The organism is Peribacillus sp. NPDC058075, assembly GCF_042885195.1.
Classification (GTDB): domain Bacteria; phylum Bacillota; class Bacilli; order Bacillales; family DSM-1321; genus Peribacillus.
The window spans coordinates 1,838,137-1,953,479 of sequence record NZ_JBHVSL010000001.1; the positions used below are offsets into that span (position 1 = coordinate 1,838,137).

110 protein-coding genes, 1 other RNA gene, 5 pseudogenes and 1 other annotated feature (1 of these 117 running past the window's edge) are annotated in these 115,343 nt (G+C 38.6%); of the genes and pseudogenes, 26 read left to right on the forward strand and 90 right to left on the reverse strand.

From position 1 onward, the window contains the following. The 7 genes from ACFVS1_RS09105 to ACFVS1_RS09135 form a co-directional block, all read right to left on the reverse strand. A protein-coding gene (locus ACFVS1_RS09105; RefSeq protein WP_387546582.1) for an NAD(P)H-dependent flavin oxidoreductase crosses the window boundary here: on the reverse strand, positions 1-12 show its 5' end (the start). It extends 966 nt beyond the left edge of the window; 12 of the gene's 978 nt are visible here — the first part of the coding sequence; it begins with the start codon at positions 10-12; its stop codon lies off the left edge, out of view. A gap of 57 nt (positions 13-69) precedes the next feature. Further along, a complete protein-coding gene (locus tag ACFVS1_RS09110; protein WP_387546584.1) occupies positions 70-1,956 on the reverse strand; it encodes a sigma-54-dependent Fis family transcriptional regulator in 1,887 nt (628 codons plus the stop codon). Positions 1,957-2,151: 195 nt separating this feature from the next. Beyond that, positions 2,152-2,928 carry an acetoin reductase gene (locus ACFVS1_RS09115; RefSeq protein ID WP_387546587.1) on the reverse strand — a complete coding sequence of 259 codons (777 nt, stop codon included), beginning with the start codon at positions 2,926-2,928 and terminating at the stop codon, positions 2,152-2,154. Between the two features lie 18 nt (positions 2,929-2,946). Further along, entirely contained in the window at positions 2,947-4,329 is a 1,383-nt protein-coding gene (gene lpdA / locus ACFVS1_RS09120) for a dihydrolipoyl dehydrogenase (protein ID WP_387546590.1), read from the reverse strand. 17 nt (positions 4,330-4,346) lie between these two features. Then, positions 4,347-5,570, reverse strand: coding sequence for a dihydrolipoamide acetyltransferase family protein (locus tag ACFVS1_RS09125; RefSeq protein ID WP_352923542.1), 1,224 nt, complete (start codon positions 5,568-5,570; stop codon positions 4,347-4,349). Between the two features lie 107 nt (positions 5,571-5,677). Then, positions 5,678-6,712 (reverse strand): alpha-ketoacid dehydrogenase subunit beta, encoded by a 1,035-nt coding sequence (locus tag ACFVS1_RS09130; RefSeq protein WP_241591709.1) that lies wholly within the window; start codon positions 6,710-6,712, stop codon positions 5,678-5,680. 21 nt (positions 6,713-6,733) lie between these two features. Further along, positions 6,734-7,726: a thiamine pyrophosphate-dependent dehydrogenase E1 component subunit alpha gene (locus ACFVS1_RS09135; protein WP_241591712.1), complete on the reverse strand. Its 993-nt coding sequence runs from the start codon at positions 7,724-7,726 to the stop codon at positions 6,734-6,736. Between the two features lie 281 nt (positions 7,727-8,007). On the opposite strand from ACFVS1_RS09135, the pseudogene ACFVS1_RS09140 reads away from it, so the two are divergent. Continuing rightward, a pseudogene (locus ACFVS1_RS09140) lies at positions 8,008-8,169 on the forward strand (IS110 family transposase); the annotation flags it as partial. Between the two features lie 537 nt (positions 8,170-8,706). On the opposite strand, the gene ACFVS1_RS09145 reads toward ACFVS1_RS09140, so the two are convergent. The 9 genes from ACFVS1_RS09145 to ACFVS1_RS09185 all read right to left on the reverse strand — a co-directional run bounded on the left by ACFVS1_RS09145 (position 8,707) and on the right by ACFVS1_RS09185 (position 18,975). Next, on the reverse strand, positions 8,707-9,894 hold the full coding sequence (locus tag ACFVS1_RS09145) for an amidohydrolase (protein ID WP_387546594.1): 1,188 nt from the start codon (positions 9,892-9,894) through the stop codon (positions 8,707-8,709). A gap of 168 nt (positions 9,895-10,062) precedes the next feature. Next, positions 10,063-10,320, reverse strand: a complete 258-nt coding sequence (locus ACFVS1_RS09150; protein ID WP_387546597.1) for a hypothetical protein — start codon at positions 10,318-10,320, stop codon at positions 10,063-10,065. 226 nt (positions 10,321-10,546) lie between these two features. Further along, positions 10,547-10,796, reverse strand: a binding site (T-box leader). A 90-nt stretch (positions 10,797-10,886) separates the two neighbouring features. Then, the gene (locus ACFVS1_RS09155) at positions 10,887-12,875 is read right to left on the reverse strand and encodes an acetoacetate--CoA ligase (RefSeq protein ID WP_387546600.1); all 1,989 of its coding nucleotides are present in this window, start codon (positions 12,873-12,875) and stop codon (positions 10,887-10,889) included. 106 nt (positions 12,876-12,981) lie between these two features. Continuing rightward, positions 12,982-14,253 (reverse strand): ATP-binding protein, encoded by a 1,272-nt coding sequence (locus tag ACFVS1_RS09160; RefSeq protein ID WP_387546602.1) that lies wholly within the window; start codon positions 14,251-14,253, stop codon positions 12,982-12,984. A 545-nt stretch (positions 14,254-14,798) separates the two neighbouring features. Continuing rightward, the gene (locus ACFVS1_RS09165; RefSeq protein ID WP_387546608.1) at positions 14,799-15,131 is read right to left on the reverse strand and encodes a (2Fe-2S) ferredoxin domain-containing protein; all 333 of its coding nucleotides are present in this window, start codon (positions 15,129-15,131) and stop codon (positions 14,799-14,801) included. 22 nt (positions 15,132-15,153) lie between these two features. Further along, on the reverse strand, positions 15,154-15,945 hold the full coding sequence (locus tag ACFVS1_RS09170) for a hypothetical protein (RefSeq protein WP_387546610.1): 792 nt from the start codon (positions 15,943-15,945) through the stop codon (positions 15,154-15,156). A 764-nt stretch (positions 15,946-16,709) separates the two neighbouring features. After that, positions 16,710-17,456, reverse strand: a complete 747-nt coding sequence (locus tag ACFVS1_RS09175) for an amino acid ABC transporter ATP-binding protein (RefSeq protein WP_352923554.1) — start codon at positions 17,454-17,456, stop codon at positions 16,710-16,712. 15 nt (positions 17,457-17,471) lie between these two features. After that, the gene (locus ACFVS1_RS09180; RefSeq protein ID WP_387546614.1) at positions 17,472-18,131 is read right to left on the reverse strand and encodes an amino acid ABC transporter permease; all 660 of its coding nucleotides are present in this window, start codon (positions 18,129-18,131) and stop codon (positions 17,472-17,474) included. Positions 18,132-18,201: 70 nt separating this feature from the next. Next, entirely contained in the window at positions 18,202-18,975 is a 774-nt protein-coding gene (locus ACFVS1_RS09185; RefSeq protein ID WP_352923560.1) for an amino acid ABC transporter substrate-binding protein, read from the reverse strand. Positions 18,976-19,980: 1,005 nt separating this feature from the next. On the opposite strand from ACFVS1_RS09185, the gene ACFVS1_RS09190 reads away from it, so the two are divergent. Beyond that, on the forward strand, positions 19,981-20,709 hold the full coding sequence (locus ACFVS1_RS09190; protein WP_387546617.1) for an urease accessory protein UreH domain-containing protein: 729 nt from the start codon (positions 19,981-19,983) through the stop codon (positions 20,707-20,709). A gap of 58 nt (positions 20,710-20,767) precedes the next feature. Here the strand turns inward: ACFVS1_RS09190 and ACFVS1_RS09195 are convergent, their stop codons facing one another. Beyond that, on the reverse strand, positions 20,768-21,037 hold the full coding sequence (locus ACFVS1_RS09195) for a C40 family peptidase (protein ID WP_387546620.1): 270 nt from the start codon (positions 21,035-21,037) through the stop codon (positions 20,768-20,770). Then, positions 21,022-21,444 carry a peptidoglycan-binding domain-containing protein gene (locus ACFVS1_RS09200; protein ID WP_387546622.1) on the reverse strand — a complete coding sequence of 141 codons (423 nt, stop codon included), beginning with the start codon at positions 21,442-21,444 and terminating at the stop codon, positions 21,022-21,024. Before ACFVS1_RS09200 ends, ACFVS1_RS09195 begins: the two co-directional genes overlap by 16 nt. Positions 21,445-21,740: 296 nt before the next feature. Between ACFVS1_RS09200 and asnB the strand changes: the two genes are divergently transcribed. Then, positions 21,741-23,636, forward strand: coding sequence for an asparagine synthase (glutamine-hydrolyzing) (gene asnB / locus ACFVS1_RS09205; RefSeq protein ID WP_387546625.1), 1,896 nt, complete (start codon positions 21,741-21,743; stop codon positions 23,634-23,636). 36 nt (positions 23,637-23,672) lie between these two features. After that, positions 23,673-23,762, forward strand: a pseudogene (locus ACFVS1_RS09210) (DUF1541 domain-containing protein); the annotation flags it as partial. A 261-nt stretch (positions 23,763-24,023) separates the two neighbouring features. Here ACFVS1_RS09210 and ACFVS1_RS09215 read toward each other — a convergent pair. The 10 genes from ACFVS1_RS09215 to ACFVS1_RS09260 form a co-directional block, all read right to left on the reverse strand. Next, positions 24,024-25,421 carry a sensor histidine kinase gene (locus tag ACFVS1_RS09215; protein ID WP_387546627.1) on the reverse strand — a complete coding sequence of 466 codons (1,398 nt, stop codon included), beginning with the start codon at positions 25,419-25,421 and terminating at the stop codon, positions 24,024-24,026. Further along, a complete protein-coding gene (locus ACFVS1_RS09220; protein ID WP_387546630.1) occupies positions 25,418-26,113 on the reverse strand; it encodes a response regulator transcription factor in 696 nt (231 codons plus the stop codon). Before ACFVS1_RS09220 ends, ACFVS1_RS09215 begins: the two co-directional genes overlap by 4 nt. 422 nt (positions 26,114-26,535) lie before the next feature. After that, complete coding sequence (locus ACFVS1_RS09225) at positions 26,536-27,456, reverse strand: hypothetical protein (RefSeq protein WP_387546632.1); 921 nt, start codon at positions 27,454-27,456, stop codon at positions 26,536-26,538. 234 nt (positions 27,457-27,690) lie between these two features. Beyond that, positions 27,691-27,930, reverse strand: coding sequence for a cation transporter (locus ACFVS1_RS09230; RefSeq protein ID WP_387546635.1), 240 nt, complete (start codon positions 27,928-27,930; stop codon positions 27,691-27,693). Positions 27,931-28,096: 166 nt separating this feature from the next. Next, positions 28,097-28,303: a copper chaperone CopZ gene (gene copZ / locus ACFVS1_RS09235; RefSeq protein ID WP_387546638.1), complete on the reverse strand. Its 207-nt coding sequence runs from the start codon at positions 28,301-28,303 to the stop codon at positions 28,097-28,099. Between the two features lie 16 nt (positions 28,304-28,319). Next, a complete protein-coding gene (locus ACFVS1_RS09240) occupies positions 28,320-28,652 on the reverse strand; it encodes a metal-sensitive transcriptional regulator (protein ID WP_387546640.1) in 333 nt (110 codons plus the stop codon). Positions 28,653-29,268: 616 nt separating this feature from the next. Then, complete coding sequence (locus ACFVS1_RS09245) at positions 29,269-29,871, reverse strand: DUF1541 domain-containing protein (RefSeq protein ID WP_387546643.1); 603 nt, start codon at positions 29,869-29,871, stop codon at positions 29,269-29,271. A 95-nt stretch (positions 29,872-29,966) separates the two neighbouring features. Then, complete coding sequence (locus ACFVS1_RS09250) at positions 29,967-30,887, reverse strand: F510_1955 family glycosylhydrolase (RefSeq protein WP_387546645.1); 921 nt, start codon at positions 30,885-30,887, stop codon at positions 29,967-29,969. 59 nt (positions 30,888-30,946) lie between these two features. Beyond that, complete coding sequence (locus ACFVS1_RS09255) at positions 30,947-31,624, reverse strand: response regulator transcription factor (protein WP_387546648.1); 678 nt, start codon at positions 31,622-31,624, stop codon at positions 30,947-30,949. After that, entirely contained in the window at positions 31,624-32,997 is a 1,374-nt protein-coding gene (locus ACFVS1_RS09260) for a sensor histidine kinase (protein WP_387546651.1), read from the reverse strand. Before ACFVS1_RS09260 ends, ACFVS1_RS09255 begins: the two co-directional genes overlap by 1 nt. 156 nt (positions 32,998-33,153) lie before the next feature. On the opposite strand from ACFVS1_RS09260, the gene ACFVS1_RS09265 reads away from it, so the two are divergent. Continuing rightward, on the forward strand, positions 33,154-33,480 hold the full coding sequence (locus tag ACFVS1_RS09265; RefSeq protein WP_387546654.1) for a four-helix bundle copper-binding protein: 327 nt from the start codon (positions 33,154-33,156) through the stop codon (positions 33,478-33,480). A 119-nt stretch (positions 33,481-33,599) separates the two neighbouring features. On the opposite strand, the gene ACFVS1_RS09270 is transcribed toward ACFVS1_RS09265, so the two are convergent. Further along, positions 33,600-35,063 carry a UDP-N-acetylmuramoyl-L-alanyl-D-glutamate--2,6-diaminopimelate ligase gene (locus tag ACFVS1_RS09270; RefSeq protein WP_387546657.1) on the reverse strand — a complete coding sequence of 488 codons (1,464 nt, stop codon included), beginning with the start codon at positions 35,061-35,063 and terminating at the stop codon, positions 33,600-33,602. Between the two features lie 243 nt (positions 35,064-35,306). Beyond that, the gene (locus ACFVS1_RS09275) at positions 35,307-36,221 is read right to left on the reverse strand and encodes a plastocyanin/azurin family copper-binding protein (protein ID WP_387546660.1); all 915 of its coding nucleotides are present in this window, start codon (positions 36,219-36,221) and stop codon (positions 35,307-35,309) included. A gap of 497 nt (positions 36,222-36,718) precedes the next feature. Between ACFVS1_RS09275 and ACFVS1_RS09280 the strand changes: the two genes are divergently transcribed. Next, positions 36,719-36,958, forward strand: coding sequence for a VTT domain-containing protein (locus ACFVS1_RS09280; protein ID WP_387546663.1), 240 nt, complete (start codon positions 36,719-36,721; stop codon positions 36,956-36,958). A 185-nt stretch (positions 36,959-37,143) separates the two neighbouring features. Here the strand turns inward: ACFVS1_RS09280 and lgt are convergent. From lgt to ACFVS1_RS09305, 5 genes and pseudogenes are all read right to left on the reverse strand, one after another. Continuing rightward, positions 37,144-37,566, reverse strand: a pseudogene (gene lgt, locus ACFVS1_RS09285) (prolipoprotein diacylglyceryl transferase); the annotation flags it as partial. Positions 37,567-37,767: 201 nt separating this feature from the next. After that, entirely contained in the window at positions 37,768-38,478 is a 711-nt protein-coding gene (locus ACFVS1_RS09290; RefSeq protein ID WP_387546666.1) for a cytochrome c biogenesis CcdA family protein, read from the reverse strand. 207 nt (positions 38,479-38,685) lie between these two features. Next, positions 38,686-39,426 (reverse strand): prolipoprotein diacylglyceryl transferase family protein, encoded by a 741-nt coding sequence (locus tag ACFVS1_RS09295; RefSeq protein WP_387546669.1) that lies wholly within the window; start codon positions 39,424-39,426, stop codon positions 38,686-38,688. After that, the gene (locus ACFVS1_RS09300; RefSeq protein WP_387546672.1) at positions 39,427-39,978 is read right to left on the reverse strand and encodes a TlpA family protein disulfide reductase; all 552 of its coding nucleotides are present in this window, start codon (positions 39,976-39,978) and stop codon (positions 39,427-39,429) included. A gap of 697 nt (positions 39,979-40,675) precedes the next feature. After that, positions 40,676-41,489: pseudogene (locus ACFVS1_RS09305) on the reverse strand (ZIP family metal transporter). A gap of 336 nt (positions 41,490-41,825) precedes the next feature. On the opposite strand from ACFVS1_RS09305, the gene ACFVS1_RS09310 reads away from it, so the two are divergent. Further along, entirely contained in the window at positions 41,826-43,430 is a 1,605-nt protein-coding gene (locus ACFVS1_RS09310; RefSeq protein ID WP_387546674.1) for a multicopper oxidase family protein, read from the forward strand. 86 nt (positions 43,431-43,516) lie between these two features. On the opposite strand, the gene ACFVS1_RS09315 is transcribed toward ACFVS1_RS09310, so the two are convergent. The 8 genes from ACFVS1_RS09315 to cdaS all read right to left on the reverse strand — a co-directional run bounded on the left by ACFVS1_RS09315 (position 43,517) and on the right by cdaS (position 51,342). Continuing rightward, on the reverse strand, positions 43,517-43,729 hold the full coding sequence (locus tag ACFVS1_RS09315; RefSeq protein ID WP_387546676.1) for a metal ABC transporter solute-binding protein, Zn/Mn family: 213 nt from the start codon (positions 43,727-43,729) through the stop codon (positions 43,517-43,519). A gap of 238 nt (positions 43,730-43,967) precedes the next feature. After that, positions 43,968-44,495, reverse strand: coding sequence for a thiol-disulfide oxidoreductase ResA (gene resA / locus ACFVS1_RS09320; protein WP_387546678.1), 528 nt, complete (start codon positions 44,493-44,495; stop codon positions 43,968-43,970). A gap of 831 nt (positions 44,496-45,326) precedes the next feature. Continuing rightward, positions 45,327-45,629, reverse strand: coding sequence for a hypothetical protein (locus ACFVS1_RS09325; protein ID WP_387546681.1), 303 nt, complete (start codon positions 45,627-45,629; stop codon positions 45,327-45,329). 471 nt (positions 45,630-46,100) lie between these two features. Next, positions 46,101-47,243 (reverse strand): acyl-CoA dehydrogenase family protein, encoded by a 1,143-nt coding sequence (locus ACFVS1_RS09330; RefSeq protein ID WP_387549267.1) that lies wholly within the window; start codon positions 47,241-47,243, stop codon positions 46,101-46,103. 116 nt (positions 47,244-47,359) lie between these two features. Beyond that, positions 47,360-48,607, reverse strand: a complete 1,248-nt coding sequence (locus ACFVS1_RS09335) for a GTPase family protein (RefSeq protein WP_352923564.1) — start codon at positions 48,605-48,607, stop codon at positions 47,360-47,362. A gap of 115 nt (positions 48,608-48,722) precedes the next feature. After that, a complete protein-coding gene (locus tag ACFVS1_RS09340; protein WP_352923566.1) occupies positions 48,723-49,475 on the reverse strand; it encodes a PadR family transcriptional regulator in 753 nt (250 codons plus the stop codon). 245 nt (positions 49,476-49,720) lie between these two features. Beyond that, complete coding sequence (map, locus tag ACFVS1_RS09345; RefSeq protein WP_101222117.1) at positions 49,721-50,467, reverse strand: type I methionyl aminopeptidase; 747 nt, start codon at positions 50,465-50,467, stop codon at positions 49,721-49,723. Positions 50,468-50,721: 254 nt separating this feature from the next. Further along, complete coding sequence (gene cdaS / locus ACFVS1_RS09350) at positions 50,722-51,342, reverse strand: sporulation-specific diadenylate cyclase CdaS (protein ID WP_352923569.1); 621 nt, start codon at positions 51,340-51,342, stop codon at positions 50,722-50,724. A 276-nt stretch (positions 51,343-51,618) separates the two neighbouring features. On the opposite strand from cdaS, the gene ACFVS1_RS09355 reads away from it, so the two are divergent. Then, positions 51,619-51,939, forward strand: a complete 321-nt coding sequence (locus tag ACFVS1_RS09355) for a 2Fe-2S iron-sulfur cluster-binding protein (RefSeq protein ID WP_387546686.1) — start codon at positions 51,619-51,621, stop codon at positions 51,937-51,939. Positions 51,940-52,020: 81 nt separating this feature from the next. Here ACFVS1_RS09355 and ACFVS1_RS09360 read toward each other — a convergent pair whose 3' ends face one another. Together ACFVS1_RS09360 and ACFVS1_RS09365 are read right to left on the reverse strand one after the other, a co-directional pair. Beyond that, a complete protein-coding gene (locus ACFVS1_RS09360; protein ID WP_352923574.1) occupies positions 52,021-52,401 on the reverse strand; it encodes a VOC family protein in 381 nt (126 codons plus the stop codon). Positions 52,402-52,587: 186 nt separating this feature from the next. Beyond that, a complete protein-coding gene (locus ACFVS1_RS09365; RefSeq protein ID WP_387546689.1) occupies positions 52,588-53,016 on the reverse strand; it encodes a hypothetical protein in 429 nt (142 codons plus the stop codon). Positions 53,017-53,229: 213 nt separating this feature from the next. On the opposite strand from ACFVS1_RS09365, the gene ACFVS1_RS09370 reads away from it, so the two are divergent. The 4 genes from ACFVS1_RS09370 (at position 53,230) to ACFVS1_RS09385 (ending at position 55,752) form a co-directional block, all read left to right on the forward strand. Then, a complete protein-coding gene (locus ACFVS1_RS09370; protein WP_387546692.1) occupies positions 53,230-53,697 on the forward strand; it encodes a DinB family protein in 468 nt (155 codons plus the stop codon). A 48-nt stretch (positions 53,698-53,745) separates the two neighbouring features. Continuing rightward, positions 53,746-54,159 (forward strand): VOC family protein, encoded by a 414-nt coding sequence (locus ACFVS1_RS09375; protein WP_352923582.1) that lies wholly within the window; start codon positions 53,746-53,748, stop codon positions 54,157-54,159. Positions 54,160-54,463: 304 nt separating this feature from the next. Next, positions 54,464-54,964, forward strand: a complete 501-nt coding sequence (locus tag ACFVS1_RS09380; protein WP_241591741.1) for a VOC family protein — start codon at positions 54,464-54,466, stop codon at positions 54,962-54,964. 236 nt (positions 54,965-55,200) lie between these two features. Next, the gene (locus tag ACFVS1_RS09385; protein WP_387546696.1) at positions 55,201-55,752 is read left to right on the forward strand and encodes a DUF402 domain-containing protein; all 552 of its coding nucleotides are present in this window, start codon (positions 55,201-55,203) and stop codon (positions 55,750-55,752) included. 74 nt (positions 55,753-55,826) lie between these two features. Here ACFVS1_RS09385 and ACFVS1_RS09390 read toward each other — a convergent pair whose 3' ends face one another. Next, on the reverse strand, positions 55,827-56,474 hold the full coding sequence (locus ACFVS1_RS09390; RefSeq protein WP_387546699.1) for a lysozyme family protein: 648 nt from the start codon (positions 56,472-56,474) through the stop codon (positions 55,827-55,829). Positions 56,475-56,701: 227 nt separating this feature from the next. On the opposite strand from ACFVS1_RS09390, the gene ACFVS1_RS09395 reads away from it, so the two are divergent. Then, on the forward strand, positions 56,702-56,857 hold the full coding sequence (locus ACFVS1_RS09395; protein ID WP_352923589.1) for a DUF4021 domain-containing protein: 156 nt from the start codon (positions 56,702-56,704) through the stop codon (positions 56,855-56,857). Positions 56,858-57,046: 189 nt separating this feature from the next. On the opposite strand, the gene ACFVS1_RS09400 is transcribed toward ACFVS1_RS09395, so the two are convergent. From ACFVS1_RS09400 to ACFVS1_RS09420, 5 genes are all read right to left on the reverse strand, one after another. Beyond that, positions 57,047-57,832, reverse strand: coding sequence for a glucose 1-dehydrogenase (locus ACFVS1_RS09400; protein WP_387546703.1), 786 nt, complete (start codon positions 57,830-57,832; stop codon positions 57,047-57,049). 32 nt (positions 57,833-57,864) lie between these two features. Beyond that, the gene (locus ACFVS1_RS09405) at positions 57,865-58,617 is read right to left on the reverse strand and encodes an SDR family NAD(P)-dependent oxidoreductase (protein WP_387546706.1); all 753 of its coding nucleotides are present in this window, start codon (positions 58,615-58,617) and stop codon (positions 57,865-57,867) included. 34 nt (positions 58,618-58,651) lie between these two features. Then, entirely contained in the window at positions 58,652-59,440 is a 789-nt protein-coding gene (locus ACFVS1_RS09410; protein ID WP_387546709.1) for an SDR family NAD(P)-dependent oxidoreductase, read from the reverse strand. Between the two features lie 116 nt (positions 59,441-59,556). Continuing rightward, positions 59,557-60,207: a GntR family transcriptional regulator gene (locus ACFVS1_RS09415; protein ID WP_352923600.1), complete on the reverse strand. Its 651-nt coding sequence runs from the start codon at positions 60,205-60,207 to the stop codon at positions 59,557-59,559. A gap of 206 nt (positions 60,208-60,413) precedes the next feature. Beyond that, positions 60,414-61,211: a DUF2935 domain-containing protein gene (locus tag ACFVS1_RS09420; RefSeq protein ID WP_352923601.1), complete on the reverse strand. Its 798-nt coding sequence runs from the start codon at positions 61,209-61,211 to the stop codon at positions 60,414-60,416. A gap of 277 nt (positions 61,212-61,488) precedes the next feature. Between ACFVS1_RS09420 and ACFVS1_RS09425 the strand changes: the two genes are divergently transcribed. Next, positions 61,489-62,148, forward strand: coding sequence for a formylglycine-generating enzyme family protein (locus ACFVS1_RS09425; RefSeq protein WP_387549269.1), 660 nt, complete (start codon positions 61,489-61,491; stop codon positions 62,146-62,148). Positions 62,149-62,396: 248 nt separating this feature from the next. Here ACFVS1_RS09425 and ACFVS1_RS09430 read toward each other — a convergent pair whose 3' ends face one another. After that, the gene (locus ACFVS1_RS09430) at positions 62,397-62,657 is read right to left on the reverse strand and encodes a hypothetical protein (protein ID WP_352923603.1); all 261 of its coding nucleotides are present in this window, start codon (positions 62,655-62,657) and stop codon (positions 62,397-62,399) included. A gap of 153 nt (positions 62,658-62,810) precedes the next feature. On the opposite strand from ACFVS1_RS09430, the gene ACFVS1_RS09435 reads away from it, so the two are divergent. After that, complete coding sequence (locus tag ACFVS1_RS09435) at positions 62,811-63,524, forward strand: class I SAM-dependent methyltransferase (RefSeq protein ID WP_387546713.1); 714 nt, start codon at positions 62,811-62,813, stop codon at positions 63,522-63,524. Between the two features lie 101 nt (positions 63,525-63,625). Here the strand turns inward: ACFVS1_RS09435 and ACFVS1_RS09440 are convergent, their stop codons facing one another. The 14 genes and pseudogenes from ACFVS1_RS09440 to ACFVS1_RS09505 all read right to left on the reverse strand — a co-directional run bounded on the left by ACFVS1_RS09440 (position 63,626) and on the right by ACFVS1_RS09505 (position 77,411). Beyond that, entirely contained in the window at positions 63,626-64,048 is a 423-nt protein-coding gene (locus ACFVS1_RS09440) for a GGDEF domain-containing protein (RefSeq protein ID WP_387546716.1), read from the reverse strand. A 2-nt stretch (positions 64,049-64,050) separates the two neighbouring features. Beyond that, entirely contained in the window at positions 64,051-65,169 is a 1,119-nt protein-coding gene (locus tag ACFVS1_RS09445) for a histidine kinase N-terminal 7TM domain-containing protein (protein ID WP_387546718.1), read from the reverse strand. A gap of 239 nt (positions 65,170-65,408) precedes the next feature. Then, positions 65,409-67,208, reverse strand: a complete 1,800-nt coding sequence (locus ACFVS1_RS09450; RefSeq protein WP_387549271.1) for a S9 family peptidase — start codon at positions 67,206-67,208, stop codon at positions 65,409-65,411. 268 nt (positions 67,209-67,476) lie between these two features. Beyond that, complete coding sequence (locus ACFVS1_RS09455; RefSeq protein ID WP_387546720.1) at positions 67,477-68,478, reverse strand: C40 family peptidase; 1,002 nt, start codon at positions 68,476-68,478, stop codon at positions 67,477-67,479. Between the two features lie 25 nt (positions 68,479-68,503). Continuing rightward, a complete protein-coding gene (locus ACFVS1_RS09460) occupies positions 68,504-69,586 on the reverse strand; it encodes a dipeptide epimerase (protein ID WP_387546722.1) in 1,083 nt (360 codons plus the stop codon). Continuing rightward, positions 69,583-69,711, reverse strand: a complete 129-nt coding sequence (locus ACFVS1_RS09465; RefSeq protein ID WP_352923613.1) for a hypothetical protein — start codon at positions 69,709-69,711, stop codon at positions 69,583-69,585. Before ACFVS1_RS09465 ends, ACFVS1_RS09460 begins: the two co-directional genes overlap by 4 nt. Positions 69,712-69,871: 160 nt before the next feature. Next, entirely contained in the window at positions 69,872-70,189 is a 318-nt protein-coding gene (locus ACFVS1_RS09470) for a DUF3870 domain-containing protein (RefSeq protein ID WP_387546725.1), read from the reverse strand. A 308-nt stretch (positions 70,190-70,497) separates the two neighbouring features. After that, entirely contained in the window at positions 70,498-70,674 is a 177-nt protein-coding gene (locus ACFVS1_RS09475; protein WP_387546727.1) for a hypothetical protein, read from the reverse strand. Positions 70,675-70,688: 14 nt separating this feature from the next. After that, positions 70,689-71,393, reverse strand: coding sequence for a nitrilase-related carbon-nitrogen hydrolase (locus ACFVS1_RS09480; protein ID WP_387546729.1), 705 nt, complete (start codon positions 71,391-71,393; stop codon positions 70,689-70,691). A gap of 50 nt (positions 71,394-71,443) precedes the next feature. Beyond that, a complete protein-coding gene (locus tag ACFVS1_RS09485; protein WP_387546732.1) occupies positions 71,444-72,928 on the reverse strand; it encodes a sodium:solute symporter family protein in 1,485 nt (494 codons plus the stop codon). Then, positions 72,925-73,125 carry a DUF3311 domain-containing protein gene (locus ACFVS1_RS09490; protein WP_352923622.1) on the reverse strand — a complete coding sequence of 67 codons (201 nt, stop codon included), beginning with the start codon at positions 73,123-73,125 and terminating at the stop codon, positions 72,925-72,927. The genes ACFVS1_RS09485 and ACFVS1_RS09490 overlap by 4 nt, the downstream gene beginning before the upstream one ends. Positions 73,126-73,262: 137 nt before the next feature. Continuing rightward, positions 73,263-74,498, reverse strand: coding sequence for a Zn-dependent hydrolase (locus ACFVS1_RS09495; protein WP_387546735.1), 1,236 nt, complete (start codon positions 74,496-74,498; stop codon positions 73,263-73,265). Positions 74,499-74,602: 104 nt separating this feature from the next. Then, a pseudogene (locus ACFVS1_RS09500) lies at positions 74,603-76,221 on the reverse strand (amidohydrolase). Between the two features lie 305 nt (positions 76,222-76,526). After that, a complete protein-coding gene (locus ACFVS1_RS09505) occupies positions 76,527-77,411 on the reverse strand; it encodes a hypothetical protein (RefSeq protein ID WP_387546738.1) in 885 nt (294 codons plus the stop codon). Positions 77,412-77,576: 165 nt separating this feature from the next. Here ACFVS1_RS09505 and ACFVS1_RS09510 point away from each other — a divergent pair, with 165 nt between their 5' ends. Further along, positions 77,577-78,308 carry a hypothetical protein gene (locus ACFVS1_RS09510; protein ID WP_387546740.1) on the forward strand — a complete coding sequence of 244 codons (732 nt, stop codon included), beginning with the start codon at positions 77,577-77,579 and terminating at the stop codon, positions 78,306-78,308. A 92-nt stretch (positions 78,309-78,400) separates the two neighbouring features. Here the strand turns inward: ACFVS1_RS09510 and ACFVS1_RS09515 are convergent, their stop codons facing one another. The 10 genes from ACFVS1_RS09515 to ACFVS1_RS09560 all read right to left on the reverse strand — a co-directional run bounded on the left by ACFVS1_RS09515 (position 78,401) and on the right by ACFVS1_RS09560 (position 90,800). Continuing rightward, positions 78,401-79,678: an MFS transporter gene (locus ACFVS1_RS09515; RefSeq protein ID WP_352923630.1), complete on the reverse strand. Its 1,278-nt coding sequence runs from the start codon at positions 79,676-79,678 to the stop codon at positions 78,401-78,403. A 56-nt stretch (positions 79,679-79,734) separates the two neighbouring features. Continuing rightward, positions 79,735-81,210 carry an aldehyde dehydrogenase family protein gene (locus ACFVS1_RS09520; RefSeq protein WP_352923632.1) on the reverse strand — a complete coding sequence of 492 codons (1,476 nt, stop codon included), beginning with the start codon at positions 81,208-81,210 and terminating at the stop codon, positions 79,735-79,737. 55 nt (positions 81,211-81,265) lie between these two features. Next, complete coding sequence (locus ACFVS1_RS09525) at positions 81,266-82,402, reverse strand: acyl-CoA dehydrogenase family protein (protein ID WP_387546743.1); 1,137 nt, start codon at positions 82,400-82,402, stop codon at positions 81,266-81,268. A gap of 21 nt (positions 82,403-82,423) precedes the next feature. Further along, the gene (locus tag ACFVS1_RS09530; protein ID WP_352923636.1) at positions 82,424-83,620 is read right to left on the reverse strand and encodes an acyl-CoA dehydrogenase family protein; all 1,197 of its coding nucleotides are present in this window, start codon (positions 83,618-83,620) and stop codon (positions 82,424-82,426) included. Between the two features lie 37 nt (positions 83,621-83,657). After that, positions 83,658-84,074, reverse strand: a complete 417-nt coding sequence (locus ACFVS1_RS09535; RefSeq protein ID WP_352923638.1) for a Zn-ribbon domain-containing OB-fold protein — start codon at positions 84,072-84,074, stop codon at positions 83,658-83,660. An 11-nt stretch (positions 84,075-84,085) separates the two neighbouring features. Beyond that, complete coding sequence (locus ACFVS1_RS09540) at positions 84,086-85,249, reverse strand: thiolase C-terminal domain-containing protein (RefSeq protein WP_352923640.1); 1,164 nt, start codon at positions 85,247-85,249, stop codon at positions 84,086-84,088. Positions 85,250-85,284: 35 nt separating this feature from the next. Next, complete coding sequence (locus ACFVS1_RS09545) at positions 85,285-85,701, reverse strand: MaoC/PaaZ C-terminal domain-containing protein (protein WP_352923642.1); 417 nt, start codon at positions 85,699-85,701, stop codon at positions 85,285-85,287. A 76-nt stretch (positions 85,702-85,777) separates the two neighbouring features. After that, the gene (locus ACFVS1_RS09550) at positions 85,778-86,236 is read right to left on the reverse strand and encodes a MaoC family dehydratase N-terminal domain-containing protein (protein ID WP_387546748.1); all 459 of its coding nucleotides are present in this window, start codon (positions 86,234-86,236) and stop codon (positions 85,778-85,780) included. Between the two features lie 6 nt (positions 86,237-86,242). After that, positions 86,243-88,426, reverse strand: a complete 2,184-nt coding sequence (locus ACFVS1_RS09555) for an acetate--CoA ligase family protein (RefSeq protein WP_387546751.1) — start codon at positions 88,424-88,426, stop codon at positions 86,243-86,245. Positions 88,427-88,733: 307 nt separating this feature from the next. Beyond that, positions 88,734-90,800: a helix-turn-helix domain-containing protein gene (locus ACFVS1_RS09560; protein WP_387546754.1), complete on the reverse strand. Its 2,067-nt coding sequence runs from the start codon at positions 90,798-90,800 to the stop codon at positions 88,734-88,736. A 484-nt stretch (positions 90,801-91,284) separates the two neighbouring features. On the opposite strand from ACFVS1_RS09560, the gene rocF reads away from it, so the two are divergent. After that, entirely contained in the window at positions 91,285-92,235 is a 951-nt protein-coding gene (gene rocF, locus ACFVS1_RS09565; protein ID WP_352923649.1) for an arginase, read from the forward strand. 370 nt (positions 92,236-92,605) lie between these two features. Beyond that, the gene (locus ACFVS1_RS09570; protein ID WP_352923652.1) at positions 92,606-94,042 is read left to right on the forward strand and encodes an amino acid permease; all 1,437 of its coding nucleotides are present in this window, start codon (positions 92,606-92,608) and stop codon (positions 94,040-94,042) included. Positions 94,043-94,326: 284 nt separating this feature from the next. On the opposite strand, the gene ACFVS1_RS09575 is transcribed toward ACFVS1_RS09570, so the two are convergent. After that, entirely contained in the window at positions 94,327-94,605 is a 279-nt protein-coding gene (locus ACFVS1_RS09575) for a hypothetical protein (RefSeq protein WP_157830982.1), read from the reverse strand. 343 nt (positions 94,606-94,948) lie between these two features. Here ACFVS1_RS09575 and ACFVS1_RS09580 point away from each other — a divergent pair, with 343 nt between their 5' ends. Both ACFVS1_RS09580 and ACFVS1_RS09585 read left to right on the forward strand, forming a co-directional pair. Continuing rightward, entirely contained in the window at positions 94,949-96,280 is a 1,332-nt protein-coding gene (locus ACFVS1_RS09580) for an oligosaccharide flippase family protein (protein WP_387546759.1), read from the forward strand. A gap of 172 nt (positions 96,281-96,452) precedes the next feature. Then, on the forward strand, positions 96,453-96,644 hold the full coding sequence (locus ACFVS1_RS09585; RefSeq protein ID WP_387546762.1) for a DUF3934 family protein: 192 nt from the start codon (positions 96,453-96,455) through the stop codon (positions 96,642-96,644). A 207-nt stretch (positions 96,645-96,851) separates the two neighbouring features. On the opposite strand, the gene ACFVS1_RS09590 is transcribed toward ACFVS1_RS09585, so the two are convergent. Continuing rightward, a complete protein-coding gene (locus ACFVS1_RS09590) occupies positions 96,852-97,217 on the reverse strand; it encodes a DUF948 domain-containing protein (RefSeq protein ID WP_387546765.1) in 366 nt (121 codons plus the stop codon). 91 nt (positions 97,218-97,308) lie between these two features. Continuing rightward, positions 97,309-97,698 carry a DUF948 domain-containing protein gene (locus tag ACFVS1_RS09595; protein WP_137024467.1) on the reverse strand — a complete coding sequence of 130 codons (390 nt, stop codon included), beginning with the start codon at positions 97,696-97,698 and terminating at the stop codon, positions 97,309-97,311. Positions 97,699-97,981: 283 nt separating this feature from the next. Here ACFVS1_RS09595 and ACFVS1_RS09600 point away from each other — a divergent pair, with 283 nt between their 5' ends. After that, on the forward strand, positions 97,982-98,293 hold the full coding sequence (locus ACFVS1_RS09600; protein WP_387546768.1) for a hypothetical protein: 312 nt from the start codon (positions 97,982-97,984) through the stop codon (positions 98,291-98,293). Positions 98,294-98,400: 107 nt separating this feature from the next. Here the strand turns inward: ACFVS1_RS09600 and ACFVS1_RS09605 are convergent, their stop codons facing one another. Further along, entirely contained in the window at positions 98,401-99,072 is a 672-nt protein-coding gene (locus ACFVS1_RS09605) for a hypothetical protein (RefSeq protein WP_387546771.1), read from the reverse strand. A gap of 250 nt (positions 99,073-99,322) precedes the next feature. On the opposite strand from ACFVS1_RS09605, the gene ACFVS1_RS09610 reads away from it, so the two are divergent. Next, positions 99,323-99,532, forward strand: a complete 210-nt coding sequence (locus ACFVS1_RS09610; protein WP_352923762.1) for a YqaE/Pmp3 family membrane protein — start codon at positions 99,323-99,325, stop codon at positions 99,530-99,532. A 75-nt stretch (positions 99,533-99,607) separates the two neighbouring features. On the opposite strand, the gene ACFVS1_RS09615 is transcribed toward ACFVS1_RS09610, so the two are convergent. Beyond that, positions 99,608-102,178, reverse strand: coding sequence for a helicase-related protein (locus ACFVS1_RS09615; RefSeq protein ID WP_387546774.1), 2,571 nt, complete (start codon positions 102,176-102,178; stop codon positions 99,608-99,610). 528 nt (positions 102,179-102,706) lie between these two features. Here ACFVS1_RS09615 and ACFVS1_RS09620 point away from each other — a divergent pair. After that, the gene (locus tag ACFVS1_RS09620; RefSeq protein WP_387546777.1) at positions 102,707-103,666 is read left to right on the forward strand and encodes a sensor domain-containing diguanylate cyclase; all 960 of its coding nucleotides are present in this window, start codon (positions 102,707-102,709) and stop codon (positions 103,664-103,666) included. Positions 103,667-103,944: 278 nt separating this feature from the next. Here ACFVS1_RS09620 and ACFVS1_RS09625 read toward each other — a convergent pair whose 3' ends face one another. Together ACFVS1_RS09625 and ACFVS1_RS09630 are read right to left on the reverse strand one after the other, a co-directional pair. Beyond that, complete coding sequence (locus ACFVS1_RS09625; RefSeq protein ID WP_241588636.1) at positions 103,945-104,124, reverse strand: hypothetical protein; 180 nt, start codon at positions 104,122-104,124, stop codon at positions 103,945-103,947. Beyond that, the gene (locus tag ACFVS1_RS09630) at positions 104,121-104,867 is read right to left on the reverse strand and encodes a type II toxin-antitoxin system SpoIISA family toxin (RefSeq protein WP_387549273.1); all 747 of its coding nucleotides are present in this window, start codon (positions 104,865-104,867) and stop codon (positions 104,121-104,123) included. Before ACFVS1_RS09630 ends, ACFVS1_RS09625 begins: the two co-directional genes overlap by 4 nt. 317 nt (positions 104,868-105,184) lie before the next feature. On the opposite strand from ACFVS1_RS09630, the gene ACFVS1_RS09635 reads away from it, so the two are divergent. Next, entirely contained in the window at positions 105,185-106,270 is a 1,086-nt protein-coding gene (locus ACFVS1_RS09635) for an MBL fold metallo-hydrolase (RefSeq protein ID WP_352923668.1), read from the forward strand. Positions 106,271-106,307: 37 nt separating this feature from the next. Here ACFVS1_RS09635 and ACFVS1_RS09640 read toward each other — a convergent pair whose 3' ends face one another. Further along, entirely contained in the window at positions 106,308-107,255 is a 948-nt protein-coding gene (locus ACFVS1_RS09640; protein WP_387546782.1) for a DMT family transporter, read from the reverse strand. 252 nt (positions 107,256-107,507) lie between these two features. On the opposite strand from ACFVS1_RS09640, the gene ACFVS1_RS09645 reads away from it, so the two are divergent. After that, on the forward strand, positions 107,508-107,834 hold the full coding sequence (locus ACFVS1_RS09645; protein WP_101222067.1) for a YnfA family protein: 327 nt from the start codon (positions 107,508-107,510) through the stop codon (positions 107,832-107,834). A 108-nt stretch (positions 107,835-107,942) separates the two neighbouring features. Here ACFVS1_RS09645 and ACFVS1_RS09650 read toward each other — a convergent pair whose 3' ends face one another. The 4 genes from ACFVS1_RS09650 to ssrS form a co-directional block, all read right to left on the reverse strand. Continuing rightward, on the reverse strand, positions 107,943-108,611 hold the full coding sequence (locus ACFVS1_RS09650; protein ID WP_387546786.1) for an MFS transporter: 669 nt from the start codon (positions 108,609-108,611) through the stop codon (positions 107,943-107,945). Positions 108,612-108,765: 154 nt separating this feature from the next. Further along, positions 108,766-108,954, reverse strand: a complete 189-nt coding sequence (locus ACFVS1_RS09655; protein ID WP_241588640.1) for a hypothetical protein — start codon at positions 108,952-108,954, stop codon at positions 108,766-108,768. 312 nt (positions 108,955-109,266) lie between these two features. Continuing rightward, positions 109,267-110,634: an MFS transporter gene (locus tag ACFVS1_RS09660; protein ID WP_387546789.1), complete on the reverse strand. Its 1,368-nt coding sequence runs from the start codon at positions 110,632-110,634 to the stop codon at positions 109,267-109,269. 275 nt (positions 110,635-110,909) lie between these two features. Next, positions 110,910-111,097, reverse strand: a non-coding RNA gene (ssrS, locus tag ACFVS1_RS09665) — 6S RNA. Between the two features lie 364 nt (positions 111,098-111,461). Between ssrS and tatA the strand changes: the two genes are divergently transcribed. Beyond that, positions 111,462-111,668 (forward strand): twin-arginine translocase TatA/TatE family subunit, encoded by a 207-nt coding sequence (tatA, locus tag ACFVS1_RS09670; RefSeq protein WP_101222064.1) that lies wholly within the window; start codon positions 111,462-111,464, stop codon positions 111,666-111,668. 325 nt (positions 111,669-111,993) lie between these two features. Here tatA and ACFVS1_RS09675 read toward each other — a convergent pair whose 3' ends face one another. Both ACFVS1_RS09675 and bcaP read right to left on the reverse strand, forming a co-directional pair. After that, the gene (locus tag ACFVS1_RS09675; protein WP_352923680.1) at positions 111,994-113,292 is read right to left on the reverse strand and encodes a protoglobin domain-containing protein; all 1,299 of its coding nucleotides are present in this window, start codon (positions 113,290-113,292) and stop codon (positions 111,994-111,996) included. Positions 113,293-113,712: 420 nt separating this feature from the next. Next, positions 113,713-115,125: a branched-chain amino acid transporter BcaP gene (gene bcaP / locus ACFVS1_RS09680; protein ID WP_387546794.1), complete on the reverse strand. Its 1,413-nt coding sequence runs from the start codon at positions 115,123-115,125 to the stop codon at positions 113,713-113,715. Positions 115,126-115,343: the final 218 nt, after the last annotated feature.

Sequence of the window (115,343 nt, forward strand, 5' to 3'; positions counted from 1 at the left end):
TCTCGTTTTCATTTGCCATACCCCTTTCATTTTTCAAGGATTTCTAATTACAAATGTACACACGCATGTCTATATACCATACTTATGGAGCCGCTTGTAAAATGTACTTCTTGGTATATCCATCAGCTTTGCTGCAGCAGTGACATTTCCTCTTGATTTTTGTAATGCCTCTATCATTAGATCCCGTTGAATTTTTTCACGGATCGTCAGTTCTTTTCCCGTTATGCCTTTATTAACAGGTTCCTCCCATGCAGGGTAATCGTCAGGCCGTGTAACGGGTTGAGAATGCATGGAATTCAACACTTTACCATAATCCAGAGGTCCTTCTGCAAGTAAGATGGTCAATCGCTGAAGTACATTCTGCAGTTCTCTAATATTGCCTGGCCAATTGTACTCTTTTAAACGATTCAATAATTCTTCCGTTAATGGAATATTCCAATTATTCTTCAAACACAAGTAGTTGACTAGATAAGGAATGTCTTCAATCCTTTCCCTTAAGGGCGGTACATGAATGGGGTAAACATTCAACCGATAGTATAAATCCTTCCGAAAGGATCCTTCATTGACAAGATCTTCAAGATTACGGTGTGTGGCAGTGATAATGCGAATATCCAATGAAATGCTTTTTGTGCTCCCGATCGGAACGATTTTTCTTTCCTGAAGTACACGCAGTAAGGCAACTTGCATCGCTGGAGGGATTTCACCGATTTCATCGAGAAAAATGGTCCCTCCATTTGCCTGCTCGAACTTCCCTTTGTGCCCTTGCCGTTTAGCCCCAGTAAAAGCTCCATCAACATACCCGAATAATTCACTCTCCATTAAATCTTTAGGTATGGCTCCGCAATTTATCGTGACGAAAGGTCCTTTTTTACGGAATCCATTTTCATGAATGGCCATGGCAATAAGCTCTTTGCCGACCCCCGTTTCACCGGATATATACACATTGGCTTCTGTCGGTGCAACAAGCTTCACTTTATGTAATGTGTTCTGAAAGGACTCGCTAATCCCTCTTTCCCCTTTGAAGGCAAAGCTTTCTGCAGGCATGGAAGCAGGAAAAAGCCTATTGGTTTCATAACCATAATTCTCTGATAAGAATAAACACTTACCGGAAATCCTATTATCCTCTTTGGATACTAGCGGATTTTCCTTTGCGATTCGATATCCATGATTTAACAGATCGGCCAATGCCATCCCAATGGATTGAGGAATTTTTTTGCGAACCTGTTTACTGGCGGAGATTATCATTTCTTTATGATTACAGACGATAAAAGGCAGATCTGGATAGGTTTCTGCAAGTTCTATCGAGTGCTGGATCAGTGCCAGCTCCTTTTTATAGGAACGCACCCCCATTTCCTGTTCGATCGTATATGCCAAATTGGCCACCATACCCAGCATGGAGGGATGGAAATAATCTACTGGACATGATATATCCAAAACTCCCAATATCTTACCGTCTTCATTTAAAATGGGCATGGCAGAGCAACTCCATTTGTGTGAGGCAATTGAATAGTGCTCGGTACCTTGAATCATTACGCCTTCACCCGTTTTCAACGCTGTTCCAATTGCGTTCGTTCCGACTTCACCCTCCGTCCAGCATACGCCTTCCACAAAATTTATTTTGCCTGCCTCATCGAGGATTTTCTCGTTTCCGGAAAGTGAAAGGACATATCCATCCGGATCGACCAATAAGGCCATCATTCCTGATTCCTTTATCGATCGCTCCATCCTGGATAATTGGGGTGATGCCACTTCTAATAGAAAGGAGTTTTTTTCTCTTTGAATGTCCAATAATTCATTCGTCAAAATATGGCTGCCCTTATTAAGGTATGGGTTGACTTGATCTTTTTTGCAGCGATGCCAGGATTCCATTATTCGCTTATTCAGTCGATTTGAATCGAGAACCCCTTCACTGACAAAGCGTTCCCATGTACGTAGATAACAACTAGTGGATAGCATATAATCCTCCTCTAATCATTTGGTTTAAACCTTCATTTGACCAGTCAATCTAGAGGAAAAATACCATGGAGTATGAAATAGGATGTTAATCGAGGTCTTTTTAATTATAGTAGATTATGTATCCGCTTACAATATATAGATTGAGTTTAAAAAAAAAGCATCATGTGAATATTCACATGATGCTTTTTCTTCGGTTTATGAGAAAATAACTCCTCCATCAATCATGATGGATTGCCCTGTCATATAATCTGAATCCGGTGAAGCGAGGTAAGAGACGAATTTCGCCACATCTTCTGGGGTTTCGGAGCGTCCTAAGGTTATGGAATCTGTAAACTTTTTAAATGTTTCCCCTTTAGCAAGATTCATATATTGACCCATTTTTTCATCGATTAAATCCCACATTTGCGTCCCGACAATTCCTGGACAGTATGCATTCACCGTAATGCCGAACTGGGCCAATTCCTGTGCTGCCGCTTGTGTAATGCCTCTTACGGCAAATTTCGTGGCCGAGTATGTACCTAGTAAGCTAAAACCTTTATAACTGGCGATGCTGGCAGCACTTATGATTTTCCCGCCTTCTTGCTTTTTCATTTGTTCAGCCGCGGCTTGCAGACAAAAGAGGACACCATTTACATTTATATTGAAAATCTGTTCCAGATCCTCTTGAGTTACTTCCAAAAGAGGCTTTATTTGTGCAATTCCTGCATTTGAAACCATAACATCCAGTTGGCCAAAACGTTCCACAACTTGCTTCACCATTTCGAATACTTCCCATCTATTGCTTACATCAGCTTGGACGGCAAAGCTTTCACGTCCAAGTTCCTTAATCTCATTCACGACCGATTCAGCCGTATCCAGATTGACGTCATTAATAACCACATTTAATCCATCTTGAGCTAATCTTAATGCAATGGCACGTCCGATACCACGACCTGCACCAGTGACTACCGCCGTCCGTTGACCGCTAACCATACAAATTCCTCCTTAGTTTTAGCAATGCACAGCTTGTCCTACAACATTTAAAAGAGCTTCATGTATGGATTCCGACAAGGTTGGATGTGCCGCTACTAAATCTTCCATCATATCTGCCGTTATTTCTGCATGCAGCATGACCGTTCCTTGACCAATCAATTCTGTTGCATGCTGACCAACAATGGAAAAACCTAGAATTTCATTATATTGTGGGTTCACCAGGACTTTGACTTTTCCTACCGGTTTATTGGAAAGGACAGCTTTCCCGTTTGCCGAAAAAGCGAATTCACCAACTTTAATTTCCCCATATTTTTTACGCGCTTCTTTTTCGGTCAAGCCTACACTGGCAATCTCCGGGGAGGTATAAATGCAGCGAGGGATTGCCCGGTAATTCACTTGTGCAAATTGGCCGCAGGCATTCAGAGCCGCCACTCGCCCTTCATGAAAAGCAACATGGGCAAGTTGTATGCCCCCTATCACATCGCCACAGGCATAAATTGAAGGATTGCTTGTTTGCATTCGATCATCCACCGAGATGCCAAGTCGGGAAAAATCAATATCATTTCCCTCTAAGCCCATTTCGTTCACTCTTGGTTTTCTCCCTATTGATACGAGTACGTAATCTGCATGAAGTTCTTCCAATTCGCCATCACTTTTCTCCAAAAATACCGTCTTACTGGCTGTATTGATGTTTTTGACTGAAGTGGAGGTATGGACTGTAACACCTTGGTTTTTCAATTCGTCATGAAGGATGCTCGTAATATCATCATCTTCCCCTGGAAGCAGCTTTTCCCCCATTTCGATAACGGTGACCTTGGTGCCCAACCTGCTATAAATACTGGCAAATTCACATCCGATGACGCCGCCTCCTACAATCAGCATCGAATCGGGAATGGCAGGAAGTGACATGGCATGGCCACTGTGGATGATCCATTCACCATCAAACGGTGCAAAAGGTAGTGGAATTGGTTCTGACCCCGTTGAAATGATGATCTTACTAGCTTCAATTATTTCATTTTTATTATCGTTCTCGATTCGCAGTCGATTGCTTGAAAGGATAAAAGCCCTACCTTGAATGACTTTTATTTTATTCTTTCTCATTAAATATCGAATGCCGTTCACTAATTTAGATATGACGTCTCTCTTTCGTTCCTGTACGGTTTCCCAATCGACTTCAATCGAATTGGAGGGCAGGCGAATTCCCATATGCCCGGCATTTTTCACCAAGTCATACGTATCGGCACTTTTCAATAATGACTTCGTTGGCATGCAGCCTTCGTTTAAACAGGTGCCACCCAATGGCCCATCGACTACCAATATGACTTCCTTATCCTGCTGGGCAGCAGTGATTGCCGCTACATATCCTGAAGGACCTCCGCCTATAATAGCTATACGATTCAAGACCTTTCCCTCCTATTCTATAAAATCACAGTAATCGGCTCTTCTAAATACCTTTTTAGTGTTTGTAAAAAGGCAGCGGCGGGTGCCCCGTCGAGTACACGGTGATCAAAAGTTAAACTGAGTGGCAGAATCGTTCTCTTCTCCAATTCTTCGCCAATATAAAGCGGGGTTTCGTAAGCAGAGCCGATTCCGAGTATCCCCGTTTCCGGTGTATTGAGAATAGGTGTAAAGTGCTCAACGCCATATGCCCCGAGGTTACTGATGGTAAAAGTGGACCCTTGCATGTCTTCAATAGGCAATTGAGAGTCACGTGCACATCGGGCCAATTCCTTCGCCTTACTCGATAACTGCCTTAAGGTATAATTTTCGGCATTTCTTATGACGGGAACAACGAGTCCATTCTCCAAAGCCACCGCTAATCCAAGATGAATATGCTCATACAAGATGATGTTATCTTCAATATAAGCACTATTCATTTTAGGATGCTTCTTAAGTGAAAGCACGACAGCCTTGGCAACAAAGTCCGTTATAGTCAATTTAGTTGATTCATATTTTTGCAGTGTTTCGGCAGCCTGTTTTTGCAAAATGACTAGATCAGTGACATCAACTTTCATCGTTATAGTTAACTGGGCACTGCTTTGCAAGCTTTCCCTCATACGTTTAGCGATGATGTTCCTCATTCCAGTCACAGGAATCTGCCTCGGACTCTCTAAAGTAGGTTGGAGTGGGGGAACTATGCTTTTTTCTATATTTACCGGCATGGAATCCCCTTTCTCCATTACCTTTTGTACATCTTCTTTTGTGATTCTTCCGCCTGGCCCGGTGCCTTGTATCTTCTCGATGTCAAGATTCGCTGCCTGTGCCATTTTTCGTGCAACCGGGGTGATCATCAAACGATCTCCCATTGGCAAAATGGGTGTCTCTTTTGTTTTCGGCTTTTCTTGTTCAGCAATTTTCGACTGGGTTTCTTTCGCAACAGGTTCATCGATCTTTATTTTTTCATTCGGATTTCCAATATGACAGATAACGGTTCCTGGAGGTACTCCTTGTCCTTCTTGAACCGTTATATTCAGAATTGTACCTTCAGCTGGAGATTCAATTTCCATTTCTATTTTCTCTGAATTGATACTGGCTATTGCTTCACCTTTTTCTACTGGATCCCCAACAGCCTTACTCCATAACGATACAGTGCCTTCTTTCATTGCCATGCCCAGTTTCGGCATTACCACTTCGACCGCCATATCTTTTCTCTCCCTTCAGATTGGTTTCTGTGTCCATTATCGTTTTTGTTGCTCCAACTTTTGCAGTTCTATGCGAAAAAGCTGGAGCATGCATCATGTGGATGTATTTACACCCCTAGAATGGAAGGCTCCCCTAATAATTCTGAAACGACTTGTATCACTTTTTCTGAAGTTGGAAGGTAAATATCTTCAAGCGGTGGAGAGAAAGGTACAGGTGTATGTGGTGCCGTAATCCTCTTAATTGGCGCATCGAGCGTGTCAAATCCTTTATCCGCCACCAATGCGGCTATATCCGTTGCGACGCTGCATCTAGGATTCGCTTCATCGATCACGATCAGACGATTTGTTTTTGCAACAGAGGAGAGAATCGATTCTTCATCCAGTGGTGACAAGCTCCGCGGGTCGACAATTTCAACTTCAATGCCTTTCGCTGAAAGTTTTTCAGCAGCCTCCATCGCGGTGTGAACTTGTTTACCGATGGCAACGACCGTCAAATCCGAGCCTTTCCTTTTAATTTCAGCTTTGCCGATTGGGATTGTATAGTAGCCCTCCGGAACCTCCCCTACCATGTTGTATAGCGTTTTATCTTCAAAAAAGATGACAGGGTCATTATCTTCAATGGCTGAAAGTAAAAGCCCTTTTGCGTCATAGGGGGATGAGGGAACAACAACTTTCAATCCAGGAATGCTAGTGAACAAGGCATAGAGACTTTGTGAATGCTGAGCTGCAGCCCTGAACCCTGCACCATGCATCGTTCGGATCGTCACGGGAACCTGTGCTTTACCCCCAAACATATAACGGAACTTCGCACCTTGATTCAATACTTCATCCAAACAGCTGCCAATGAAATCGTTGAACATTAACTCGGCAATCGGTCGTAAGCCTGTCGAAGCGGCTGCCATGGCCGCTCCCATATATCCTGCTTCCGCAATGGGTGTATCAAGAATTCTATCCCGGCCAAACTCTTGAACCAATCCTTTTGTGACACCTAAAACACCACCCCATGCTTCGTCATCCTGCAAATGATCGACCTCTGCACCGCCGGCTACATCTTCTCCCATAAGGATGACATTTTCATCTTTTCTCATTGCCATGGCCATTGCTTCATTTATTGCCTGTGACATACTGATTTTTCTACTCATCTCAATTCCTCCTTTTATCATTTAATAGGATACATAAACATCGTTTAATAAATCGGATGCCTCTGGATACGGGCTATCTTCACTGAACTTGACTGCTTGTTTAATAGATTCCTCTACGGCATTCTCAAGAGAAATCAGTTCTTTTTCTGCCAGCAGATTCTGATTCAGCAAGTAATTCCTAAATAGGGCAATCGCATCTTTCTCTTGTTTATGCTCCTTTTTGTCTTGTTCTTTTTTATACTTCTGTGCATCTCCCTCGAAGTGGCCATAATTACGATAAGTAACGCATTCGATCAAAGATGGGCCTTCACCCCTGCGAGCCCTCTGAACGGCTTCTTCGGCAGCTTTATACACTGCCAATACATCTTTCCCATCCACCCGGACACCCGGGATATTGTAGCTTATCGCCCGATCCGCTATCGTTTTACAGCTTGAAGCATAATTGAAAGGCGTGGCTTCCCCATACCCATTATTTTCAGCGATGAATATAACGGGAAGCTTCCAGATTGCCGCCAGATTTATCCCTTCATGGAATGTTCCATGATTGTTGGCCCCATCTCCAAAAAAACAAACACTAACATGATCGGTCTTTTTATATTTGGCAGTTAATGCTGCCCCGCATGCCAGCGGAAAGCCACCACCGACTATCCCGTTCGCACCTAACATCCCTTTATCCAAATCGGCAATATGCATGGAGCCGCCTTTCCCTTTGCAAAGCCCTGTCACCTTCCCATAGATTTCAGCCATCATCCCATTAAGATCGCATTCTTTTGCAATACAATGGCCATGCCCCCTGTGAGTGCTTGTAATGCTGTCCTTTTCGGATAGGTGAGCACACACTCCAACAGCTACCGCTTCTTCCCCAGCATACAAATGAACAAAACCTGGTAAAATCCCTTTTGCAAAAGATTCATGAACCTGGTCTTCGAATTTCCTGATCTCCAGCATTTTTTTGTACATCCAATAAGCCTTGTCCTGTGATAACTTTATTTCATTCGATTGAACCGTTTCCATTTTTCAGCCCCCAATCATTAATAATGAGTCAATTTAATATATTGCAAATGCCGTGCCAAGATGGGAGGTCGGTAAAATTGGGATTTTAACTATTTTCAGTCGAAACAAAACGAGACAAAATGAGATTGTTGTCTCATTTTGTCTCGTTTTTAAAAAATATACTAACCCAATTCACTAATCACTGAAGTGATAAGATGGTATGAATGCTGATGCAGCGTTTTTAAGATTCATTTAGGGCTTTTGTTAAGTAAGGGAGAAATAGAAAACTTAACAGGAATTCGACGGTCGTATTAGAGTCTACTAGTCATTGTCATACTCCAGTTGTTCAGCATTTCGAGGGAAGAGATTATGTACTAATTATCATTAATTAACTTGTCTTTTATCGAGAAAAGAGCACATCTCTACGAAAAGTAAAGACAGATGTGATTGATGCTTGCCATCTTTGAGAGCTGTATAATAAAGTAGATTTGGAGCCAATACCTAGAAAGAAGTTAGCAAAAACATCTTTCATTTCATTTTACCAGCGTCAAACTGGGACTTTAATTTGGTTAGCAGCATCTTTTAAAACATGTTTATAAAGTATGATCAATTCTATACCTTACCTTGATAAAATAACCTATTATAAGAGCGTGTTTAGATTGATCAAAACACGCCCTTTTAGAAATTCAATCGAATCATTATTTTATAAAAAGGATTGATTTATTTGTATTTCCTATTTAAAGATAGGTGAAAATTCGTTTTGTTATTGTTGCTTTTTCCATAAGAATAGGTTGGTTAGATTTTTTATTTATAGAATCCATCAGCTTCTACCTCGCACCATGTATGAAAGTTTCCCTCCGCACGGAGCTCCGTCTATCAGCTACAACCAATCTTTATTAGCCTATCTCGGTAATCGTTTTGCTTTTTATCAATAGAATTATCTAATACAGCAAAGCATGTCAACAACTGTACCACACCTGACAAATATTCTATTCTTTTTCCTAATCTAACTCATAATAACCACAAACAACATATCCTACTGCCTTTGCTGCCACGAGAAGGGCATCTTCATCGATATCAAATTTAGGATTATGATTAAAATAAGGTTTTTCTACTCCTTTAGGTGTACAAGCAATGTAAAAGAAGCAGGAAGGAATTTTTTCAGCATAGTAAGCAAAGTCTTCAGATGGGGGCATTGCTGGAAATTCCTTTACCTCTTTAATATCTTTATCATTTGCATTCTTAAGTGACTCAGCAACCTTTCCTGTTAATTCAGGATCATTATATAAAGGTGGATAGTCTATTGTATATGTTAGATCACATGTTACACCAAATTCTTCTTCAAGTCCTTTGACAAGCCGTTTAACTTCTATTTCAATTTTTTCTTTTGTATCAACAGTCATATAACGAATATCGCCTTCAAGCTCTACGCTGTCTTTAATTATATTAAATGTTCCTTTTCCATCAAAAGAACCAATTGTTATCACACCAATATCAAAAGGACTTAATCGACGGCTAATAATCGTTTGAGCAGCTGTAACAAAATGAGCACCAGCTACAATGGCATCATTTGCTAGATGTGGTGAGGAACCATGTCCACCTCTACCTTGAACTTTTAATTTCAAATAAGCCCTGCCGTTAAAGGAATATCCAGCATGATATCCAACCACTCCTGCTTCGTCCATTGGCAGCAGATGGATGCCAAATATATTATCTAAATCGTCAAGTACCCCAGATTCTACAATACTCTTTGCCCCGCCTGGCGGAACTTCTTCCGCATGCTGATGAATAATTTTGATTGTACCGGGAATTTCATCTTTTAATTGAATGAGGCAATCCGCTAAGACTAACAAGTAGGCTGTATGGCCATCATGACCACACGCATGCATAACGCCTTCAGTTTTTGATTTAAAGGGTATATCCGTTTCTTCAACGATTGGAAGTGCATCAAAATCAGCTCGAAGACCGATCTTTTTTCCAGGCTTTCCACCTTTAATGGTCACGATAATTCCGTATCCATTACCTACATTAGATTGAACTTCTACGTCCTTTTCTTTATAAAAATCTATAATATATTGAGCTGTTTTTTCTTCTTTAAAAGATAGCTCAGGATTTTCGTGTAGGTGCCTACGAATTTCAATCATTTCAACTTTACGGGATTCTAGCATATCCATTAATTCACTTATCATAATCTCTTCATCCTTTCATTATTTTTCAAAATGCCACTAAAGGAGGCGTTTTACATTTCCATCTATTAATTATTCTGTTATAGGGTTCCAGTTGCTAACATCCCGTGATTTTTTAAAAGCATAAGATGTTTTACCGGCATTTTTTGGCACCAAAAAGAAATTTAAAGTTTACAAATTATCAATGTCTTCCACTAACGTATAATACCCACTTTCTTTATCTTTAATGAGATGTTGTATTTTGATAAAAGGTTTCCAAAATCCACTTTTTTCTAACCGATATTTATGAAAATCAATACTCTCAAAGGTAGTTACCATAATTGCCTTATTATTATCAACAGAACGATGCCAACGGCTACTAATCCAACCAGGAACACCTTGGGATCCATTCTGAAAATTGAGTAGCTCTTCAGCTTGGATAGCAACCACTTCATCTAGTTTGCCTGGTTTAGCTGTAAATACGTCATTTCATACTATTGTATTACTTGATTCAATATCCATTATCTCCTGTCATTTAAATTATTTATCTAAATTCGTTAAAAATCGGTGATTCCTTATATAAAAGATTCGTCAGTGCTAACTGTCATTATTCCTTATGAAAAAACTAGGGAGTCAAATCCCTAGTAAAATAAATACAAAAAGGGCTACCCATCCAAAAAAGGACGAGTAACCCGTGGTGCCACCTTCATTCGCTTACTTTTTATGTAAACGCACCTATCCGTACGGAAACAATAAAATTGTTTCTATACTTAGTCTTTTTAACGGTAAGGCGTTCACCCAGACCTACTGCTTATTTCAATCTAGAAGCTCAGAAGCCCATTACCAATAATCCTGTACTGATTTCCATCAAACATCAGCTCTCTGCAACATTCTTAATGTTTACTCTTCTTCATCATTGCTCTCATATTTATTAAATTTATTCTAGAACATGGATAAATAAAGGTCATGGCTACAATAAAAAAATACTTTTTTGGTTAATAATTAAATTAGTAATGTTAGAATATTTTTCTCTCATTCAACTCAAGAGCTAATTCTTTAAAGAACTGTAGCGATTCTGGATTTCCCATGGAGTCTGCATTCACTACCTTATCAAACTCGAACCCTAATAACACTTTTCGAATCGGGACTTCCATTTTCTTTCCGTTCAATGTTTTTGGAATTTGTTCAACGACATGGATTTGGTCAGGAATAAGGCGAGGGGACACATGCCCTCTGATTTGTTCCTTGATTTTTGCCGTCAATGCAGTATCCAGGGCTTTACCGGGCTTAAGGACAACGAACAGCAACAGTGAGGAACCGCGGCCAAGCACTTCCCTATCAATGACAAGGCTTTCCATCACTTCGTCTATCGCTTCGACGACCCGGTAGATATCGCTAGTTCCCATCCGTACACCAGAACGGTTGATGGTCGAGTCGGAACGACCATAAATGATACAACTGCCCTTGTCGTCAATCTTTATCCAATCACCATGTTTCCATATGCCAGGATACGTATCGAAATAACTCTCGTAGTATCTTGTCCCGTCATGATCATTCCAGAAATATAGCGGCATGGACGGCATCGGTTTGGTAATGACCAATTCACCGACTTCATTAATCAATGTTTGGCCATGCTCATCAAAGGCTTCTGCATAAACACCCAATGCCCTTCCTTGTATCTCTCCGATTCTTACGGGCAAAGTTGGAACGCCGCCTACAAATCCGGCACAAACATCGGTTCCTCCACTGGATGAACTGAGCCAGATATCCTTTTTGACATTCTCATACACCCATTTATAACCGTCGCCAGACAATGGAGCTCCAGTTGAAAAAAGAGCCTTCAGATTCGATAAATCATATTTTCCGATTGGCTTGATTCCTAACTTCATGGAATTCGTAAGGAATGGTGCACTTGTTCCAAAGAAAGTCATGCCTGTATCTTCAGCCAATTCCCAAAGGACATCCATATTCGGAAAAGAAGGACTGCCGTCATAAAGGACGATGGTTCCTTCATTAAGCAAACCGCCCATAAGAAGATTCCACATCATCCAGCCTGTCGTCGTAAACCAGAAAACAGTGTCCTCGGAAGTCATGCCTTGATGGATTCTTGTTGATTTTAAATGCTCCAATAATATACCGCCATGTCCTTGTACAATTGGTTTTGGCATTCCGGTTGTGCCTGATGAATAGAGAATCCAAAGCGGATGATCGAATGGAACATTTTCAAAAGATAATTCTGCCTTTTCTTTTAAAAGGTCATCCCAAGGAATTGTATCTGCCAGATTCACTTCCAAAATCTTTTTTTCTATGTAAGGAACCAGCACGGTATGCTTTACAGTGACCAATTCCTGTTTAAGCTGGGAGACGACTGGTGTTTTATCATATACATTTCCATTGTACTGATATCCATCAACCGCCAGTAATACAACCGGTTCAATCTGTTTGAAACGATCTATGACGCTTCTTGCGCCAAAGTCAGGTGAACAACTGGACCAGATGGCACCTATGCTTGCTGTTGCCAAGAAAGCTATGACAGCTTCAGGTATGTTGGGCATATAGGCAACAACACGGTCACCGGATTTTACACCAAGTTCTCTTAATGAATGGGCGACAGAAGCTACTTTTTCTTTCAGTTCTTTCCAGCTGACTTCCTGTTGCCTGATATGTTCGGAACGAAAAAAAATCGCCGTTTTTTCTTCTTGCTCATTCCATAATGCATTTTCAGCATAATTAAGCCTTGCCCCCTCGAACCATTTCGCACCTGGCATTGATTGCTCCGCTAAAACCCTGTCATATTTCCTGGCTGCTTTTACATCACAATAATCCCAAATTGAAGCCCAAAATTCCTCCAGTTCATCTACCGACCATTTCCATAATTCATGATAATCATGAAAAGTTAAACCTTTTCTTTCTTTTAACCATTTCACATATTGAGTCAATACCGTTTGCTCGATTTGTTCCTTTGTCGGTTCCCAAATGATTTGTCCGTCTGTAAGCGATTTCATACAATCATCTCCCTTAGGTATCAAATGCGTCATTGAATTATTTCATAATATTGGTAGTTTACTTAAATTGTAATCTATGAGTGTAAAACCGTCAATTTACACTCAACTAAATAGGCTCATGTTTATGTATGGGCAGGTTAATAGAGAAACATGTCCCTTTCCCTTGTTCACTTGACACATGTACCGTTCCTTCCATGCTTTTGATAACGCTATATGAAACCATCATGCCTAATCCCGTCCCTTTATTTTTTGTCGTGAAGTAAGGCTCACCTAAACGGTATATCTGTTCCTGTGTCATTCCAATTCCCTGATCTTGGATCTTAATTTGAATGGTGGAGGCAGTACGAATTAAATCTATGTATATTTCTCCAGCATGTTCCATCGATTCTATCCCATTTTTTAAGATATTGAACAAGCACTGCTGGAATTTCTTTCTTTCCCCCATGATATAATAAGTTCCATCTTCGAATAAGGATAATTTCAATTCTGTTCCATTATTGCTAGCCAAGGGTTTTATGCTGTTCACGACATGCTGCATTTCTTCTGATACCCTTAATCGCTCCGTGTTTTCAGGGCTTATGGCAGCAAACGTCAAATAATCATTAATGACATCCGTGGCCCGATCCAATTCCTTCAGTGCAATATTTGCATATTTGACCTTTGTATGGGAAGACACGTCTTCGCTTAACATTTGAATATATCCCCTGGTAACTGTAAGGGGATTTCTGACTTCATGAGATATGCTTGCAGCCAGATGACTAACGATCTGCAATTTTTCCGCTTTCACTAATTTTTCGAGAACCTGAAAATTAGTGAGGATGACTTCCCATAGTAAGATTACAACAACGATTCCAATGACTTGGATCGTGAAGTATTGTTTCCATATGCTTATGCCAATAGTAAGTTCAAATACGACTGTTGAAATAAACTGCGTAAGAATATGGACAATGAATATTAATGATATACCAATAAGGATTTTTTTACTGACAGACATTTTTAGATAGTACTTAGATATAAAAAACAGGGAAATTCCCATTAGTGGAAAAGTGATGCATGATATATAAAATCCATTGTCACCCCCTGATAAATAGCGGATAACAAGAGTGATGACGATCAATATGATTCCTAACCGGTAGCCTCCATATAAACCGCCTAATAGAAAAGGGATCCATCTAAGATCCCAAACAAAATCTTCTTCTATAACAACGGGAAATAACATGCATAGAACAAGTGAAAGAATAGGGAAAATCGATAGGAAGGATCCTTTTAATGCCTCTAAACGGTATACGTACTTCACTAGATAGCTCATTTGCAATAAAAAGATCGGAAAAAGGATAATTAAAAAGTTAATCAGTAAATCTTTTGTCATAAGATTCATTTTTACACCGAACTTTCGATATTTTTTGAAGATTTAGACAGGTATATCAATCATAACAAGATAGAGAATGATAAGCTAGTGAAATTAATAGGAGGGAATTAAAATTTTCCTCTTCCGCCATCCAGGAAAGAATGTGAGGTAATGTTATAAAAAAATACCCGTTCGTAAAAGTACACTTTTACGAACGGGTATTTTTTTATATATTGGTAAAACTGTTGAATTTTCTAAGAACTAGGCTAGTTAAAATTCTTATAAGTCCTAGTTTATTTAGCTTTCTGATTAATATTTCCAATCATTCCGATTTTTAAAAGATCATCATACTTACTTATTAAACAATGACACTCTAATACTTCTTACATAGAAGCTAATCCCTTTTCCAATACTTCCAGTTATTAAGAGAAAAATTTTCAATTAGTATTAATGGATAGAAGTAAACCCTATTGATTGAAATATGAACTGATCGATAAAATGATCTGTCAAAAATTTTTCCTATTCGAAAAGCGCCCTGTACAGAACCCTTTTATATAGAAGTAAGATGTTACAGTTCATTCACTCTCATTGTTCTTGAATGTTTTCCCATCATGATAATAAAGTTCAGAGCCTATATGAAAATTGTCATTTTCTTTCAATTGACGAATAAGTTCTTCGCTTTTTGTTTTATTCATTTCTTTATACCAGGTTCCTTGTGGATATAGAACAGCAATCGGCCCATGCTTGCATTGCCCGTTGCATAATGTTTTTGTTGTGTGAATCTCCTTTTGTAGCTCTAAGTTTTTCAATTCTTCCCTAATGGTCTCTGTTACTTCTTCTGCTCCATTTTTCGTGCATGTTTTCCCGTTGCAAATTAATAGATGCTTGCTAACCCCATCTAAGTTCATATAAATTCCCCTTTTTTCCTTTTTATTTGACCTTTATAACAAATGGATAGCTATTGACTTTACCATCAAATTTAAATTCTCCCCACACTTTGTAGTTCCCAGCTTTATCAAATTTTGTTTCAAATAGGGTCTTATATTCTGATGTAGGGTGCACATGAACAAATTTCCCACCCTTATCATCCAAAATAACAACATGCCCTAGAGCCCCCAGATAGGGCTCTGGAGTAATCCCTTTCGTATCAAAGTTTAATGTCACAGCTTTGTTTATTCCTAGCTCTGTAGCTGTTAATTCAACTGTCTTTTCATTGATTGTTTTTGTTGATTTTGTATCAGCCTTTAGTGTATTTCCCTCATGTTCACCATGACCTTTACCCACCTGCAGCTCTATTGGACTAACCTGATAGGCAAAGTTTTTCGGTTTCATATCAACAAACACTTTATAAGAGTTTTCAGGTAGGGCGAATTTCTGAGTATACATGCCATTTCCTTTTTTTAGAGGATGTAGATGATAATAATTTTCTAAGTCGGCACTTACAATAATTAAATGCATAATCTTTTCATGTGATATTTCTAATTTAGGTGAATTTTGATCTTTATCCTTCACATCGATTGTAATTAAGCCTTTTTCATACTTTACGTTTGTGACCACTTCACTTTTTGAAGATGCTACATGATCTGATTGCCCTGAATCCTCACCATCACTTTTTTGGCTTGTATGATTATCATTATGTGCTTGCTCATTAATAGATTCTTTTTCCTCGTTACCATTTATTTTTGCCGCATGGGTATCCGTGTGATCATTATTACCGTTCAAGCTTGCAGATACGGAATATCCGCCATTTATGTTTGATCATTTATTTCAATCGCTTAAACCATACCTTGGTATAGTATATTATATTCTAAAAGAAATTGTGCTTTCATTCGCACGTTCTATATTAAATGTTATTGTACATCATAACCATGGCCGTCAATTGTAATATTGTGATTTGAAATCCACTCTCTCACATATACGTTCTTTCTAGTTTTCCAAGTTGATAAGATAACAAGATTCTTGCATCAGCATAGTTCAATCCTGTAAGAAAAGACTCAGGTGATGGCTGTTCGTAAAACCAAGGGAAACATACTTCCAGGTTTGCATCTTTTTGACCTAAACGTTCTGATCATTCATTAATAAAATATGTCGTTCCTTTGCTATTCTTCGGAAATAGATATATCTTAAATTATTTGATTATTATTTATTTCAAACATGGAAAAACATTGTGTTAGCATCACATCGCCATCAAGCTTAGGTGAATTTGTATCATCATTACGAAAAACTATCCTTTTTGTTAGAAATAAAAGGGGGGTGGCGTTTTCAATGAGGCATTTTCAGACCAAATGAATCTCTTTTCTCAAGAACTTTAAATTACCGATTCTCCTTCCTTCGTGAGCACGGTACTATTATCCTATATAATACACCCATGCAGGGCAAACTTAAAAAGGCGGTTCATATACCTGATCCGCCTTCTTGTATTTAATCTAAAAAATGATTTCATTGTAACATGTATAACTTAATCAATTGATAGTGCACTTCAGGATTTATTTTAAACTACGGTTCAAGAAAGCTTTCGTTCGCTCGAACTGGGGGTTTGTAAACAACTCTGTCGGATCACCTGATTCGATAATTTCCCCATTATCCATGAAAATGGCCCTGTTTGCTACTTCCTTTGCAAACCCCATCTCATGCGTTACCACAATCATAGTCATTTGCTCTTCAGCTAGATCCTTCATTACTTGTAGTACTTCACCTGTCAATTCAGGATCCAAAGCCGATGTGGGCTCATCAAACAGCAGGATTTCTGGATTCATCATAAGTGCCCTTGCAATGGCTACTCTTTGTTTTTGTCCGCCCGAAAGATTCTCCGGGTAAGCTGTCTCCCGACCAGAAAGACCAACCTTCTCCAACAGCTCCCTGCTTTGCTTGTGAATCTCTGTGTTAGTCCCCTTTTTCGCCATTCTGGGGGCGACTTCTAGATTTTCTTTGACAGTGAGGTGCGGGAAGAGATTAAAATGTTGGAAGACCATTCCCATTTTGGAGGTGATTTGCTTGATCTCTTGTGGTTTGGAGTATATGCCATCCCTCACCAGATAATCGCCGGATATACATATGCTACCGTCGTTGATTTCTTCGAGATGAATCAAACTGCGGAGCATCGTGCTTTTTCCTGAACCGGAGGGGCCGATTACTGCAACCACATCGTTTTTATTTACATCAAAAGTAAATTGTTTTAATACATCAAGTTTGTCATATGACTTTTTGAGGTTAGTTACTTCAATTATAGCCACATTCGCCACCCCTTCTTATTCATATTTGAACCTTCGTTCTAGAAATTTAAAGAATCCTGTTAATATGAGCGTCATGATTAAGTAAATGATACCTGCTAAGAAAAATGGAACAATTGTAAAGTCACGATTCACTGCTGTCTGCGCAAAGTGTAATAGTTCCGGTACAGCAACTGCATAGAGCAGCGCAGTATCCTTAACAAGTGTCACCGATTCATTGGAAACGGCCGGAAGCGCCACGCGGAACATTTGAGGCAGAATTATTTTCCTCATGGTCTGCCATTTAGTCAAACCCAATACTTGGGATGCCTCATATTGGCCTTTATCAATAGCTAGAAGACCTCCTCGGAAAATCTCGGCATAATAGGCAGCATAATTTAAAATAAAGCCTAAACATGCAGCTACAAAGCGATCCAAAACCATATATTCGCCAATCACGGGAATCATCGGAAGCCCGAAACAGATAAATAGCAATTGAAGCAACAGCGGTGTACCGCGCATCAAGTAAATATAGGTATTGGCAAGCCAGGCTAAAGGCTTGATTTTGCTTCTTACAGCCAGAGTTAGCAAGAAGCCCAAAGGAATGGACAAGACTATGGCGATCAAAAATAAGAGGACCGTCATCTGTGCCCCTTCGAGCATAGGCTTAAGTATTGATAAAATATAATCTGCGGACATGAATGGATTCCCCCAAAAACAAAACAGGGTTTCCATAGGAAATCCTGTTTGCTTAATATTGTACGTTCAATTACTTTAATACCTTATTTTCCCCGAACCATTTCTCAGAGATTTTAGCGGCAGTGCCGTCCTCATTCAGTTCATCAAGTGCACCTTGAAGCTGCTTCAGAAGATCTTCGTTCCCTTTTTTCACGCCAACTCCATATTCCTCTGGTGCAAGTGATTCTTCAAGAATCTTAAAGGTTTCTTTTTCTTTGGACATGTAATATTTTATAACAACTTCATCAATGACGACAGCATCCACACGGCCAGATTTCAGGTCACTTAGAGCCAATACGTTATCGGAGAATTCCGTGATCGTCTTGATTTTAGAATTAACCGGATTAGCATTCAATGCATCTGATGCAGAAGAAAGCGATTGAAGGCCCACTACTTTTCCCTTTAAATCATCCAGTTTAGTAAGCTTTGAATCTTCACGTGTAACAACCACCTGTGCATTTTTTAAATAGGGCTTCGTAAAAAGAACCTTCTCTTTTCGCTCATCCGTAATGGTGTACCCGTTCCAAATGAGGTCTATACGTCCACTGCTTAGTTCGGTTTCTTTTGTTTTCCAGTCAATGGGCTGAAATTTAACCTTTACCCCCATTTTTTCTGCAGCAGCTTTGGCATAGTCGATATCAAAACCAGTGATTTTGTTATTCTCATCTCGAAATCCCATAGGGGCAAATTTATCGTCGATGCCAATCACCAGCGTGTTGTCTTTATCCTCCTGTTTGGAAGAACATGCTGCAAGAAGTGAAAATACGGCTACTATTGTCAGCATAATTGTCGCTATACGTTTCATATTAAAACCACCTTTGACTTAAGTATTACCCTGTGTACTTTAGTTTACTAATGTATTAGAGTGATAAAATATCGTAATATAAAGTTAACACAATAATAAAATGAATGTCAACGGAATTTTTTATCGTATTAGCACACTAAAGGATTTGTTTTTTCCCTGAATTAAAATACGACTTTTCCCCCATTTAATACCAGGTAGACATCTCCTTTCTAGCTTCTTTTTTATAACAAAAAAAGACCGGAGGGAACATAGCACCCATAAGTCTGTCTAGTAAATAAATGTAGTTAAAATCTTTTACAAAATTGCAGGAAGTTAGCCCGGCAGTCTTTTCTGATTTTCCCCTAATTGATTGATAGGAATAGGTGTTAATCTAACGAGAATCGTTAAAGCTTCCTTAGTTATATCCATTAGTTTTCTTTCGAGCTTCATTATAGAACAGATCTCAACACTGTAACAAACATAGGAAAAACCGGTAAAACCTGCCCATGTGAAAACACTATTAGTTTTTATTTATTTCAATATTCTTTCCCCTAGACCGTACACTTAATAAGACAAAAGAAAAGGTCAATGAAAGAAACAGAACAACTCCTAGAATTTCAAAATCAAGCTCCGCCCCATGGATTAAAGAATGAGAAGGCTTGATAAAAGGACACTCCGTATGCTAGAACGACAATCCCCCATCCCATTACTCTTGAAGCTGATTGTCCGAGTTTGTTTGTTTGATTAATCATTCGATACACAATCAATGAATCAATATGAATCAATGACCGCCTGGGACTTACACCCGATTCCCTATTACCCCTTGGTTTTCAAGGGCACCTAGTCTGCTTACATTATAATATTTAAACTATTATACTAATAATCTTTTGAAATTAACGTTATATTTTTTTAGATGAAGTATCCTGTTCAATGAAAATATGTTAAGAAGTATAAAAAATCCTTCCTGCATACTTTCTTGAAAAACGTTTGCTAAAATTAGGCATCAATTAATTGAAAGGAGCCATCATGTACAACTTCCTAAATAAAATTAGCCAATTTTTCTCTGATCCAATCTTACAATTGACGAATAGTTCAATGGCCTTTCCCCTTATCGGGACCTTACTATTAGGGATCCTCGGTTCCTTAGCGCCCTGTCAAATCACTGGAAATTTCACTTCTATAGCCTATTTCGGAAATAAAGCAGTGGGAAAAAAAGCCCCTTGGGTGGAAATATCCTTATTCATCCTGGGAAAGCTATTGGTATATTCCCTCTTAGGAGTTTTAATTTGGTTATTAGGAAAAGAGTTTCAATCTACCTTAACCACTTATTTCGCATATTTTCGCAAAAGTATTGGATTCTTAAACATTATAGTCGGCCTTTTTTTATTAGGTTATTTAAAATTCAGTTGGGTTTCGCGTATTTTTAAGTGGAGGGGATTCCGGAATTCAAACGGGAATTTAGGAGCCCTTTTATTAGGCATAAGCTATTCAGTCGCCTTTTGCCCAACTATGTTTGTCCTATTTTTTGTACAACTTTTGCCTTTGGTTTTATCTACTACATATGGTTTTGCCTTGACACCGATTTTTGGGATTGGGACTGCTTTACCCCTTGTTATCACCCTATTATTAATTTGGAGTTTTGGCGCAGAAGGTTCCTTAATAAAAAAAGGGAAGAAGTTTGGCAATACCGTTCAAAAATGTGCAGGGGCGGTTATCATCATCATAGGTCTTCTCGATATCGTCACCTATTGGTAGATTACTATTAAAATAAATAAAAGCCAGTCTCTTAAAAAAGAGCTGGCCGTTATTCCTATTACATTCTTTTGGCTCCTAAATATCTCTGTTTCCAATAACTATTATCCATGGAGGAAATTCCTACACCTGATGAGGAGCTGTGTATGAATTGATTATCCCCGATGTAAATACCCGCATGGGAGGCACCAGGTTTGTAGGTTTCATAAAAGACTAGGTCCCCAACTTGTGGTTTGGACACCTTTGTCCCCTTCTTATAAATCTCCGCTACCGTTCTTGGCAAAGTGATATCTGTACTCTTTTCGAATACGTACTTTAGGAATCCGTGCAATCAAAACCTTTTGGCGTACTCCCGCCCCAAACATACGGTACATTCATATATTTTTTTGCTTCCTTCACTAACGCTGTAGATTTATTGCTTGTATTATTAACATTAGCTACCTTGGTTGTCTGCTTTTTTACGCCCAATGCTATATACGTATTCGGACCTACAATACCGTCAGCTTTCAAGCCTTTGCTTTTTTGAAACTTTACTACTGCACTTTTAGTAACGGTCCCAAAGTAGGTAGTGGTATCTGTTTTAAAATATCCTTTTTTCTTTAAATTCTCTTGTAATTGTTTCACATCTGTATGAGTCATTCCACTTTTTAATGTACGATCTCCTAATGCGGCATTACTGACCAATGGATTTGATAGTAACAATCCCGTCACTACAACTGAAGCTATAATTTTTTTCATTTTCTATTTTTTCCCCCGATTAGTACTTTTTTATTATTCTATCATCCTTAAGTGACACGCATATTTACCTAAATTTACATTATCGTTACAATTTTATGCAGAATGTGTGCACAAATGACAAAACACCTATAATTACCCAAAATTCTTCCAAAAAACGATATGACTATTGTGCACCCTGAAATTAATTACAATTTTTATGTAAACTCCTTAATTTCCACATATTTTGTTGTTATCTTTCTGGTAGTTCCTTAAAAATTTTCAAGGAAGCTCAAAATAACAATAGGTAGGTGGATTTTATGTGCGGTTTTGTTGGATGTGTTCATAATGGGCCTAAAGCCTTACATTCTGATATAAGGGAAAAGTTGAAAGAGATGAATAACATCATTACCCATAGAGGCCCAGATGATGAAGGGTATTTTTTCGATGAATTTGTGAATTTTGGCTTTAGAAGATTAAGCATCATCGATATAGATAACGGAAACCAGCCACTCTCATATGAAAATGAAAGATACTGGATTATCTTCAATGGCGAAATTTATAATTATATTGAGCTAAGGAAGGAATTAATCGATAAAGGCCACGAATTTAAGACAGATTCTGACACCGAAGTCATTATAGCCCTCTATAGTAGTATAAAGGAGCAATCCGTTCGTAAACTGCGTGGGATGTTCGCTTTTGTCATTTGGGACAAAGAAGAAGAAAAACTTTTTGGTGCAAGGGATCACTTTGGGATAAAACCCTTTTTCTATTGTGAGCAAGATGAAACTACTTACTTTGCGTCCGAGAAAAAAAGTATTCTTACGGCAATCAGTGAAGAGTTAGACGTAGATTCTTTACAACATTATCTTAGTTTCCAATATGTACCGGAGCCTTCGACGCTTACTAAATCGATTAAAAAGCTACCACCTGGACATTTCTTCACGAAAAAACCAGGGGAAAAAATGGATATAAAAAAATACTGGAAACCTAATTTCCAACCCTCAAATATGGAAGATTCCAAATTAATCAAAGAAGTCCAAGATACCTTGATCGACTCAGTAAACGTACATATGAGGAGTGATGTTCCAGTTGGTTCCTTCTTATCTGGAGGAATCGATTCTTCATTTATCGTTTCAATTGCGAAACAGATTAATCCTAAAATTAAAACCTTTTCGGTAGGTTTTGAAAGAGAAGGTTATAGCGAAATAAACGTTGCAGAAGAAACGGCCAACGCTCTAAATGTAGAAAATATTAGTTATGTAATAAGCCCTGAAGAGTTTCTTGCAGAGCTACCAAAAATCATTTGGCATATGGACGACCCTTTAGCAGATCCTGCAGCTGTGCCTTTGTACTTTGTTGCGCGGGAAGCGAGGAAACAAGTCAAGGTTGCTTTGTCCGGTGAAGGTGCAGATGAATTGTTCGGCGGTTATAACATATACAGGGAACCTCAATCCCTTCGCATGTTTTCCTATATCCCGTCTCCAGTAAAGCATGTTTTAAAAGCCCTCTCCTCAGCACTTAAAGAGGGAGTAAAAGGAAAGAGCTTTATAGAACGGGGGGTTACACCCTTAGAAGAACGGTATATCGGAAACGCAAATATGTTCGATGAAAAAGAGAAAAAACTTTTACTTGTGAATTATCTAAACAATTTGGAGAATGAAAAAGTGACGGGTTCCATTTATTCTAGTTCTTTAGATTATGACGCCATTACAAAAATGCAAAACATTGATATTCATACATGGCTAAAGGGAGACATTTTACTAAAAGCCGATAAAATGTCCATGGCAAACTCCCTAGAAGTGAGAGTTCCCTTTTTGGACAAACATGTCTTTAATATCGCATCAAAAGTTTCCAGCAATCAAAAAGTACGGAATGGCACGACTAAATATATCCTCCGTAAAGCTGCAGAAGGTATAGTTCCAGAGCATGTATGGAGCAGGAAGAAACTAGGTTTCCCTGTCCCCATCCGCCATTGGTTGAAAGCAGAACTTTGTGATTGGGCCATGCAGTTAATTCATAATAGCCCTACTGACTATATTTTTAACAAACAGGAAATCCTAAAACTATTGGACAATCATGTTCAAGACAAAATGGACAATAGCCGCAAATTATGGACCATTTTAATCTTTATGGTATGGCATCAAATTTATGTTGAACATTTATATGACTTTGACCTATCCAGACAAAATATTGAGCAATTAGCAATGAACTGATCATTTCTTATTGTGCGTGCCTAAGATACAACAGCAAATGCGGTTACCTACACTCAGACTACTGGAGGACCAAAAGTAAAAAATCATAAATGGGTTATAGAAAGTGAAATTTCAGCTAATAATTGAGCATAGAGTTTGTTATGAAAGGTAAAATATAATTAAATAACGAGTGTTTAGATGAAAAAAGGAATCGCTGGTTGATTCCTCTTTTTTATTGTGCTTAAAGGAACAGCAAGCCTGTGAAATGAAATTTCTGAAAAAAGATCATCGTACCTAATCAAGAAAATCGGTTAAAATCCGATTTCGATAATTTCTTTTTTTAGCAATCAATTTAACATAGCATAATAAAAAAAAGACTAAACGATTTGTTTAGCCATACACTTATTTCTATACTTCTATTGGAAGGGTAATGATAAATTCAGTCCCTTGTCCAACTGCACTATTAACTTCAATCCTCCCTCCCAATACGTTGACCAACTCCCTAACGATAGCGAGTCCAAGACCAGTCCCTCCCATTTGCCTAGATCGAGATTTCTCTACTCGATAAAACCGTTCAAAAATAAAGGGCAAATCATTGGGAGGAATCCCTACTCCTGAATCTTTGATAGTGATGATGACGAAATCCTTATTTGCTCGGGAGGTAATAACAATCCCCCCATGACTTGTGTATCTTATAGAATTTTCGATAAGGTTAGTTAGGATTTGTTCTAATCTCATCCCATCAGATAAAATCATTTTCAAATGTTTACCGGGTTCATATTTCAAAGTAACTTCTTTCTTATTGGCTCTCAGTTTGGACTTGTTGAGGACCCCTTCAATTAATTCCTCGACATCAATCCATTCTTTATATAATTCAATCTTGTTTTCTTCCATTTTTGAGAGTTCAAACAAATCATTAATAAGAAGTGTCAGTCTTGAGGCTTCATTCTCTATAATAGCTAGGTACTCTTCCTTTTCCTGGTCATTCTTATATAGATTTTTTCTTATCACCGATGCATATCCAGATAAATAAGATATAGGGGTTCTAAGCTCATGAGAAATATTTGCTAAAAATTCACTTCTATTCGTCCGATATTCCTTTAGTTCTATGGCAAGGTCATTAATGGCTTGAGCGAGAGATCCAATTTCATCGTTAGATGATTTTTTTATATGTATATTAAGATCGCCTTTTGAGATCCGCCTTGTGATCTTTTCCATATCAATAAGAGGCTTTGATAGCTTCTTGGATACAAAGAAAGTAAAACCTGCAGCAAGCAGTAATGCACCTAAAATGGCAATAACAAGGTACGTCCTTAATATGTGTATCGAATCATGAATGGAATCTAAGGAGGAAAATACAAAAACTCCTCCTTCAACATTTTCATTAATTATAATTGGACGTCCTGATAAAAAATAATAATTTTTAGTATTGGGATCCACATAATCCTGATGAATTTTATTCGTTTTTTTAATTTTAGACAACAATTGAGCGTTAAATTGCGTACCTTTTTCATAAAGGTTGGAGCTTGTAAGTACCTTACCAGCTTTATCGACGATCACTAACTCGGTTTTCGTATGATTCGCCATTTTTTCGTATATTCCCAATTCATTTTGATCATCGAGATTTGTTATGGAGTTAATGAGGTCTAAAGAAACTTCATCAATATATTCATGAGTTTGACCATAATAGAAACCGAAAAATATTCTATCTATTACATAGCCTAAGGGCACTAAAATACACATAAATAAAATCATTATAGTAATGCCTAACTTACCACCTATACTATTAATTTTGATTTTCTTCATGGCCCCCTATCCTCAAATTTATAGCCTATTCCCCAAACTGTCTTTATTGGGTTAGATTTGCACTGAGTATCCCTTAACTTCACTCTTATGTTCTTAATGTGAGTATCCACTGTTCGAAATTCACGTTCATCATATATTCCCCATATTTTGTCCAGCAATAATTCACGAGTGAAAATTTGAGTCGAATTACTTGCCAATAGCCACAATAAATCAAATTCTTTTGGAGTGAATTCCACTATTTCACCTTCTATTTTAACTCTCCTGCTTTCATAATGGATTTCTAAACCACCAGAAATTATTACTTGCTCTTTTGGTTCAATGGTTTGTTTTATTATGGACCTTCGTATTAATGCATGAACACGGGCTGCCAATTCCTCAAATGCAAAAGGTTTAACTAGATAATCATCGGCCCCTATCTCTAATCCACGAACTTTATCATTCAATTCATTCCGCGCTGTTAGCATTAAAATTGGTATATTATATTTTTCTCTAATGATTTCACACATTTCCCAACCACTGATATATGGCATCATGATATCTAAGATAATTAAATCAAATGATTGCTTATCTAGGTATTTCAAAGCCTCATGACCATTGTTCGAAACAACAATATTATAATTATCAGACAAATGTATCTTTATTAGATTTAACATATTCCATTCATCGTCAACAACTAATACATTTCTATTCATTCTAATGACCCTCCATAGGAATATTTCCTTTTTAGCAAAAATGGAATTAATTAAACAGATCAAGGAGCAATTTTAAAAAACTTTTAAAAGGTCTACATAATAGTTTCCCAATATTTCATTAACAATTGACTTACCTAGTTAATTAAAAATGGACAACCCTTTCGAGTATATAAAAAATTCATGCAGAAAATATGGAGATTTAGTAAGTTTTTTTCCTGATCCTTTTTCTTTAAACCATATCTTTACTTAAATAAAAAAACATTCAATAACCTTAAAGGTTACTAACTTATAAAAAACCCGTTCAAAAAATGAACGGGTTTTTATAAGGTAACATGTTTCTTTCATTCAATGGAAAGTCCCTTTTTTCCCGACTATAATACAAGATATTATTCGGATTTATGTTATGGAAGAGGATTTCTTGTTCACAGTTCCATTGAATTTCTCTTACATTTCATTTCAAACTTTTTATAAACTAATACAGAACCAAACAGGAATACAGATGAAATTAAAGCACCTAATGGAATCATGGGTATGACATTCTCAGGGAATATAAATGGGAGCAAGGGAAAGGCATACACCGCTGGAATACGCATGCCAGCAATTCGTAACAAGATAAGCATTAGAACCATGTCTAACAACGTTACCAATATCCATGAATTAATAAGAAAATACAATAGTGTTCCGACAGTTGCGGAAATGGATAATACTAGTACCTGCTTAAGGGCCATTTTCCCGTTGTACATAGGCTTTTGAAGCGATTCATACACGACAACGACTATAGGGGGGATAACTGCAAGTTGCTGGAATCCAAAGACCCAACACATACCGATCCAAACGAAATTCAGTACCAAGAAAACAAGCATGTACTTGTACTGTATTTTCACTTTCTTTTCCAACCCTTTATTTAATTCAAAAATTATAACACCCAGCATCAATATGAGAGTAAATACTAACACCGATAAAATAAATGACCATTCATGAGCATTCACCACTAATGGAAGTAGTCCTGTTGCAAGAGAAGGTGCTAAGTTCGTTCGAATAATGTATAAAAAGAACATCATAAGGACTAAGGTAAGTATGATTTTTCCTATATAAGTGAGAGGTAATTGATTCACCATGAAGCCTATTAAAGCAGTGATAGATGGTGCCAGGAAAATCTTCGAAGGTTGTCTAACCCATCCGGGTTCCCGATAAACCCACATGGCAATAGCCATTGCCGCAATTTCAGGCAAAATAATTTCGGGATCATCAAACATCACGGACATTGTTACCATTGAGCTAATTAACACGAATGCAATGATATATGAAATGTTCGTACCTTTTTTTGAAACAGATAAATCCATAATAATAACCCTTTCTTGCTTGAATTGTTTTACTATTACTTTGTTTTCTAAATTTCCAAATAAATTTAATGGCGCGCCTTAGAAACGTTTTAGTTTTATCCATATCTTTATTAAACTAACCTTTTTCTTAAGCTATTATTTAGGATAAGAGACGTTGGTACAATCACCAACACCTATCTAAAGTGAATCAAAAAAAGTCCGGCAGGTATATAAACGATGTAAAACTAAAATGGCTTACCATCGCCCATAACAGCGGGAATGACAAAAAAACGAAAAATATAAATGTTCTCTTTTGTTTTTGGATTCTTTCTGACGATAGTCAACAGCATCCTTGCAGTCATCCATAATAATCGTCCCGTACCCCAGCTTTTCCACTCGTTGGATAATATCTACAGGCGTTGCTTGGGAAGGATCATATTCAACCGTGGCTTTTTCAAGAGCCAGGTTCACATTTTTTATTGATACTCCATCCATTTTAATTAGACCTTTTTCCTTGTTGCACAAGCTGCACAGGTCATTCCTGAAATCTGCAATTTACTTCTTTTAATTGAAATGGTCTTCCCGTTTGATCTCACCTCCACATACCGACCAGGGGTATATTTCGTTGTAAAAAAGGGGTGCTTAAAAGCACTCATCTAGCCTATTCAACATCATATCCTTGATCATCAATTGTTTCTTTGATTTTTTCTAGAGATACTTTATCACGATCAAAGGAAACCTCCACTTTTCCTGCTTCTAAATTTACTTTTACACTTTCTACACCAGCAAGTTTCCCTACATTTCCCTTAACAGCATTTACACAATGGCCACAAGACATTCCACTTACATTCAAAGTTACATTTTCCATTTTATTCACTTCACCTTTATTTTTTCATTAATTTTTGTAAGGTTACTAATACCTCATCAATAACTTCCGAATCTCCCTCATTAAGTCGGTCGACTACACAGTTTTTCAGATGGCCTTCTAATAAAATCTTTGCGCCATTTAGGGCACTTTGCGTGGCCGTGATCTGAGTGATAACATCATCACAATAGGTTCCCTTCTCAATAAGACCATTTATACCACGAATTTGACCTTCAATCAGATTTAGACGGGTGGTTACATTCTTTTTTACTTCCTCCGAGTGATGACTTTTTCTTTCAGAAGAGGGGGATATACAGCATTCATCGTCAATCGGATAAACATTTTCCTTCATCTATTTATCCATATCTCGACCGCCTTAAATACAATATACCATACCCCTCTACCCTATGCAAAAAAAATATTTTGTATGTATAAGCATCATTTTTTACTCTTATATTAGTTGAATCTTGAGATTATCTATACCATACCTATAAATTTAAGAAAGGCTTCTCTTTTTAAGCGACTAGAAATGTGAAAGGAACAAGTTTTACTAGATCCCTTCTAAATAATTTATCCTCGAAAAACCCTTACACAAATACTTTTCTTTTGTTGACTTTATTCAATGTAATTCAGTAGAGCATGAATTGATGATTACTAGAATTCTAATTGCTATCCCTCCTATCTAGGTAAGAAAATGGTTTTGTTACTATTTTTAAAAAATGGAATATTATCTTAATATTAATCAGGATAAATAGTAAAAGAAAGGAGCATGTCAATCTCCCCGATCTTCCTTAACATTTCTTGCTTATCATCAGCTATTACATAAGCGAAAGTCATTGTGGTAATAGAGTCATTGGGTTACGCTTCAACACTTAAAATACCTTAAAATAACCTCAAGTAAATAGAGCTTATCCTTATAAGGGATAAGCTCTATTGTTGTTTTAAACATTTGTTCATTTTACTCAACATTATTTTTCCGGTGATAATTCACTTTCTGTTACCCACTTATGATTTTTAACTTCTTCTCCACCGGTGGTCGGCGTGTAATCAACCACATACACAGTCGTTGCTTCGGCTGAATCAATTTTAGCTGTCGCGCCATCCATCCCTTTCATATGAGCAGCTTCTACTGTAACTTCTGCTCCAGGTTCTAACGGTTCGTCACCAGCATCTTTAACCTCTTCCTGGATAACCCATTTATGATTTTCCACTCTTTCTCCACCAGTTGTCGGAGTATACGAAATAGCATAGGCCGTCGTATCATAGGCACCCACTATCGTTGCTTTGGCACCCTTCATACCTTCCATGTGATTTGTTTCGAGAATGGCTTGTCTTCCAACTTCATAGGTTGGATTCTTTGCTTCTTTCAAACCTTCAGGAACTTCTTCTGAGCTAGAATGGTCCATATTACCATGATCCATGCCTTCCATGTTCTCTTTGTCTTCTGTTTTCTCAGTGTTATCTCTGTTTTCTGTGTTTTCATCATTCGCGTTTGAGCAGGCACCCAGTACTAAGAAAAGTGCTGCAAATAACGATAAGATGAGGGTCATTTTCATTCTTTTTTTCAACATGTAAAAGATTCCTCCTTTGGCTTTAGACAATATCATACCAATAATATGTGCAGAAATTGTGGAGCACGCTCATGAAAAAGATAAACTGAGCATCCTTACTCTGTTTCCCCGTCAGAAAGAATTTTATTCCATTTCTTCTCCTGCCCTTCGCTAACAAACACATCATTCTTTGTTGTTACCATCATCATTTCGCTTTCTTTCAATGGATTAGCCTCTAGGTAAATCGGTATGTTTTCTTTATCCAAAGAAGGGGCAACTAGTGAAGTATCCTTTTTATCGTTCAAACTTTTTTCATGAAGGCTCACTTTTTCATTTTCAAGCATGGAATAAACTATGGAATCTTCTTTAAAGGCTAATGAAGTCACCATAGAAGTTGTCGGGATTAGTGAAAAGTCCTTTCCATAGTTTTTAGATAAAAACACTCCTTCCTCTCCATAAATTGCAATCATGTTATCCTTGGATGGATGGACATCAAGGCCCCCAATAGCGGTAGAAGTCATACCGTTGAGCTCTAATTGTGTCCAGTCTTCCCCTTTATTTTTGGAATAAAAAAAGCCTGGTCCCATTTTGGAGTTTTTAGCTTCATTATATGTATAAACAGTACCTGTTTCATAACTGGCCCCTAAGTAATGAAAGTCCGTTTCTCCATAGAAAGCAAGCTTTTCCAGACTTTCCCCTTTATTCGTACTTTTCACAAGACCTAAGGGATTTTTTAAATCAGAACCCTCTTCTGGGTGCCCACTTGAATAGAAACCGTCTTTTATTGTCTGGAACCCCATGTAATCGTGGTTGTTACGTGATGTTTTGTACCAGGATCCATCTCTATATTCAAATGGCCCTCCATGGGTTGCTATTACTGGGGTTCCCTCTTTACTCCAGTATCCCGCTCCATGGATATGTTCAATTGTTTCATTCCCTGCTTTAATAAAATACTCCTTCGACTCTTCATTTGAACAGGCTACTAGAAGTAAGTTTATAGCTGTAAAAGATAATAAGCCCCATTTTAAGTGTTTCAATGGTATCCTCTCCTGTCTTATTTGTCCCTTTTTTCATGATTTTTTATGACAAATTTTCGTTATTCCTTAGGCACCCACTTATATCCAACTCCCCAAACAGTCGAGAGATATAGATCTATAGGAAAATTCTCCTGCCTTAATTTGTCTCGGATATTACGGACATGCGAATCTATTGTCCTATCTTCTGTAAAAGCTTTATTCTCCCAAATACTTTCCAGTAAATGTGCACGAGAAAAGACTTTGTTTGGGTTTTTTAATAATAATCCCAGTAAGGAAAACTCCTTTGGAGTAAGTTGAATCTGCTGTCCTTCATACGTCAATTCATGAGATTCCTCATCCCACTTTAAACCCTTGAAATGAACTGCCTTCGTGTCTTTATCATCCATTCTTCTGAAAAGTGCATCTATTCTAGCCAATAATTCCCCCTCATCAAATGGTTTTGTTACATAATCGTCTGCCCCTAATTGGAAACCCTTAACCACATCCGATTTTTCATTTCGAGCCGTCAGCATAATAATGGGTACTTTAGAGAATTCACGAATTTTGGCGCAAGCACTCCAACCATCCATTACCGGCATCATCACATCTAACAAAATTAAATCGGCATATGAATTTTTCATATGAACAATGGCTTCATGTCCAGAGTTCACCTTAATACAGTTATAAACGGGAGATAAGTATATATTCAACAAATCCAGCATTCTTGCTTCATCATCTACAAGCAATAAGGTTTTCATTACGGCAACTCCTTTAACGAAATAAAAAAGGCTGTCCCTTTTCCTTGTTCACTTTTTATCTCTATCGTACCATCGTGAGCTTCTATTAGTTCCTTAACAATGGATAGTCCAAGCCCTGACCCTCCAGTGTCCCTAGATCGAGATTTATCCACCCGATAAAAACGATCAAAGATATAAGGAAGGTCTTCTTTAGGAATCCCGAGACCTTCATCTTTTATTATCAGCACTACCAATCCCTTTTCACTTTTTACAGATATACTTGTTTTGGTAGTAGAATCAGAATATTTGATTGCATTATCTAATAAATTAAAAATTACCTGTTCAAATCTCATAGGATCAATTTTGACCTTTACACTTTTTTTGCATTCAACGACAAGATCCATTCCTTTTTCCGTGAAAGCAGGTAGCATTTTTTCATAAATAGAGTGTAAAAAGGAACAAAGCTCTACTTCAATACGATTTATGACAAAGTTGTTTTTGTCTAACTTAGCCAAATCAAATAAATCTTTTATCATATCAGACAATTTTTTTGTTTCCTCAAAAATAATGCTCAGATACTGATCGCGGATGGATTCATCTATATCTTTTCTCCTTGATACGTCTGCATATCCCTTAATATAGGTAAGCGGTGTTCTTAACTCATGAGAAATGCTTGCCAAAAACTCACTTCTTTCCCCTTTTAGGTGTTTTAAGTCCTCCGCAAGTATTTTTATAGATCTGGACAGCTCTCCCAGCTCATCATCACCCATGTCAGGGAGATTGACAGAGAAGTCACCCATGCTAAGTTTCTCAGTAGCCCGCTTCATCCTGATCAAAGGCCTAGTCAAAGCTTTGGATAAAAATAGGATGGTGATGATCATTAAAGAAAGAATCATGATGGCACCTGCAATAAAATGATGGTTAAGTCGGGAAATTAAACTTTGAATCTGATCCGTACTCCTGAACATGTACACATAGCCTTTTTGATTTTGGTTAATTATAAAAGGAGTTACCGTTGAAATATACTTTTCACTTTTCCACCTGTTTTCCAGTGTTTCTCCATCACGGGGTACTTGTCCTATTTCTTTGGTAATGATCTTTTGCTCTTCATTATCTAAATTCGAGGATGAAATAATAATGTTTTGATTTAATCCCGTGATAATGACCTCTGTATCAGCTTTTGCTTCCATTACAGCAATATGATGCAAGGTTTCCTCATTATAGGAATTTTCAAGCACGTCCCGATGACTATTGCCTCTTGCCTGAAGTGCAGCTAATTCTTCTTCTATTCTCGAATCTACAATGCTTGTATGGAGAAAAAAGAACAAAAATATTTCAAGAATAAGCATGGAACCTAAAAACCAGATTCCGAATTTCAGGGATATTTTATTCAAATTAATCACCGCTTTTTCGAATTACTATGACCATCATAATGAAAAAATATCAAAAAATTATGCAGTTTTTAAGGAGTTTTTGATATTTCGTTAAATAATAGTTGAGCTGGGTAGAATATGAGTGTTGAACAACAAAATTCTTAGGAGGTTTTATTTATGAATACCACTTATGAAGAATGTATTAGAGCGTGTCTGGAATGCATGGAGGCCTGTAACACATGTTATGATGCATGCTTAAAGGAAGAAAATCTTAAAATGATGGCTACTTGTATAAGGATAGACAGGGAATGTGCGGATATCTGTGCATTTGCAGCTAAAGCCATGCAATCCAACAGTCCCTTTGCCCATCAGATTTGTCAACTTTGTGCAGACATTTGTGAAGCATGTGGACAGGAATGCAAAAAGCACGATCATGAACATTGTCAAAAATGTGCGGAAGTATGCTTTAAATGTGCAGAAGCTTGCCGTAAAATGTCCGCTTAATGAAGGTTGAACAATAATGATATAGATGAGACACCAAAAAAACCCATTTCCATCACTCTAATTTGGAAATGGGTTTTTCTATTTCTCTCCTTAAATACGAAAAGAACGTGCCTACTAAACTAAATCGTCCCATGTTTTTTATCTAATAAATATTGGATTGTCTCTTTATCGGAAGTAGTGTGCAATGAAAAGTCTTGTTTATAACTTTCATGCCCTTTTCCCGTGACGATTACCCAATCACCTTTTTTAGCCATCTTTAGGACATTCTGTATAGCCAATGTTCTATCCGGAATTACTAGACCATTCTCAGCAATATATTTGTGATATAGATCGATTAAAGTAGCTTTCATTTCGTGATAGTCCTCTGTATTTAAATCATCAAGAGTTAAGATTGATACATCGCTCAGTTCTGAAGAAATCTTGACCATTTCAGCTCTCTTGTTTTTGTCACGGCCACCTCTAAAGCCAAATATATGAAAAATCCGCTCAACACCTAATTCCTTAGCTGTTTGCAGGCAGTGAAAAATTGCGTCTGCCGTATGGGCATAATCAATGACTATCGTTGGGCTATCTTCGTCCTTATACACTTCAAATCTTCCTGGAACACCAGGGAATTTCTTAAGAGCTAGGAGAATATCCTCTTTTCCAATCGTCAGCTTCCGAGCAACTGCGTATGCTAATGCTGCATTATATAAATTATGCAGTCCAGGCATTGGCAAATTAATTCTTACGATCTCGTTCCCATCATTCAGTAAAACAAAAGGCTTAGTTGCCGTATCATAATCATGGATTGATAGATCACAGCACTTGGATTCGCCAATGGTATACGTATTCACTTTTCGTTTTTTCAGGTACTCATGCAGCTTTTCTCCCCAAAAATTATCTCCATTAACGATGGCCATTCCATTCGGCTTTAACTTTTCAAATAGTAGTGCCTTTGCCTGAAAATACTCTTCCATGGTTCCGTGATAATCGAGGTGGTCATGATAGAGGTTGGTGAAAATGCCATAATCAAATTCAATTCCCTCTAAACGGTATTGAACTAATGCATGTGAAGACACTTCCATTATGACTACCTTGTCCTTGCTGGAAGCGAGTAAGGAGTTAAGTTCAATCGCACTTGGTGTGGTATTATCTGAATCAATTGTTTTTCCATTAACAATATGTTGAATCGTCCCTATGACGGAGCACGCCATCCCACTTTCTTTTATAATTTGATGCAGCATATAGCTTGTTGTTGTTTTTCCGTTGGTTCCGGTAATTCCAATCATGATTTTTTGCTTACTTGGATCTCCATAGAAATTCTTCGCAATTTTCCCTAATGCTTTTCGGCTGTTTTTCACCTGTAAGTAAGGAACCCCCAAGTCTCCAATATCGAGCTCTCCAATCACCGCTGAAGCACCAAGTCGCACGGCATCCTTTATAAAATCATGACCGTCAACACTATACCCTCTTACAGCCACAAAGAGATATCCCTTTTGGATATCTCTCGAGTTATCCGTTACACCTAAAATGGATAAATCTGCAACATTCATTTCTGATAAATTCATACCGGCATCTTTGATCAATTTTTTTAACATCATAGGTTCGTTTGACTCCTTATTTTCAAATAATCCCCCTTATCTTAGTTTTTAAATATGTAGAAATTATGGAGAATCATTTTAAAAATAAAATCTTAATATTTTTAATGGAAGTGCAACAGTTATTTTTTAGGTAGCAAATTTATCCTTGACCCATTAATCCTCTCTTTTTTTTTACAATAGCATGTATAGATGAAATGAGATAAATATATACTTTACTCCTAAAAGAAGAAGCCTTTAGTTTAATTACATTACAGTAATTTCCCCAACCATTCCCGCTTCCTTATGACCCGGTATCGTACAATAAAATATATAGTTTCCCGCAGGCAAAGAGCCTATTTTTGCAGATGCAGACTCTCCTGCTTTAGCATGTACATGAAAATCACCTTCTTCATGAAAATCTTCTACATTATTTTTATTAAACTCATCACGGCTAACTATACTTATATCATGCTCGTCTTTCCCGACATTTTTTAATGTAATTTCATACTCTTCCCCACGGTTAATGGATATATTTCGTGGCTCATAACTAAAATCAAGAGCCTTGACCTCTAAGGCATAGGAGCTACTCATGTTTTCTTTTGGTACAGTTTCTTTGTGTTGATGCTGCTCATTTCCGATGTCCTTTGCTATTATTGGTCCTGTATAGTTTAATAAATATATCGAGAAGAACAAAAATCCACCAGAAAATAAAGGGTTTTTCACTAGCTTAACCATCATGTTGGTTTGATTTTCTCTCATTTCAGACAAAAGAAGATAAATCATAAGTAGATGGACACCGATAAAGAGAATAAATAATATCTTTAACAGCTGTTCTATATTTTCAGGGGGGATCATTTCCCCAAGCATGGCTCCCATCATTCCTCCCATAAGACCAGACAAAACACCATCTGTTACAGCTAATATTCCAAAGGGCAGACCCATTATAAATCCAACAAATAATCCTACAAGAACTCCCCATACCGTAGATTGAAATAAATCTCCTGAAAGATATATGGCAATGATGGTACCACCAACGATTCCACTAACCATTCCTGTAGCCATAGAAACCATCATGCCCGACATAAGTCTTATCTGTTTGTACAACACGGCACACAATCTGAAGATGCCTACCAACAATCCTATTGAAACGATTAATATCCAAAGCAGGGAATAAGACAAAAGGATTCCTCCCTAAAAAGTATGTTTTTACATACCTATTGAAACCAACAAAAAAAAGACTAATAAAATACAGATATAGCTTAGGATATTGTAGGAATTGTAAAAATCCTTACAATCTTGATAAAACCTGCAAACTTTCTTCACATTTAATTCTTACCAATAAACTCTAAAGAATTTTATCAATGCTTTCAGCAAGCCCTGTATTGTACACAATGTGAAATGAAATGTCTCGATAAACTGGATTTTGGATATAAATTGAAATATAACTAGGAAGGATACATTGATGGAAGAATTAGTTTTATATTGGTTTTCAGAGTCGGGATCTTTTTCTATTATGGTGAGTATCTCCTGAATATTGTTATAAGTATATTCGGATTATTTAAACAGCTAGTAATATTACTTTTTATGGATTTGAAAAAGGGATTTCCATTTCCTATATTGGTGAGTGCTTGGGTGCTGGCATAAGCTTTCTCTTATATAGAAAAGGGATTTAATATGTGAAACATCCTGTTCCACCAAATTCAAAATATCTTAATAAACTCATGAGGTCAAAAGGAAAAGAGGCAGCTATATTAATTGTATTACTTCGGCTTTTTTCTTTTATGCCATCTGGATTGATCAACCTCGGAGCAGCCTTAATTAAAATCAACTTACTTCACTTTACATTAGCTAGTGCTATAGGAAAAATTCCGGCAATGCTAATAGAAGGATACTCCGTTTATGAAGTATTATCCTAGGAAGCTGAAGGGAAAGTTGCCTTATTTATAGTTTCATTGTTGATTTTAGTGATTAATTGGTTAATAAAAAGAAATCGTTTCGGCGGTTAAGTCTTTTCTAATGTACTTATCTAACATCACTTAGACATATTCCCCTCCCACTTTGATAAGGTGAATTAATTCTCTACTTAAATATCGTTTCTAATTCAGGAATCCTGATATTCTTTAGCCGCATAGCCCCTTCTCCTTCGAATTATCATAATGATAAAGGAACCTAAAATTAGTACCAGTGACATGAGTTGTGCCATTCTGATTTCATCAAATAGCATAAGCGAGTCTGTACGCATTCCTTCTATAAAAAACCTTCCAAATGAATACCAAATTAGATAAAACAAAAAAATTTCCCCATGACGGAAATGGGTTCGTCTTAAGAAAAGTAAGAATAGAAACCCTGCAACATCCCATAGTGACTCATATAAAAAGGTAGGATGATGATAGACACCATCTATATACATTTGATTAATAATAAAATCCGGAAGCATAAGGTTCTCTAAGAATCCTCTGCTTACATTCCCTCCGAATGCCTCTTAATTCATAAAATTTCCCCATCGGCCTATCGCCTGGCTAATGAAGGAAATCGTAATCTGAACTCCCTCTTGATCATTTCCTTTAACACCTGTTATAGTCTTATGGTGGATTTCACCCCCTTCTTCCGACCAGGTGAATGATTCATCCCTTTTTAATGAAGTAACTATCTTGTTTAAATCAGCCTGCTCTACATTTTCCATTATTGACCCGTAGACCATATTCACTCTTTTAAACAAGAAATATTAGAATCCAGTAAACCCTCTAAATATGTAGACAGTGAGAAAAGATATGATTTTAGTCATCCAATCGAAATATAAAAAGAGTCCCATAAAAATCATTAGGTATCCGCCAAATTTTATAAACTTTACATTGTATTTTTTTATCCATTTTAAATTGCCAATAAAAAAGGCCATTATAAAAAATGGGATGGAAAAACCTAAAGTATACATTAGCATATATAATAGACTGGCATTTGGATTTGAAACACCCATTGCGATTACAGCAGCTAGAATGGGACCCGTACAGGGTGTCCATCCTGCGGCAAATCCCATACCAACAAGAGCAGACCCAAAAAAACCTGTAGGTTTACTCTTGAAATTGACCTTTTTCTCTTTCATCAAGAATGTAGGCTGAAATAAACCGCACGCAACTAGTCCAAAGAAAACAATAAAGATGGCCCCTAATTGACGGATAATATCTTGATACTCAACGAAAAGCTTACCTATTAGTGAGGTAGATAAACCTAAGGCTAAAAAGATTACGGAAAATCCTAAAAGGAAAAACACAGTGTGGAAAATTGCCCTCTTTTGCATAATTCCATTATTCCCCTTTAATTCATCCACAGAAACCCCTGTAATATAGGATAAAAATGCTGGATATAGGGGCAGGCAACAAGGAGAAATGAAAGATAAGAATCCTGCACCGAACGCTAAAAAAATATTCACATCTGTCATGAGATGATTGATCCCCTTTCTTGTATATATTTCCTCATTTGGATTAATAATTTATTATAATGCTTAGATGTGCAGTATTTATGAAGTTTATATCTTTAATTTTCCCTGTTCGTTTTACAAACAAAAAAACCTTATAAAGACATAAGGTTTTTTTGTAAACGATAAAGTTAGATAAGCATAAACTATACGAATAGTATTCAAGTTTTTTCAGGGTGCTTTCTCATCTGAGATTGTACGTACTATTTCTTTTTCTGTCTTATTAATAATACCTACGATTATTAAAAGTATGGATATCCATTGCAATAAGGATAATTGTAAAACTATAAGTTCTTGAGGATAAAGGAAAGAAAAAAACATTCCACAAACCCCAAGAATAATGGCCATTTTCCTAGAAAGCTCCCCATGACTTTTTTTAAGACCCGTTTTTAAAGCAATAAATAAGAATATCCCAAATACAATTGCGAAATACAGATGTATGGGATGATATTTAATGGATGAATCAGCCATAGATACCCCCCAAGGAAGATTCGTTGAGTATCCATAGATGGGATTGAAAAGATTGTATAGAAATAAAGAGGATAGAATACCGATAAGTAAATGATCAAAAAGCTCCATTAATGCAATCATCATTTTTCTCGCCTTGATGTATAAGTACAGAATTGTTAATATACCACCTAATATAAATGACTTATCGTTGCCATTTGTATACAAAATAAGAGAGGGATTTTGAAATACTTCTGTTGGTTGGAAGAGAACAGGACCAAATTTCCAAGCGAATAAAAGTAATAATGCTGCCCCAGAAAATATGTCTGTCACTTGTTTCCTAAAGGGATTTTTTATGTACCTAAATCGAAAGTCTATTATTAGATAACCGGCTATTCCACTAATGATGATTATAAGCAGTTTATATTGTAATAGAAAGGGCCCTACATTTATGACGTCATCCATTTATTTAACCTCATTTTCGACTAAACTTTGAAATTTTTCTTCAAATATTTTCCCTCCAGCAAAACCCATAATTTGATCAACAATTATTCCATCTTTATTGATAAAAAAGGTAGTTGGAATTGCTTGGATATGATACTTTTTAGACACGGCATCATCAACATCAAGTAAGACTGGAAATTTAAATCCATAGGTTTCAGCAAAAGTCCGAGCACCTTCTATAGAGTCACCTGATGTGATGTTAACAGCATAAATTTGTACCTTTTCTCCGTATCTTTCGTTTAATTTTACTAACTCCGGCGCTTCTATTTTACATGGGCCACACCATGAGGCCCAAAAATTAATCACTAAAGGTTTTGATACATCAGACGTTGAGTATTTTTTTCCATCTAATGCCTTTAGTGTAAAACTAGGCCTCTTAAAATTTACTTGGGGAGCCTCTTCCATCTTATTTAAATTTTCTGCGGAAGTGGTTAGGCTATTTTCCTTATTAATTGTAGTAACAAAAGTCCATAATAAAGCAAATAATAATATACCGCTTAGTAATTTCTTCAAAATACTCCCTCCAGATCTCATAGCTATAAAAAATAGAATTTTTTATTGTCCATCCTGGACTCTCCTTGACAGTGTCAGAAACATTCTAAATTGCATTAGTAAAGTAGGCTATCAAAATAATAAATACGGACCATATAATAAAAAAAACACAGGTGAAATCCTTTTCTTTTTCCTGGTTTTTCGTTTGCTGCAGCACCCCATCTTACATCCTCCGTTCCTTATTATTAATTGTTGAGGTTATTTTACACGTTAAATTTGCAGAATTTATGAAAAAAACTCAAGTAAGCCTTAATTACCTGTGTGAGTAATACATCATTGTATGGAAAATTCAAATTAAACACTTTTACATCCTCTAATTATAAAGCTAAGAACGTAAAACATTAGTTGTACCTCCACAATCGAGAATATTTAAGGTTAAATAGATTGAGCATGCTGATGATTCTTTTCCTTTCAGGTAATTGTATTAGTCAGGGATAACCTCCTTATCTGAATAGAGTTAGCCTAAAATAAAAAGCCGCATTTCTAATGAAATGCGGCTTTTTCCAAATAATTCGTTAACTAAATTATATAATAGGATGTATTGGTCACGTCGAGCAGGGATAATCCCAATACCTATTTACTTTATGTACAACTTAATAAATCCTGTTTTTTAACTATGGGATATCTCTTGACAGGAATTACAGATCAATTGTTTCATTTACCCAAGTGCTACATCCACTATCATCATTATAGTAAACCCTATCATTAAGCACATAGATGCGAAATCTTTATTTCCGTTCTCTTGGGAGCCAGGAAAAACCTCTTCAACGACTACAAAAATCATGGCTCCGACCGCAAAACTTAGTGCGAAAGGGAGAAGTGGTTCAATTAGAGTAACTGCTAAAACTCCCATCACAGCAGCAATAGGTTCAACTTTTCCCGAGAACTGCCCATATAAAAAGCTTTTTCAACGGGACATTCCCTCTCTTCGCAAAGGCATTGAAACAGCAACACCTTCTGGAAAGTTTTGAATACCTATCCCAATCGCTAAAGAAATGGCACCGGACAAAGCAGCAGACGGAAAGCCTGCTGCTCCAGCTCCGAATGCAACCCCCACCGCAAGACCCTCTGGTATGCTGTGTAATGTAATGGCCAACACAAGTAGAGTGCTCCGTCGCTTTCTTTTGGGATGAAATCCCTCTGCATTCTCCAATGAAGAATTAGGGTGCAAGTGAGGAACGATCTTATCCACTCCCCATAGAAATAAGCCACCCAATAAAAATCCTATAGCAGCAGGTAACCAAACTGGTAAAGTACCACTCTCTGCCATAGAAAGAGCCGGAGATAGTACGACCAAAAGCTTGCTGCAATCATTACACCACCAGCGAAACCTAACATCCCATCAAATAGCTTAAGGTTCATCGCTTTAGTGGTGAATACTAAAGCAGCACCAAGTGCCGTCATGCCCCAAGTAAATAGTGTACCAATTGATGCCTGAGTTACTGGATTTAAAGTTTAAAAAAATCAACCACTTAAGTTCAACTCCTTCCAACTAAATTTCAGATGTAAATTTATAAACTCGAGGATAGGCAGATTCCTTTTGGTCTATATTCCCAAATTGTTTTCCAGCTTGTGTATGCAGTTACCGTTAAATGTTTTTCTAATGAAAGAATATAGCTATAGGTTGAAAAGTTTCAATTTCCTTATCAACTTTTCAAACGGAATTTATTTTTATTTAGTGTTACCATTTATTATTTGTTTTTCCCAAACAAATTGCAAAATCCTTAAATCCTACAAACTAAATTCATAGTTTCTGCAAGTTTATATTATAAGATTAAAAATGAAAATGAATGGAGGAGGTATATAGTATGAACATAAAAATCATTGGATTTCTTACTTTTGTTATATTATTTTTAACCGCATGCTCATCAGCTGGAAATATGGGCAATATGGATCATAGCCAAATGGAAGAGAAAGATATAAACAAGGAACAAAAGGTGGATAAAAAACTCCCTGAAACATCAAATACAGAGATTCAAACCGGTAAAACATTCAACATCGTTGCAAAAGAAGCAAATCACCAATTAAATGAAACAGTAAATGTTACTGCGTGGACATTTAATGGTTCAGTCCCAGGTTCCCAAATTCGGGTGAAAGAGGGCGAAGACCTAAAAATAAACTTAAAAAATGAGCTACCCGACCCTGTAAGCATCCATTGGCATGGAATACCTCTTCCTAATAAAATGGATGGTATTCCAGGAGTAACCCAAAATGCCGTTCAGCCAGGTGAGTCCTTCACCTATAAATTTAAGGCCTCAGTACCAGGAACGTATATGTATCACACGCACCAGGATGGCGTAAATCAATTAGATAAAGGACTTTACGGCTCATTAATTATTGAACCGAAAGAAGTATCTTATGATCGTGATTACTCCCTTATGCTGGATGAGTGGATGAGTAACCCAGAAGAGGGAATGGATATGGAAGGCATGAATGATATGGAAGGTATGGATCATTCAAACATGAGCGGGATGGAAGATAGCGATTCTGAATCAGATATGGACCAGGATGAAGGAACTGAGGATGCCAATAATATGGCACACGATATGAGCAATTATGACATCTTCACTATCAATGGCAAAAGCGGAAAGGATGTTGAGCCTCTAACCGTAAAAGAGGGTGAGAAGGTCCGATTACGATTAGCTAATATTGGATATATGTCTCATAAAATCCATTTACATGGACATAACTTCAAAGTGGTTGCCATAGATGGCCAAGAGTTAAATGAGCCTCAAGAAATAAAGGATCAATTACTCCCTATTGCACCAGGAGAACGTTATGACATTGAGTTTGTTGCTGACAATCCGGGTCAATGGTACCTAGAGTGTCATGGGGAGATGGATGGTACGGCTGGTATGAAAACGGTCATTCAATACGACGGAAGCAATGAATCAAACGATACACCAAATGAAAAAGAAAAACTTCCTGTCTTCAATTACACTACCTATGGAGAAAATACAGAAACTGAATTTACTTTGGACCAAAAATATGATGTAGAATATACGATGGATTTGAATACGCAAATGAAAGATAATAAAATGGCCTATACAATCAATGGAAAGACGTTTCCTGATACAGAAAACTTAGAGGTAAGTGAGGATGATCTCGTCAAAGTAGAATTGGTAAATAATTCTGAATCAGATGATCACCCCATGCATTTGCATGGTCACTTCTTCCAAATTTTAAGTGAAAATGGGAAGCCCGTTGAAGGTTCACCCATCTATAAAGACACCGTTAATTTAAAACCTGGTGATGAATATGTGGTTGCCTTTAAAGCTGACAATCCTGGTAATTGGATGTTCCACTGTCACGATTTACACCATGCCTCAGCCGGTATGATGAACATGGTTAAATATAAAGGTTTTGAACCTGACTTCACACCAGATCCAGCTGCTAATAACAAGCCAGAATAATAACTTTAATTTCCATATAAAAATGCGATCTGCTTATTAGATCGCATTTTTTGTGCTTTACTAGCCTCTTTATTGTAATACCTTTCTTAATGTTTCAATATTCTTTTGCATGATACGTAATCTTCCTTATATTGAACATCTTTTGGGGTTAATGCTTCTAAATTATGAAGTGTCAGCGTTTTCGCTCCAATTTCTCGTTCATTTACTTTTGCCACCTGATTTTCCACATTTTGTTCGAATAGGATATATCGAATATTTTCCTCTTCAGCCTCCATAATGATTCCCACTAGTTGTTTCATTAGTCCTCCTTTAATAATTACAAATAGTAATAATTACGATTTGTGATTTATGCTTTTAAATACATGTCTAATTTAATATGAATTTGTATTACATTTAGTAACAAAATTTTAAGCCATATGGAACTGTCAATAACATACACAATATCAATTGGTTTTGGTATGTATTTACTGACAGTCCTTTTTTATACTTAAAACTATTTTATCTACTTCTTAATATTACTATATTATTAATCTTTTCCTATGGCTTAATTCTCTCCATATGCGTTTTAATATCTTCTTCTGTTAATCCCCCTGTAATTTCATCAATAACTTTTCCATCCTTATCTATTAAGAAGGTAACCGGCAACGGATTTACCTTATACGCCGATTGAACCTCTCCTCCTTTATCGTTTAGAATGGGAAATGAAAGTTTATATTTGTCAGTGAAGTTCTTCACTGCATAATCTGATTCTCCTACATTCACAGCCAAGATTTGTACTCCCTTTTCTTTGTAATGCTGGTATTGGTTATCCATGAATGGCATTTCTGTTTCACATGGTTTACACCATGTACCCCAAAAATTAAGAAAGACACCTTGTCCTTTGTACTCAGAAAGCTTATGTTCATTACCTTCTATGTCTGTAAGGATAAAATCAGGAGCTTCTGAGTTTAATTCGATTGAATTCATTTTATCTTTGTTAAGATTGGTATATAAAGAGTATACCACTGCTGCTGACAACCCTATAAGGATAACCGTTCTCATAATAAGCCGCTTTTTTTTATCCATCAACTTCACCCCCTTTCCAATGATTCCCTTAAAGACACTGACATGCATTCATACATAATCACGTCTTAAAATCCCTCCTTTTCACACTATTAAGAAAGGCTTAAGGACAAAAGTAGTTTGATAAAAAAGAGTCGTTCTAATAAAAAAATTGCATGAATCATTTAGTTTGTTTCTTCCTCACCTCGACAAATTTTTCATTTTGATTTTTTTATCTTACCTAAAAAGTTTGCAGATTTTATGGAAAAAATGAAAATATTTAATGAAAGTCTTAGAACTTGGTCAGCAATTCCCCCCCCCACACATGTTTGTGCAAAATTTTGTAATAATCAAGTTCACTTATTTCTCCATATATACCGTTTAGGGAAAAATCTTCTTCTGGTAAAGACCGTAAAGGTTCTATTTTTGCAAAATTGTAATTTCCTATCAGAAAAAAGTTAATTCATCACTGTATAACAATGATGAATTAACTTAAAACATTTAGTCCTTCTATTCACTTTCATTTTGAATCTCCTGTTGTTTCTCGATTGTTCTTCTATAATCGTAATCCGAAGGATTTATAGGCTTAAACCCTTTCGGAGTATAAAAGCGTAAAAGGTCTCCGTATACGACTTTGTCTGAAAATTGAAATCTATTCTCGACCATCTTTTCATAAACATCAATTTTTTTATTTTTGTCCACTTCTTTCCTAGTTGATGTTTCATAGTATTTATCATCAACTTGGTGACTCTGGGGGTTATAAAATCACCATTACGGAAAGGTACTAATTGTTTTTGAAAACTAGCTATACCCCCGCTTTCTTCGTTATAGAAGATAGTGAGTACGATAACGCACTCATTTTCTGATTATTACCTTTTCACCATCAATTGAAAGTTCCATCGCTAGTAAGCTTTTGTAGTCTATCTTCTGTAGTTTCCTGATTTCAGCTGGGATTGTAATTCCACCATAGTGAAAGACACACTTATTATAAATATTTTCTTCCAGACTCTTTTCAATAATTATTTCGCTACCTTGTTGATAAACAGAAACCATTTCACCTTCCTTGAATGGCAGGAAATTTCGAATGGCTTTTGGAATATATATCTGTCCATTCAAATTAATTTTATAAAAATCCTTGATTATTACATTATTACTCAACACTATCAGTCCTTAAATTGAAATGAGTAAATTTAGAAAGTGTTAACTCCAAATCAGTGTAAGAACACCCACGAGGGCGTAAATAAACTGTTAATCGAATAACTTCTCTAACCCTTATCTAATTATTATAAAAAAAAAATGTGGAGAAATTGTGGAGATAGTTATTAAATTAGTACAAATAAAACAACTTTTTGATCTTGACTCTTTCTTTATTGGAGCAGCGGAATTTTTAAAACGCTTTTTGTTTCTTCTAAATCTGAAGAAGAAACAAAGTATAGAAAAACCTAGAAGAAAGGCAAAAATATAACCATAAGAATATTTTTTTGTTTAGTTTTTCTTCATTTTTCTTTTTTGTGCCCCAAAGCCATATTCCAACTCTCTGCCATTTATAGAAGGATGATTAGCTAGAAAAAGAACAGAAAAAAACACTGAAATGACTTCGTCGTTTTCAGTGTTTTTTCGAATGCGAACTTAATAAAGAGCGGATTTTGCGAGCATCGTTATAGTCGCATCATCCATCGGAGGATTATGGAGACCTGCGCGTACATCTCTATAGTAGCGTTGAAGAGGATTGTTTCGTTGTAAGCTTTTGGCTCCTACGACTCTCATCGCTTTATCGACGATGGAAATCGATTTGTTGACGACCGATAACTTAACAGCCCCCAATTGCTTCGATAATTCCTCATGATCTTCAGGCTGCCGCACCCATTTTTCTGCGACAGAGTAGAGGAAATGGTGTGCTTCGCCCAATTGCAATTCCATCTCCCCGATTGTACGTTGAACATTCGGAAGGTCCCTGATTGGTCCTGGTAAGCTATTGGGAGAATAGGTTTTCGCAAATTCGACTGCGTAATTTCTGGCAGCCACTGCAATTCCCAAGTAGCAAGCCGGTATATGTAATAGCCATGATTCAGGTTTTCTTTTTTCACCAGGATTGCTTTTCATGACATAATACTTTTCAGGCAGGCTAACATCAGTTAACACCAAATCATGACTTCCTGTCCCCTGCATGGAGATCATATCCCAAGTTTCTTCTATACTTACACCCGCTACATCACGATGAACTAAAAAAGTGCCTAAACACTCATCCTCGGGTACCCATGCCGTTACAAGAAAAATATCAAGGATGGGAGAGAGTGTAGTAAAAGTCTTTCTGCCATTCAAATTCCATTTTTCACCTTTTTTGATAGCGATCGTCTCCGGTCGGCCTCCGCGCGTCGGGCTTCCCGTTCCGGCCTCAGATGCTGCCGTATTGATTAGAGCGCCTTTCGACACTTCATCAAACAACTCTTTCATGACTTCTTTTTCCCACGGTCTCTTCTCCGTTAAGGAGAGGACGGTTCCGACATGCCAGCCTATTCCTAAGGCTGTTGGGCCGCAATATTGAGCTATTTTTTCTTGGCATAGGAGAAAATCATATAAGGAACCTCCGTAACCTCCATCCTCTTTTGCTAACGTTAATTGAGGATATCCGAATTCCTTTAACTCCTGAATGTTTTCAAATGGAAATCCCTTTGACTCATCAAGAGCGTCAGATCGGCCGGAAAAGGACTGAATCGCTTCCTCTAATTTTTGGATATATTCTTTTTGCTTCTGTGATTGAAAAAACGACATGAAGATCACCCCTCCTGTAGTAAACAAAAATCCTGAACCATCCAGCAGCAGAAACAGAACGGCTAACTCCACTTTATCATATCACCTTACTGTAGTTTATGGTTCGAATCTGCCTATTAAGAGTCGATGTCTTCATTTTTATATTCTTTGTTCGCGTTCTTGTATGCTTCCTTCGCCTGATCAATATTTTTGTTTTCGAGAAAGTAAGCGATCGCTGCTTGCCCGATTCCATATGTGACTGCGCCCGCTACCGCACCCGAAACGGCTAGGCCGGCTCCTGGGATGAAACGGACAGCAGCCCTGACACCTTCCCTGACAAGGAGACCGATTCCGACATTGATCCCTAATGCTGCAATGAATTCACTTGCCGTTTTTGTATTGATTTCTTTATCCGCGATAAAACCAATCACCACAATCATCAAACCTTGAATGCCGGTCAAAATGGGGAAATCGGCAAAAGGTATTGGTTCTGCACCGATTAAACCTGCGATTGCCGTAAACGTTCCGACTATTTTCCGTGCGAATTTCTTCTTTACGAATTGGCTCTGCATAGCTTTGGCTGTCTTCAGCTTCGCTTCACTGGGTAAGGCCTCAATCAAGTAATCAGAAAGCAAATCTATGTTCCAACGCATATCATATTCAATATTTCCGTTTTCATCAAAATCAATATAAGAACAAGTAGGAATGATGTTCAAAAGTGGTATTTCACTCTCTATAAATCGTTTTGACATCAAAGCGATGGCTTCATCAATATTCTGCTTTTTCTTAGGATTGGCATCAAAAGGTACTTGCTTATAATGTGGCGGATCTAATTCATCCACTTGGGTAACCACACAGATGACGGGTACATCATAATGGTGATTCTCTTTAACGATCTTGCGCAGCTTCTTCAATTCTTGTAAATCTTCTTCAATCCGGGAATCCGTTTCTTTTGCTTTAATCAAGAAAAGAAACACATCAGGCTGTTCTTCGGTTACCGCTTTTATCAATTCATCCAATGGTGTTTCTTCTTCGAACTCTTCCGTAGGAGCTTCACTCTCACCCAGCCCTCGGGAGTCCAGCAAACGGATTTTGGGCTCGGCATCACTCGGGTACCATAGCCATTTTCCCTTACCCGTTCCGGATTTAACGGAACTGACATATTGCCGTTCCTGACCAAACATCGCATTGATCAGTGATGATTTTCCAGAACCTCGCCTTCCGACAAGTGCAATTCGTGGTTCCCTTGCATCAACTGTCATCGTTTTAAGCTTTAAGAGCTGGTCGAGCATTTTGTTCTTTTTCGATTGTGAAATGGGGAGCTTATCTACCTGGCCTTTAATGAAACTGAATATGCTACCCATTTCATCGTGTTTTCCCACCATCACTCATTCCCCCTTGTTAAGAAGTGTTTTAAGTAACATTTACCCTTGAACGATTCAATTTAAGCATGTAACTTCATTCTCCTTACAAATTAAGGGGCCCATTTCTTTTATTCATTTAACTCTTTTCTTTTAAGAACATAATGACACTGGCCATGTATTTTTGGATTTCCTGGACTTGAAAGGCGGCAGAATCCGCAATCTGTTTGTAATGATGCTGTCCTTCATCGGTGATTCGTAAATAGCGTTTAGTTCGTTTTTCACTTTCCCATCTGCCGACGAGAAGCCCGTTCTCTTCCATTTCATGAGATAAATCGTATAAATAACCGTTAGAAGCGATCCAACCGAATTGGTTTTTAAGCAGATCGCCAATTTCCCCCATGTAAATGGGCTTTTTCGTGAAAGCTGCTTTTAAGGTTATATAACGGACAAGATCCTTCACCGATATTATTTTCGAGAAATACGACCTGTATTCTTCAGGAAGCTCATTAACAACCGGTGGGTTTTCACCAGATCCCCTTAAATCGAACATGAAGCGATCAATGACCTTTTTCACTTCGGAAAACCGTTCCAGGAAATTTTCTTGATACCATATGTAAAGCTCTTTGCCTTTTTCCGTTATTTGATAATAATTTCTCCCCTTACTCGTATATAAGGATAAATGATTGGAATCAACTAGCGTATTGGATATTTTACATAAGTAGTCATAGCTATGCACTTTGCCAGTGAACGTATTTTTCAGGTCTTGATGAATCGCCCTTGGATAATTCGCTTTTATCCTCAAAGAGTGAAGTAAGAAAATCGTTAAAAATTCCCGCTGGCTCAACCCAACCGTTTCAACCGTTGCAGACAGTTTCTCCCCTTTCTTCACTGTCAAAACCCCCTTTATATACTGGTTATATAACACATCATTAAATATTTCTTCCTTCCCCTTATTATCCTGTGCTGCCACATAATAGTAAAGTTTTTAATACCTAAAATGCCTAGTACTAATTTTTCGGATTCGATCTATTGTGGGATGGGATGAATACTGAATATTCTGTCGAGGTTTATTATGAAATAGTTTATAAACCAAAAGAAGAAACGGCCCTTGATAAGGCCGTTTCTTCTTTTGGTTTACTGTTCCGTTAAAATGATCGGTTCACCTTTTGTAATGACAAGGGTATGTTCATATTGCGCGGAAAGCTTTCCATCTGCCGTTCTAGCCGTCCAGCCGTCTTGGTCCATTTTCATATGCCATGTTCCTGCATTCAGCATTGGTTCGATCGTGATGACCATACCTTCTTTTAGACGGGCACCTTTACCTGGCTTACCATAATGCAGGACGGTTGGATCCTCATGCATGGTTTTACCGATTCCGTGACCAGTAAAATCGCGGACAACAGAAAACTTTTCACCTTCTGCATATGACTGGATTGCATGCCCGATGTCCCCGAGTCGATTTCCTGCCCGTGCAACTTCGATGCCCCTGTATAAAGCATTCTTGGTTACATCCATTAAACGCTGAGCTTCATCGGAAACTTCACCGACAGCATATGTCCAAGCGGAATCTGCCAAACCGCCGTTAAGGTTCACCACCATATCAATCGTAACGATGTCCCCCTCTTTTAAGGCTTTCTTTTGTGGAAAACCATGACAAATTACATCATTCACTGACGCGCACGTTGCATATTTGTAGCCGTTATAGCCCTTTTGTTCAGGTGTAGCTCCATGCTCTGCCAAGTACTTATCGACAAATTCTTCGATTTCCCAAGTCGTGATGCCCGGTTTTATCATTTTTGCAATTTCTCTATGGGTCGCAGCAAGAAGTTTGCCCGCTTCATGCATCAAATTTATTTCTCGTTCACTTTTAATGGTTATCATTTAAAATCCTCTTTCGTTTTATAACTTTTCTGATTGAGACTCCTTGTTTATCATATGCCTTTTTTTATATAAAAAGCAACCAAAAACCCGGTAAAAATCACCGGGTTAATTAATTCATGACCTTTTTTATACCTGTAATTCCGAGAAAAATAAAAAATGGAAGCCAGCGTTTACGTTTTTCACAAAAATGAATATTCCAGGTGAGAATTACCTAGAATTTATAATCACGATAGAACTTAATTGTCTCAAAAATTTTATATAGGCCCATGTGTATTAATCGGGTACAGATTTCCATCAAACGCAAATGAAACTCTTCCTGTTTCTTCTGATACTACCAATACCAGGGCATCACTTCGTTCAGATAAACCTAATGCAGAGCGGTGGCGTGTTCCAAGTTTTTTTCCCCCTGTTGATCTGTCTGAAAGCGGAAGGACATTTGCTGCGGAAACAATCTGATTTTTATTAACCAAAACGGCACCATCATGCAGTGGATTTCCAGGGAAAAAAATTGATTCGAGTAAAGAATGGGTTAACTCCGCTCCTATTGAAATACCGGGTTGAATCAATGAATCAATAGGGTCTCCTCGTTGAATCACAATCAAGCCGCCATGTCTCAAATTCGACAAATTTTGTACGCAAGTTGATAACTCAGGATATTTGTCCGTAAACGGTGACAAATAACAGTTCAAATAAAATGTAGCTGCTTTCATATCGATGTATATAAATTTTTCCTTTATTTTCTCGAAATTTCCAAGAAGACAATAATTTTCATCACCCATTGCTTCTAAGTTATCTTGTAATGCTGATATTACTTGTCGTAAATCCTCTTTTAACATTTGTTTCATTGGTGAAAAATCACAATTGCCATTATTCACAGTCATGCACCTCCCCTTTATTACTTCACTCTCTTTCTTTCAATAAATCTTAATAGGCCTCTAAAAGACCAATCTTATTTTTCGTAGCTCTAGTTAAGGCATCGTTAAATTTATAATGATGGATGTACTTAAAGTTTGTCTTCATGATAATTAATTATTCATCTTTACTATCAATTCAGTAATGACTTCACATTTTTTTATGTCATATGGACAAGGTAAAAGAATAGATATGTTAATGACCTGTTGAAAGATATTCTATATAAGAGGTGGTATTAGATGCCTTATGTAACCGTATTTAACCAAGGAACATTTGAAGTTGAAATGGGAAAAAAATTAGTATTAGCGTTGGAAGATAACGGTATAAATATTCTCCACCGATGCGGCGGGAAGGCTAAATGTACAACTTGCAGAGTTGAAATATTGGCAGGTGATTTTTTGGAGGTCACACATAAAGAAAAAGAGATCTTTGAGGAAAAAGGAATGGAAGATCATTTACGTTTATCTTGTCAAATTTACGTGAATGGAGACATAACCGTTCGGCCGATCAAGACGGTAGAAAACTCTGGTATTCCTGCTGGGCCAAGGCCTGCTGACTGAATAGTTTCATAAGTGTCGCATTTTAATCAAAAAACATCAAAACAATTGTTTTGATGTTTTTTTAATCTTTAGCCAAATGAATTACTTCTTTTCCATGACCGCAAAGTAATTATCTTCATTATCAGCAAAATTGAAGACTCTTCCAGATGGCATATTTACAAGCTCACCCACTTTGATATTCTTCTCTGAAAAGTCTTTATATAATTCATCAAGATTATCCGAGTAAAACATTAACGAAGGTGTATTAAGATTTAATTCAGGCTGCATTTTAGCAATGAATTCCTTATTATGCAGGATGATACTCGTCTCTGCTTCCTTTGTTGGGGCTATTTCAATCCATCTTAGCCCTTGGCCATTATCTTCTTCAGAAATGACGCTAAAACCGAATTTTTCCGTCCAAAATTTCAATGACTCGTTTTGGTTATTTACATATAACATAATTTGACCGACTTTATTAATCATTTGCTTCTCTTCCTTTCTGCTGGTTCCGTTTTTAAATGAATCATTTATGGATAAGCATCATGTTGGTTGGAAATTATAACTGATTAAATCGTATTATATATGCAAGATTTAATCAATATTTACAAAAATTGATTTTTAGGAAGGTTTTTGAAACCTGAACATTGGCTTAAGAAAAGCAGTTATCTCTTACGAATTTTGCTTAATTGTTTCTTCTACATATTCCAAAAAATCTGTATATGTCGACTTCCCTTCCAGATATTGCGCTACCACAGTTAATGGAACTATAACCTTATCTCCCTTTTTGGAGTAAAGAACCGTTTCTGTTTTAATGCCCCTATGCACCCCGTCAAGTGCAGAAGAAAATTGATAAACAGAATCATATTCATACCATTTAAAATCTTGATTGATATACCTTTTGATAGTTTCTCCAATATACGCACCTATTCTTATCACAAAATTATCAAAATGATTCTTTAAAAGTTCACTGCCCATTTGAGTAGCACATAATCTTTTCGAATAAGCATCTATATAGCGAATGCTTTCAATAGTGAAATCTAAATTTCTCTTTTTTAGATTCTCTTGATTCCAAGTATCTTTTGATACATCCTGATACATTAATTCGCACTGCCTTTTAAATCATTTTTTATTAATTTTGTTCTATTTAAGGAACCGAACATATGACATTTCCCCTTTATTAATGATCTAAGTGTTAATGATAAGTCTACACCGGTAGATAAAAAAACCTATGCAATCTTTATACGGAAATTTGCAGGACTTTTCGATTTTTCACAGAACTTTTATACAGAGTATTTCTCAAAGGAGAGTGGAATGGTGGTTCTATCGAAAAAGGGTTTGTTAAATATATTGGAAGGCAACAGGAACTTGACGTTGCGGGTGGTTGAAGCTTTCCCTGAAGAGGAATTGTTTCATTATACACCGGCCGGGAAGCTTCGCCCTTTCGCAGAGATGGTTAAAGAAATCATGAACATTGAGACTGCATATATGCGTGGAATTGCAATGGGTGTATGGGAGTTTCCAGATTCGTTTGCCGGAATTTCTACCAAAGAAGAACTTGTATCAGCATGCGAAGCAGTAAGGGATGATACAAGGAACCTGTGGGAGGAAATGACCGAGGAAACGCTTGGAGTGGTTGAAAAGGATCCTTTTTTCGGTCCCTCACAAAGCCACTTTGATAGACTTCAATATGCCTTGGAAAATGAAATCCACCATAGGGGACAGGGTTATATCTATCTAAGAACACTCGGGATTGAACCGCCGGAATTTTTCGTACGATAATAATGTAATAAATTTGGAGCAATGAATATGAAAATAGGAGTGAGATAAATGTCAGTTGATGCATATCTTAATTTTAATGGGAATTGTCGACAAGCAGTTGAGTTCTACGCAGAGGTTTTTGGAACGGAACAACCAAATATCATGACCTTTGGGGAAACACCTCCTAATCCGGAATTTCCCCTTCCAGAAGAAGCGAAAGATTTAGTCATGCATACAAGGCTAAATATTAGTGGAAGCAATATCATGTTTTCAGATACTTTTCCTGGTATGCCTTTTGTGGAAGGAAACAATATCAGCCTGGCATATGTCAGTAATGATTTAGATGAAATTAAATCGATTTTTAACAAACTAAGTGAAGGCGGCACGGTTGGGCTAGAGCTCCAAGAAACATTCTGGAGTAAAATTTACGGTCAGTTAACCGATAAATTCGGAATCCAATGGCAATTTAACTTCGAGAGCTGAGAAACGAAATTTGGATATAGGACTTTTCACTGGTGAGAAGTTTCTATATCCTTTTGTATGTTTCCATCACCGTAAGGCAAGGATCTTGTAACGAGCATAGGATTAAGGGGATTAGTTAATTATGGGTTAGAATACACAAAACGGCACACTAACCCTTACATAACTTTCTTGGGTCATAATAAATGGTATATAGTAATAGGGTACCTTCAACGTATTTAATCTTATCGAATAAATTCGCATTTCCATGATAATAGCAGCGTTTAGTTTTCCTGGCTAACATGAAAAACAATAAAGGAGAAAAAATATGAAAAATAAAATCCAAAAAATTACAACCAACTTGTGGTTTGATATACAAGCTGAAGAGGCTGCGAATTTCTACACTTCCATATTCGAAAATTCTAAGATCGGAAGAATCACTCGCTATGGAAATGCAGGAAATCAAATCCATGGGAAGCCAGAGGGATCAGTGATGACCGTAGAGTTTGAACTGGACGGACAAGCATTCGTAGCATTAAATGGCGGTCCGCAATTCAAATTCACCGAGGCAATTTCATTTATCATCAATTGCGAGGATCAAGAAGATGTGGACTATTATTGGGAAAAACTCTCCGAAGGCGGCGATGAAAAGGCGCAAGTGTGCGGTTGGCTGAAAGATCGATTTGGTGTGTCATGGCAAATTGTCCCTGAAGATCTAACCGAGATGGTAAACGACTCCACCCCTGAAAAATCGGAAAGAGTAATGAAAGCGCTGCTCCAAATGAAGAAAATTGACATTAAAACTTTAAAGCAGGCGTATATAGGATAGGTTCCTAAGGAACATCAATCTAGTAAGTTGGATCCATTCCTGAAAAGTATCCGATTTTGAAGTAACTAAAGCCTAGTTTCTCGGTATTGCAGGTGTGAAATTAAGTTTTTGTTATTTTAATTTCCTGAAAGTTGTAAATCCGCATCATCCTGGCGATACCTCTATTAGAAAGGATAAACTTTCTTAAGTATACTATCATACATGATCTAGGTCGTTTTAAGGGAGAAATAGATACAATGGACAATATATTAAGACCAGCACGACAACATGGCGATGAAGTCATGGAAAGAAAAATCCGCTACGACTCCATAGTTGTAGAACATAACTGTTTGCTGTTAAACGGACAAAATAAACATGTCGTGCTTTTTCATGAAATCATGGATTCGTTCACGATGAAAGCAGGTCCTATAAAATTAACCATTCCTATAGGCAGTTATACGATTGCTCATTATTGGAAAGACCGTCCTTATAATTTATACATTTGGAGAGATAACGACGGAAACTATTTAGGATCCTATTTTAATATTATAAGAAATACATATATGGCGGATAGGTTGGTATCCTTTGAAGATTTGATCATTGATATCTTGGTGCTTCCGAATGGGGCACATTTTATTTTAGACGAGGAAGAGCTACCTGTGCCATTAGAGCAATTTGAGAGTGGTTCTGTTAAACAAGCTCTAATCTCTTTACTTGATTCCATTGATATTATTCTTTCACAAACCCTTTCAGAATCCGATAAGCTCTATAAACATAAAGACCTCTTTCCATTGCTGATCAGCAAATGACTTTGGCTTTGATTCTTTACACTCAACAACATGAACAAAAAGCCTACTTCATTCAGTAGGCTTTTTGTTCTCCCTCATTCACCATCAGCTTGTGCCGATATACTGTCGGCAAGCTCCTCAATGTTCTTAGATACCTTCGCGCTGTATGAGTAGTCACCGTAGCAATATGGGTATCGAAAATTATCTTTGTCACCGCCGCAATCATAGAGCGTGGGGTTTTTTTCAACCTGAAGCATGGAGAACTTCTTTGCAAGCTCTTCATTATGCTTGCCCCCTTCATTCGCAACGAAATCAATATAACCCATTCCCATGTTATATGCTTGAAGGATCGTGGCAAAATCCACGCCCTTTTCATTGCCATATTCATTGATCCTCTTAAAATGTTTCACTCCATACTTAATGCTTTCCGTTGGATCTGTGATTGTATTTGGATCAAGGCCCGCTGACTCAGATGCCTGCATTGGGTCACCGCCCCGTCCTCGGCTTTCCTGCTGCATCAAAGCAATCAATGTCGAAGTATGCTCCTCAAGTCCGTATTTAGCCAACTCGTCTCGCAGAAGTGAACTATACTTTTTCACGTTCGCAAAAGAATCGAGCGTATTTACTGATGTGGTAACATTTTCGGAATAGGGGGTTTGCATGATTTCCTTAACGAGCAAAAATACAAAAATCAGGATGAAAATGGTTAAAGCTTTCTTTGATTTCTTACGTTTCTTCTTCACATTCTCTCTCCGTTATCTCAGTTAATATATTTATATCTTAACAAATTAAAAGAGTAATAACTATTTAGAATAACCAATTAAATGTTCCGCAAAAATAATTACCATTAATTTCTATAAATACATTTTCCCCACCGCTTAACTTGGCCGCAAAAATCTTAAAAGGAACAGAGGCACACCGTGCATATTTTTAGGACAATGAGACACCCTACTGGTTGGAGGTGATATGTATGGACAAGAAGAATGAAAAAGAAGAAATGCTTGATGATAAAAAGAAAAAATATAGAAACGAGTTTGGGGCAGATCCAGATGAACAAGAAATGAATGGTCTGTATGGTATGCTGGAAACTGAATATGAAGATAAGCTACACGATAAAGAAAAGTAACGATGGGTTTCTTGAAAATTTGTTAATCGCCTTTTAAAGCGTTTTTCTATGTGTTCATATAGTTTCATATATATGCAAATAAACGAAAATCGAGAAAGTCTTCGTTTTTTCCGAGTTTAAATCCATTTGGTCATTAACTAAAAGGATACAATTAAAAAGGGAGTGATCTACTGTCACTCCCTTGCTCAATTAGTATTGTGAAGATTGTCCGCCATCAATCGGAATGACTACACCGTTGATGAACTCTGATTCCCCTGATAATAGGAAGGCGACTAAACGGCCGACTTCTTCAGGTTTACCGAAGCGTTTCTTAGGATTCACACTGACGAAATCAGCCATTGCTTCTTCCCAATTCTCTCCGCCTATTTGCCTGAATGATCCCTCTACCATCGCGGTTAAAATTACTCCTGGTGCAATGGCATTTATGCTGATTCCATATTGACCATATTCTATGGCAGCAGTCTTTGTTAAGCCTGCTACAGCATGTTTACTTGCAACGTACGCACTTTGGTTAAGCACAGCACGAATTCCGCCTACAGAAGCCACGTTCACAACTGCCCCTGATCCTTGTTCCTTCATGATTGGCAGAATGTATTTCATACCATAAAATACACCATTGATATTGATATCCGTTACTTTGTTGAAAACGTTGCTATCGTATTCAGCCATAGGGGCCTGTTTACCTTCGATACCCGCATTATTATAGAATCCATCGACTCTGCCATATTTGCTGATTGTTTGGTCTACATAGTTCTTTACTGCTTCTTCATCCGATACATCTGCAGTGACCAGAAGCACTTCCGATTGTGGTGCAATGTCTAAGATTAATTTTTTTGTCACTTCCAAAGATGCATCGTTTAAATCAACTAATGAAAGTTTAGCTCCTTCTTTAGCCAGTTCCAATGCGGCTGATTGTCCTAAACCTGATCCTGCCCCGGTAATGATTACAACTTTGCCATCGAATCGTTTGCTCATATGTCAAAACTCCCTTTTTAAGATTATATTGATTAGCCCTTAAAGCTTAAGAATCCATCATCAACAGGAATGACTTGTCCATTTATGGCATCCGCTTTTTCAGAGAACAAGAACGTTACAACTTCAGCAACTTTTTCTGGCTGAATCAATTTTTTCCTCATATGAAGTTGTGCCAAACTGTCTAGGAACTCTTGATCTTCACCAATGATTGGCGTTTCGATAAAACCTGGTGCAACACCGACAACACGAATCCCATATTGCGCAAGTTCAATTGCACCGGATTTAGTCATCGCGATGACTGCCGCTTTTGCAGCATGGTAATTAAAGCTGCCAATAGAAACCATCGTGCCATATATTGAAGCTGTATTTACGATCGTTGCGCCTGTAACACCAAGCTCGACCATCTTCCTTGCTGCATAATACATGCCATAATAAACGCCGTGTTGGTCTACATCAACTACTCTGTGGTATGATTCTGGATCCATCTCCAAAAATGGTTTTACTAGTCCAATTCCAGCGTTGTTGAAAATGCCATTGATGGTGCCATGATTGGCAATTGCGGCTTCGACCATCGCTTCCACTTCTTCCGCTTTAGCTACATCCACTTTCACGAAAGATGCTGTTCCACCCTTTTGTTGAATAGCTTCAGCCGTTTCTTTAGCGGCAACATCATTGTAATCTGCCGCTACGACGATAGCTCCCTGGCCAGCTAATTTATATGCCGTTTCCTTTCCAATTCCGCTGCCTGCTCCTGTAATTATTATGACATTTCCTTTTAAACTCATGTATTCGTCCCCCTTTAACTAAGTTAGTTGCTTATCAGATTAAAATCGCCCCTCCGTCGATTACAAGTTCTTGACCCGTAATGTGGCTGGAAAGATCGGATACTAAGTACATCATTAGATTTGCAATTTCCTGCGGCTCAGCATACCGGCCATCCGGAGTCGTTGCTTCCAACTGTTTTCTAGCCGCTTCAGCTGCCGCGGAATCACCTTGACCAAATCCGCTTTCAATCGACCGCATCATAGCCGTGTTGACGACACCTGGGCAGACGGCATTCACCCGGACACCATGTGGAGCAACTTCGACACCAGCAGTTTTCGTCATTCCTAGAACCGCATGTTTACTAGCGCCATACGCCACCATGTTTGGCGTTGCCAGTAAACCAGCTCCAGAAGCTGTATTCACGACCGCCCCGCTTTTTTGTTCAATCATATGGGGCAATACATGTTTCATGCCCAAGAAAACACCGCGTACATTTATTGACATTAATTGATCGAAAACCTCTGCAGGATAGTCGATAAGCGGCATGATTTTGCCTTCCCACCCTGCATTATTCAAGAAAATATCGATTTTCCCATAGAAATCTATCGTTTTGTGAACATAATTTTTTATATCGTCTTCCTTTGTAACATCGGCTTTAACGAATTTCGCTTCGCCGCCTTTTTCTTTAATTTCATTTACCGTTAACATGCCAGCCTCTTCGGAAAGATCTACAACAACCACTTTGGCTCCATTTTCTGAAAGTGTAATAGACGCTGCCCGGCCGATACCCCCGCCGCCACCGGTAACAATTGCCACTTTTTCTGTAAAATCAAATGCTTGCATAATATTCTCCCTTTCTCCCTTTGTTCTTGGTGATGATATTCTTGTTTGAATACGATTACATCATAACATTGTTTTTGTCGATTGTCGACAATTAAGTTTAGAGCCAAAGACTGACTCTACATCACTCCACGATTCAAGGCTTCATGAATTTCATTTTTTGCTTTAACTAAATCATCTTCTAAAATGGCCTCAATAGACATTTTTAATCTAAAATGGAAACTTTCCATCGTTTCCGTATTCCATTGACTTTGGGCAAAAACCATGAGAATATGACTGGCTTCTTCAAAAAATCTTGATAATGCTTTGTTATTAGCGATTGAAAAAATATATCGAAATATCTGTGTTGCCCTTTTTTGATACTCGATAACATTACCTTTTTCACACTCATCTGATGCAGTTTCTAAATGCTTTCGTAATGATTGCTTATTTTCTGTGTGCCATTTCCCTTGGGAAAATTCAATGCACATCTGGATCAGTCCGATCGTAACATCATTATATTCAATGATTTCCTTTTGTGAAAATGGCTTGACGATCGTTCCCCGCCTCGGTATTCTCTCAACTATACCGTCAACCTGCAATAGATAAAGGGCTTCGCGTACTGGTGCACGGCTAGTATTCAATTCTTTGGAAACGTCTTCTTCGACGATTTTCTCTCCAGCTTCTATTTCACCTTCAATGATTTTTTTTAAAATGTGTTTTGCGATTTGTTGTGGTAACGATTCTCCAAAATAAATGCCATCTGTCAAAGTGGAAGTATTTCCAAACATCTTTCAGCACTCCTATACTTCTATAATTAATTGTGGTTTTTTTAGTATAACATAAGGAAAGGAATTAACTTCCTTTAAAAATTACATCAAAAAGACTTAAAGTCCAATCGCCTGGTTCGAAGAGTTATACATACCCTACAGATTTTAGGGTTAAAAATGCAACAGATCTAGAGCCCCTTTTATATTAAGGGCTCCATGTGTACTTTTTAATCAACTAGCCTCGGTTTCGCTGGATCGCAGTCTGGCTTTTCCGTGTCTGTCGATTCAGCGAGTTTCGTTAAATAATAACATTCTTCACGCCACATATGATCAGCCATTAATGGCGAAAACGTTCCAAGAGCCTGCGCACTAAGCTCAAGCTCCTCCAATTCAAGCAGGAAGTGCTGGAAGAATTTAATTTCCAATGTGACGTCCGCATTCATTTTTTCCAATGCTGGGAAAGTTGACAGATTGGTTCGTAAAAATCCAGCCATTTCAACAGCTTTTAAATAAAAATCATTAAAGTGTTTTTTATATTGGTCACTCTTCTCTTTTAACCTTTTTTCAACGTCATCCATATTGGATGATATTGCGCCTGCATGTCCTGCTGCATCTAACAGCCAAACTAAATGATGATGAACCTCATGAAAAACCGGCGGCATTTGATCTGAATTGAAGTATTTCAATATTCTTAAATATTCTTCTAATTCATTCACCATATGATTAAGGAATGAGGGCGAAAGATGTATTTTTATTTTACCTGCCAGATGTTCTTTAATTAGGCTTAGCTTAAACTCTCGAAATCTTATTGTCTCTTCTTCTGCGATGGCAGTAAGTTGCGAAATTTCTTCCGAATTGGCTTGACCAAGGAGAGCATCAAAAATTTGAATGAATTCAGAGGCAATTTCAATGTTTTCCACTTCAACCGGAGCTAAAGACTCATGGATGAACCTGGCATGGTCTCCTAAGATTTGCAGCCAAAACCGATGCTCGAATCTTGCGGTTTTCTCCAAAAACTCGTTCATTTTCTCCCCCCATAATTTAAAGTATAAGAAACTCACTTATAATTTGTATTCCTAAACCTACAAACATATTAATATAAATTATATGGGGCGTAATGAAGCCTTAACTTGATCCTATACCCTCAGATTACTCACACACCAACTAATTAATGGGTTCTTTGAGTCGCTTACAAAACAGTCATTTTAATACAAATTTAAACCAACCTTATATTTATTTATATTGATTTAATCGTTCTGGAATGAAGGTCGGTAGGAGGAAGGTAGATTGTCAAAGGAAATAATGAGTTACATTGACTATCCATTGGAGAAAATTCCAGGAGGAGAAATAGAATTAAGGGACGATAGAATTAAAAGTAAATGGAAAGCTGAAATAAGGCCGTTCCTTCTTGGCCGTAATCCTGTTACTACGGATTTCTACTATGCCATTACAAATAAATCACCTAATTCTTTTGATCGGGATCTAAAACCTGTTGTGAATGTTTCTTGGAATGATGCAATTTCTTTTTGTAATCTACTTTCACGGAAAGCTGGACTGGGAGAGTGTTATTCTAAAAACGGGGAAAACATGGTTTGTGATTGGGAATCAAGCGGTTTTCGACTTCCTTCAGAAGCAGAGTGGCAATATGCATGTAAAGCCGGGACTGCTGGTTATAGATATGGAGAACTGAATAAGATTGCCTGGTATAACGAAAATTCAGGGGGCATGATTCATGAAGTAGGAACCAAGGAACCGAATCCATGGGGGCTGCATGATATGTTAGGAAATGTTTGGGAATGGTGCTGGGACTTATATGATGAACAAGTGTACGGCACCTACCGTATTTTTCGAGGAGGTAGCTGGGCTGAGGATGCCAGGGGTTGTGGAGCTTCATGTCGCCGGCGCAGCCATCCTACATTTTGCATAGACGACCTAGGATTCCGCCTTGCCAGGTCTTTTTAACTTCAGAAAGCAAACTTCATTCAAGGCTTCACAGTTTTAGTAACGCATTACAGGAGGAAAACAGAGAAATCAGCTGTTGTATTCATGATGGACCCAGAAAAAAGTGAATCTCCAAAAAAACCCCGTCCTTATATGTATCTTAATTGCACATCTTTTCATACTTATTACCAGTTTCTTTGGAGGATTCCAATGGGGACAAAATAAAAAACCTGATAATTTTTCAGGTTTTTTATTATTTCTTCATTCGTTTACCAGAGAAATGCGAGAAAAACTAAAGATGCAATGGCACCAAAGGCAAATCCATTTGCGGCACCCCAACCATATCCTGCATTAAAACCTCCATAACCAAAACCCCCAAAGTTTCTCCCACCGTCAAATGGACGAATATATACACGGTTCGGTGTAACCCGGTGTATGATTCCCCGATGTACGGTTCCTCTGCTTGTACGAATTTCAACCGGTCTTCCCACACCTTGCCTGCATTTATGATAATAATTATGATATCCCATTTTTTGCACTCCCCTTGTCAGTCGATTTTACATCGTATGCATTCGGGGCCGAGCATGCATGGATTAAATACCCACCAATCCTTTAAACGTCTTTCCCATTTTCCTTACCAAAGCATAAAATGTATTTATACATGTACCAAAGGAGATTATGCCATGAACCACTCATACCAAGACGCACTAGCCATACTTGGACTTGAAGGGGCACACCCTGGTGGATTTGGACTGACTAAACAGCTCTTGGAAAATGAACAAATCGATCATACGTCAATAATCCTTGATGCCGGATGCGGGACAGGGCAAACCTCATCTTACTTGGCAAAAACGTTTCATTGCCAAGTATCCGCGCTTGATCATCACCCTGAGATGGTGAAACATGCAAAAAAAAGATTCCAAAAAGCTAACTTAAGCATTGACCTCTATAAGTCTTCAATAGAAGAACTGCCTTTTGACAATAATTCTTTTGATTTTATCATAGCCGAATCAGCGACTGCATTCACGGATATAAAAAAATCACTCCGAGAATTTTACAGGGTCCTTAAACTAGAAGGAACTTTGTTATCCATTGATATGACAGCAGAAACCAGCCTTGATCCTGCCTCAAAAAAAGAAATCATGGACTTTTATCATTTAAGCGAATTATTGACGCAATCCGAATGGTTAAAGGCCTTCAAACAAAACGGATTTACAGATTTTAAAATCTTGAGATCAAGTACCGTCTTAGAGGAATTAATGAATTCCTCTGCATCAAATACCTTCGTTCAGCCCGTTAATCAATCCTTGGAACGAGTCATGGCCGAACATTACCGCCTCATTTTATCTTACGGAAACAGCCTCGGATATAGAGTATACAGAGCAAGTAAAAAGTAATGCTCTCGTTTCATAAAGATTCAGTTCTTTTACACGGATTAATCTTGAACACAATGAAAAAAACCTAGAACAAGTTCAAGGTTTAAGTGAATAGTCTTAATCTAGGCGATGACCTGTACACAATTTCGGCCATTCTTCTTTGCGGCATATAAGGCTTGGTCGGCCCGTGGCATCAATGTTTTGATGGAAATGCTTCGGTCACCGGCTTCAATTAATGCATGGGTCACTCCAAAACTGCAGGTAACGGAAATTTTTTCTTCATTAATCACTGCAATACTTTCAGAAACCTTTTCCTTTATCATTATTGCCAACTTATATGCAGCGGGTAAAGCGGTATTCGGCAAACAGATGATAAATTCTTCACCGCCATAGCGCCCCAATAGATCTCCATCCCGAATGTGTTCCTTTGCAGCATTCGCCACAAGCGTTATGAGCGCATCCCCTGCTTCATGTCCAAAAGTATCATTTACATTTTTGAAATGATCGATATCAAACATGATGACTGAAACATTGCCGCCTTCCATGCTTAGCGCATCCAATAACATATCTGATTTTTGATAAAAAATGTTCTATTCAATATTTGGGTTAATCCGTCCAAGCTGGCAAGTTGCTTCATCTTTTCCAGCATGAGCACTCTTTCAGTTACATCTGCGAAGGTAATGATCTGTCCGATAGGCAGGTTGTTTTTATTGAACACGGGTGAAAAACCAATACGGTAATGTACCCCTTTTATGCTGCAATTAAAGTCCATGTCTTGTTTAAGGTCGATTATTCCCCAAAGATGTTGATTCCCATTTAGCACACTTGTCATTGATTTACCTATGGAATGTTCATCCAACATTGGCATGACTTTATGCATTCCATGGTTATAGTCGACAATCAACCCTTGTTGATATAAAACGATGACTCCCTCTTTCATACTTTCAAAGACGGTTTCCCGAGCGATCGGGGCTACATTGAACATTTGAAAAGTCAAAAGTGCCGCACCATGAAAGATAAATGTGATACTCATGGATACAGGACCAACATCGATACCATATGAGCTTAATCCATTTATATAATAGTAATTTGCTATTATAGGAATAAGAAGACCTGCCACCATCATTGATATTTGCATCCTGAATCTGGATGAAGATTTTTTCACCTGTTTAAGCAATATTATTATACTTATCATCACACACAAAAAAAGAAACAGGGAGTGTACGTAAAACCAAGGGCCGCCCACCAGTTTAATTATTGGAAAAGGACTATCGCTTCTCAATTCCATTGATTTGTAATATAAGTGATGAAGGTCATTTGTATAATGCATGAATATGGTGATGAACGGTATGATGAAGAGTGCATATTGCCAGACCTTCTTCATTCTCTGACCTACATATTCCATGCACATCAACAAAAGGAATACGGGGATGAACGGTAATGCCAAGTACTCGATCCTTAACCAGAATATGATTTGTTCTAACGATGTACTGGAAAGTTCGAAAGCATAAGAAAAAGTAAAGATGGAAGACAATAATGTCACGAGAATATAGGGTTTTGCTCCAGGTGCATCCTTGATCTTTAACTGTGCAAATAAACACAGGAATAGGCTTGAAGCACCTGCTATTATAACTACGAGTATGTATAACAATAACTCCCGTGGCAATGCGAATCAACTCCGTTTAACAAAAAATAGTTTTTCCGTATATTATATAGCACTTTATGACTAGGTGACCAGAGTTTATTCAGGGAATTCTGAATTTTAAATCCCCTATTTACTTACACCCCAAACCACCGAACAAATAAATATCCAGTTTTACAACATGAAAAACCCTGCTTCATCACTTTGAACGTGAGTGGCAGGGTTTCTAATTCAAATAATTGAGGTATTTAGATGCTTGATTATTATACCTTCTCAGTTACTGCTGTGAATCGTTTTAAGAATGAAAGTATTTTTTGGTAGACGGCAATTTCATTTTCTTTTTTGGAAAATCCATGTCCCTCATCTTCAAGAAGCATATAATCGACGTCTCTTCCTTTATCCTTCAAGGCTTGAACGATTTGATCTGATTCCTCTTTGACGACACGGGGATCGTTTGCTCCTTGAATGACAAGCATTGGCTTTATCATCGATTCCAAATAGGTGATAGGCGAATACTCGATTAGTTTTTCTTTATCTTTTTCCGGATTTCCTACCCACTGATCCATGATTGGCTTCCAGTCTTCTGGAACGGAATTGATAAATGAGAAGAGGTTGGATGGACCGAAAATATCGACAACTGCCTTAAAATATTCGGCATGTCGTCCGTGCAGCAGAAGTGCCATATACCCTCCGAAGCTTCCGCCCATCAATAGGATATTACCTTTTTGTGCATGTCCTTGGTCTATTAGCCAATCAAGGCCGGCTACATTATCAAGTCGTGGCCCATTTCCCCAATCTCCCTCTACCATTTTCGTGAATTCCAAACCATAACCAGTAGATCCGCGGAAGTTTGGTGCAAAAATACTGTAACCGTGATTCAGGAAAAATTGAAATGAAGCTCTGAAGGATTTCCGTTCTGCCGCTTGAGGTCCTCCATGAGGCCAAAAAATGACTTCCCCATTGTCATTTTCCTTTTTTGCCCTAAATAATAACGACTCGATTTCCAGGCCATCAAAGGAAGTGTATGTAATGATTTCGGGTTCAACCAATGCATCGGAATCGACGCCAGGAACAGTATATTTAGTTAATGATACCCACTCATCACCTGTATTTTTATAGATATTATGAGGCTTTGTTGCGCCCATGCCAAACAAGTAAAGCGTACCTGATGCAGCAATCTCAAGCTTATTAATGACGCTGCATGGCACCGGGATGTTTCTCCAATTTTCATTTTGCAGATTGAATTCATATAATTGATCCTCTACACCCTTTTGACTGGTTATATATAAAAGTTGATTCTCTTTACTATAATTAATGGCAGTAAAACTCTCATTCTCCAATTCTTTAACTTTACAGAATTTGTTTGTTTCAAGATTGTATGAAGCCAAATAGGTAAAGTCCGAATCATAATCAGTCAATACATATATCATCGAATCCGAAACAAAAACACCATCATTCACTGTGTGCTGTTTCTCAGTGGGCGGAGTGAGCAGGATATCTTCGTTCCCTTTTTTTGCATAGAGAAGGGTATTTGTATTGGAAAAGTGTTTATAGTAAAGTAAGGTTTCTTCATCAGGGCTGAAGCCAAATAAATAGGTCGCTGCATCCTTCCCCTCCAATACCAGCTTTTCCTGTCCTGATTCTAAATCTAAACAATAGGCATTTAGAAAGGAAGCATTTCCTCTGGATGTCGTGTAATAAAGCTTTTTACTGTCATTGGATAATTTCGGCATGAAATTACGTGTATTTTCATGATGAACGATTTCCTTCATTGTCCCGCCATTCAAAGGAACCCCGTAAAACTGGGTATTTTCATTACCGTCTTGGTCGAAACCAGCAATTATGAACCGGCTCTTTTTATCATATATCAGTGCTTGGCAGCTTTGATCAATGGATGTAAGCGGATAAGGAAAGGAGTTGGGCAAATCCATTCCCCATAAATTATACTTACCGCTCAAATTGGTACTGAAAACCAGATGTTTTTCATCTGGACTTACGGCAAAATCAGCAATGGAAAAAGTTCGTAAAAATTGCTCAACATCAGGTTTTGGAAAAGCGATCATCATTGGCAACCCCTCACATTTATAATATAAAGAAAAATCTGTAATTAATTATACCATATTTTTCCTGGTTAATATACGTAAATAGTTAGTCTATGGAAACAGAACATTCAAGTTATTATATATGCCGCTTATTAGGAATAAACGATTTTTCCGATGTATGTTCATTCCAAGGACATCGGGGCTTTATTTTTACATCCGATAGAATGATAGAAAGGGCTCGTTCAAATACGAAAAAAGTCTTAAGAGCACTTGGCTCTTAAGACTTTTGTTAATCAATATATCTTCTTGCTCCGGCATATTCCTCTCCGTATCCCGATGTTTTTATTTCATCTATCCTTACATGTGTTGAACTGTTAGGCGAATGGATCATTTTTCCGTCACCGATATACATTCCGACATGATGGACCTTTCCTTTCCCTTTCTCATAGGCAAAAAATAGTAAGTCACCTTGTTGAAGATTTTCTTGTTCCACCTTTTCACCATGTTGCGCCTGAATGGAAGAGTCTCTTGGGATCGTTATTCCATTCGCATGATACATGGTATAGGTAAATCCAGAACAGTCAAATCCAAATCCGGACATTCCAGCCCATAGGTAAGGAAGCCCTAAAAACTCTTTACCTGATTCAACGATGTCCTTACCGGTAGGAGCAGATAATTGTTTGTCATTTTGATAGACTGATACTTCCTGCTTTTCTATCCATTTTGCTCCATTATTCGGTGTCATCACCTTCACTTTATCTTTTTTTACCTGCAATAACGGGAGGCGGGTATCGAAGCTGATCTCCATGAATTTGGACCGAAGTTTCGAATCCGAATAAAGCCAAGCCTTTGGGGCATTTACAAGGGCAAATCCTCGTTTAAATTGATTCTCAAAAGAATTTCCGTCTTTTAATTGTGCCTTTGGCATCCATCCTGGATAACCAATTTCATTGCGGGGTGTCGGTTGATTGGCAACGGCTACTTTCACCCATTCACCTCGATCTTCTAATATCGTCACTTTAGAACCGTATAATGCTTGTGTTTCCAGGTTACCTACAAGCCACAGCTTGTCTTCATATTTCATTGAGCCGATCCATGCATACAAATCAACGGGATTCGATGCAGAAGGAGCATCGATTTCCCTTAATAATCCCGGCTCTGTCCAAAGAGTAGCCACGCTTACATCCACATAGGCAATACTCTGCTTCTCTCTTGAACTAGCTTCATTGGGACAGAATACTAAAATACCAATAGCAAATATAGATAGCACAAAAACGGTTAACCTTTTCAAAATAATCACCCTTTCGAATTTGTTTTTATTGAGTAAATGAGGATTTCCTCTTGACTCCGAGTCCAGGTTTATCGGAAATTAGAAGTTGATCTTTCATAAATTGAATGCCTTCAAATGGCTCATTCTTAATCCATAATGGGGCATCTAAATCAATCTTCGTTATATTTGGATGGGCGGTTGCCAGATGAGCCGCGGCTGATACACTCACGGATGATTCCATCATGCTCCCGATCATGCATTCCACCCCGGCTGCTTCTGCCATATCTGCAATTTGGAGTGCACGTCTAATTCCGCCTGTTTTCATTAATTTAATATTAAGAAGATCAACAGCATGTTCATTCAGGAGTTTCATGGCGTCACGAGGGGAAAACAAACTTTCATCGGCCATGATCGGCACTTGGACAGCCCTCTTTATTTCTTTCAACCCTTCGATATCATGGGCTATGACGGGCTGTTCCACCAAATCAACATTCAGCTTTCTTTCCTCGAGTTCATGAATGATGGAAATCGCTTGTTTTGTTGTCCACCCTTGATTTGCATCAATCCTGATCATAACCTGGTCGCCAACAGCAGCACGAATGCAGGCAACCCGCTCCACATCACTCGCCCAATCTTTTCCCAGTTTTATCTTCATCGTAGAAAATCCGCCATCAATGAGGGACAATGCCGCCTTTGCCATTTCTTCAGGTTCATCAACGCTGATGGTCATATCATTTTTAAGGACATTCGATTTACCGCCAAGATATTGATATAAAGGGAGCTGCCATCGTTTGCTGACTGCATCATACAAAGCGATTTCAACAGCAGCTTTTGCACTTGTGTTACCTACACAAGATCGTTGGATCAGCTGAGACAATAGATTGATATTCTCGATGTCGCGGCCAATTAGATGTGGTGCAATCACTTCTTCAATGACCGTCATGATTCCTTTTGTAGAGTCACCTGTGATGGCAACCGTAGGAGCTGCGGCCCCCAAGCCTTCCGTTCCATCCTCTAACTTTACAGTAACCATAATATTTTCAATTTCCATTGCTGTACGTAATGCAGTCTTGAATGGCTTGACAAGTGGCAAGGTTTCCACTGATACTTGTAATCTTTCAATCTTCATTTTAACAACCCTTCCTTAAAAGCTTGAGAGTATATATGATGTAAGAATTCCAAAATAGGTGCCCAGAAGAAGCCAAGTACAGCCATCAATATCCCGACCGGTATTAGCGCCCCATCTTGAATCATATTCCAAGCCTCCTTATATTTAGGGGATTTCATGATATTGAAATCTAGTCAAATACACCAATGAAGTCATCATGGCCCTACATAAAAAAATCCAGCTGCCAAAGAGCGCGTACACACTCTTTAACAGCTGGATTTCAATTGCGACTGACAAATGAAGCAGCTATAACTTATAAAGTTGCTGATATTTAATGCTGGCATTTCTAAGAGCGACGGTCAGTGCTTTCTGGGATGAACCAAAGTACCGTTTCTCAATTTCTTTCTCCATTTCAACATGCCTAAGAATGGATTTACCAACTAACATGGAATGAATGAAGCGTGATGTAATCGATATCGTGGTCGAGCATTCAGCATCCACTATTTCATGCGTATCACGATCAATGACGAACCCGATAAAAAAGCAGTTGAATTGCTGTGTAATTGGATTATTGGACGCCGCCTTCGCTTCACCGACTATATATACTGTATTCTGCTGAAACATATTTATTGTGCCTCCTGCCATTACAGACATCATAACAGGTATAAATAGGGTGACTATCTATATTATTACAATATGAAATGGTTACATATATTCTAATATATATAGCCAGCATTTGACAATATATTTCATATATTAAGTCAATTACCGATTCCTGCGCAAGAGAATAGATAAGTTCTATAACTAATTCGACCCATCTAACGGGAAAAATCAAGAATGATACTAGGTATTGTTAATAAAACTGGGTTCAGGGGCCATTCTTCGGGCTACCTCGCACTTTATTCGACCGTTCACGAATTCATTCGACCTTCTCAATCATTATTCGGACTATGGTTCGGGATCCACTTCAGCCCTTCATACGGCTTATATTTCACATACAAGTCTTTTCGGCGATTGCGATCCTTGAAAGTGGTTGCTGCACCACTTTTTCGATTCTCATAGAGCTCGTCCATATCGACCGTACCGGTAATGATTGTATGTTCATTCATTTCCGCCTCGGCTACTACTCCATTTGCTGGCCAAGCGCTGTCACAGGGGCTAAGTATACTGGCGCGTCCGTATCCATTCGGCAGGGGTGACCCTGGTTCACCAACAGTGGGGCAATGAACAAAATATACCTGATTCTCGATTGCACGTGCATGTGCGCAATGGCGCACTCGCCAAAAACCAGCCTCTGTAAATGTGTAGGATGGGCAAAAATGATGTCGGCCCCGTTCACGGATAATATCCTTGAAATTTCAGGAATCTCCGCTTCATAACATACCGCTATTCCTATCTTAACCGGACCTACGGAGTAAACTTGCAGATCATCACCTTCAGAGGTATGCCAATTCGCTTCCGCAGGAAAAATATGCGTTTTTTTATGTTCAACGACCGATCCGTCTTTGTCAAAAATGTATGCGATATTAAAGTATTCATTTTCACGGCGTTCCAGATGCGTGCCTGCAATGATGACTTGTTTTCTTTTTCTGGAAAGTGAACGGAAAAGATCTTTGTATTGATTGGTATATTCATCAATCCTGATAACGGATGAACCATCTTCTTCTCCAAAGGCCGCTGATAACCCGATAGTTAACAGTTCTGGAAAAATGATATAATCCGAGTTTTCGGGAACTTGGTTGATTAAGCCTTCTACTTGTTCCTGAAATTCATTGAAAGTTGTTACCTTTTCTACACGAAATTGACAAGCCGTTATTTTAATTTTCACAAAAGCCCTCCCAAATCATGCTTTTTATTCCATTAGTCTTGTAAAAGAAATTAGGATATCTTGTCCAGATCATTCATTTCGGTCCCTTGCATAGAGATATGCTTAGTCAGTGCACTTACAATGAATGTTACTAGAATATTAAACAACAACGCTATGACGCCTGTACTGATATCATTAATTACATGCGGGATACCCGGCAGGAATGTTGCCATCTTCACCTCTGCAATTGTCGCATATAAAACAATCAGGACGCCTGCCAATATTCCTGCCATTGCACCATACTTATTGATTATATTGGTTTTCGGCAAACTGCAAAACAAGGAAGGCGCCAGCTGGGTAATTAAACTGTATGACATGATATTCATGATGGCCAAGGCCTCGCCGCCCGTTACCGTTACAATTAAAGCAATGATAGAGATACCTATGATGATGATCCTGGAGACAATCAATTGATGTTTTTCAGTCGCAGCAGGGACGAGAACTTTGTAAAAGCTATTTGTCAGACCCACCGATGCTGCCATTAGCATGACTGAAGCCGGTACAAGAGCCGTCAATAAACCTGCAGCACCGATCACGCCTATCACCCATGGATCGAATGTTTGAATCGCAAGCCTTAAAAGTGAGAGATCCCCATCTGCTCCTTGCAAACCCGGGATTTCCATGATGGCTGTAAATCCAATGAAAAAAACGAAAAGCAGTAACAATGTGTATAACGGTAACGCAATTGCATTTTTGCGAAGGGTCTTTTCCCCATTTGACGATAAAACGACCATGAATGTTTGTGGCAGCAAATAAAACCCTAGTGCATTCAGCAAAACGGTGGACACAAACCAGGACTGACTCAATCCCTGATTTGCCAAAACCAACATTTCCGGTTTAGCAGCCTGGACGGTCTCGAACATCGGCTGTATGCCTCCGAAATAATGAAATGGAATGTAAATCCCTAAAAAGATAACGACGGCCAAAATCATGAAATCTTTCAATATGGCTGTCCATGCCGAACCATGAATGCCTGAAATCATTACATAGACAGTTACAACTACAGCACCGATGACGCTTGCAGCAACTGGTGAAATTGCTCCGTAAGATGCTTCGGAAACAATGATGCCTAATCCTTTGAGCTGTATGACTATGTACGGCACGAGGGCTAAGCTTCCCAATACAGCAACGATCATTCCCATTGACCTGCTTTTATATTTAGACGCAAAATACTCTGGCTGAGAGATAATGGAATGACGTTTTGAATATCTCCATATTTTAGGAACGAGCCAATATGATAGGACGTAGGCTAAGAAAATATAGGCGGGAACATAATAAGCAGCGGCACCTTTCGAGTAAGCCCACCCACTCCCGCCCAGGAATGTAAACGTTGTATAAATTTCACCTGCTATCAGCAGAAATATGAAGAATGTACCGAAGCCCCTGCCCCCTACGGCAAATTGCTCCATGTCCATATCCTTCCCATTTCTTGCTTTTATCCCTAAATAAAGTGCTAGAACCAAGAAGATGGAAATGATGAGTAATGAGATATTCATTCGGAATCACTCCCTTTATTATCAGGATCGAACTTGTAGACAATCATCAGGATAATCGACGCCATCACCATCCAAAATGCAACCCAGAATAGCAAAAAAGGCATCCCCAATATGTACGGTTCTATTTTATTTGCATAGGGCAAAAAAATTAAAAACCCTATAAATGGAACAAAAAGCAATAGCTTAATAGCATCCAAAATCATACCCTCCCCCATTTAGGTTCCTAACACGGATGCATCACCATCAGTCAAGCCGACTTTCAAACTGAACGGATGGTTTGATAGCACCCTTTTGTTAATGTCATTAGCTGCATTCAACCAACCATATATTCGTCTTAAGATGACTGGATGGCAAGGACCGTTTCCAATATTACATTGACGCCTTTTTCACAATCTTCCCAAGTAGTAAGTTCCTCTTCACAATGACTTTTACCGTTGATGCTTGGGACAAAAACCATGGCAGTCGGTATATAACTAGCTATAAACTGTGCATCATGTCCTGCACCGCTTACCATTCTTTTATAAGGCAGGTCCAATGAATTGCTCGATTGCTCCAGCAAATTGCAAATGGATTTGTCGAACCAAACGGTATCCCTGTCCCACAATTTTTTCACTTGGATGTCGCAGCCGCCGCTTTTTGAACCTGTAGTTTTAAGGCTTTCAATGACCTTCTCCACCTTTTCGATGACTTTGGAATCCTTATGTCTCGCTTCCAGCGAAAAGACCACTTTATTAGGGATCACCGTATGGATATTAGGAAACACATTTACCCTTCCCATCGTAAAAACCAAATCGTCATCAAGCATGTCTAGCTTTTGACGAGCCTCCATAATCAAGCTATTCGCAGTAAAGAAAGCATCTTTTCTCATATTCATCGGGGTGGTTCCTGCATGATCCGATTCGCCTGTAACTTCTATCTCATAGCACACCATACCAAGGACACATTCTACGACACCGATCGTTAGTGATTCCCGTTCAAGAATGGGCCCTTGTTCAATATGCAACTCCAAAAATGCAGTCGCTTCTTTTAAACGAGACTCACTATCACCTGCATATCCAATGGCATTCAAAGCATTTTCGAATGTCGTTCCTTCGCTATCCGTTTTTTGCAGCATGATGGATTTGTCGAATTTACCTGAAAGAACTCCTGAAGACATCATGGAAGGTTCGAATCTGGCTCCCTCTTCGTTCGTAAAATTGACGATCATTACCGGGATTTTAGGTTGGATATTGTTTTCCACCAGTGTCCGCACGACTTCCAAGCCTCCAGCTACACCCAAGATACCATCAAACCGTCCGCCCTTTTTTACGGTATCCATATGTGATCCCATTACAATAGGGGGTTTGTTTTCTAGTCCCGCCAAAGTAGCGTAGATATTCCCCATATCATCAACCTTAATGGTCATACCCAATTCTTTACAGCATTCGCAAAAATAATCACGGACTAATCGATCTTCTTCGGACAGAGATAGCCGTGTGACTCCGTTGTTTTCTGTACGTCCAAAATCAGCAAATTTCTCTAGTGAACGACTCAGTCTCTCACCATTAATTAATAATTTTTGTTTTTTCATAGCGAATATCCCCCTTTTTTTAATCCTTGCCCCATCCCGCTTACGTTCGCTTAAGCCCAATAAAGAAAGTGAAGGTCTAGTTGAGTTAGAGTAGTTACGCTAGATTATATTTCTACCAATGTTTCCCTATGATAAAGAATCTCCCCATTCAGAATCGTTGATTCAACTTTCAAATCTTTGATATTTTGAGAATCCACTTTCAATATACTATCATTCAATACGACTAGATCGGCCAGCTTCCCTGCCTCCAGGCTGCCTTTGACATCTTCATCGAAACTCGCAAACGCGCCATTCCATGTGTATAGTTTAATGGCTTCCAAAACGCTAATCGATTGAACCGTACCTATTTTCGTACCTGACCTGCTTGTTCTATTAACAGCAACGTGTATGCCTAATAAGGGGTCATGATCAGTAACGGGAGCATCGGAACCGCCGGCAGCCAAGATTTCATTATCAATAAAATCACGGGCAGCGTACATGTGGTTGACCCTATTGCCATAATGTTCAATATATATATCACCGAATTCAAAAGGAAATGGGGGGTTGGGGATTGGGATGATTCCAAGTTCTTTCATCCTCATTTGTAAGTCTGGAGAAGATATTCCCGCATGCTCGATCCTATGTCTATGATCTTTTCTTGGCGATTCATTCAATGCCTTTTCGACGCAGTTTAAATACATCTCTATCGCTTTGTCCCCTTGGGCATGGACTGTGATCTGAAAGCCTTTTTTATGTGCTTGACCTAATACTTGATAGATTTCCTCTTCTTTATAATATAGAATTCCGGAGTAACCAGGATCACTCGAATAGGGCGCACGGGTAGCAATTGTCGGACCGGTACTGCTGCCATCCGTAAACAATTTGGCTGGTCCGATTTTGAATCTTTCGTCCCCTGTTCCGGTTATGACTCCCGAATCTACCATTTTATTTACAAATTCATGAGAATTATTCAATGAACCGACCATCGCATAGATACGGACACGAATATCCTTATTTTTTATGGCCTGCTGCATTAAACGGAAACTTTCAGGACCATGAGCACCTGCTTCATGAATGCTTGTTATACCTGCTGCGATGAAATGCTCAGACGCTGTTTTCACTGCTTTCAACAGTTCACTTTCAGAGTAACTTGCTCTGTCGGCCATTATCATATTTGCCGTTTCAATGAGTTTGCCTGTAATTTTCCCCTCCCTGTCTTTTTCAATGATCCCTCCAGTTGGATTCTCTGATTTCTCATCTATTCCGGCAATCTCTAACGCCCTGCCATTCACCACACTAATATGGCTGCATGTTCGGGTTACTATAATCGGATGATCCGTTGAAATAGCATCCAATTCCGCTATTGTAGGATAACGTTTTTCTTTCACAGCAGTCTCATTGAAGCCCCAGGCACGGATCCACTCACCTTTAGGGGTCGTCAAAGCTTTCTCCTTCAGATCGATTAACAAATCTTCTACAGATTGGATATGTTCAGCTTTACAACTTACTGCCAATGATTGACACCGTACAAGATAAGATGAATATGAGAATCTATAAACCCAGGAAGTAATGACTTCCCCTGCAAATCAATCACATTTGTTTCCTCTCCGATAAATACCTTGATTTCCTGATTCGTTCCGACTGCCGAAATACGATCACCTTTAATTGCCAGGGCTTCTGCGACTTCATTTTTTTGATTTACGGTTATGACCTCGCCGTTTATGAACACAATATCTGCTTTCAAACAAACACCCCTTTCTTTATTGGCCACCCTCATTACACCTCCTCTGCCTTTGCTTTCCCCGCCACTACTAATCGGAATATTCTGTTTTCAACAGATTCATTATATCCACACAAGTTAGTGAAATCATTAGACAAATAGTTAAAAATTTCATCGTTTTTTTATACCTTTTATATAATTATGTCTTATTTCCTATGGTTTGCTGGCCAAGCCCCTTTTTATCACGCCTAAAGGATAAGGGGACTATAACCAATCAAAAAAAGGATAGATAGCTGCTGATATGCTTATCTATCCCGCCATTTTTCCATTTACACCCGATTCAATCTCCCGATCATACCAATGGTCAAATACTGTTTGTTTGCATGAAAATCCCATGTCCAGTATCGAAGGCTTAACTCGCTTTTATCCACTTTTTCAATAAACGTTTTTACCCCTATCAATGCTGCCCCATATCCCACGTTCGAGGCCAATGCAAAGATGGCATTCAGCCCTTCATTAATGGTATCCATATACTCCGGTTCGATTTTTAAGATATCAGACCATGTAATACAGAACCCATCGTGCTTGGTACATTTAGATATAGAGTGATTCATTGTACGAACGATTTCATCTCTTAAATCTAAAATTACATTTTTCAGCTCTTCTTCGTCTTTTTTCTGATAGTAGTTAGCATGATCAGAAAGCAGTTCCTTGGCCCAATTATAAAATAGTTGCGTATAAATGGCGGAAATTGCCACGATATCAAAATCATTATAATAATTAGCAAAAACCCTTCCAGAAAGCTGACCTAATTGCTTCTCGGTTTCCTTTAAATATTGAATAATTCCCTTTGCCGTTTCACCACGATCCAGCATGGAAGATAGGTGGTGTTCAAAATCCACTTTATCGAGGCCTGTTACATCGATTGCAACAAGTTGAATTTTCTCCCGGGTCCGTTCAGGCAAATTCGCCGTGCCCTTTTCCATACTTTCCATATCAATATCAAATAAATAGATGGAGTTGCATTTAGTTGCCAGATAATTTAAATCCAAATCATCGCAATTGCCTGCACCTACGATAGCCACTTTATCTACGAACGCTTTTTTCGAAAAAACGGCATCGAATAACCCTGTAACTTGTAGACGATGCTTTTCCCACCGCAATTTTCTGTATTCATCCCGATTATGGTTCATTTTTCTTTGATAGGTTTCCAAGTCGATCTCTCCCTTTAGGGTATTAACCATTTATATATTGTAACAAAGTATCCCGATATTTTGGAGGTCAGGTAATTTAGATTTCGCATAGTAAAATAAGCGATAAAGATGTTAGAATAATATGGGAATTATTGAGAAGTAGCAGAGATAACAGGAGGGTGTTCCTTGAGCAAAACAAAAAAGATTTTACTGACTATCCTAGGTGTTTTTTTAATCATCTTAGCCGGTGTGATGATCCTTATGTTTTCATTCACACAGAGTATGAAAGCAGATCCTGATGAAGAAAAGAAAGTCCGGGATCAAGCTGAACGATATTTAGAGAAAACATTTGATGAAGGAACCGAAATATATGATGTCTTATACGATAATATGGGAAACTTGGGCTATTTTGAATACGCAGCTAAAGTGAAACATAAAAAATATGGGACTCAATTTCTAGTTTTCTTTAATGATGAAACAGGGGAAATGGAGGATACATTCCTATCTGATAAATGGCAAGATGATGCAGAAAAAGAAATCAGGCCTTATGTTGAAAAGGAACTGGGTGACGTGTTGATATCCAAGGAACTGGGAGATATTACAGAGAATGAAGATTGGGAGGAGATTCAAGAAGAGATAGGCGATTATAATCAATTACTCTTGGTGTTTGATGAGGGTGTCGGGAAAGAATTGAAGATTGATCCGAATAAACCAGCCAGCTATAAAGATTACGATGTTTCCCCAACCATACAGATTACCCTTTCACGTAAGAAACAGGACGCAGATGAAGACCGCTTTACCGCAGTTATCAATGCCCTAAAAAAAGATAGAGTTCTTAAACATGGAAATATGATTGTAGAATATATTAGCACCAATGGTGTGCCACTTGAAGATGAAGAATGGAGAGGGGAATTTTAACAGTAAGGTAAAGAGCAGCAATCTAGCCTGCCGCTCTTTACCTTTTTTTTTACGGGAACAAACCCTTCAATATGGTATTTTTCTCTAGTAATTTAGCCTATTTTTTGGTCGGGAATATTTTTGATTTTGCTGATTGTCTTTTTTTTCATGCCATTTGCCGCTAGTACGCAAACCATGCTGAAGATGAATAAACAAAGGAAGAAGATCCAAGCAGCACGATAGCTTTCTGTCAAATCATAGATTAAGCCCGACACGATCACACCCAAAGAGCCTGCAGCCACAAAAAAAACTTGCACGATGCCAAAGATGGAACCGAAATCCTTCTTTCCAAAAATATCATTTGTCATGAAGGGAGGCCCTAGAGTGGATATCACAATGCTAAAGCCAAAGGCGATGGCGAATAAGAATGCGAATGCCTGTGTCTTAGCTAACAATAGCGCTGCCATAGCGATCGTCATGCAAACGCCTACATAAATGGCACCGCCTGCCGTGCCGTACTTATCCAAAACAGCTCCTAAAATTAATTTACCAACCGTATTTGCCAAAGAGAGTATGCCAAAAATGGTGCCTGCAAAGATGGCTGGATGCCCTATATCGATCAAGTATGCTGGGATATGCATTTGCACCCCGCCTGCAACTAATGCAAAACAAACGATTCCAAGCACGAAAATCCAAAACATTGCTGTCTTCTTTGCTTCCCCCATCATTAAGCCATTCTGTTCAAATTCCCCAGTAGTTTCGGCCATTTCCACTTTGTCAGAACCCAGTGGATCAAGCCCCTTTTCTGCGGGACTTTTCTTTGCAAATAGAAGAACCAAGGGTAATGTTAAGACAATTATCAGTATCCCTGCTATAACGTAGGCCGTTCTCCAACCATAATTTGAGATTAAATTTGTAATGATTGGACTGAGTACTGCTGCCCCAATTCCCGACCCCGCAAATGCCAAACCCATGGCCTTTCCTTTTTTCTCATAAAACCAATTGGTTAACATGATCGATATGGGAATATTAGAAAAACCTGCAACACAGATGCCAATTACAAAGCCTATGATACTAAAATATACAGCTGAGTTGGCAAGCGAGTATGACATGAATCCTGCCCCGGCCATTACTACGCAAATTGACATGATCCATTTCATATTCCCTTTAGCGAGTAATTTACCCATTATCGGAGAAGCAACTGCCACTCCAAGGCCTGCAATGGAAAGTGCAATGGAAAAAGTGGTTCTGCTTATTCCTAAATCCTCTGTAACAGGGACCATGAACAAACTATGCAGGGAATTTATTATCGAGAAACCGGCGAACATTATGAAAAAGCCACACAACACAACATACCATCCATAAAAAATGCCTTTAGAATCTTGTGCCATTTACAGAACCCCCAGTCCACTATTTACAGCGAATTCCCTGCTAATCTCATAAAAACTCATTCTATTTCCATATAAACGGTCTTTTCACGGGTATATTCAAGAATGGTATCCGTTCCAAATCCACTGCTTTTTTGGCCTCCGAATGGGAGTTCAGGTCCCACCCTGCGAAACAAGTTCACCCACACATTACCCGATTCCAATTTGCGGACCATCCGGTGTGCCCGATCCAAATTCGAGGTCCATACTCCAGCTCCTAAACCAAAATCACTGTCATTTGCTATGGTGACGGCTTCCTCTTCCGTATCAAAGGGGATAACGGTCGCTACCGGACCGAAGATTTCTTCTTGACAGATACGGAGAGAATTACTATTGACCTTGATCAGTGTTGGCTCAACCCAATAGCCATCAGCTAAATTGGGTTCATCAGGTAATAGGCTAACACCTCCATGACGGCCACCGATGATGATTTCCCCTCCTTCCCTTTGGCCTAAATCTATATATGAGAGGACTTTTTCATATTGAGCAGAGTTAGCGATCGGTCCCATTGAAGAGGCTGGATTCATTGGATCACCCAGTTGAATTTGCTGTTCTATCACTTCTTTCATCCTAATGATCATTTCATCGAATATGGGCCTTTGAATTAGAATCCTCGATCCGCCTACACATAGTTGGCCTGCGTTTCCGCTAAATATCCCATAGTTCGTCACCCCTTGTGCTGCTTTTTCAAGGTTTGCATCCGCAAAGACTATGTTTGGTGATTTCCCGCCAAGCTCCAAAATCATGGGCTTAGGGTTTTTTGCGGTCGATTGTGCTATCGCCCTTGCCGTTCCTCCAGAACCGGTCAGACTGATTTTGTTCACATCTGGGTGGCTTACTAGAGTATCCCCCACTTCCGCTCCAGTTCCTGATACGACATTCAGTATTCCCGGCGGGAGGATTTCATTAATCAAGTCCCCATATCGTAGTGAAGCGATAGAAGCCAATTCAGATGGTTTGATAATGACAGCATTTCCTGCTGCAATAGCATAAGCCGCTTTAATGGTAAAAGTAAAAAGCGGTGAGTTCCATGGAAGGATTCCTACTATTACCCCTAAAGGTTCCCTCAATGAATACCCTACACTTGAAGTTCCCAATTGGACAGTATCTCCCTTACTTCCAATAGCTGCAGCACCTGCTGCATCATACCAAAGGCTTGCTAAGCTGGGAATGAGGCCATGGCTCGTTTCCCTTATCACCCAACCATTGTCTCTTGATTCCAACTCAGCCAGCTCTTTTCCATGCTTTACGACTAAGTCACCTATTTTCCTCAGGTAAGCTGCCCGGTCCAAAGCTGGCCTCGAAGACCAATCGGCAAAAGCACTTCGGGCTGCTTCTACCGCCGCTTCGGCATCCTGGGCCGTACTGCAAGGAATGCTTGCCCAAACCCTACCTGTTGACGGATCGTAGCTCTCAATCCGCTTCCCGGAAGAAGCTGGAACCAGATCGCCATTAATGATATTCTGGTACTCTTTCACTTTATATGAAATTTCCAACGTTCATCTCCACCCTTCGGATTAGTAAAACGTGAGTGTAACCCTTTCTACTTTTCTACCAACCTAATGCCGTAGCGGCCTGTTTGTAATATTGTTCGGTACTTCCTAAATAATTCTCATAGAACCTTGCACGCTTAACAAAAAGGTGACAATCAATTTCTTCTGTAAACCCAATTCCACCATGAATCTGAATATTGTCTGACGAAATTCGTATGAATGCATTCGTGGCAAATATTCGTGCGCAGGAAATGGCTTGAACACGATCTTCTGCCCCGCTTTCCAAAGCCCAGTTAGCATAATAAGCTAAAGATCTAGCTGTTTCGAGATCCATTTTCATATCGACGATTCTATGTTTAATCGCTTGGAATCTTCCTATTGGCTGACCAAATTGTTCACGAATCTTCGCATACTCTGCTGCCATTTCTACCACTTTCTCCATACATCCGACAATTACTGCGGAGAGAGCTGCATTGAAAGAGAGTAATCCTTCTTGGAGGGCATCCCATCCTAGATGCATGGACCCAAGTACCTGACCGATGGGAATTTCAACATCATTGAAAGCCAATGCTGCCAATTGTCGGGTTTCGTCGATGTTTTTCTGGCTTTCAAGCGTCAAGTTCGTTTCGTTTCGATCGACGATAACTAATGTAATCCCTTCATTTCGGTTTCCTTTGCCTGTGCGGACTAACACTATGTAATGATTAGCCAACTTTGCATCGGGAACCATTGTTTTCATACCACTTAAAATCAACTGACCGTTTAGGGGTCTTGCCTCCATGTTAATGCCAGAAGGGCCGTAACTTCCACCTGGTTCTAACCAGGCTAATGAGAATGTTTTTGTACCAGCCGAAATTTCTGTTAAATACCTATCTTTTTGTTCTTCCGTACCGAATTTCTGTAATAATGGCACAGCTAGTGCATTCGTTTCTAAATATAAGCCCGGGAATAAAGAACGGCCGGTTTCTTCAAGTACAGGTATTAAATCAAGGGGACCTAAGCCCATTCCCCCGTGATCTTCCGATATATTAATGCTTGTACATCCTAATTCGGCAAGCCCTGACAATAAGGCCCTTAGAGATCCAGTTTCACCCTCCATGTATGCACGGGCCGTTTTTGTTTGCCCAGCACCATCTAAATATTTCCGTACATATCCGCGAAACATTTCTTGTTCTTGATTTAAAGAAAAATCCACCTTTATTCCCCCCGTTTCATCTTAACGTCCCATATCTTTTGGTAAACCTAGAATTCTTTCCGCAATGGTGTTCTTTTGAATCTCGCTCGTTCCACCTCCAATTGTTTGTCCAAAAGAATAAAGATAATTATCCTGCCAATAGGAGTTGGAGGAAATTGCATCTTCTTTCCACAGCACACCCTTATGTCCTTGCAATGAAATAGAATGGGATAAGAGCTCCTTAGTCAGTTCACTTACCATCAATTTATCCATTGAACCTTCTGCACCAGGATGACCGTTTTTTAATGTCTTAGTTAGATTACGATAATAGTTCAAAAGTGAACCCCGGGAGCGAGTATATAAATCTACCATTGTATGGCGAACAAGCGGATTGCCCAACAATGGCTTATCATCTTCTTTCCATTCTTTAGCTAATGCTACAAGTTCATTAAATTGTTGCTCTAATGTAAAAACTTGCGCTCCGATTCCCGTTCTTTCATGCATAAGCAATGCAATCGTAACTTTCCAGCCTTCATCTACCTCCCCAACTATTTCAGCATCGTATGCAATCGCATCATTCAGATAGACTTCATTAAAATCATGCTGACCATCCATTTGAATGATGGGCCTTGTTTCCACGCCCGGCTGCTTCATATCCAATAGGAAAACCGTTATCCCTTTATGCTTTTTATCAAAACGATTCGTCCGAGCCAGTAAAAAGCATCGATCAGCCAAGTGGCCAAAGCTTGTCCAAACCTTCTGACCATTAATGATCCACCGATTTCCGTCCTTTACGGCACTTGTTTGAATGGCGGATAAATCAGATCCAGCATTCGGTTCAGAATATCCCTGACACCATACTTCCTCCCCAGTGAGAATTTTTTGGATATATTTTGCTTTTTGTTCGTCCGTTCCAATCTGCATGAGAGTGGGTCCCACCATATGGATGCCTACATAATTCACAAGCGCCGGAGCCTTTACTCTAACCATTTCCTGTTGATAAACTATTTCCTCCATCAACGTCGCTTCTCGTCCGCCATATTTTTTGGGCCAGGCAATCGCTGCCCAGCCACCTTCATATAATTTCCTTTGCCAATTCCTGAGGAAAACGGCATACTCACCTTCATCTTTTGAAACATTACTGGTTCCTTCAAGCCAACCTTCAGGTAAATTTCCTTCAAGCCACGCTCTCAATTCAAGACGGAATTCTTCTTCCTTTGTTGTAAACGAAAAATCCATAGATTCTTTCCTCCTTTAATGCTTGCAAATTACACTTCTATGACTGAATCCACTGCGGCAGTGAACGTTCATCCGTAATTTCCTTCCAAATCATCTTTACAGGCATACCCACTTCAACATCTTCAGGAGAACCATGCAGAATATTTCCGATTAGCTTGATCTGGGGCAACATATCTAATTCGACTATGGCAATTACGAGCGGTAATTCATCCTGGAATCCAGGTAAAAAGGGCCGATAGGAAACGATATATGAATAGACTTTACCGTTAATATCGCTGCCTTGGCTTTCCCAGCTAAGTTCAGAACTGCCACATTTTGCACAGCTCGGACCGGGAGGGTGGGAGTATTGATGACAGCAATTGCATTTTTGAAGCATCAGTTCATGACGATCTGCTCCATCCCAATATGGACTATTATCCTGCGTTTTTAGCGGAATAGGTTTTTGGTATTCCATTTTGTCCCCTCCTAATTTCTTAAAATCATGGCACCGGCCATATCAGGTCCAGCCCAGCCAGTACAGATTCCAATTTCACAATTTTCAACTTGGCGATCGGTTCCTTTGTATTCATGACGAACTTGACGGACGATTTCCAATACGTTATTCATTCCATGTGTATATCCTTCCGATAACATTCCTCCTGCGGTATTCGAAGGTAATTTCCCACCGATCCGCAAGTTTCCCTCGGCTACAAAGTCACCGACCTCTCCACGCGGAGCAAATCCATAAGCCTCCAACTGCCGAAGTACAACCCAGCTATAACAGTCATATATGGATGCAACGTCAATATCTTCAGGTTTTACTCCAGCCATTTTATATACTTCAGGAGCGACATAGTCAGCAGCCACTTCGGTTAAATCATTCCAATAATGCGCATGGGACACACACTGCCTAGCAGATAAACCCATGATGTATACCGGTCTGGACTTGCATCCTTCAGCTCGTTCTGCTGAAGTGACAATGATTGCATTCGCTTCATCGGACTCCAGGCAGAAATCATGTTTTTTAAATGGATAGCTTAAATAGGGAGTTTTTAGATATTCCTCCATCGTTAGTGGTTTTCCATAAAAGTATGCTTTTGGATTCCTTTGAGCATGTTCGTAAAAAGCTAAGCAGACATGCCCTAGATGTTCCTCTGTCAGCCCGGTTTCATGCATATGTCGCGTCGCAAAAAGTCCGAACCACTGAGCCGGACTTCCAGCACCGTAAGGAATGATGAAGCTTCCGCCTTCTATGGCTGTTTGAAGCATATTTACATCCCATCCGCCTCCGCCCATCCGTACTCCTGAGCGTCCGTTCATGGAACGATAAATCAACACCGTATTCAATTGACCTGACTCGATTAATCCAACAGCGTCAGCTATCAGCATTTCGGTACTGCTTCCCCCGCCCAAAATATCCTTAACATATTTGGGACGGACCCCTAAATATGTTGCCAATTGATGAGATGTACAAGAATCGTTTTCCGAATAGCTCATGAACCCATCAATATCTTTCGCTTGAAGACCAGCATCATTCAATGCAGCTCGAGCAGCGTCCAACGCCAAATGTAACGGGGTTGTACCGGAATTCTTTGAACGCTCACTTTCCCCTACACCGACAATGGCATAGCGGTTTTTCATGCTTTCCATAATAAACCCTCCTACTATTTGATAACTTGTTAACTTTATTGAATTTGTAAAACGACTTCACCTGAACCTACAATTTGCTCTGGTTCCTTTTCAGCAATAAGGTCCAGCCTTACAAAGCGTTGACCTCCTTCTTCATATAAACTTTTCACAAAAGCAGAACATGTGAGTCGATCTCCTGGTACGGTGACAGCACCAAATCTCATTTTAAAGTTTGCCGGTACACCATGATCACCAGCCAGTTTCATTACATATTCACCAAGAAAGCCCATTACAAGCATTCCATGAGCAATCACACCCTGCATGCCAACCTCTTGTGCAAATGCATCATCTGTATGCAATGGATTGAAATCTCCTGAAGCACCGGCATATTTAACAAGTTGAACCTTGGTTACAGGTGGCTTGATGAAAGATTCAAGTCTTTGCCCTTCATGTAAATCTTCATATTTCAACATCCCTGATTCCTCCTGTTAACAGTTTGCTAGCATTTGATATTGATACTTTAATGCCATGAACGATGGTCATGTTTTTTCAAACGGGAGCATGTTCACTCTTGATGGGCCGATAAATGATATTTGTTCGGCTTATGACCACCATTTCACCTGACTCATCTTTCATTTCTGTATCAAGTACCAAGAACTGCATCGTTCCTTTTTTTCCTTCCCGTTCGTATACATTTGATACTTTCATCTGACAATGCAACCTATCACCTGGCCTTATGGGGCGGGAATAAATAAACTCCTGTTCACCATGCAACATTCTCCTTTGTTCCAGGCCCAGGTCAAAGCTTTCACCGCTATCCTGACCAATGGCAATCGGGAAGGTTGGCGGGGCAATAATGCCGCCATATGAAGTTTTCGAAGCAAATTCTTCATCCACATATAAGGGATTAAAATCTCCAATCGCCTCAGCAAATTGACGGATATGCCTCTTTTCGACTTCAAATATAAATTCAGCTCCCGTTAATCCATTCAAATGATCGAGTTCCATTGCTCACTACCCCCTAATAATGGTTTTATCATTCACATTATTTTTTACAACAATCATGGCATCAGCTGCCTTGATACCGTTTTCATATACCAGCAATGGATTAATATCCAATTCGTCGATGGAATCTTTATAATCTGTAACTAGCGAGGAGACCTTTAATAACACATCAATGATGGCTTCGATATCAACTGGTGCTTTCCCGCGTGCTCCCGTTAAAATGTCCTTTCCCTTGATTTCTTCATTCATTTCACGTGCATCTTGTCTTGACAGCGGAGCAATTCTAAACGAAATATCTTTGTAAACCTCAACAAATATTCCCCCTAGACCAAACATGATAACCGGTCCAAATACGGGATCATCACTTGCACCAATAATGATTTCCACTCCATCAGGTAACATTTCCTGAACGGAAACGCCGTTTATGGTAGCCTCAGGTTTATAATTTAGTGCATTGCGCTTAATATTGGTGAAAGCTTTCCTGACCTCAAGTTCAGTCCTTATATTTAATCGAATCGCATCCGCTTCCGTCTTATGTGGGATATCCGGCGAATCGACCTTTAACACAACCGGATAACCGATACTGTTAGCGAATTGTACTGCATCGTTTTCATTTTTAGCTATAAAACGTTTCGTGGCAGCAATCCCGTATCGTTCCAAAACCAGACTGGCTTCTGATTCACTTAATGTAGCACCGGGCTTCAGCATGTCCTGTAAGCTTTGTTTCTCTATTTTCTTTGTACTTTCAGAAACTTGAGATTCAAGATTTTTTCGATAATATTCACTGTATTCAACTAGTTTCGCCAGCCCTCTTACCGGATTAAGGTTTCCCGGAATGACTGGTATGCCATTTTTCACGAGCACAGCGGTAGCAGGCGGGAGTGTCATGCCATCTAATGGAAAAGTTGTAATGAAAACAAATTTATCTGAGCAACTGCAAATTTCAATAAACTCTTGAAGCAAAGGGTGCTCGGCAGTCCAATTAAAAGGAAATTCCGTAAAAATGATGTTATCGACATCCGGGTCTTCCACAAGTGCCCGCAATGGCGCAAGGAATAACTCAGGATTGGAAACAGAGGCGGCCGCTGTTAAATCCACAGGGTTGGAAGCGCTTGCAAACGCAGGTATATTACGTTTGATTTCTGTTGTTGTGTTTAAGCTGAGTGGGTTGATGGTAAGTCCGTTTGATTCACAGCGATCCGCTTCATTTATCCCCCTCCCGCCAGAACTGGTGATGATAACCGTATTGCGTCCATTTGGAAGCTTCTTTGATAGGAATAGCTTTGAAAAAGAAATGATATCTTCATAATCGTCAGCCCTTACGATACCAGCTTGTTTAAAAAAGGCATCATATACTTTATCCGATCCCGCAAGTGATCCTGTATGAGAAGCTGCAGCTCTGCTTCCGGCCAAACTCCTCCCGGTTTTCATGACAATTATGGGTTTGTTTCTATCCAATGCCTCTTTTGCCAGGCTTCGTAATTTATCCGGGTTTTTTGCACCTTCCAAGTAGCCGCTTATCACACTTGTTTTTGAATCATGGATCATATATTCAATTACATCCGAGAATTCAGTTTCCATTTCATTTCCTACACTCACGAAGTAATTGAAGCTCAATCCATTCTGAGCTGCTGCCATATAGGTCAAAACACCAAATGCACCGCTTTGGGAGACATATCCTACGCCCCTTTGGTCATTTAATGGCACGGATTGAATGGCAGGGGAAAAAGTTCCAATCAAACCATTCGACAAATTCACTAATCCAACACAGTTGGGGCCCACTATCCGTATTCCATTCTTTCTTGCAATATCTGTTAGCAATTCCTGTTGCTTAATGCCTTCTTCTCCTGTTTCCGAAAAACCAGCAGCGAAAATGATGGCTGCTTTCACTTTCTTTTGAGCACATTCCTCTAAACCTTGCTGCACTTGATCCGCCCCAAGACAAAAAATGGCTAAGTCAATTTCATACGGAACATCGGACAAAGATTCATAGCACTTTATCCCTTCAATCTCTTTTGCTTTGCGATTGATCGGGTAAATCTCTCCCTTAAAATGTCCCTCCAATAGAGCTTTGACCTGTAAATTCCCGATTTTGTATTCACTCTTGGAGGCACCTAAGATGGCAATGGATCTTGGATTGAATAACGGCTCAAGAGTTTCATGGGAATGGTTAGAATGTTGATTTTCTATCATGAATCTTCCCCCCTACATAAAAAGATATCTTTGAGCTAATCTTACATGGAGGGCGTTAATATCCTGAAAAATCATAGTTTGTTAAATTCATTTAAAACATTAGGCAGTTAATTATTTTAAAAGGACGACAATTCACCTTTGCAGCAGGGTCAAAAAAATAAAATGAAAAATATGTGTTCTGGATGGCCCCGACTTCTTACATTGATAGCCCCGACATTGGAACAAGATAAACGCCAATGCTTTTTATGTATATGGCAACACAAACAACCCTCTTCCTAATAAAGGAATAGGGTTAATTTGTTCATGATCAATTAATATGTTCTTGTTGTTCCAGCCATTTCTTCAATTTCGTTTGAATTTTAGAGGATGGAATTTTCATCCCTCTTTCAATGTTACTGACATATGGGGCCGATATCTCCAATTCTTCTGCCAATTGATATAAGGAGAGGCTGAGTCTTTTTCTTGTGATTCTTATTTGCTCACCAATATGATTGGGGCTCTTCAGGTTAGCCGATTCTTGTTTTGCAAGACGATTCCCAGTGTGAGATTTTTGTTTTTTTTCTATGGAGCGATATTGCTCCTTTATGATATCAGGCGGTTCTATTAATATCATTGAATTCAGCCAAATACTGGCCCACCCTTTATAATCGGCTATGGATTCATCCCACTTTTCATAATGCCATGATGCAATTACGCCATCATCTCGCAGAACATCCAAAGCTTTCTCGAAACGTTCCCTAGTACGGGATGGTGTTCGGTCATTTAATTTTTCACCGATCGATTCCAATAGGGTACTCGTTTTATTCGGCTGTAAAAAGTCTCCTTTTCTTGCTTGGGTCCTCCAACGCCAGCTTAAATATCTTGTAAGCCGTTTTTCCCGAAGTTGCCTATACGGATTATATTGAAGTGCTTTTATTGAAAGTAAGGCAACTTGTCTAGCAGAACCATTAAGATATTTGGCGAAAACCTTGTCGATCGTGAACGTTATCTTTTTCCTGGCTGCTTCTTCTGATATATCATATTCCACGCCATTACGATCTTTAAAGATAAACGTCCTCCCTTGTAGCTTTGTCTGAACAGGCTTACCTTTTTCATAGATGGTTGCTTTGTTAATGTTAATCCATATGCTTTGTATATTTGTAAGCGATTTCAATATTTGAGCACGCTGTTTGGCCTCGAAACCACCCCGACGGCCTAACCCGCCAAGTTTTGGCTTTAATCCTCGAATTGAAAGGAGGTCATTTAAATAAATTTCCACTATTTCCTCATTATGAGCAGCCTTTGACAGGAAAAGGCTGCAAAGAGCATCAAAAACATCTACATCCACATCAGATATAGAGTGGACTCTGTTCCAAGCTTCTTTCACATTCGTCTGCCCATAGGTTTTATGATCGTTACCAAAAGGGATTATTTGTATGAAGCCTTCTGTATTCCCCTTTAATATTGGGGTTGCAGGCCAAGGAATGTTTCCAATGATTTCGAAATTTTTTTTATAAATTGCATCTCTAACCGACTGATATGGAGCACTATTCATAACAAGCAAATGATCTTTGACGGTAAAGTTGAAAGCAAAATCCCTCATTGTGGATAATAATAAATCTGATGTTTGAAAATCCCTCTTAAAACACAGCAGGTTTTCTATCTTTTCGATCGTATTGTTTCCGATATTAAATTCGATCATGATTTTATCGATCCACTCATTAATATATTCATTAACAATATCTGTTACTTTCGATAAAAATCCAGTGTTTTCAGTAAAATGTTTCGTAAGATGATCGTAAAATAACTTATTTAATGCTTGATCATCAAGTCTTTCCATTTCATTAACGCCTATTGATAAGGCTATTTCTTCAAGGACCCATTCTTTTACTAGCAGTCTAAACCAGCTGTAAAATTCCTCCCAAACCGATCTCTCAGCCAAAAAAGTTTCATTTTTTAATTTATTTTCCATTTGGTAGATTGAATCTTCCATTAATTGTTTATCTTTTAAAACAGCATGATTTTTTGTGGAAACCCTTTCATATTCACTTAATAGATAGAATACGACATGTTGGGCAATATGTGACAATGTTTCGTTTCTCGCCGTTAACCTCAGCTTGGCAAATAGCTCTTCATTTTCTTTATATGCTTGTTCCCAAATGACGAAACTTTTATTGTTCAATCCATCTTTAAAGGTTAAAAATCCCTTCGAATTTTTTAATTTGTGTGTTTTTAATTTATTTTTGAAATCATGATATTGATTGTTTTGCTCATATATGCAGAGAACCAAAAAATTATTAATCTTGCTTGACCAGCGGTTAGATAAATACTTAAGGCTCTCATTCTTTTGGTTCGGTTCCATTTTTCCACTCTGTCTATCATTGCTATTCAACATGAATACCTCCTAGTTCAAACTGCGTCTAAAAACAAAGTACTCAGTGTGTTTAGATGAAAAAAAGTCGTGATTTTGTAAATGCAACTAAAATATTTTTAGTTTTTTTTTATATATTCCATATAAAAATGAAAAATCCTTCCATACATTATAGGTGTAACGGCCCCATTTCCTGAATAAATGTATCTAGTAAATTATATTCAGTATCTTCTGAATCACCCTTGGCGAAAGATTTTGATTGGCAGCGCTACCACTTCCATTCTTGGGATAAAAATCTCAACAATTGCAGTTTTTACAAGGAATCATCCATTTTCATTAATACCCCAATAGGTAATATATTATATTCATAAAAAAATCAATTATAGGGATTTTTACCCAGGACTTTTCCCCTTTTCTCAATCGTATAAATATTCAAAAAAATGTCGAGTTGAGTCATCACTCCTTTTGCCCTTATACTAGGGAAGAAAAATCGAAGGAGGAATTACATATGAAGAAGGAAATTTCAATTATTGGTGTGCCAATGGATCTTGGTCAAACTAGAAGAGGAGTAGATATGGGTCCTAGTGCCATTAGATATGCAGGGTTGAGTGAAAGACTTGAAAACATTGGCTATACTGTCCGTGATGAAGGTGATATTAAAGTAGAAATACAGGAAAGAGCACAAAGTGATAGCGACACAAACTTAAAGAATCTGCAGGACGTAGCAGAAGGTAATGAAAAATTGAGTCAAAAAGTGGATGAAGTCATCCAAGCAAATCGTTTTCCTTTAGTTTTAGGTGGAGATCACAGCATTGCTATCGGGACATTAGCCGGTTTAGCGAAGCATTCTGAAAACTTAGGGGTAATATGGTATGATGCACATGGAGATTTAAATACTGCCGAAACATCCCCATCAGGAAACATACATGGTATGTCCCTAGCAGTAAGTTTGGGCCTTGGCCACCCTGCACTGACTAAAATTGGCGGATATTCTCCAAAAGTCAAACCAGAGAACATTGTCATCATTGGTGCCCGTTCTTTAGACCAAGGTGAAAAAGAGTTAATCAGGGAAAAAGGAATTAAAGTCTTTACGATGCATGAGATTGATAGAATGGGTATGACAAAAGTGATGGAAGAATCGATTGCCTACCTGAAAGAACGTACGGACCTTGTCCATTTATCACTTGATCTTGATGGTCTTGATCCAGATGATGCACCAGGGGTCGGAACGCCTGTAATGGGAGGCATTAGTTACCGCGAAAGCCATCTTGCCATGGAGATGCTAGCTGAAGCTAATATCATTACATCAGCAGAGTTTGTTGAGATAAACCCAATATTGGACGAGCATAATAAAACGGCTGAAGTTGCTGTCGCATTAATGGGCTCATTGCTTGGGGAAAAATTACTATATGGAGCGGAAGATCATATCACTCCTGATTTATTGGCTCATGTTAAATAATCGGACCCTATGATTTTGATAGAAATATAGAGAGTTCGTTAAAGTGATGCTCCATAGGGAAAAGCCCATACTTCTATTATGAGCTTCTTCCCATTGGCGGATGATCGACATGAATCAATTTACATCCCTAGTTTCCTGACGCTTTGCTTCTCTTTCTTTATTAAGCGGCGCTTTCGAAATTAATTCTGCATAGGTACCTATGTTCATTTACTCATGCTTCTTTAATGCAGAAGTAATCTCTTTTCGGAGGGAATTCGACATTATCTAAGAATCAAAATCAAAGCTATTAGACTTGTAAAAACACAAATTCCCTAATAACGTCCCAACATAAATGAAACCGTTTGCACCCATCAGGTAAAGGAGTTTTTCAATGAAAACAGCAGAAAATCAACCAAATGAATTAAAACGGAGCATGAAAGCAAGACATTTATTTATGATTTCAATAGGGGGATGTATTGGTACGGGCTTTTTCATTGGTTCAGGCTATACCATTCATGAAGCAGGAGCCTTTGGTGCTATCCTCTCTTACATAGTCGGCGGCTTCATCATGTATTTAACCATGCTTTGCCTAGGTGAACTATCCGTTGCCATGCCTGTTTCCGGTTCGTTTCAGACATATGCGACTAAGTTCATCGGTCCTGGAACCGGATTTGCCATCGGATGGCTATACTGGTTAGGTTGGGCCGTTACCGTAGCCTTAGAGTTTCTGGCAGCAGGACAGCTAATGCAAAGATGGTTTCCTGAATCACCCGTCTGGATGTGGTGTGCAATCTTTGCTTTTCTCATCTTTTCACTAAACGCCTTATCAGCAAAGGCATTTGGCGAATCGGAGTTTGTTTTTTCCAGCATAAAAGTATTGGCCATCATTCTTTTCATCATCGTTGGCGGTGCTGCTATGTTTGGTATGATTGATATGAAAGGTGGACAAGAAGCTCCATTTTTCTCAAACTTTTTCGCTGAGGGACTTTTCCCCAATGGGATATCGGCCTTGCTCATCACAATGATTACAGTGAACTTTTCCTTCCAGGGCACTGAATTAATCGGAATAGCCGCTGGAGAAAGTGAAAACCCGGAAAAGGTCATACCAAAATCCATCAAACAAACCGTTTGGAGAACCCTTTTCTTCTTTGTTCTTTCTGTCACTGTACTTTCGGCGCTGATCCCAAGGGAAAAAGCCGGAATCTCAGAAAGTCCATTCGTTGTTGTTCTTGATAGTGTCGGAGTTCCGTATGCAGCTGACATCATGAACTTCATCATTCTTACAGCACTATTGTCAGTGGCGAACTCGGGACTTTATGCTGCGACACGTATGCTCTACTCGCTTTCAAGGGAAGGTATGGCAAGTCCGAAGCTCGGTTTGGTGAATAAGAGAGGGATTCCGCTCAATGCCCTGCTCATCACCTTGGCGATTGCCGGTTTGTCTTTACTTTCAAGTGTAGTGGCTGCAGACACAATATTTGTCTTTCTTCTCTCCCTTGCAGGGTTAGGTGCACAAATTGGCTGGATTGCCATTTCGGCTAGTCTTCTTGCTTTTAGAAGATCTTATACCCGCCAAGGCGGAAAGATAGAAGATCTGAAATTTAAAGTTCCGCTATACCCATTCATCCCCATACTTGCATTAATAGCAAACTGCATCGTCATGATCAGTTTAGCATTTGTTCCTGAGCAGCGAATGGCCCTTTATTGCGGGGGAGCATTCTTCATTGGATGTTATGCGGTTTATCACTTTAGAGTGAAGAAAATCAAGAAAATTGAAACTCCCAAGCAGGAAGTTGAATTAAATGCCGGTAAAAAAATGGTCATTTGATCCAGAATTCCGCGGAGTGGAGTAAGTGGTGAAAAGCGATTTTTACCTTTTGATGGCTTTTCAAAGAAGAAATACCCTGGATGTTATCACACCCAGGGTATTTCTTTTATATAATCACCATTTCCTGCATAGCTGTAAACCGCTGTAAGAACTCTTCCTTTTCCCTTCCAGCTTTTTTAGTTTTCCAAACTATACCCTTCTTTAATAATACGCATATAATAGGAAGTTAAATATCCAGCTCCATCCAGGCAATAAAAACAAATATCAAAACAAAAAAAATCATCTTAATCGATGATTTTATATTGTGCAAATTCCTTTAATTTAGGCAGGATTGGCTCTAAAATTTCCTTGGCTATGTAATCGGTATCCAATCCAATGAAGCGTTCACTTTCCATGTCGACCGATCTCGCATTTTCCGGGTCATCACAAAAAATAAACGATATGATTCCGTTCTCTTCCGTCATATCTACATATTTAAATGTAATGTCATGTTTCGTAAGACAACTTTCAAACGCAATGCACAATTCATCTATATTTGATTGACTAATAGATGTGAATTTCATATTGATCATCCCCTCTGCTAAAGGATAGCAAAATATAGCATGAATTTCAAAGCGAATTTCATGTCCCATTCTCATGTTCATGATACATCTGACACTTTTGAAAAGGAATTTTTGATGAAAATTGTATGGGTAAGGATTTTCCCATTAGAAATGAGTATAACCAATCGATTTCATCCAATTTCCCACCTTTACCCTGATTTAATTTTTTATCTTTCAACAGCGATTAATAAGGATTGCCCTAGGGATACCCGCATTTTGTATCGCCGGGATATGCAGTTCCTCATGAATATTCCATGGCATGTCTCATATCTTTATACAAACACCTTGTTAGGAGTGGACCAACATGAAGTCTTTTTATAAAGGAACGCTCATTTTGATTGTCGCAGCGTTTTTTGGTGAATGTATCGAATTTTTAGTGAACATGCTCCTGGCCAGGGAATTACACGAAGAGGGCATGGGGCTTTATATGTCCATATTGCCAATTTTCTTTTTGATATATGTGATCGCTAGCCTCGAATTACATATTTCCATTTCAAAATTCGTTGCGGAAAATAAACCGGCCATGCATTATAATCTTATCATTCATGCACTTAAAATGGCTGCAGTCGTCGTATTGGTCATGTGTGTAGTCATGCCTTTCATACTATCCTTCTCATCCATAATGGACAAATACCATCCCTATATTAAATGGCTGCTCATCACTTTGATCCCAATAGTTGCCTTTTCGTCGATTGCAAGAGGCTATTTCATGGGCGTCCAGCAAATGGGTAAAATTGCCTTTTCCAACTTTTTAAAGGATATCATTCAATTTGGCTTGCTTTTCCTCATCTTTAATTTATTTCATTTTAACCAGGAAAAGTCATTGTTGATGGCCTTTTTTGTTTTGATTGGCAGTGAGTTCCTCGTTTTTCTATACTTGATCAACCTTTTGATTCTTCAAATGCGAATCATGAGGCGCGGTACAAACTCGCGAACAACCGGTAAACATGCCCGGCAAAAGTTATTGGCGGTTTCGCTGCCCACCATGGGGTTGAGGATCTTTCATGCGATAACAAATGCGATCCAACCTTTTTTGATCCACACTGCCCTTCTCTCGGCAGGATTTGGTGCGGTAGTGGCTACAGAGCATTTTGGGATGCTTACTGGAGTAGCGATGACGATCGGCTTCTTCCCAGCCTTTATCGCTCATTCCTTAATGATCATGCTCATTCCGAATGTTTCGAATGCTTACAAGAGGAAGGATAAGGAAAAATTGAGGGTTTTATTGCAAAAATCGATGTCTTTCACCGTACTGTATGGAGTTCCGGCTGTGATCTTCATATATTTCTTTGCGGAACCTTTGACCTCCCTCTTTTTTTCTTCGACATCTGCCGCATACTATTTAAAATTATTATGTCCTTATTTCCTTTTTCATTTTTTCGTGATTCCCATGCAAGCCTATCTCATCGGCCTTGGTTTAGTGAAGGATGCATTCATCCATACCGTATGGTCCCATATTGTTGCCTTTTTAATGATGTATATCCTAGGGTCTCAGGCTTCCCTTAATATGGGGGGAATCATTTTAGGAATGAATACAGGTGCTGTATTATTAACTTTCATGCACTACTTGACCATTTGCAAAAAAATCGGCATTAGCATCTTACTGACGAAATCAAGATCAATATCGATAAAGTGAGGCAAAAACCAAAGCAAAATCTCTTGCTGTTATTGGAATATAAAGATTCAGTATAAAAAAATTGAGCCTTTCCCTGTACATATCACTTTCGTTACTGTATATTTCAACATACTTGGGTAATAATCAAGTAAAATGGTTTAAACGAACCGTACAATAGTAATGGAGTGATTTCATGAGTAAAGCTAAGGCTAAGAGCGGAACGGGTAAAGGTACCGGCACAGGAACTGGAAAGAAGGGCTGGAATCGTTGGAAAACAAGTGCCAATAAGAAAAAAAGCGCCAAACCATATGTAAGTAAAGGCGTCAAACATTCCAATGACTCAAATGCATCCGGTCATGCTGCAGGTGACAAGACAGATAAATAAGTACTTGTCCTAAAACCCATAAAAATTTTATGATTGTTCCATATTCTCATACAGGGTGTTAAGAGATCTGTATGAGATAAATGGGTGTTATAGATTAAACCACGCGCGATATCCATATGAAGCATAAGAAGTACGGCTTTTATACATACCATCAAAAAAGACACACCAATTCCCGGTAGTGTCTTTCGCTTTTTTACTATTTTCTTTTTATCTAAATTGGCTTTTGGGTTTGATTGCATTGATTTTTTTCGGGGAAAACTCTGTACGGAAACCATTAGTGGCTTTTTTTACAGAGTCTGTAACCGAATGTATCGCTTCACCAACATCTTGGGCAGAATCCAATAATGGTTCAACCGTTTTCATTTTAGTTTTTACATCGTCGGTGATTTCATTTGCAGTTTGCAAAAGTTGTTTCGATTCGCCGGATAGATCGTGGATGGCATTTCTCACTTCAACCAATGTTCGATTGGCTTCTCCTATCGTGACCATTCCCTTTTGAAGGATACTGATTAAAAATACGACCAACCAAATGAAGGCTAAAGCGATCGCAGCCACACTATATTGAATTATCAAGATAAAGCCCCCCTCTAAATTAAATAGTAGAAACGATTACTTCAAATAGGTTAGTGAATCCCGGGGTGCCGGTTACTAATGTTGAATGGTACTATTTGATTTTGATTTGAACCCCTTCAGCTTCAGTTCGAATCAAAGGAGCTGTCGGAGCGGATAATTCCTTGTGGCGGCCTTCCAAACTGGCTTCCTTCATGGAATTGGTTACATTATGAATCATTTCCCCAACATCTTGAGCGGATTCTAGCAATGGATCGACATTTTCCATCTTCCCTTTTACATCCGCTGTAATTTGATTGGCAGAGTGGATCAATTGTTTGGACTCTTGCGTCAATCCATGTACGGCATTCCTCACCTCTTCCAGTGTCTTATTTGTTTCTTCAAGCGTTCCCATTCCTTTACGCAGCGTTTGGTTGACATTATATATCAAATACACGACGGCTCCGGAGACACTGGCAACACTTAATTTAATAAACATTTTCATATATCCACTCCTTTCATTTAAATTTATGCACTGTCCCGTCCATTCATTCCCTAAAGTCCTTCACTTGTCCAGTCAGTTTTATAGAATATGCCCCCCTCTTACCTACCCATTATTTTGTTAAACCTATTAAAGGATGATGATAAATTATGTATATTCTAGCGAGGTATCTGTTAAAATTTTTAATGGCAATAAATATTTTAACAGATGAAATTTTTAAAATACCAAAAACAGATATTGAAACCCCTTTTTTTAGGCACACTAGTATTAAAAACAGGAGGATATTATGACACCTCGGAATGTTCCTGCTAAAGATGATGTAGAAGTGAAAGATACCCCGGATTCACCCGCTACGGAAAGTGAAACAGCTAAACTCAATCGATTATTAGGTGCGGTCATGCGATATTTATCTGATGATGAGCAAGAAGAAATTGATATAGAGTATCTTCTCGAAAACACCGAAGGGCTGCGGGATTGGTGGAGCGAATATAGAGAGCTTGATCGAAAACGGGTCGAAGAAGAAATAAAAAATTCCCTGACTGATCTATCCCTTGAAGAGCTTGAAAACATCCGTGAACAAATCCGCACAAAGGGATAATAAAAAAATCCCTGCATTGGGATTTAACCTGATCGAGCAGGAATTTTTCTTTCCTACTATACAAACACATATATTTGAATTTACGTTCATGCGGCACCAGAAATCCTTTATTCGACACTCAATGACCTTAGTTCCAGTCGATCGATCATGTAATCCACTAATGCATGCAATGGATTTAAAACTATCTTTCCTGTCTTAAGCTCATAACTCATAGCTGCTTCGGCCATGGATAGTTGAGCCACCGACAGCGGTCTTTCTTCGTTATTAAACTGGTATAGGAAGTTCATGATTTCCTGGTTATATTTCTCTCTCAATCCCTGCATAATCAATTCAAAGGCATGATCGATAATGATAACTTCAAAATCCACAGCGCCATATTTTTCAGCATGGGTATTTAAGCGGTTGATTGTTCCTTCTACAGTTGCTGGGTTCGTGAATAAAATCATTTGCGGTTGCTGCGATTGGCAAATTTGCTCAAAATATGGTTCATCGATTTTAATGATCGGCATGGGTAAGGAGGGTTGTTCTTCGTTTAAAAAGGCGATGTAGTTTGTACAGGTTATCAGAATGGCATCCACTTTACATTCGGCAATCCATTCGACTTGTTCCTTTACCCTTTTTTGAGCATCCGAATTGATGAACGTTTCATCCGATGACACCCGATGCATCAATCCCGGATCTACAAAATGAAGCCATTCAATATCGTATTTCGAGAATGCGTTTTCTATGTATTTTATATTTGTATAGTGTGCATGCAAACAGCCTATCCTTTTTTTCATAAATCTCCCGCTTTCATCAGTTGGTATTCTGATTATTCTAACACAAAAAGCAGCGGTACATTGACCGCTGTCGGGAAAACAAATCATTATCTAGCCCCCCCCTGCCATTATGAGGGGCAAAAGACTGCTTCTTTTGAACCAGAATGCTCAGTTGGTATGTATCCGGCTCACGAGCATATATTTATCAAGTCGATACTAAGAGTCAAACCGTAATAGTCAGTAAAAATCATGATATTGGAGAGTGTTCGCCATTCTTTATTTAATTGCGATTATTTTCCCTCCATTAGCCGTATTATTAGCCGGTAAGCCCGTTCAGGCTGTGCTTAATTTGGTACTCACACTATTTTTTTATGTCCCTGGTTTAATTCATGCAATCTTAGTGGTGCATGATAAGAATGCTGATAAACGAATGAAGCACCAAGCAGCAATTATTGCTAAATCGAAACAAACAACTAAGTGATTTAGACAACCACTAATAACCCGAATGAAGCGCCAAGGGCATTTTATTCGGGTTATTACGATTGAAAGAATTTGTTTAATTGAATCTGTGCGTCTTCCTAAGCCCTCTATGATAACAAGCGTCACATATTTGGAAACGCGAGTCATCCGGCAGCCTTTTTCCACAGCGCTTGCATTTTTTTTGATAATTCAACATTTCGTCTTTTAACTGATCATGAACGCCATCACTGATTTCTTCACGGATACGCTCCCAATAAACAGCTTCTGTCCGCTTACCCATCCGATATAAAAATAATAGATGAAGACCTATCGCTTTATAAGATAGCTCCAATTCCTCCAAGTTCCTTGTCTTGATGACCGGTTCAGGAAGGTCACTGTTCTCGGCAATCGCTTCGACCGTTTCCAGCCACTGCCTGATAAGACTTGGTTCTTTTGCCGAAAAAGGAATATGCAGGAAACCATATAAATCCATTAAAGAAAAACGCGCTTCGATTTCAGTATCCCGTATCAGTTCGTAAAGCTCCCTTTCTTCCGAAAGCGATGCCTTTTTCGTACCTTTAGGGGGCTCAAACCTCTCCCACATTTCGAAAAATGTCCCTAGGTTCCGGTAATATTTCTGAAATCGTTCAAATACAGCAGAGGTTGGGGCGATTGTAAAGGTTTGAACTGGCTCATCAACTTGTTCCAGCAACTTATTCATGATTTTGATATCTGCAGTAAATGCTACCTTCCCAGTGTCATAAATTCCCTTTCTACCTGCTCGACCTGCGATTTGTTTGATTTCTTGAGAAGTCAACCTCCTTCTTCGTGTCCCATCGAATTTTTCATTTTCAAGAAAGACGATACGGCGTATTGGCAAATTCAATCCCATTCCGATTGCATCGGTGGCTACGACAACTGATGTTTCACCCCGATTGAATAGCTCTATTTGCCGTTTCCTATTTTCAGGAGGCATACTTCCGTATATCATGCTGACATTATGTCCACTCTCTTTTAGCCGTGACGCGGTTTCGAGTACCTGCCGTCTCGAAAAACAAATGAGCGCATCCCCTTTTTTCGTATATTTCAGTCCAAACTCCCTTTGTTCTACCTCAAGCGGTATTTCACGTCTGTATTCGTGGAGTTCCAAATCAGCTTCATTCAGAAGGTTCAGAAGCATCATTTTGATATTATTGCTCCCGATTATGTGTACTTCTTTTGCATTAGCTTGCGTGATTGCCCTAAACCATGAAAAGCCTCGATCTTTATCGGCAATCATTTGGGCTTCATCTATGACGATTACTTCGTGGTAGTCTTTTTCATGAAACATTTCAACGGTGCTAGAGACATGTTTAGCACCCTTCACTGCCTTTTCTTCTTCACCTGTTTTTAATGAGCAAGGTACACCGTCAGCATTTAACTTATCAAACACTTCAAGTGCCAGCAGTCTAAGGGGAGCCAGGTACAAACCGCTTTCCGCATCTTTCATTTTTTCCAGGGCCTTATGCGTCTTTCCGGTATTTGTCTCTCCTATATGCAAAACATATCGAACTTTTTTCCCTAATGATGGAGTATAGGCCTTACCGATGATATCATCGATCATCCTTTGTTCTTCTGCCCGCTTCCTGGCTTGCTCTGCCAATACTTCAGCTTTTCTTCTCTCCCTGTTCTCCACGTCTTTTTCGTATATTTCTTCGTGCAATGTTTCATTAAAAGGAATTCCTTCAAGCTTCAGTAAATCAGACAGGTATTCTTCTTGAAGTTCATCAAAACAGGACTGAGACAAATCGGCCAATTCATCGCTTAGTATACCTTGAAGGGCAGCAACCGTCAGCCTTTCCCCATATGACTCCAAAAAATCATGATGCAATGCAGCAGATAGATGGTTCAAGTATTTGTCAGGGGCTACTTTCATTATGAATTCGGAAACTAATCTTTCATACCTGAAGAAGTAATTTTCATATTCATAACGATTCCTTCCCCAACCGACTAACGAGTGAATATCGCCTGTCAGCTCTTCAAAAAAATCAGTGACCATTAGGTATTCGGCAGCTTGAAAGCCCCCCTCTTCCACCAATTGTTCTTCAAGCAAGTATGGATCGACATATTGGAATTTAGGCTTATTCTTAATATCTTTTGTCAATATACCGGCAATATAATACCTGACATGTAAATATAATTGAAGGGAGTTATTTTCGAAAAATGTATGGGCTTCTTCTTGAAGCCTCGCGCGTATCTTCCAACGCTGCTTGGCAAGCCTCTGTTCTTCTTGTCGTCTAAAGAATTTTTCCCTTGCTTTTTTATATTTCTTTTCCCACTCTTCTTGATTGTCAGCAAAGGTTTTTTTAATCCATGTTAAGCCATCAAACGGGCGATACTTCTTTAATTCGTTTCGGAACATGCTATTGATCAGCTTATGATCTGAACCTTCCGTTACAAAGCCCCTTTCGCTTAAAAAAGCCCTTTTTTCCTTTCTGGGCACATCATTTGATGCTTTATTTATCCAAACATTTATCCAAATTTGCTCAATAAAGGTCGCCCTGTCAGATATATATGATGAAAAAGAAGGCATTGTCTCTTGATTCTCTAAATAAAAATCCATATCCTGGATTATCTTTTCTTTTGTATTCTCAATCGCAATAGGATATATACTTTCTAATTTTCCCATAATGATCCCCTTTTGAATTATCCAATATGTACTTTATTACTTCCTTTTATCCTCCCCAAATTTTTGTTTAAAATGAGCGCGGGTACATTCGTTTTATCTATTTAAATTCAAGTGCTCTGTTATCATGAGAAAGTGAAGAAATGCCTAGATGATTTACTTGCAATGTACATCGGAGTTACTCTTACCATTTCATTTACAGTATAATTCTTGACTGATCATTGACTTGGACTTTATGGTTTATGCCCATCCCGGAAATCCAGAAATGGATACATAGGTTTAGCTATTTTGTAAACAGGCTAATAACAATTTAATGATATTAAAAAAAAGCCGAAAATAAAGGAAAGGTCAATTTTTAAACTTTCTCGATAACATTATTCATCCATAAAACGAATCCATCCACTTAATTGAGTTTAGTGGAAATTCGGACAACTGTCACGGTATTGAGATTCCGATTTTGTGTCCTTGGTGTTTCATATGAGAATTAATCCGGAAATCTAAAAAGACTATAAATAAATGAGGAGCCTGAGAATGATTCAGCAAGATATCAACTATTATAAGAATTTCGATTCCATCGCTAAAGAAGTATTAGCACTTTTAGGTCAAACCATTGAGGTCAATACATTCTTCGTTTCTATATTGAGCCCGATAAATAGTTTCATGATCAAATCCTTCAATAGAAATGCAAAATTAATTTGTGAAGGTGACATCCTTCCTTATAATATGGTTTATTGCAAATTAGTTGTGGAGAATGGCTTGGAACCACTTGTTATCCCGAATTTGGGGGAACATGAATTGACTAGTGGCCACCCCGCAACGAAGTTTATAGGAAATGGGTGTTTTATGGGAGCTCCCCTTACTATTGAGGGTGAAATCATTGGAACATTATGTGCATTCGACATTAAAATTCATGATTTTAAAGAATATGATCTGATCCTCCTTAAGTCTTTGGCAGCTTTGATTAGTCATAGCATCAATCTTGAAAAAGGGATTATCAGGGATCCTTTGTCAGGTCTTTATAATCGGAACTTCATTTATAATTATTTTGATTATCATAAAGATAAAACAAACGATGAAATGGCCCTTCTTTACATTGATCTTGATGATTTTAAATTTTTCAATGATTCCTATGGTCATGATACTGGTGATGACGTTATTAAAAAGGCCGCTGAATGTTTTTTGCAAACGGTTCCCGAAGGCAGTCATGTGGCTCGAATTGGTGGTGATGAATTCATTGTATTATTACATCCCGCGCATTGTGAGGATTTAATGAAAAGCACTCAGCAAAACGCTGAATTAATCTTGAACCGTTTATCCACTATGCCCATTACCATTAATGGAAAGGATCATTTTGAATCAGCTAGCATAGGGATAAGTTTTTATCCTCATAATGGTACGGAAATGGAGTCACTTTTGAAAAAAGCGGACCGTTCCATGTATATGGCCAAGAAGTCTGGACGCAAGAAAATTCACTACTTCCACCAGCAGTGATCATCTGAAAAATAAAAAAACCAGTTCTCCTTGGAGACTGGCTTTCTTTTACCTTAAAAAAATCCAACGTTTAGCTCTCAGCCTCTGCAAAAGCTTAAGCAGATCGGCATTTCCCTTATGTATCCGTTTTTCGGATGGTGAAGCGGAGGGGACCGGGATGTTAACTCTCTCGGGTTTTTTGTTCATATTCTGAAAGACCCTTCCTATTCTTTGATTTTGAATAGTATATGCGGGTTCTCCATTAAATATCATCAGGAAAGGAAAAACCCCTTCCCATCTTATAAAACATTTTTTAATCGGCTGAATCGTGCAGCTTTTTCTTTTTCTTTCAGGATAATGCGTTCATTCTGTTTCATCACTTTTTTAGTGTGGGGACTTAAACCTACATCGGGTATTTTCACCTGTGGTTTGATTACGGCAACTGACACGTCATTACCGGCTTTATCATAAATGCTCATTTATCCTCACCACCTGGTTTTTGTTTTATGACCATATCGAACATCATGATTAATAATGCTATTAATAAACAATCGACTTCTGAAACGAAGCTTTCCGATTTAACGTCAAGGATATAAGGCTCCATTAAAATGCTTACAGGCTGCAAAGCCATTTTTTCTTCATCATTATAATACGTATCTTCTCTTTCCAATGTAGCACGGATGGTACTGCCATTCAAGTTCGGATGCCCATTAATCACCAATTGCTTGTCCTGTTCCGTTTTGAAAGGAAGGATTTCCACGTTCATCCCTTCCTTAGCTGCATACGCTTGAAGGAGAATGCTCAAATAAGCCAAGTATTCCTTATTCGATTGATAATACTCAGGTATTCCTTCTTTCTTTAGGAGATGAAACATATTTTTGACCTTTTCCCTATTATCCGTTAAAAGTTTGTCACTTTCCGCAACCGCTTTTGTTGCATAGGACAGCTCGTTATCGCCAATCTTCGATATATACATGCTCAAGAACACAAACATATCAATCAGGATGAATACGATAGCCATAATCAAGAAATTTTTCCACTCATTAAAAATGCTCATCGGATAGAAATTCCAATAAATCAAAGCTCCCAGTATAAAAATGATATACCAGGTTTTTCGAATCGCTTCAATCCTTTTACTTACCTTATCCTTATATTTCCAAGAAAGTATGACATAAGCTAATAAAGCAATAAATACTACCCACACAAAGACTCTGAAAAACATTAACAATCGATTTATCACCCTACCCTTCAGCTGCTACATTCCATATCTCTCTATATTATTCATTATATATACCTCTATTCCCTGCCTAAGACGGGTGAAACTTTAACGCTTGCCAGAAATTTTCACTAGCAGAAAAACACGCTTCCCCATGCTGGTTTACAGCAAATGAATCAAATGTTTCAGCTCCATTGCCCCTTTTTTCAGAAGGGTATATTTTAATCATTTTTCTTGTGGGACATCATAGTAAATAACTTTATATATTCTGTGATATGATATGTTTTAATAAAAAGGCATGATTAAAATGGGAGGAAGCTATCATGATGAAAATTATTAAGATCCTCATTTCTTCTTTTATACTATTATTACTTTTCCTAAACCTCTATCCTCCACTTGGAAGAAGGATAAACAAAGAAAAAGTGAAAAGTTACACTACAAAAGAGAATTTTTCCAAGGGAAAATTCCAAAATCAGATTCCAGCCAGTCAAGCGATGAGTCTTAAGCATACTGGTTCGATTTTACGTGATTTCATAAAACCCAATCCAAAAAGGAGGCCCGACCAGCCAATCGTAATTGGAACAAAAGAACCTGGATCTATGAATTCCAATAAAATCACCTGGTTTGGTCATTCTGCATTCATGTTGGAGTTAGATGGGAAAACCATTTTAGTGGATCCCATGTTTGGCAAAGCACCAACTCCCTTTCCTTGGTTTGGGAACAAACGTTTTAGCGGGGAGCTGCCTATTGATTTGGATATGCTGCCTCCTATCGATGCCGTCCTGCTCTCACATGATCACTACGATCATTTGGATTATTTCTCAATAAAGAAATTAAAGGATAAGGTCAGTCAGTTCATTGTCCCACTAGGTGTCGGCGGACATCTTGAAAGATGGGGCGTTAAACAAGAACTGATTCAGGAACATAATTGGTGGGATGAGGTTTCATTCAAGGATTTGCAATTTGTCTGTACGCCTGCAAGGCATTTTTCTGGAAGAAGTTTAGGCGATGGCAATACGACACTATGGTGTTCTTGGGTAATTAAAGGCAAACAAGAAAAGGTCTTTTTCAGCGGAGATAGTGGATATGGCAGCCATTTTAAAGAAATAGGCGAAAAATTCGGGCCTTTTGATATAACTTTAATGGAATGCGGCCAATATGATGAACGCTGGTCAACCATCCATATGATTCCAGAAGAAACTGTTCAAGCACATATCGATGTACAAGGAAAACGGATGCTCCCCATTCATTGGGCTGGTTTCACATTATCTTTTCATGACTGGACAGATCCGATAGAACGGGTAACAAAAGCGGCCAATGATCTTGGTGTCCAGGTCTGCACACCTCAATTAGGCGAACCAGTAGTGATTGGTTCAACGGATTTCCCTCAAACAAGATGGTGGAAATGAAAATGGTCCTTCCCAAACGGGATGGACCATTTTTATTTCACATTTTGCCTTCATTATATTCAAGATTCACTTTTATTGAATGCTCTTTTTTCACTCCAAAATAATTCGTGCCTATTACACCTAAAATAATGAGAATCGACCCCAATATATCGTAGATTGTAATCTTTTCTTTTAGAATGAGAGCTCCTGCTGCAATCGTTACAACAGTGGATAGGTTTGCGAACACACTCATTTGGGACGCTTTGATTTTTGATAAGATCGCATTGGATAATAACGAAGTGACCAATGAAGCCAATATTCCCAAATACAAAATGGAACTGATGAATTCGATGCTCGACCATGGTGTAAAGAATTCCGGCATCGTTCCTTGTTTTAAGTGGGTGAAGAGCGCAGCCACGTTAAAAATGACAAAGCCTGTTCCCATCATGAAAAAGGACATTTCACCTGGTGTATAGTCCTTGGCAAGGGAACGGGTCATCGTTGTATAACATGCAGTTGCAATACAGGATAGCAGGATCAACACCATCCCTAGCATGTCGGAAAAATTGATTGTGCTCCCTTTCATCACAAAAATAAATATGACCCCAACTACCGACAATACAATCGAAAGTTTTTGATATAAAGATGTTTTCTCCTTAAGGAAATATCCAGCTATCATCAATGTTAGAATCGGGGTGACGGCTGACAGAATTCCAGCATCGGTGGATTTCGAATACTTAAGTCCGAAAGTTTGAAAGGCAAAGAATAGAGTTGGGAATAACAAAGATAACGGAACAAGATGTTTAACCGACTCCCAGGAATAATTCACCTTAATGACTTTAACGGCAACTAGGAATAAAATGATGACGAAAGAAACGGAAAATCGGAACGCCAAAGTATCCAGCGGATTCGATTCTTCAATCGCCATTTTCGTGAATAAGAAAGATAAGCCGACAATACTTGAATGAAATAGTGCTAACATGTATGCAAATGTTCGGGTTTTCATGGCTGCAACTCCTCAACTAAATTACTATATTCCTATTTAGGTATAGTACCCTTTGCATCTGTATGGCAATCCAAGTTAGAGTCAAAAAATAAAAATGTCATTTTTACCTATTACTAATAACTTTTTAAAGACCATTTCCATGCCTTACCGGTTATGCGCCAGTTAACTTTCATTTAGTAAGGACTCTGTAAAGTATGTCATTTGCAGTTTCATATATGATAAAATTTCAACTAGGAAGAGAGGTATACATATATGTTAGTTACTACCGTAATATTCCTTATGGCTGGTCTAGCTGAAATTGGCGGCGGTTACCTTATATGGCTTTGGTTAAGAGAAGGTAAATCCATTTATCTAGGTTTAGCCGGAGGTTTTGGGTTGGTGTTATACGGCATCATTGCAACTTTCCAAACGTTCCCTACCTTTGGACGTGTATATGCTGCATACGGCGGGGTTTTCATCGTTTTATCGGTTTTATGGGGATGGGGCATCGATAAGAAAACCCCTGATTTATATGATTGGATTGGAGCTTTAATCTGCTTGGTCGGGGTTTCAGTCATTATATGGGGCCCTAGACAATAAAAGAATGAAAGGGCATAAGGCCCTTTCATTCTTTTACCAAGATCTCCACGTTTTGTTTTGGCTGATCCTCATTTGAACTTTTCCATAAGTGATTCAGCTGGGTGTTTATTATATCAATTTCTTTTCCTGCCTGTTTACGGTCATATAACTGAAGTTATCTTGAATGAACCAAATCGCCAGTGCTGCTATGATGTATGGTATGGCAAAAGCTAAAAAATTGCCTTGCAATGATACCTTCATATCAAGCAGGACCCCGCAGAAAGTAGGAGCGAGTATTCCGCCAATTCTGCCGATACCCAATGCCCATCCGACTCCTGTAGAACGGGTTTCATTCGGATAATACTGGGATACATATGCATTCGTTACAATTTGTGTACCTGTTGTCGTACCTCCTGCAATGGCAATCAGTCTATCTAGCATGATCATGCTTGGCTTGAAGCTCAGCATTGTAAGGGTATCGAATCCAATGACCAAGAAAGTAACCAGAATCCTCTTGGAACCATATCTGTCTGCAAGCTTCCCTCCAACGATCGCCCCAAAAACCGCTCCGAGGTTCAATATGACTAAGAATGTCAAGCTTGATCCTAGCTCATATCCTGTTCCTCCCATGATTTTTGGTAGCCATGTACTCAAACCATACTTTACAAACAAACAAATGAAAAATGCAATCCAGAACATGAGGGTGCTCAAAGTCCTTCCATTTTCAAACAACTGTTTAACTGGAAACCCTTTCATTTCAATTTTGAGTTGCTCTTGCAGGACATAATGATCATTCATGGTGTATTGCCCGTCTACCTGCACTTATTCAGAACGTCCGCCAATTTATATATCATCTTAGTTTTTAGAATATTGTCGATTATCAAAGTCAATTAGCCATATTAACCAACAAAAAAGCCCTCTTATCAAAGAGGGCTTTCAATGAATATAAGGATTAAGCTTCCAAGGCTTCTTTACGCTTTCTTTTCCTTGATTCTGTTATTAGATCATAACCGAGATAAAGGATGATGGCTCCGCCTAACAATTTAACATATAACGGAATGTCCGCTACAAAGAAATAAATCATAGAGAATAATGTCCCTATAATGCTTAACCAAAAAATTACATGTTTTAAAATTTTCAAAGTAATGACTCCTCACAAAAGATGAGATTAATTTCTAGTTCGCTCCACTTCAAGGGAGAATTAATTATCCGTACCATCATTCTAACATTTATTCGTTATATTAAGAGTGACTCATATTGCGAAATTATGAACATTTAAGCAACATTCCTCAAAAATAGGTCAAGCCAAACAATTCCTGGAAAAACTTTACGCCAGTTCTTGCAATTTGCAGTTTTCATCTAGACCTATTACTACGACATAAAAGGGCAATAAAACAAATATGCATGAAATGACAGCGAGGGTATCCCTGCACTGCATTTCATGCATGTAGTTTCATAAGACGTTCATTTTATTGGATTCTACGGCCATTTCTTCAGTTGGTTCCGAATGTTCATGTTTATAATAAGCCATTTTCACTGGAACGAATGATAAGGCAACCGCGGCAATGAGACCCGGAATGGCGAAGGCAATGAAATTCAATTGGATGGGTAGCGAGATGGATAATAAAAACCCGCCGAGTATAGGCCCGAGCATACCGCCAATCCTGCCGATTCCAGATGCCACCCCTAGTGCAGTCGATCTAATATTTGGAGGATAGTACTGCGAAACATAGGCTTGTACAAGGTTTTGAGCACCAATGGTACATGCTCCAGCAATCGCTACCAATGTGTAAATCACAAACGAGCTTCCGCCCATTCCCAATAGCGTCAAACTTACAGCCCCAATCGCATACATCGGCACAAGCATTTTCTTGGAACCATAACGATCACAAAGTTTAGCGATGATAAGCGTGCCTACGATAGCGCCGCCTTGAAGGACGATCAAGAAACCTAAGCTTGAATTCAGCGCATACCCTGCCTCGATCATTAGCTTTGGTAGCCATGTATTCAATCCATATACCATCAATAGGCACATGAAAAAGGCGATCCAGAACATCAATGTGCTAAGAGTACGGGAATCCTTGAACAATCCCACAATCGGCATATTGGCTTCTGTTTTTTTCACTTCCACAAGTTCGTCCTTGATGTCGAATTTACTTTCCGGACTTACTTTGGATAATATTCTGATCAGTTCTTCCTTTTTGTTCATTCTGATCAGATGCGTCGAAGCCTCTGGTAAGCGCTTCATCATGAAGGGTAAAAATAACAATGGTATCCCTGCAAACCAGAATATTGATTCCCAACCTAATGTCGGCATAACCAGTATACCCAGTATCGGAGCAAGCATTCCTCCGAATGAGTAACCGCATAATACGATTGAAACGACCATGCTCCGCATCGTTTTCGGTGCATAATCCGTCAATAAGGCAATGACGTTCGGCATGATGCCCCCAAGCCCTAATCCCGCTAGAAATCGGAAAGTTGAAAACATCGTAGGCGTATCCGCAAATCCACATAAAAGCGTAAATAAACTAAATAAAATGAGTGTAATCGCGATTACGTTTTTTCTGCCAATCCGATCTGCTAATGTCCCGAAGAAAATCGCCCCGAACAACATACCAAATAGACCGTAGCTGCCCATAGCCCCCGCTTCCACGGAAGTAAGGTTCCATTCCTCCGTCAATAACGGGACGACCGTACCGTAAACGACAAGGTCATAGCCGTCAAAAAGAATAATGATAAAACACCATGCCAGCAATCCGAAATGAAAGCGGTTAAATTTACTGTTGCTAATTACCTCGGTCGTATTAATTTTAGCCATAAAATCTTTCTCCTCTCTAGGTGACTGCAGTAATTCCAGCCAAATGATAGCGCTTACGTAAACATTATAAAAATATTCGACTCACATATTTTTATACAAATAGTGAACCGAGTTATCTAATTATTATTATAAATGCTAATTATCAGTTTTTTCAACAAAAACTTTCACAAAACCTTAATATGTTTTCTGATGCTATCGTTAATTACACGTTTTGAACATACGTAAAAACAACAAAAAACCAGTCCCTTATCGGAACTGGTTTCTAATTAGTAAAATAGGAAGCCGCCATTGCCGTATTAAAGTAAGAAAGTTTTAAACCACCACTCCTCAAAGTGGGTGTTTGCAGAAGCAATCCTGTTGTCCAAGTCAGTGACGAGGCATAACATTCCTGTTTCGATATAAAACTCCCTATTACAGCTTAAAGGTTAAAACTTAATTATCATTACGAACAACGCAGCTTGTATAGTTATAATACCGAAATATCTTCAATCATGCAAGTTTAATTATTCCCAGACAATAAAAAAATTATCATGATACACATTTAGCAGGTGGAGCCAAGTTATTCATGACCATAAAGCAAAACTAATTGTGACACTCTGATTTCTGTTACCGTCCCCTACTTTCATTGATATCTTTTAAGTAATAGCATACTTGGGTAAGTAATATTTTTAGATAGAATGTGCAAGATAAAATTGGACGGAAAGGAAAGTGTTTGTCTTGTAAGGATCATCAGTTGCTGAACTTTATAATATATCCTAAATAACATTTGCAAATACATGGAAGGAGTCTATAATATTAACTAACAGAATTGATTGGAGTGACTAGTTATGCTTTCAAACATTGGTTTTCCCGGTTTAATTTTAATCCTTCTTTTAGCTTTAATTGTTTTTGGACCGAACAAGCTACCACAAATCGGACGGGCAGTCGGCACTTCTCTTAGGGAGTTTAAGGATGCTACCAAGGGAATAACAGAAGAAATACAAGAAGAATTCAAGGATGACGTACAAGCGGCAAGAAAAGAATCGATAAAATGAAAAAGACGCCTGCACGCAGCAGGCGTCTTTGATGCGTTTGTGGCGCAGAACCGTCAGGCCACATCCCGACGTTTAGCTAAAAGCATGTTCTTCGACTTACACAAATTAGCTCATCGCTTTATTAATATAACATTAAACTTATTTGATATCAAGTGATTTATTGAGCAGCCTGTTAACGGCATCTCATGGAATTGATTTTAATTTTTTCAAAGTATGTTCTTATTCTATAAACGGCTTGTGGTTTATTCATAAATATTCTATCGAGCTGTTTATTAAAATATTAATGAGCCCCATTAGGCTGTTCTTACAAGAATGTTGAACTTTATTACAAATTCATTGTCATTTGAGTCAATTGATCCGAGGAAACGGCCACTTGATTGAATGCTTCATTAATTTCGTCGAATATATCATTCAGTTCTGTCATTTCCTTGGTGATTTTAATATTCTGCTCTTTAACAGAAAGCATGGCCTTTGCTATATCAGTAAAAAATATGCCAGTTTCTTTTCCTTGTTTCGTTCCTTTAGTAATTTCCCCGCTAACCATGGAAATTGACGTGTTCATGACATTGGTAAAATGAGCAATTCCATTAACCAATTTCACTACTTCCGAAACTGAGTCCTTAGTATTTTCCGACAGCTTCCTTACCTCACCCGCCACAACCGCAAATCCTTTCCCATTTTCACCAGCTCTTGCCGCTTCGATCGCTGCGTTCAACGCCAACAAATTCGTTTGCTCTGCAATTGAAGTGATGATCGTGACAATTCGTTCAATTTCCTTTGAAGTATTGGATAGCTGTTCCATATCTTTTGAGATGATCGTCATTTGCTCCTGCGTTTTTACCAACCTTTTCTCTAATCCCTGTAACAGTTCGACTCCCTCTTTTGATTTTCCCTCTGCATGTATCGCTATCTCTGAGCCCTTTTGAGTGAAATCATGAATTTCGACTACCTTATTTGCCATTAATTGAGTGGCTGAACTAGTCTCTTCACTGATTGCTGCCAATTCCTCTGCATTATGATTGACCTGAAGTTTGATTGTTTCTTTTTCTGCTAGGTTCTTTTGGCGAATCTTCTCATTTTCAAGTTCATATGCCTCTAAAACTATTTGCTGCTCCAGATTAAAAATTTTTGTAACAGCCAGAATGTTTTCTTGATATTGCTCTATATTCTTTATTTTTGAAATTACATGAATGATTAATGACTGCAATAAATCCTGAAATGCACTCATATACCATTTTGGCTGCAATCCAATTCGCACATGTACTTGTGCGATAATATAACGTTGTTTAATATACGCATCATCAATGTTCCCGCTAAACATTTCGTACATATGACGATGAAGTGTCTTTTTCAGCCTATCAACAGAGCTATTGTCTGATATGATTTTCATTAATGAGGGTTCATGTTCTAGATTTTTATAGAAATTCCCTACTATTTGGGTCAAATGTTTCTTCACTTCTTCCTGTAAAGAACGAATTATGCACAAATCCCCCATCGTCAAATGAATCATTTCCACTTGATTCAATACGCTCGGATATTCCCTGATCGTGATACCGACGTGTTCCTTATATTGCATATAGTCTAGCGAATCTATCTCTTTTTTACTTCTCCATATACTTTTCATGATTGAATTGCCTCCCATTTTTTCTACCCATATTTACTATTTCGACATAAAGTCCGCTAATCTTAATTCACTTTGATAAATTTTCTTCTTACACACAAGACTTATGAACTATTTATGTCCAAATAAAAAAAGACACTCCAGAGAGTGTCTAAGTCTGTAGACAAATTCAAAGAAAAGTCTGTTTACCTACAGTTTTTTTAAAAAAATATTAAGTTGATTTCAGAAACCCGCTCCCTTTCCGCCGACTGTCTGCCAAACGTTTGTCGGGTCTCAGCTAGCCAATTATGCGGCAGGAGTGTCGCAAATTTATTCAATCCATTGAGGGATCATCAAGTTTTCTTTTAAGTTTCATAGTTCGGGGTGAGAAGATTCCGAACCTCTTTTTGTTTTCAAACTGAAGCACTCCAGAGAGTGTCTTTTTCAATGTTCATTTTCCTGCTGGTTAAGATTCGAGTGCTTACGGGAATAAGTGAAGTAAATGACTATTCCGATAGCCATCCAGATCAAGAACCTTATCCATGTATGGCTCCCTAGCTGGACCATCAAGAATACGCAAAAAACGATTGCCAGTCCTGGAACAAGCGGTACAGCCGGACAATAAAAAGCACGTTTCATATCAGGTCTTGTTTTCCGTAACACGATGACGGCAATGGAAATCATCGTAAACGCAGTCAATGTTCCAATGTTGACCAGCTCAGCCAATTCACCAAGCGGTATGAATGCCCCCAATAATGCCGCTATCAAACCGAATATCCATGAAGCCGCATAAGGGGTTTTATATTTTTTATGAAGTTTGGATAAGGATTTAGGCATCAGCCCATCTCGTGACATCGCAAACATGATTCGGGTTTGTCCATACAACATAACCAAGATTACCGTTGTCATTCCGAGGAAGGCACCTAGATCGATGATACCTGCAACCCAATTCTGTCCTGCACTTTGCAGCACCAAAGAAATCGGGTGGTCAAGAGCCTTGCTGAATTGTGCATACGGTACCACACCTGTCATGATCAAACTTACCGCCATATAAAGCACTACACAAATGACTAATGAACCGAGAATTCCGCGTGGTAAATTCCTACCTGGATTTCTTGTTTCTTCAGCTGCAGATGCAACTGCATCAAAGCCGATGAAGGCAAAGAACATTAATGCGGCAGTTGAAAATACCCCATCGATCCCGAATGGCATGAATGGCTGCCAGTTTTCCGGTTTCACATAATATATAGAAGAAACGATGAACAACAAGACTACCAACACTTTAATAACGACCATTATATTATTGATTCTAGTCGTTTGTTTCGTACCTATGGAAATCAAAAAGGTAATCGCCATGACTATCAACAAGGCTGGTAAGTTCATATAAGTCGTGACACCTTCGACCGAACCCGGTGCCGCCGTCCATTCTTTCGGAAAGTTAATTCCGAATCCACTTAAAAATGATTGGAAATAGCCCGACCACCCCGCTGATACGGCACTGACAGCCAATAAGTATTCAAGGATTAAATCCCAGCCGATTATCCAAGCGGCGAATTCACCTAAAGTTGCATAAGCATACGTATAAGTCGAACCGGATACCGGCACGGAAGCGGCAAATTCTGCATAAGAAAGTGCAGCGAAAAAACAGGCAAGACCAGCAATGACGAACGATATGGAAAGTGCAGGACCAGCATTCACTGCACCAGTGCCTGTTAGAACAAAAATGCCTGTCCCAATAATCGCTCCTATTCCTAGCATCGTTAAATCCCATGCTCCCAGTTCCCGTTTCAATCCCTTTCCGCCGGAACCTGCGGTTTTCAACAAGTCCTCAATGGACTTCTTTCTAAAAATACTCATGTTCTCTCCTCCGTAATTTTATAAACTATTCTGAAAACTATAGACAAATAATTTCACTTACCATTTATATCGAAGAAATTTCAACAAATTTCTGCAATTCCTGAATTATCTGACTTTCAAATTATACGCATTAACCTTTTTACCGTCAATGATTTATTATTGTAAAATTCTGTTTTTTGAATTTTTTTAGAACGAAAGCTCTATTATTCAACAGAATT

Excerpts from the sequence above, each read along its gene's own strand:
- ACFVS1_RS09110 (WP_387546584.1), bottom strand. The coding sequence starts at position 1,956 with ATGCTATCCACTAGTTGTTATCTACGTACATGGGAACGCTTTGTCAGT.
- ACFVS1_RS09115 (WP_387546587.1), bottom strand. The coding sequence starts at position 2,928 with ATGGTTAGCGGTCAACGGACGGCGGTAGTCACTGGTGCAGGTCGTGGT.
- ACFVS1_RS09125 (WP_352923542.1), bottom strand. The coding sequence starts at position 5,570 with ATGGCGGTCGAAGTGGTAATGCCGAAACTGGGCATGGCAATGAAAGAA.
- ACFVS1_RS09130 (WP_241591709.1), bottom strand. The coding sequence starts at position 6,712 with ATGAGTAGAAAAATCAGTATGTCACAGGCAATAAATGAAGCAATGGCC.
- ACFVS1_RS09135 (WP_241591712.1), bottom strand. The coding sequence starts at position 7,726 with ATGGAAACGGTTCAATCGAATGAAATAAAGTTATCACAGGACAAGGCT.
- ACFVS1_RS09145 (WP_387546594.1), bottom strand. The coding sequence starts at position 9,894 with ATGATAAGTGAATTAATGGATATGCTAGAATCCCGTAAAGTTGAAATG.
- ACFVS1_RS09155 (WP_387546600.1), bottom strand. The coding sequence starts at position 12,875 with ATGAAATCGCTTACAGACGGACAAATCATTTGGGAACCGACAAAGGAA.
- ACFVS1_RS09160 (WP_387546602.1), bottom strand. The coding sequence starts at position 14,253 with ATGAATCTTATGACAAAAGATTTACTGATTAACTTTTTAATTATCCTT.
- ACFVS1_RS09165 (WP_387546608.1), bottom strand. The coding sequence starts at position 15,131 with ATGAACTTAGATGGGGTTAGCAAGCATCTATTAATTTGCAACGGGAAA.
- ACFVS1_RS09180 (WP_387546614.1), bottom strand. The coding sequence starts at position 18,131 with ATGTCCGCAGATTATATTTTATCAATACTTAAGCCTATGCTCGAAGGG.
- ACFVS1_RS09185 (WP_352923560.1), bottom strand. The coding sequence starts at position 18,975 with ATGAAACGTATAGCGACAATTATGCTGACAATAGTAGCCGTATTTTCA.
- ACFVS1_RS09190 (WP_387546617.1), top strand. The coding sequence starts at position 19,981 with ATGTACAACTTCCTAAATAAAATTAGCCAATTTTTCTCTGATCCAATC.
- ACFVS1_RS09200 (WP_387546622.1), bottom strand. The coding sequence starts at position 21,444 with ATGAAAAAAATTATAGCTTCAGTTGTAGTGACGGGATTGTTACTATCA.
- asnB (WP_387546625.1), top strand. The coding sequence starts at position 21,741 with ATGTGCGGTTTTGTTGGATGTGTTCATAATGGGCCTAAAGCCTTACAT.
- ACFVS1_RS09215 (WP_387546627.1), bottom strand. The coding sequence starts at position 25,421 with ATGAAGAAAATCAAAATTAATAGTATAGGTGGTAAGTTAGGCATTACT.
- ACFVS1_RS09220 (WP_387546630.1), bottom strand. The coding sequence starts at position 26,113 with ATGAATAGAAATGTATTAGTTGTTGACGATGAATGGAATATGTTAAAT.
- ACFVS1_RS09225 (WP_387546632.1), bottom strand. The coding sequence starts at position 27,456 with ATGGATTTATCTGTTTCAAAAAAAGGTACGAACATTTCATATATCATT.
- ACFVS1_RS09230 (WP_387546635.1), bottom strand. The coding sequence starts at position 27,930 with ATGGATGGAGTATCAATAAAAAATGTGAACCTGGCTCTTGAAAAAGCC.
- copZ (WP_387546638.1), bottom strand. The coding sequence starts at position 28,303 with ATGGAAAATGTAACTTTGAATGTAAGTGGAATGTCTTGTGGCCATTGT.
- ACFVS1_RS09240 (WP_387546640.1), bottom strand. The coding sequence starts at position 28,652 with ATGAAGGAAAATGTTTATCCGATTGACGATGAATGCTGTATATCCCCC.
- ACFVS1_RS09245 (WP_387546643.1), bottom strand. The coding sequence starts at position 29,871 with ATGTTGAAAAAAAGAATGAAAATGACCCTCATCTTATCGTTATTTGCA.
- ACFVS1_RS09255 (WP_387546648.1), bottom strand. The coding sequence starts at position 31,624 with ATGAAAACCTTATTGCTTGTAGATGATGAAGCAAGAATGCTGGATTTG.
- ACFVS1_RS09265 (WP_387546654.1), top strand. The coding sequence starts at position 33,154 with ATGAATACCACTTATGAAGAATGTATTAGAGCGTGTCTGGAATGCATG.
- ACFVS1_RS09270 (WP_387546657.1), bottom strand. The coding sequence starts at position 35,063 with ATGATGTTAAAAAAATTGATCAAAGATGCCGGTATGAATTTATCAGAA.
- ACFVS1_RS09290 (WP_387546666.1), bottom strand. The coding sequence starts at position 38,478 with ATGACAGATGTGAATATTTTTTTAGCGTTCGGTGCAGGATTCTTATCT.
- ACFVS1_RS09295 (WP_387546669.1), bottom strand. The coding sequence starts at position 39,426 with ATGGATGACGTCATAAATGTAGGGCCCTTTCTATTACAATATAAACTG.
- ACFVS1_RS09310 (WP_387546674.1), top strand. The coding sequence starts at position 41,826 with ATGAACATAAAAATCATTGGATTTCTTACTTTTGTTATATTATTTTTA.
- ACFVS1_RS09315 (WP_387546676.1), bottom strand. The coding sequence starts at position 43,729 with ATGAAACAACTAGTGGGAATCATTATGGAGGCTGAAGAGGAAAATATT.
- resA (WP_387546678.1), bottom strand. The coding sequence starts at position 44,495 with ATGGATAAAAAAAAGCGGCTTATTATGAGAACGGTTATCCTTATAGGG.
- ACFVS1_RS09330 (WP_387549267.1), bottom strand. The coding sequence starts at position 47,243 with ATGTCGTTTTTTCAATCACAGAAGCAAAAAGAATATATCCAAAAATTA.
- ACFVS1_RS09335 (WP_352923564.1), bottom strand. The coding sequence starts at position 48,607 with ATGGTGGGAAAACACGATGAAATGGGTAGCATATTCAGTTTCATTAAA.
- map (WP_101222117.1), bottom strand. The coding sequence starts at position 50,467 with ATGATAACCATTAAAAGTGAACGAGAAATAAATTTGATGCATGAAGCG.
- ACFVS1_RS09355 (WP_387546686.1), top strand. The coding sequence starts at position 51,619 with ATGCCTTATGTAACCGTATTTAACCAAGGAACATTTGAAGTTGAAATG.
- ACFVS1_RS09360 (WP_352923574.1), bottom strand. The coding sequence starts at position 52,401 with ATGATTAATAAAGTCGGTCAAATTATGTTATATGTAAATAACCAAAAC.
- ACFVS1_RS09365 (WP_387546689.1), bottom strand. The coding sequence starts at position 53,016 with ATGTATCAGGATGTATCAAAAGATACTTGGAATCAAGAGAATCTAAAA.
- ACFVS1_RS09370 (WP_387546692.1), top strand. The coding sequence starts at position 53,230 with ATGGTGGTTCTATCGAAAAAGGGTTTGTTAAATATATTGGAAGGCAAC.
- ACFVS1_RS09375 (WP_352923582.1), top strand. The coding sequence starts at position 53,746 with ATGTCAGTTGATGCATATCTTAATTTTAATGGGAATTGTCGACAAGCA.
- ACFVS1_RS09380 (WP_241591741.1), top strand. The coding sequence starts at position 54,464 with ATGAAAAATAAAATCCAAAAAATTACAACCAACTTGTGGTTTGATATA.
- ACFVS1_RS09385 (WP_387546696.1), top strand. The coding sequence starts at position 55,201 with ATGGACAATATATTAAGACCAGCACGACAACATGGCGATGAAGTCATG.
- ACFVS1_RS09395 (WP_352923589.1), top strand. The coding sequence starts at position 56,702 with ATGGACAAGAAGAATGAAAAAGAAGAAATGCTTGATGATAAAAAGAAA.
- ACFVS1_RS09400 (WP_387546703.1), bottom strand. The coding sequence starts at position 57,832 with ATGAGCAAACGATTCGATGGCAAAGTTGTAATCATTACCGGGGCAGGA.
- ACFVS1_RS09405 (WP_387546706.1), bottom strand. The coding sequence starts at position 58,617 with ATGAGTTTAAAAGGAAATGTCATAATAATTACAGGAGCAGGCAGCGGA.
- ACFVS1_RS09410 (WP_387546709.1), bottom strand. The coding sequence starts at position 59,440 with ATGCAAGCATTTGATTTTACAGAAAAAGTGGCAATTGTTACCGGTGGC.
- ACFVS1_RS09415 (WP_352923600.1), bottom strand. The coding sequence starts at position 60,207 with ATGTTTGGAAATACTTCCACTTTGACAGATGGCATTTATTTTGGAGAA.
- ACFVS1_RS09420 (WP_352923601.1), bottom strand. The coding sequence starts at position 61,211 with ATGAACGAGTTTTTGGAGAAAACCGCAAGATTCGAGCATCGGTTTTGG.
- ACFVS1_RS09425 (WP_387549269.1), top strand. The coding sequence starts at position 61,489 with ATGAGTTACATTGACTATCCATTGGAGAAAATTCCAGGAGGAGAAATA.
- ACFVS1_RS09430 (WP_352923603.1), bottom strand. The coding sequence starts at position 62,657 with ATGGGATATCATAATTATTATCATAAATGCAGGCAAGGTGTGGGAAGA.
- ACFVS1_RS09435 (WP_387546713.1), top strand. The coding sequence starts at position 62,811 with ATGAACCACTCATACCAAGACGCACTAGCCATACTTGGACTTGAAGGG.
- ACFVS1_RS09440 (WP_387546716.1), bottom strand. The coding sequence starts at position 64,048 with ATGGAAGGCGGCAATGTTTCAGTCATCATGTTTGATATCGATCATTTC.
- ACFVS1_RS09450 (WP_387549271.1), bottom strand. The coding sequence starts at position 67,208 with ATGATCGCTTTTCCAAAACCTGATGTTGAGCAATTTTTACGAACTTTT.
- ACFVS1_RS09460 (WP_387546722.1), bottom strand. The coding sequence starts at position 69,586 with ATGAAGATTGAAAGATTACAAGTATCAGTGGAAACCTTGCCACTTGTC.
- ACFVS1_RS09465 (WP_352923613.1), bottom strand. The coding sequence starts at position 69,711 with ATGATTCAAGATGGGGCGCTAATACCGGTCGGGATATTGATGGCTGTA.
- ACFVS1_RS09470 (WP_387546725.1), bottom strand. The coding sequence starts at position 70,189 with ATGTTTCAGCAGAATACAGTATATATAGTCGGTGAAGCGAAGGCGGCG.
- ACFVS1_RS09475 (WP_387546727.1), bottom strand. The coding sequence starts at position 70,674 with ATGAATGAACATACAATCATTACCGGTACGGTCGATATGGACGAGCTC.
- ACFVS1_RS09485 (WP_387546732.1), bottom strand. The coding sequence starts at position 72,928 with ATGAATATCTCATTACTCATCATTTCCATCTTCTTGGTTCTAGCACTT.
- ACFVS1_RS09495 (WP_387546735.1), bottom strand. The coding sequence starts at position 74,498 with ATGAAAAAACAAAAATTATTAATTAATGGTGAGAGACTGAGTCGTTCA.
- ACFVS1_RS09515 (WP_352923630.1), bottom strand. The coding sequence starts at position 79,678 with ATGGCACAAGATTCTAAAGGCATTTTTTATGGATGGTATGTTGTGTTG.
- ACFVS1_RS09530 (WP_352923636.1), bottom strand. The coding sequence starts at position 83,620 with ATGGATTTTTCGTTTACAACAAAGGAAGAAGAATTCCGTCTTGAATTG.
- ACFVS1_RS09535 (WP_352923638.1), bottom strand. The coding sequence starts at position 84,074 with ATGGAATACCAAAAACCTATTCCGCTAAAAACGCAGGATAATAGTCCA.
- ACFVS1_RS09540 (WP_352923640.1), bottom strand. The coding sequence starts at position 85,249 with ATGGAAAGCATGAAAAACCGCTATGCCATTGTCGGTGTAGGGGAAAGT.
- ACFVS1_RS09545 (WP_352923642.1), bottom strand. The coding sequence starts at position 85,701 with ATGTTGAAATATGAAGATTTACATGAAGGGCAAAGACTTGAATCTTTC.
- ACFVS1_RS09550 (WP_387546748.1), bottom strand. The coding sequence starts at position 86,236 with ATGGAACTCGATCATTTGAATGGATTAACGGGAGCTGAATTTATATTT.
- ACFVS1_RS09555 (WP_387546751.1), bottom strand. The coding sequence starts at position 88,426 with ATGATAGAAAATCAACATTCTAACCATTCCCATGAAACTCTTGAGCCG.
- ACFVS1_RS09560 (WP_387546754.1), bottom strand. The coding sequence starts at position 90,800 with ATGTTGAATAGCAATGATAGACAGAGTGGAAAAATGGAACCGAACCAA.
- rocF (WP_352923649.1), top strand. The coding sequence starts at position 91,285 with ATGAAGAAGGAAATTTCAATTATTGGTGTGCCAATGGATCTTGGTCAA.
- ACFVS1_RS09570 (WP_352923652.1), top strand. The coding sequence starts at position 92,606 with ATGAAAACAGCAGAAAATCAACCAAATGAATTAAAACGGAGCATGAAA.
- ACFVS1_RS09575 (WP_157830982.1), bottom strand. The coding sequence starts at position 94,605 with ATGAAATTCACATCTATTAGTCAATCAAATATAGATGAATTGTGCATT.
- ACFVS1_RS09580 (WP_387546759.1), top strand. The coding sequence starts at position 94,949 with ATGAAGTCTTTTTATAAAGGAACGCTCATTTTGATTGTCGCAGCGTTT.
- ACFVS1_RS09585 (WP_387546762.1), top strand. The coding sequence starts at position 96,453 with ATGAGTAAAGCTAAGGCTAAGAGCGGAACGGGTAAAGGTACCGGCACA.
- ACFVS1_RS09595 (WP_137024467.1), bottom strand. The coding sequence starts at position 97,698 with ATGAAAATGTTTATTAAATTAAGTGTTGCCAGTGTCTCCGGAGCCGTC.
- ACFVS1_RS09600 (WP_387546768.1), top strand. The coding sequence starts at position 97,982 with ATGACACCTCGGAATGTTCCTGCTAAAGATGATGTAGAAGTGAAAGAT.
- ACFVS1_RS09605 (WP_387546771.1), bottom strand. The coding sequence starts at position 99,072 with ATGAAAAAAAGGATAGGCTGTTTGCATGCACACTATACAAATATAAAA.
- ACFVS1_RS09615 (WP_387546774.1), bottom strand. The coding sequence starts at position 102,178 with ATGGGAAAATTAGAAAGTATATATCCTATTGCGATTGAGAATACAAAA.
- ACFVS1_RS09620 (WP_387546777.1), top strand. The coding sequence starts at position 102,707 with ATGATTCAGCAAGATATCAACTATTATAAGAATTTCGATTCCATCGCT.
- ACFVS1_RS09625 (WP_241588636.1), bottom strand. The coding sequence starts at position 104,124 with ATGAGCATTTATGATAAAGCCGGTAATGACGTGTCAGTTGCCGTAATC.
- ACFVS1_RS09630 (WP_387549273.1), bottom strand. The coding sequence starts at position 104,867 with ATGTTTTTCAGAGTCTTTGTGTGGGTAGTATTTATTGCTTTATTAGCT.
- ACFVS1_RS09635 (WP_352923668.1), top strand. The coding sequence starts at position 105,185 with ATGATGAAAATTATTAAGATCCTCATTTCTTCTTTTATACTATTATTA.
- ACFVS1_RS09640 (WP_387546782.1), bottom strand. The coding sequence starts at position 107,255 with ATGAAAACCCGAACATTTGCATACATGTTAGCACTATTTCATTCAAGT.
- ACFVS1_RS09645 (WP_101222067.1), top strand. The coding sequence starts at position 107,508 with ATGTTAGTTACTACCGTAATATTCCTTATGGCTGGTCTAGCTGAAATT.
- ACFVS1_RS09650 (WP_387546786.1), bottom strand. The coding sequence starts at position 108,611 with ATGAATGATCATTATGTCCTGCAAGAGCAACTCAAAATTGAAATGAAA.
- ACFVS1_RS09660 (WP_387546789.1), bottom strand. The coding sequence starts at position 110,634 with ATGGCTAAAATTAATACGACCGAGGTAATTAGCAACAGTAAATTTAAC.
- tatA (WP_101222064.1), top strand. The coding sequence starts at position 111,462 with ATGCTTTCAAACATTGGTTTTCCCGGTTTAATTTTAATCCTTCTTTTA.
- ACFVS1_RS09675 (WP_352923680.1), bottom strand. The coding sequence starts at position 113,292 with ATGAAAAGTATATGGAGAAGTAAAAAAGAGATAGATTCGCTAGACTAT.
- bcaP (WP_387546794.1), bottom strand. The coding sequence starts at position 115,125 with ATGAGTATTTTTAGAAAGAAGTCCATTGAGGACTTGTTGAAAACCGCA.